This is a genomic window from Pelagicoccus sp. SDUM812005, assembly GCF_031127875.1.
Lineage (GTDB): Bacteria > Verrucomicrobiota > Verrucomicrobiia > Opitutales > Opitutaceae > Pelagicoccus.
In genome coordinates this window covers 1-115,343 of sequence record NZ_JARXIA010000014.1, presented here as the reverse complement: position 1 = coordinate 115,343, position 115,343 = coordinate 1, and the positions used below count along the sequence as shown (strand labels likewise).

95 protein-coding genes and 1 tRNA gene (1 of these 96 running past the window's edge) are annotated in these 115,343 nt (G+C 55.9%); 64 read left to right on the top strand and 32 right to left on the bottom strand.

Annotation, left to right across the window (positions count from 1 at the left end):
- Positions 1-727, bottom strand: partial view of a cysteine synthase A gene (gene cysK, locus QEH57_RS16290; RefSeq protein WP_309007827.1) — the 5' portion only. The gene continues 227 nt to the left of window position 1, outside the view; the window shows 727 of its 954 coding nt (coding positions 1-727); the start codon lies at positions 725-727; its stop codon lies off the left edge, out of view.
- A 9-nt stretch (positions 728-736) separates the two neighbouring features.
- Complete coding sequence (locus tag QEH57_RS16285; protein ID WP_309007826.1) at positions 737-1,918, bottom strand: aminotransferase class I/II-fold pyridoxal phosphate-dependent enzyme; 1,182 nt, start codon at positions 1,916-1,918, stop codon at positions 737-739.
- 72 nt (positions 1,919-1,990) lie between these two features.
- Here QEH57_RS16285 and QEH57_RS16280 point away from each other — a divergent pair, with 72 nt between their 5' ends.
- The 7 genes from QEH57_RS16280 to QEH57_RS16250 all read left to right on the top strand — a co-directional run bounded on the left by QEH57_RS16280 (position 1,991) and on the right by QEH57_RS16250 (position 8,753).
- The gene (locus tag QEH57_RS16280) at positions 1,991-2,431 is read left to right on the top strand and encodes a DUF488 family protein (RefSeq protein WP_309007825.1); all 441 of its coding nucleotides are present in this window, start codon (positions 1,991-1,993) and stop codon (positions 2,429-2,431) included.
- Positions 2,432-2,474: 43 nt separating this feature from the next.
- Entirely contained in the window at positions 2,475-2,801 is a 327-nt protein-coding gene (locus tag QEH57_RS16275) for a GNAT family N-acetyltransferase (RefSeq protein ID WP_309007824.1), read from the top strand.
- Positions 2,802-2,808: 7 nt separating this feature from the next.
- Positions 2,809-4,161, top strand: a complete 1,353-nt coding sequence (locus QEH57_RS16270; protein WP_309007823.1) for a chloride channel protein — start codon at positions 2,809-2,811, stop codon at positions 4,159-4,161.
- Between the two features lie 375 nt (positions 4,162-4,536).
- Complete coding sequence (gene raiA, locus QEH57_RS16265; RefSeq protein ID WP_309007822.1) at positions 4,537-4,914, top strand: ribosome-associated translation inhibitor RaiA; 378 nt, start codon at positions 4,537-4,539, stop codon at positions 4,912-4,914.
- 126 nt (positions 4,915-5,040) lie between these two features.
- Positions 5,041-5,616, top strand: coding sequence for a DUF2179 domain-containing protein (locus tag QEH57_RS16260; RefSeq protein ID WP_309007821.1), 576 nt, complete (start codon positions 5,041-5,043; stop codon positions 5,614-5,616).
- A 41-nt stretch (positions 5,617-5,657) separates the two neighbouring features.
- Entirely contained in the window at positions 5,658-7,946 is a 2,289-nt protein-coding gene (locus QEH57_RS16255; RefSeq protein WP_309007820.1) for a cation:proton antiporter, read from the top strand.
- A gap of 186 nt (positions 7,947-8,132) precedes the next feature.
- Complete coding sequence (locus QEH57_RS16250) at positions 8,133-8,753, top strand: hypothetical protein (protein WP_309007819.1); 621 nt, start codon at positions 8,133-8,135, stop codon at positions 8,751-8,753.
- 68 nt (positions 8,754-8,821) lie between these two features.
- Here QEH57_RS16250 and QEH57_RS16245 read toward each other — a convergent pair whose 3' ends face one another.
- Positions 8,822-9,448, bottom strand: coding sequence for an inorganic pyrophosphatase (locus tag QEH57_RS16245; RefSeq protein ID WP_309007818.1), 627 nt, complete (start codon positions 9,446-9,448; stop codon positions 8,822-8,824).
- A 130-nt stretch (positions 9,449-9,578) separates the two neighbouring features.
- On the bottom strand, positions 9,579-10,772 hold the full coding sequence (locus QEH57_RS16240) for an MFS transporter (protein WP_309007817.1): 1,194 nt from the start codon (positions 10,770-10,772) through the stop codon (positions 9,579-9,581).
- Positions 10,773-11,459: 687 nt separating this feature from the next.
- On the opposite strand from QEH57_RS16240, the gene QEH57_RS16235 reads away from it, so the two are divergent.
- From QEH57_RS16235 to azu, 3 genes are all read left to right on the top strand, one after another.
- Positions 11,460-11,594 carry a hypothetical protein gene (locus QEH57_RS16235; RefSeq protein ID WP_309007816.1) on the top strand — a complete coding sequence of 45 codons (135 nt, stop codon included), beginning with the start codon at positions 11,460-11,462 and terminating at the stop codon, positions 11,592-11,594.
- Positions 11,595-11,691: 97 nt separating this feature from the next.
- On the top strand, positions 11,692-13,038 hold the full coding sequence (gdhA, locus tag QEH57_RS16230; RefSeq protein WP_309007815.1) for an NADP-specific glutamate dehydrogenase: 1,347 nt from the start codon (positions 11,692-11,694) through the stop codon (positions 13,036-13,038).
- Positions 13,039-13,070: 32 nt separating this feature from the next.
- Entirely contained in the window at positions 13,071-13,508 is a 438-nt protein-coding gene (gene azu / locus QEH57_RS16225) for an azurin (protein WP_309007814.1), read from the top strand.
- Positions 13,509-14,035: 527 nt separating this feature from the next.
- Here azu and QEH57_RS16220 read toward each other — a convergent pair.
- The 4 genes from QEH57_RS16220 to QEH57_RS16205 form a co-directional block, all read right to left on the bottom strand.
- Positions 14,036-16,348, bottom strand: a complete 2,313-nt coding sequence (locus tag QEH57_RS16220) for a nitric-oxide reductase large subunit (protein ID WP_309007813.1) — start codon at positions 16,346-16,348, stop codon at positions 14,036-14,038.
- Between the two features lie 134 nt (positions 16,349-16,482).
- The gene (locus QEH57_RS16215; protein WP_309007812.1) at positions 16,483-17,031 is read right to left on the bottom strand and encodes an HPP family protein; all 549 of its coding nucleotides are present in this window, start codon (positions 17,029-17,031) and stop codon (positions 16,483-16,485) included.
- Positions 17,032-17,357: 326 nt separating this feature from the next.
- Positions 17,358-18,470, bottom strand: a complete 1,113-nt coding sequence (locus QEH57_RS16210) for a hypothetical protein (RefSeq protein ID WP_309007811.1) — start codon at positions 18,468-18,470, stop codon at positions 17,358-17,360.
- A gap of 64 nt (positions 18,471-18,534) precedes the next feature.
- Positions 18,535-19,020 carry a hypothetical protein gene (locus QEH57_RS16205; RefSeq protein ID WP_309007810.1) on the bottom strand — a complete coding sequence of 162 codons (486 nt, stop codon included), beginning with the start codon at positions 19,018-19,020 and terminating at the stop codon, positions 18,535-18,537.
- Positions 19,021-19,752: 732 nt separating this feature from the next.
- On the opposite strand from QEH57_RS16205, the gene QEH57_RS16200 reads away from it, so the two are divergent.
- On the top strand, positions 19,753-22,320 hold the full coding sequence (locus QEH57_RS16200; protein WP_309007809.1) for a PPC domain-containing protein: 2,568 nt from the start codon (positions 19,753-19,755) through the stop codon (positions 22,318-22,320).
- An 853-nt stretch (positions 22,321-23,173) separates the two neighbouring features.
- Here QEH57_RS16200 and QEH57_RS16195 read toward each other — a convergent pair.
- From QEH57_RS16195 to QEH57_RS16170, 6 genes are all read right to left on the bottom strand, one after another.
- Positions 23,174-23,839 carry a hypothetical protein gene (locus QEH57_RS16195; RefSeq protein WP_309007808.1) on the bottom strand — a complete coding sequence of 222 codons (666 nt, stop codon included), beginning with the start codon at positions 23,837-23,839 and terminating at the stop codon, positions 23,174-23,176.
- 172 nt (positions 23,840-24,011) lie between these two features.
- The gene (locus QEH57_RS16190) at positions 24,012-24,362 is read right to left on the bottom strand and encodes a hypothetical protein (RefSeq protein ID WP_309007807.1); all 351 of its coding nucleotides are present in this window, start codon (positions 24,360-24,362) and stop codon (positions 24,012-24,014) included.
- A 673-nt stretch (positions 24,363-25,035) separates the two neighbouring features.
- The gene (locus QEH57_RS16185) at positions 25,036-25,404 is read right to left on the bottom strand and encodes a hypothetical protein (RefSeq protein ID WP_309007806.1); all 369 of its coding nucleotides are present in this window, start codon (positions 25,402-25,404) and stop codon (positions 25,036-25,038) included.
- A 774-nt stretch (positions 25,405-26,178) separates the two neighbouring features.
- On the bottom strand, positions 26,179-26,619 hold the full coding sequence (locus tag QEH57_RS16180) for a hypothetical protein (protein ID WP_309007805.1): 441 nt from the start codon (positions 26,617-26,619) through the stop codon (positions 26,179-26,181).
- Positions 26,620-26,622: 3 nt separating this feature from the next.
- Entirely contained in the window at positions 26,623-28,674 is a 2,052-nt protein-coding gene (locus QEH57_RS16175) for an RHS repeat-associated core domain-containing protein (protein ID WP_309007804.1), read from the bottom strand.
- 193 nt (positions 28,675-28,867) lie between these two features.
- Complete coding sequence (locus tag QEH57_RS16170) at positions 28,868-29,257, bottom strand: hypothetical protein (protein WP_309007803.1); 390 nt, start codon at positions 29,255-29,257, stop codon at positions 28,868-28,870.
- A gap of 1,432 nt (positions 29,258-30,689) precedes the next feature.
- Between QEH57_RS16170 and yjjJ the strand changes: the two genes are divergently transcribed.
- The 8 genes from yjjJ (at position 30,690) to QEH57_RS16130 (ending at position 46,066) form a co-directional block, all read left to right on the top strand.
- Entirely contained in the window at positions 30,690-32,069 is a 1,380-nt protein-coding gene (yjjJ, locus tag QEH57_RS16165) for a type II toxin-antitoxin system HipA family toxin YjjJ (protein ID WP_309007802.1), read from the top strand.
- Between the two features lie 332 nt (positions 32,070-32,401).
- Positions 32,402-35,833, top strand: coding sequence for a type I restriction-modification system endonuclease (gene hsdR, locus QEH57_RS16160; RefSeq protein ID WP_309007801.1), 3,432 nt, complete (start codon positions 32,402-32,404; stop codon positions 35,831-35,833).
- 25 nt (positions 35,834-35,858) lie between these two features.
- A complete protein-coding gene (locus QEH57_RS16155; RefSeq protein ID WP_309007800.1) occupies positions 35,859-37,322 on the top strand; it encodes an N-6 DNA methylase in 1,464 nt (487 codons plus the stop codon).
- Positions 37,319-38,983, top strand: a complete 1,665-nt coding sequence (locus QEH57_RS16150; protein WP_309007799.1) for a restriction endonuclease subunit S — start codon at positions 37,319-37,321, stop codon at positions 38,981-38,983. Before QEH57_RS16155 ends, QEH57_RS16150 begins: the two co-directional genes overlap by 4 nt.
- A 7-nt stretch (positions 38,984-38,990) precedes the next feature.
- A complete protein-coding gene (locus QEH57_RS16145) occupies positions 38,991-40,664 on the top strand; it encodes an AAA family ATPase (RefSeq protein WP_309007798.1) in 1,674 nt (557 codons plus the stop codon).
- A complete protein-coding gene (locus QEH57_RS16140) occupies positions 40,661-41,512 on the top strand; it encodes a hypothetical protein (RefSeq protein ID WP_309007797.1) in 852 nt (283 codons plus the stop codon). Before QEH57_RS16145 ends, QEH57_RS16140 begins: the two co-directional genes overlap by 4 nt.
- Before the next feature lie 121 nt (positions 41,513-41,633).
- Complete coding sequence (locus QEH57_RS16135; RefSeq protein WP_309007796.1) at positions 41,634-42,245, top strand: hypothetical protein; 612 nt, start codon at positions 41,634-41,636, stop codon at positions 42,243-42,245.
- Positions 42,246-42,634: 389 nt separating this feature from the next.
- A complete protein-coding gene (locus tag QEH57_RS16130; RefSeq protein WP_309007795.1) occupies positions 42,635-46,066 on the top strand; it encodes an AAA family ATPase in 3,432 nt (1,143 codons plus the stop codon).
- 54 nt (positions 46,067-46,120) lie between these two features.
- Here QEH57_RS16130 and QEH57_RS16125 read toward each other — a convergent pair whose 3' ends face one another.
- The gene (locus tag QEH57_RS16125) at positions 46,121-46,534 is read right to left on the bottom strand and encodes a hypothetical protein (RefSeq protein ID WP_309007794.1); all 414 of its coding nucleotides are present in this window, start codon (positions 46,532-46,534) and stop codon (positions 46,121-46,123) included.
- A gap of 622 nt (positions 46,535-47,156) precedes the next feature.
- Between QEH57_RS16125 and QEH57_RS16120 the strand changes: the two genes are divergently transcribed.
- On the top strand, positions 47,157-47,384 hold the full coding sequence (locus QEH57_RS16120) for a hypothetical protein (RefSeq protein ID WP_309007793.1): 228 nt from the start codon (positions 47,157-47,159) through the stop codon (positions 47,382-47,384).
- A gap of 1,431 nt (positions 47,385-48,815) precedes the next feature.
- Here the strand turns inward: QEH57_RS16120 and QEH57_RS16115 are convergent.
- Positions 48,816-49,319 (bottom strand): hypothetical protein, encoded by a 504-nt coding sequence (locus QEH57_RS16115; RefSeq protein WP_309007792.1) that lies wholly within the window; start codon positions 49,317-49,319, stop codon positions 48,816-48,818.
- Positions 49,320-49,735: 416 nt separating this feature from the next.
- Between QEH57_RS16115 and QEH57_RS16110 the strand changes: the two genes are divergently transcribed.
- The 8 genes from QEH57_RS16110 (at position 49,736) to QEH57_RS16075 (ending at position 56,696) form a co-directional block, all read left to right on the top strand.
- Complete coding sequence (locus QEH57_RS16110; protein WP_309007791.1) at positions 49,736-49,942, top strand: hypothetical protein; 207 nt, start codon at positions 49,736-49,738, stop codon at positions 49,940-49,942.
- The gene (locus tag QEH57_RS16105; protein WP_309007790.1) at positions 49,939-50,454 is read left to right on the top strand and encodes a hypothetical protein; all 516 of its coding nucleotides are present in this window, start codon (positions 49,939-49,941) and stop codon (positions 50,452-50,454) included. Before QEH57_RS16110 ends, QEH57_RS16105 begins: the two co-directional genes overlap by 4 nt.
- A 170-nt stretch (positions 50,455-50,624) precedes the next feature.
- Complete coding sequence (locus QEH57_RS16100) at positions 50,625-51,155, top strand: hypothetical protein (protein ID WP_309007789.1); 531 nt, start codon at positions 50,625-50,627, stop codon at positions 51,153-51,155.
- 77 nt (positions 51,156-51,232) lie between these two features.
- A complete protein-coding gene (locus QEH57_RS16095) occupies positions 51,233-51,868 on the top strand; it encodes a metallophosphoesterase (RefSeq protein WP_309007788.1) in 636 nt (211 codons plus the stop codon).
- A 227-nt stretch (positions 51,869-52,095) separates the two neighbouring features.
- Positions 52,096-52,923 carry a metallophosphoesterase gene (locus QEH57_RS16090; protein WP_309007787.1) on the top strand — a complete coding sequence of 276 codons (828 nt, stop codon included), beginning with the start codon at positions 52,096-52,098 and terminating at the stop codon, positions 52,921-52,923.
- Between the two features lie 520 nt (positions 52,924-53,443).
- Positions 53,444-55,630 carry a MobA/MobL family protein gene (locus QEH57_RS16085; protein ID WP_309007786.1) on the top strand — a complete coding sequence of 729 codons (2,187 nt, stop codon included), beginning with the start codon at positions 53,444-53,446 and terminating at the stop codon, positions 55,628-55,630.
- Positions 55,631-55,888: 258 nt separating this feature from the next.
- The gene (locus QEH57_RS16080) at positions 55,889-56,107 is read left to right on the top strand and encodes a hypothetical protein (RefSeq protein ID WP_309007785.1); all 219 of its coding nucleotides are present in this window, start codon (positions 55,889-55,891) and stop codon (positions 56,105-56,107) included.
- A gap of 187 nt (positions 56,108-56,294) precedes the next feature.
- The gene (locus QEH57_RS16075) at positions 56,295-56,696 is read left to right on the top strand and encodes a helix-turn-helix domain-containing protein (RefSeq protein ID WP_309007784.1); all 402 of its coding nucleotides are present in this window, start codon (positions 56,295-56,297) and stop codon (positions 56,694-56,696) included.
- 232 nt (positions 56,697-56,928) lie between these two features.
- Here the strand turns inward: QEH57_RS16075 and QEH57_RS16070 are convergent, their stop codons facing one another.
- Positions 56,929-57,597, bottom strand: a complete 669-nt coding sequence (locus QEH57_RS16070; RefSeq protein WP_309007783.1) for an NAD(P)H-dependent oxidoreductase — start codon at positions 57,595-57,597, stop codon at positions 56,929-56,931.
- 565 nt (positions 57,598-58,162) lie between these two features.
- On the opposite strand from QEH57_RS16070, the gene QEH57_RS16065 reads away from it, so the two are divergent.
- The 3 genes from QEH57_RS16065 to QEH57_RS16055 all read left to right on the top strand — a co-directional run bounded on the left by QEH57_RS16065 (position 58,163) and on the right by QEH57_RS16055 (position 60,840).
- Complete coding sequence (locus tag QEH57_RS16065; protein WP_309007782.1) at positions 58,163-58,996, top strand: spondin domain-containing protein; 834 nt, start codon at positions 58,163-58,165, stop codon at positions 58,994-58,996.
- Between the two features lie 382 nt (positions 58,997-59,378).
- Positions 59,379-59,876: an RNA polymerase sigma factor gene (locus QEH57_RS16060; protein ID WP_309007781.1), complete on the top strand. Its 498-nt coding sequence runs from the start codon at positions 59,379-59,381 to the stop codon at positions 59,874-59,876.
- A 13-nt stretch (positions 59,877-59,889) separates the two neighbouring features.
- Entirely contained in the window at positions 59,890-60,840 is a 951-nt protein-coding gene (locus QEH57_RS16055) for a lipid A deacylase LpxR family protein (RefSeq protein ID WP_343224789.1), read from the top strand.
- Positions 60,841-60,862: 22 nt separating this feature from the next.
- Here QEH57_RS16055 and QEH57_RS16050 read toward each other — a convergent pair whose 3' ends face one another.
- Complete coding sequence (locus tag QEH57_RS16050; RefSeq protein WP_309007779.1) at positions 60,863-62,518, bottom strand: sigma 54-interacting transcriptional regulator; 1,656 nt, start codon at positions 62,516-62,518, stop codon at positions 60,863-60,865.
- A gap of 164 nt (positions 62,519-62,682) precedes the next feature.
- Between QEH57_RS16050 and QEH57_RS16045 the strand changes: the two genes are divergently transcribed.
- The 6 genes from QEH57_RS16045 to QEH57_RS16020 all read left to right on the top strand — a co-directional run bounded on the left by QEH57_RS16045 (position 62,683) and on the right by QEH57_RS16020 (position 66,659).
- Positions 62,683-63,243: a hypothetical protein gene (locus QEH57_RS16045; protein WP_309007778.1), complete on the top strand. Its 561-nt coding sequence runs from the start codon at positions 62,683-62,685 to the stop codon at positions 63,241-63,243.
- A gap of 37 nt (positions 63,244-63,280) precedes the next feature.
- Complete coding sequence (locus tag QEH57_RS16040; protein ID WP_309007777.1) at positions 63,281-63,730, top strand: hypothetical protein; 450 nt, start codon at positions 63,281-63,283, stop codon at positions 63,728-63,730.
- A gap of 255 nt (positions 63,731-63,985) precedes the next feature.
- A complete protein-coding gene (locus QEH57_RS16035; RefSeq protein ID WP_309007776.1) occupies positions 63,986-64,537 on the top strand; it encodes a carboxymuconolactone decarboxylase family protein in 552 nt (183 codons plus the stop codon).
- An 84-nt stretch (positions 64,538-64,621) separates the two neighbouring features.
- Complete coding sequence (locus QEH57_RS16030; protein ID WP_309007775.1) at positions 64,622-65,203, top strand: pyridoxamine 5'-phosphate oxidase family protein; 582 nt, start codon at positions 64,622-64,624, stop codon at positions 65,201-65,203.
- Positions 65,204-65,263: 60 nt separating this feature from the next.
- Complete coding sequence (locus tag QEH57_RS16025) at positions 65,264-65,812, top strand: hypothetical protein (protein WP_309007774.1); 549 nt, start codon at positions 65,264-65,266, stop codon at positions 65,810-65,812.
- A 58-nt stretch (positions 65,813-65,870) separates the two neighbouring features.
- Positions 65,871-66,659: a cysteine hydrolase gene (locus QEH57_RS16020; RefSeq protein ID WP_309007773.1), complete on the top strand. Its 789-nt coding sequence runs from the start codon at positions 65,871-65,873 to the stop codon at positions 66,657-66,659.
- 73 nt (positions 66,660-66,732) lie between these two features.
- Here the strand turns inward: QEH57_RS16020 and QEH57_RS16015 are convergent, their stop codons facing one another.
- Positions 66,733-66,930, bottom strand: a complete 198-nt coding sequence (locus QEH57_RS16015; protein WP_309007772.1) for a hypothetical protein — start codon at positions 66,928-66,930, stop codon at positions 66,733-66,735.
- A 63-nt stretch (positions 66,931-66,993) separates the two neighbouring features.
- Here QEH57_RS16015 and QEH57_RS16010 point away from each other — a divergent pair, with 63 nt between their 5' ends.
- From QEH57_RS16010 to QEH57_RS15990, 5 genes are all read left to right on the top strand, one after another.
- Positions 66,994-67,428 (top strand): nuclear transport factor 2 family protein, encoded by a 435-nt coding sequence (locus QEH57_RS16010; protein ID WP_309007771.1) that lies wholly within the window; start codon positions 66,994-66,996, stop codon positions 67,426-67,428.
- Between the two features lie 28 nt (positions 67,429-67,456).
- Positions 67,457-67,924, top strand: coding sequence for a DUF5069 domain-containing protein (locus QEH57_RS16005; RefSeq protein WP_309007770.1), 468 nt, complete (start codon positions 67,457-67,459; stop codon positions 67,922-67,924).
- A 29-nt stretch (positions 67,925-67,953) separates the two neighbouring features.
- Positions 67,954-68,652: a cysteine hydrolase gene (locus tag QEH57_RS16000; protein WP_309007769.1), complete on the top strand. Its 699-nt coding sequence runs from the start codon at positions 67,954-67,956 to the stop codon at positions 68,650-68,652.
- A gap of 218 nt (positions 68,653-68,870) precedes the next feature.
- The gene (locus QEH57_RS15995; protein WP_309007768.1) at positions 68,871-69,731 is read left to right on the top strand and encodes a hypothetical protein; all 861 of its coding nucleotides are present in this window, start codon (positions 68,871-68,873) and stop codon (positions 69,729-69,731) included.
- A 51-nt stretch (positions 69,732-69,782) separates the two neighbouring features.
- Positions 69,783-71,126 carry an NAD(P)/FAD-dependent oxidoreductase gene (locus tag QEH57_RS15990; protein ID WP_309007767.1) on the top strand — a complete coding sequence of 448 codons (1,344 nt, stop codon included), beginning with the start codon at positions 69,783-69,785 and terminating at the stop codon, positions 71,124-71,126.
- Positions 71,127-71,659: 533 nt separating this feature from the next.
- On the opposite strand, the gene QEH57_RS15985 is transcribed toward QEH57_RS15990, so the two are convergent.
- On the bottom strand, positions 71,660-72,955 hold the full coding sequence (locus QEH57_RS15985) for a hypothetical protein (RefSeq protein WP_309007766.1): 1,296 nt from the start codon (positions 72,953-72,955) through the stop codon (positions 71,660-71,662).
- A gap of 185 nt (positions 72,956-73,140) precedes the next feature.
- A tRNA-Gln gene (locus QEH57_RS15980) sits at positions 73,141-73,214 on the bottom strand.
- Positions 73,215-73,346: 132 nt separating this feature from the next.
- On the opposite strand from QEH57_RS15980, the gene QEH57_RS15975 reads away from it, so the two are divergent.
- Positions 73,347-73,877: an NUDIX domain-containing protein gene (locus QEH57_RS15975; protein ID WP_309007765.1), complete on the top strand. Its 531-nt coding sequence runs from the start codon at positions 73,347-73,349 to the stop codon at positions 73,875-73,877.
- Here QEH57_RS15975 and QEH57_RS15970 read toward each other — a convergent pair.
- Together QEH57_RS15970 and QEH57_RS15965 are read right to left on the bottom strand one after the other, a co-directional pair.
- Complete coding sequence (locus QEH57_RS15970; RefSeq protein WP_309007764.1) at positions 73,874-74,743, bottom strand: endonuclease/exonuclease/phosphatase family protein; 870 nt, start codon at positions 74,741-74,743, stop codon at positions 73,874-73,876. The genes QEH57_RS15975 and QEH57_RS15970 overlap by 4 nt on opposite strands.
- Before the next feature lie 51 nt (positions 74,744-74,794).
- Positions 74,795-76,048 (bottom strand): M48 family metallopeptidase, encoded by a 1,254-nt coding sequence (locus QEH57_RS15965; RefSeq protein WP_309007763.1) that lies wholly within the window; start codon positions 76,046-76,048, stop codon positions 74,795-74,797.
- A gap of 130 nt (positions 76,049-76,178) precedes the next feature.
- Here QEH57_RS15965 and xseB point away from each other — a divergent pair, with 130 nt between their 5' ends.
- Complete coding sequence (gene xseB, locus QEH57_RS15960; RefSeq protein WP_309007762.1) at positions 76,179-76,424, top strand: exodeoxyribonuclease VII small subunit; 246 nt, start codon at positions 76,179-76,181, stop codon at positions 76,422-76,424.
- 73 nt (positions 76,425-76,497) lie between these two features.
- Positions 76,498-78,426, top strand: coding sequence for a 1-deoxy-D-xylulose-5-phosphate synthase (dxs, locus tag QEH57_RS15955; protein ID WP_309007761.1), 1,929 nt, complete (start codon positions 76,498-76,500; stop codon positions 78,424-78,426).
- 19 nt (positions 78,427-78,445) lie between these two features.
- Here the strand turns inward: dxs and QEH57_RS15950 are convergent, their stop codons facing one another.
- Complete coding sequence (locus QEH57_RS15950) at positions 78,446-79,162, bottom strand: hypothetical protein (RefSeq protein WP_309007760.1); 717 nt, start codon at positions 79,160-79,162, stop codon at positions 78,446-78,448.
- A gap of 150 nt (positions 79,163-79,312) precedes the next feature.
- Here QEH57_RS15950 and QEH57_RS15945 point away from each other — a divergent pair, with 150 nt between their 5' ends.
- The 4 genes from QEH57_RS15945 to QEH57_RS15930 all read left to right on the top strand — a co-directional run bounded on the left by QEH57_RS15945 (position 79,313) and on the right by QEH57_RS15930 (position 84,799).
- Complete coding sequence (locus QEH57_RS15945; RefSeq protein ID WP_309007759.1) at positions 79,313-80,200, top strand: DUF1295 domain-containing protein; 888 nt, start codon at positions 79,313-79,315, stop codon at positions 80,198-80,200.
- Between the two features lie 105 nt (positions 80,201-80,305).
- Positions 80,306-81,400, top strand: coding sequence for a family 20 glycosylhydrolase (locus tag QEH57_RS15940; protein ID WP_309007758.1), 1,095 nt, complete (start codon positions 80,306-80,308; stop codon positions 81,398-81,400).
- 13 nt (positions 81,401-81,413) lie between these two features.
- Positions 81,414-82,598, top strand: coding sequence for a DUF5009 domain-containing protein (locus QEH57_RS15935; RefSeq protein WP_309007757.1), 1,185 nt, complete (start codon positions 81,414-81,416; stop codon positions 82,596-82,598).
- Between the two features lie 113 nt (positions 82,599-82,711).
- Positions 82,712-84,799, top strand: coding sequence for a glycoside hydrolase family 52 protein (locus QEH57_RS15930; RefSeq protein ID WP_309007756.1), 2,088 nt, complete (start codon positions 82,712-82,714; stop codon positions 84,797-84,799).
- Positions 84,800-84,823: 24 nt separating this feature from the next.
- Here QEH57_RS15930 and QEH57_RS15925 read toward each other — a convergent pair whose 3' ends face one another.
- The gene (locus tag QEH57_RS15925; protein ID WP_309007755.1) at positions 84,824-86,005 is read right to left on the bottom strand and encodes an aldo/keto reductase; all 1,182 of its coding nucleotides are present in this window, start codon (positions 86,003-86,005) and stop codon (positions 84,824-84,826) included.
- 224 nt (positions 86,006-86,229) lie between these two features.
- On the opposite strand from QEH57_RS15925, the gene QEH57_RS15920 reads away from it, so the two are divergent.
- Together QEH57_RS15920 and QEH57_RS15915 are read left to right on the top strand one after the other, a co-directional pair.
- Positions 86,230-87,810, top strand: coding sequence for an aldehyde dehydrogenase (NADP(+)) (locus QEH57_RS15920; protein WP_309007754.1), 1,581 nt, complete (start codon positions 86,230-86,232; stop codon positions 87,808-87,810).
- 35 nt (positions 87,811-87,845) lie between these two features.
- Positions 87,846-89,816 (top strand): YjhG/YagF family D-xylonate dehydratase, encoded by a 1,971-nt coding sequence (locus QEH57_RS15915; RefSeq protein WP_343224798.1) that lies wholly within the window; start codon positions 87,846-87,848, stop codon positions 89,814-89,816.
- Between the two features lies 1 nt (position 89,817).
- On the opposite strand, the gene QEH57_RS15910 is transcribed toward QEH57_RS15915, so the two are convergent.
- Positions 89,818-90,642, bottom strand: a complete 825-nt coding sequence (locus tag QEH57_RS15910) for a hypothetical protein (protein ID WP_309007752.1) — start codon at positions 90,640-90,642, stop codon at positions 89,818-89,820.
- A 136-nt stretch (positions 90,643-90,778) separates the two neighbouring features.
- On the opposite strand from QEH57_RS15910, the gene QEH57_RS15905 reads away from it, so the two are divergent.
- Together QEH57_RS15905 and QEH57_RS15900 are read left to right on the top strand one after the other, a co-directional pair.
- Positions 90,779-91,168 carry a Dabb family protein gene (locus tag QEH57_RS15905; RefSeq protein WP_309007751.1) on the top strand — a complete coding sequence of 130 codons (390 nt, stop codon included), beginning with the start codon at positions 90,779-90,781 and terminating at the stop codon, positions 91,166-91,168.
- A gap of 171 nt (positions 91,169-91,339) precedes the next feature.
- A complete protein-coding gene (locus tag QEH57_RS15900) occupies positions 91,340-92,749 on the top strand; it encodes an MBL fold metallo-hydrolase (protein WP_309007750.1) in 1,410 nt (469 codons plus the stop codon).
- Between the two features lie 4 nt (positions 92,750-92,753).
- Here QEH57_RS15900 and QEH57_RS15895 read toward each other — a convergent pair whose 3' ends face one another.
- A complete protein-coding gene (locus QEH57_RS15895; RefSeq protein ID WP_309007749.1) occupies positions 92,754-93,653 on the bottom strand; it encodes a rhomboid family intramembrane serine protease in 900 nt (299 codons plus the stop codon).
- A gap of 130 nt (positions 93,654-93,783) precedes the next feature.
- Here QEH57_RS15895 and QEH57_RS15890 point away from each other — a divergent pair, with 130 nt between their 5' ends.
- Positions 93,784-94,623 carry a S1-like domain-containing RNA-binding protein gene (locus tag QEH57_RS15890; protein ID WP_309007748.1) on the top strand — a complete coding sequence of 280 codons (840 nt, stop codon included), beginning with the start codon at positions 93,784-93,786 and terminating at the stop codon, positions 94,621-94,623.
- A gap of 337 nt (positions 94,624-94,960) precedes the next feature.
- Here QEH57_RS15890 and QEH57_RS15885 read toward each other — a convergent pair whose 3' ends face one another.
- Positions 94,961-95,584 carry a hypothetical protein gene (locus tag QEH57_RS15885; protein WP_309007747.1) on the bottom strand — a complete coding sequence of 208 codons (624 nt, stop codon included), beginning with the start codon at positions 95,582-95,584 and terminating at the stop codon, positions 94,961-94,963.
- A gap of 326 nt (positions 95,585-95,910) precedes the next feature.
- Here QEH57_RS15885 and QEH57_RS15880 point away from each other — a divergent pair, with 326 nt between their 5' ends.
- From QEH57_RS15880 to QEH57_RS15870, 3 genes are all read left to right on the top strand, one after another.
- On the top strand, positions 95,911-96,798 hold the full coding sequence (locus QEH57_RS15880) for an SDR family oxidoreductase (protein WP_309007746.1): 888 nt from the start codon (positions 95,911-95,913) through the stop codon (positions 96,796-96,798).
- Complete coding sequence (locus tag QEH57_RS15875) at positions 96,795-97,253, top strand: DoxX family protein (protein ID WP_309007745.1); 459 nt, start codon at positions 96,795-96,797, stop codon at positions 97,251-97,253. The genes QEH57_RS15880 and QEH57_RS15875 overlap by 4 nt, the downstream gene beginning before the upstream one ends.
- 199 nt (positions 97,254-97,452) lie before the next feature.
- Complete coding sequence (locus QEH57_RS15870) at positions 97,453-98,136, top strand: TorF family putative porin (protein ID WP_309007744.1); 684 nt, start codon at positions 97,453-97,455, stop codon at positions 98,134-98,136.
- Positions 98,137-98,546: 410 nt separating this feature from the next.
- Here QEH57_RS15870 and QEH57_RS15865 read toward each other — a convergent pair whose 3' ends face one another.
- The 4 genes from QEH57_RS15865 to QEH57_RS15850 form a co-directional block, all read right to left on the bottom strand.
- Positions 98,547-100,127: a methyl-accepting chemotaxis protein gene (locus QEH57_RS15865; RefSeq protein ID WP_309007743.1), complete on the bottom strand. Its 1,581-nt coding sequence runs from the start codon at positions 100,125-100,127 to the stop codon at positions 98,547-98,549.
- 200 nt (positions 100,128-100,327) lie between these two features.
- Positions 100,328-100,933, bottom strand: a complete 606-nt coding sequence (gene rdgB / locus QEH57_RS15860) for an RdgB/HAM1 family non-canonical purine NTP pyrophosphatase (RefSeq protein WP_309007742.1) — start codon at positions 100,931-100,933, stop codon at positions 100,328-100,330.
- Entirely contained in the window at positions 100,908-102,041 is a 1,134-nt protein-coding gene (gene ribD, locus QEH57_RS15855) for a bifunctional diaminohydroxyphosphoribosylaminopyrimidine deaminase/5-amino-6-(5-phosphoribosylamino)uracil reductase RibD (protein ID WP_309007741.1), read from the bottom strand. The genes rdgB and ribD overlap by 26 nt, the downstream gene beginning before the upstream one ends.
- An 89-nt stretch (positions 102,042-102,130) precedes the next feature.
- Positions 102,131-102,769: an MBL fold metallo-hydrolase gene (locus QEH57_RS15850; protein ID WP_309007740.1), complete on the bottom strand. Its 639-nt coding sequence runs from the start codon at positions 102,767-102,769 to the stop codon at positions 102,131-102,133.
- Positions 102,770-102,926: 157 nt separating this feature from the next.
- Here QEH57_RS15850 and QEH57_RS15845 point away from each other — a divergent pair, with 157 nt between their 5' ends.
- From QEH57_RS15845 to QEH57_RS15815, 7 genes are all read left to right on the top strand, one after another.
- Complete coding sequence (locus QEH57_RS15845; protein WP_309007739.1) at positions 102,927-106,814, top strand: two-component regulator propeller domain-containing protein; 3,888 nt, start codon at positions 102,927-102,929, stop codon at positions 106,812-106,814.
- Between the two features lie 117 nt (positions 106,815-106,931).
- Positions 106,932-108,029 carry a 3-isopropylmalate dehydrogenase gene (leuB, locus tag QEH57_RS15840; RefSeq protein ID WP_309007738.1) on the top strand — a complete coding sequence of 366 codons (1,098 nt, stop codon included), beginning with the start codon at positions 106,932-106,934 and terminating at the stop codon, positions 108,027-108,029.
- Positions 108,030-108,129: 100 nt separating this feature from the next.
- Positions 108,130-108,507 (top strand): GxxExxY protein, encoded by a 378-nt coding sequence (locus tag QEH57_RS15835; protein ID WP_309007737.1) that lies wholly within the window; start codon positions 108,130-108,132, stop codon positions 108,505-108,507.
- A gap of 60 nt (positions 108,508-108,567) precedes the next feature.
- Positions 108,568-111,219 carry an alanine--tRNA ligase gene (gene alaS, locus QEH57_RS15830; protein ID WP_309007736.1) on the top strand — a complete coding sequence of 884 codons (2,652 nt, stop codon included), beginning with the start codon at positions 108,568-108,570 and terminating at the stop codon, positions 111,217-111,219.
- A gap of 163 nt (positions 111,220-111,382) precedes the next feature.
- Positions 111,383-111,814 (top strand): transposase, encoded by a 432-nt coding sequence (locus tag QEH57_RS15825; protein ID WP_309007735.1) that lies wholly within the window; start codon positions 111,383-111,385, stop codon positions 111,812-111,814.
- A 273-nt stretch (positions 111,815-112,087) separates the two neighbouring features.
- Positions 112,088-112,921 carry a hypothetical protein gene (locus QEH57_RS15820; protein ID WP_309007734.1) on the top strand — a complete coding sequence of 278 codons (834 nt, stop codon included), beginning with the start codon at positions 112,088-112,090 and terminating at the stop codon, positions 112,919-112,921.
- Positions 112,922-113,059: 138 nt separating this feature from the next.
- Positions 113,060-114,646 (top strand): glycoside hydrolase family 28 protein, encoded by a 1,587-nt coding sequence (locus QEH57_RS15815; RefSeq protein WP_309007733.1) that lies wholly within the window; start codon positions 113,060-113,062, stop codon positions 114,644-114,646.
- Positions 114,647-115,343: the final 697 nt, after the last annotated feature.

Genomic DNA, 115,343 nt, shown 5'->3' with positions numbered 1-115,343 from the left:
CCACTTCATCGTAGGCCTTCGTATTCAAAACAGCTGGCACGAACCCCGCCCCTAGACCTTGCAGCTTGTGCGGCCCCGGCTCTCCGCCCGACAGCACCGGCGATCCGTCCGGCTCCACCGCTACGATTCTCAAGTCCGGCTTCAATGGCTTCAACGCCTCCGAAATTCCAGTTATCGTCCCGCCCGTGCCGACTCCCGATACGATGACATCTACCATCCCTTCCGTATCCCGCCAGATCTCCTGAGCCGTCGTTTCCTTATGAATCTGCGGATTGGCGGGATTGGCGAACTGGCTGACGATAAAGCTATTCGGGATCGTGGCGGCGATCCGCTCCGCTTCTGCGATCGCCCCCTTCATTCCTTTGGCGCCCGGCGTCAAGACCAGCTTGGCTCCCAGCACCTTCAAGATCTTCCGGCGTTCAACCGTCATCGTGTCCGGCATGGTCAAGATCAGCTTCAAGCCCTTCGCCGCCGCCACGAAAGCCAGAGCGATACCCGTGTTGCCGCTCGTCGCCTCGATAAGCGTCGTATCCACATTGATTTTTCCCTCGCGCATCCCCGCATCGATCATCGCCGCGCCGATTCTATCCTTCACGCTCGAGAGCGGATTGAACGACTCCAGCTTCAAGACGATTTCCGCCTGCGCTCCATACTTCTCGGCAGTCCGGTTCAAGCGAACCAACGGCGTGTTTCCAATTGTTTCCGTAATGTCCTTGTATATCTTCATAACAAAATTCTATTGCTCCAGCGCCTGACGCAGGTCCGCGATCAAATCGTCCAGCCCCTCCGTACCTACCGAAAGGCGAATCAGGCCGTCGGCGATTCCCGCTTCTCGCCGCGCCTCAGGGCTCATGCCGCGGTGACTCGACATAGCAGGCCGTGTAGCCAAACTTTCCATACCGCCCAAACTCACCGCATGCGTTACCAGGCGCATGCGGTTCAGAAACTGCTCCGCAGCCTCGCCTCCGCCCGCAAGTTCGAACGCGAGGAAACCGCTGCCGCCGCTCATCTGCTGGGCGAAAATCTCTTCTTGGCGCCCTTCGCCCCTACCTGGGTAATAAACTTTGGATACGGCGGAGTGGCGACTCAGCCAATCGGCGATGGCCTCACCATTGCGGTTATGCGCCTCCATGCGCAGAGCGAACGTTCTCAGCCCGCGCAATACCAGCCAAGCTTCCATAGCGTTCACCGTGCCTCCCAAGTTCTTGTGCACGCGACGGTCTTCCGCCAGTAGCTTCTCTCGCTTGACCAAGCAACCGCCCACCACGTTCGAGTGCCCGTTCAAGTACTTGGTCGTCGACTGCACGACCCAATCCGCTCCAAACGAAAACGGCCGCTGGTTAAAGGGGGTCGCCACCGTGTTGTCCACAATCACCTGCGCCCCGTTCCCATGCGCCGCCTCCACCGTCGACCGCAAGTCGATCAATCGCATCAGCGGATTCGATGGAGTCTCCAGCAAAACAGCTCCCGCTTGCCAAACCGCTTTCAACCATGCCGCCTCGTCGCTCGGATTTACAACATTCACCTGCAAGCCAAACGTATCCGACAAGATCCCCAACAACTCGTGGCTTCCGCCATAGATGTCCGGATGCGTCACCAAACTCCCCTTTCTTCCCGCCATCGCGATCGTCACCGCGCACAAGGTGGCCGCATTCCCGGAGCTCGTCACCATAGCCCCAGTCCCACCTTCCAAGGAAGCCACCGCCTCCGCCAGCTTTTGCACCGTCGGATTCCCGAACCGCGTATACGCATAGCCGGGCTTCTCGCCCGAAAAGATAGCTTCCGCTTCCTCCGCGGTTCCCAAGTTGAAAACCGTGCTCTGGGCGATGGTCGGCACAAAAGGCTCATTCCCCTCCGGCCTTCCCCCTAAGTGCACGCAACGCGTACGCATCCCCGTCGAATTGTCATTGCTGCTCATCTGCTTCCTAAGCTTGACGGCCCCACCGCTTATGCCAAGTTTTATATCGTATTACGTTATTTTATTAGCTGAATGAATCTCCACCTTTACCAATACGGCGACTGCGCGGAACTGTCCGGCTTGAGCATAGGCGTTGCCCGGCAGACGCCTCGCGGCATCCGCGTGGAGGACCGCTACCGCAAAGGCTACTTTCAGGTCTGGATGCCCCTGCTCGCGCCCAGCAAGGAACTCTACAAGGCTTACCTCGCGGAAGAGTTGACCTATCAGCAATTCGCCCAGCGTTATCGCAGCGAGATGAAAGGGACCGAGCAAAAGCACTGCATCGAGCTACTCGCCGCCGTCAGCCAAACCACTCGCATCAACCTCGGCTGCTTCTGCGAAAACAGCGAGGAGTGCCACCGATCCCAGCTGGCAAAACTCATCCAAGCCGCAGCCAAAAAGCTCCCCGCCCCCGGCAAGAAGGCAGCGAAATACTTCTCCTCCCCTTGCTCCATGCCCGAAATCGAAGACTAGGATTCTCGCGCTCGCCATCCTCACTCTCCCCTCCCGCGATACCATGACCGACTCGCCCGCACCGCTTCTCCACGACGCCGACAACCGCAAATTCTATACCGAAAACGGAGCCCACCTCTTGTATTCACGAGATGGCAACACCCTTGCCATCGAGCACGTTTTCGTTCCCCACCACCTGCGCGGGCAAAGTCTCGCCGCTCGCCTCGTCAAACAGGCCGTCGCCTATTCGGATAGCATCGGTACCAAAATCAACCCGCTTTGCTCATACGCAAAAGCCTTCCTTGAACGCAACCCCGAGCTGCGCCAATCGCTCGCCGCGCCCTTCCGCCCGGCTCATCCCCAATCTAATACTGCAGAGCGAGACGTCTAGGTTTCCCATGGCTGAAAAAACACAGCTGCCCACTGGACGAAACGCGAAGCCCTCCTTCAACGCGCTGCTCCTAACCGCATCCCTCATCGGCACATTCGGCGGCTTCGTAGCCTATCTTTACGCCACCGTCCTGCACTTCATGCTCGGCCTCACTTGGGACCACGCCCTCCCTCTCGCCTCGCAGCTGCTCGCGCAGATCGGATTGCCGGGCGACGCGCTCAGCTTGCTCGCTGTGACCACTTTTGGCGGACTGCTCGTCGGCCTCTGCCTCAAACGCTTCGGCGTTCCCGGAGAAATCGCAGCCGTGGTCAACAACATCCACCTAGAGGACGGCAAGATTCCAACCAAGCAAACTCCATCCATGATCGTCACCTCGCTTGTTTCGATCACGGCTGGCGGCAGCGCCGGTCCGGAAGCTCCCCTCGTGCAAATCATCGGCAGCGCCGGCAGTTGGCTCGGCGACCGACTCGACTGGATGCGAGCGCACACCCGCACCCTCACCTTCTGCGGCATGTCCGCCGCCCTCGGAGCCTTCTTCGGAGCGCCACTCGCCGGCGCTGTATTCGCTCTGGAAATACCGCATCGCAACGGCTTGGAGTACTACGAAGCGCTCGTACCCTCAATCGTCTCCGCCTTCTTTAGCTATTGGATTTTCAACACGCTTGCCGACCACCCCCACCCGCTCTTTCCCCTAAAATGGGAAACGCCCCACATCGACAGCGAACTCCTGCTCAAGAGCATTTTGCTCGGAGCAGTCGGCGCTCTCGCCGCGATTCTCTTCATGCAGTTGTTCCGGCTGGCCCACCTCGTCTTGGAGCGGCTCGAAAAACGGCGAGCCCTACTTGGGGCCTGCGGCGGCCTCCTACTCGGCCTCCTCGCGATCGCCAGCCCCAGCCAACTTTCCTCCAGCACCTTGTTCTGGGGAGAATTCCAAATGAGAGAAATCCTGCTCCAGCTCGGCGCCGCAGAACTCAACAGCTCCTGGTTCGCGCCGCTTGCCGCCATTGCATTCCTCAAGATGCTGGCCGTGAGCGTCACCCTCAACAGCGGCTTTCGCGGGGGATTCATTTTCCCTCTCTTCTTCATCGGCGGAACTGCAGGAGCGGCCCTCAGCATCGCCACCGCAGGCTGGCTTCCTCTCCCCCTCTCCATCGTTTGCCTCATGGCGGCCGCCAACGTCGGCGTCACCCGCACCCCAATCAGCACCACAATATTGCTCGGCACCCTAACTAGCCTTTCCCTCACTCCGCTGGTCCTCGCAGCCAGCTTAACGGCCTTTGTATTGACGAACAAAATACAGCTCATCCATTCCCAGCGACCCCGGAAAACGCCAAGCGGCTACGTCTGGCGAGAAACCTAATGCAACAGTATTGATCAAAACTTCGTAATACGTGGAAACATTTCCCACAGGCCTTGACTAAGAGTGGGAACTAGGAGTATATCTCGCATCGTCATGAGTCTCGCATTAGTTGAAAGACAACTGAAATTGCCCCAAGGGCAAAGTACACCGCTCATCTACCTCGGCTAAGCCGGTAGCCCTATAAGCGGACGCGATTCCGCGTATTAAAAGGCAAAGAGGCTACCGGACCAAAACAAGCGAACCGTCCAGACGGGTTTCGCGAGAGCCTTCCACCGTACCCTCAGGATACGGCGAAAACCACGAAACAAACGCAGCTTAAGGCATGCGGCCGGCTGTGCGTGCCCAACCGTAAACATCAACCATATGATAAACGAAATGAATAGAATCATCATCAGTTGTAACCACTTTGAAATTACAGACTCCATCAAATCCTTCGTAAACACGAAGTTTCGCCGGCTCTTCCATCATTACGACGACATGATACGCGTACGGGTCGAACTCACGCTCGACTCCGGCAAGGCTTCGGAAAAGCGCTTCCAGGCCCGAGCCTTGATCGAGCTCCGCGGTCCCGACATCGTCGCCAATGCGGAGTCCGAGAACGCCTACGCCGCGCTGGACGCGATCTTCGACAAGGCAGAGCGCCAGCTTCGCCATCGCGTCCGCCTCGCCCGCCACAAGCGCGAGCGGGTCATCCATCGAATGCGGCGATCCGCGAGAATGCCCCGAGCGTTCCGCCAGCTCTTACCCGCCTAACACGGAGCGTAGCTGACTAAGAGCGAACGCTTGGTTCGAGCAAACGAAACGCGTTTTGGACGCACACGGGAGCGACTCACCAAAGTCGCTCCTTCTTCGTATCAACTTTCCAATACAAAAACGTAAATGCAAAACTTCGACTACATGGTCTGGGTTGTCATACCCCTACTCATATTCCTGGCACGTCTCGCCGACGTATCCTTAGCTACGCTACGCCACATCCTCATCTTCCGCGGGCTCAAAAAAATCGTGCCCCTCTTCGCCTTCGTCGAAGTCGTGATCTGGCTGCTGGCCATCAGCCAGGTCATGAACAACCTGAACAACATCGCCTGCTTCCTCGCATTCGCCTTCGGATTCTCCGCGGGCACCTACGTGGGCATGGTTATCGAAGAACGCCTTGCCCTAGGCTATCAGCTCGTACGCATCATCGCCCAAGGCAACGCCAGCGAAATCGCTCGCATGCTCAGCGACGCTGGCTACGGCATCACTACCGTCGACGCAAACGGATCCCGCGGAGCCGTTGGAGTCGTCATCGCCGTCTCCGAACGCAAGCGCCTGCCCAAACTCGTCGCCCTTCTGGGCAAACTCGATCCAAGTCCCTTCTACACTGTAGAAGACGTCCGCTCCGTAGGACGTCCTATCGGCCCCCCCAACGTCCTTCCCGGAGAGCTCAGCCTCGAAGGCAGCGTGAAGCGGAAGTAGCCCTAGCTGTCATTGAAAACATTAACATCGAGATCCCACGCATGACGCTCTCTGTCCAATTGATTCAAGACCTCGCCGTCATCCTCCTATCCGCGACCCTGGCCGGGTGGATTTGCGGCAAGCTCAACATTTCAAAGGTAGTAGGTTACCTCGTAGTCGGCATCATCATAGGCACCCCTCAGATTACGGTTGTATACGTCACCGATGCCCAGCGTATCCAGACGCTCTCTCAACTGGGGCTGGTGTTCCTCATGTTCTTCGTCGGCCTGCAGTTCCGGATCGGCAAGATCCGGGAGCTTGGCGTCGGTCCCGTCGTCGCCACCGCCGTCACCGCGATTATCACCCTCACGATCACGCGCATGGCAGCTGCGGCGCTCGGGTACTCAGAGGGAGAATCCCTCTTCCTCGCAGGCATGCTCGTCGTGAGCAGTTCGGCGATCATCAGCCGAGTCCTAGAGGAGTATAAGCTCAACCACGACCGGGCGGGCCAGCTGGCCATGGGCGTCACGCTGCTCGAAGACATGGTTGCCATCGTCATGCTCGCGTGGCTCGGGTCCTACAGCGCCGCGGAAAGCCTCGATGCGACGGCCTCCCCCTGGCCGCCACTGGTGAAGACGATCGGTCTGCTGTTCGCGTTCGCTGCGATCGTCATCGTCCCTGGCCTCTTTCTCATACCGAAAGGGCTGACCAAAATATGCCGGGCAGGCGGCGCCGAGCTGGAAACCCTACTCGTGGCTGGCCTCATGTTCTTCATGGCCTACCTCACCGTGGCCACTGGCTTTTCCCTGGCCCTGGGAGCGTTTCTGTGCGGGGTCATCGTATCGGAGTCCGCGAACTCTCGTGTCATCACAGCCAATTTCTCGGGATTGAAGGACGTGTTCGTCACCGTCTTCTTCACTGCCATCGGCATGTCCATAGACATTTTCCGCTTTCCAGAGGCCATGCCCCTCATCCTCCTGGGCGTCGCCCTCGCCATGGTCGTTCGCGTCGTCGCCTCCTCCATCGGATTTCTCGTCGCCGCCGAGACGGAGAAAACCGCCCTTCGAGCGGGACTTTGCCTCACGCCTATCGGGGAATTTTCCTTCGTGATCGCCGGACTCGGCATTTCCGCTGGCATACTCGATGGCGACTTTCAGATAGCCGCCGTGGGCATTTCTTTCCTGACCTCGCTACTTTCGCCCCTCTTGATCAAGCAATCTGACAAAATTGCCAGAGCTCTCAGCCCCTCACGCATCAAGTCCCTCGAAAAGACCCTCCGCTTCTATCGCGAAATGTGGAGCGGCTTCGAACGGCACCGCAGCAAAAATCCCATGGCCCGCATCCTGACCCCGCGCCTCTGGCAGATCGGACGGGAGATCCTGCTCGCCACGGCTCTGCTCGTCTTTGCCCGGCCGGGGTATGAAGCAACCGCTATTTGGATACAAAACAACCACCCGGCCCTCGGCTCCTTCGCCGCTCTCTACTGGCTAGCCATATTTGTTGCCTGCCTGCTGCCCATCGTTGCATTCGTAAGAAACGTCAACGCGATCACCCTCATCGTGAGCGAACACTTCATCGGTCCGCAAGCACGGCGCAGCAAACTCAGGCTGAGCTTCACCTACCTGCTTCGACTGCTGGCCTTCGCCGTCACCACGATCTGGCTCTCTAACTTCATCCCCATCGACTGGATCGACCGCTACGCCTTGATCGGCCTGCTCGTGGCATCGCTGTTGGGAGCTGTATTTGGCTGGCGAATACTAATTCGCTGGTACAGTCACGTCGAGGTCGCGCTTTCCGAGTCCGCAAGGCTAGAGCCCGATCTCCACCCGAGCTCCGCCAGCCTAAGGGAGAGCTCGCAAGCCTGGAAGCTCGACCTCGTCGAGTTCACCATCCCCGAGGGTAGCTCGTACGCTGGAAAAACGATCGCCACCACCCAGCTTCGCACCCGTTCGAACGCTAGCATCGTAGGTGTCGAGCGCCAGGGGCATCAGCTCACGACCATCGGCCCCGGCACCCATCTCTTTCCCGGAGACCTCCTCTTCCTCGTAGGCGATTCGGAAGCTCTCAAGAAAGCCCAAGACCTTCTCTCCACGACTAGGGCGAAACACGCACCGCCCCCTCGACTTTCTCTCGCCATCCTCGATCAGATAACGGTCCCTGAGAAGTCTCCTTGGGTCGGAGCTACCCTAGAGACGCTGCAGTGGCCAAAACGCTACGGCGTTCAAATCGTCGCCATTCAGAGAGGCGAAGTGCCGCGACTGTCGCCCGATCCTAGCTGGCAACTTCAGGCCGGCGACAATCTCCTGCTCGCCGGGCCACAGTCGGCCATCAAGGCGATGAAAAGCGAGTGAACCGTTCACTAGCGAAACCAACCACTCAAGGAAGATTTCCTATCCATACGTTCCATACATCCAATGCTTAATCAACCACGCCGCCAACAGGACAAGCCACCTAGGGAAGAAAGCCACGATAAGCCGCCCTCCGCGATGGAACGACCCACCACAGGGAGACGCATTCGATTGGCGATACTGATTTTTATGCAAAGCGTCATGTGCCTCGAGCTTGTCCTCCTGCTAGTGGGGCAGATGTGGATGAGCAGCGTTGGCCTCATCGCAATCATGGCCATCACCAGCGCGCCAGCCTTGTTGGGTAAGAGGTTGCCGGTAAGCATCCCACACGAGTACGAGTTCCTCGCCATAACCTTCGTCTTCGCGGCCCTTTTCCTAGGGGAGTTCCACAGCTACTACGAGCGTTTCTGGTGGTGGGACATCGCTCTGCACACCACTTCCGGCCTGCTGCTGGGCATCGTCGGTTTCCTATTGGTCTACGTACTCAACGAGGCACGAGAGATAAAAATGCACATGCGGCCCGGATTCGTCGCCCTCTTCGCCTTCGCCTTTGCGGTCGCTGGCGGAGCGGTATGGGAGATCTTCGAATTCGCGATGGATCAACTCGCGGGGACGAACATGCAAAAGCCCTTCCTCGATGACCCGTCCGGCCTGACCGACACCATGTGGGACCTGATCGTCGATACCCTCGGCGCCGTAATCATCAGCTGCTTTGGCTGGTGGCACATGAAGCGCGACTCTCCTTCCTTCATAGGAGACTGGACGGAAAAGTTCATCGAACGCAATCCGCGACTGTTTCGAGACACTTGAAACCGTCGGCTACCGCGCGACTCCTGAATTGCCCAGCAAGACAACCCTAAACCTTCCCCTCCTCGGTCCTACTCGCCTTCGCCGCCAAAATTCTCTTCGTAATCCTCAATCGCCGCACGAATCACCTCGTGGGCATGCTCACGTCCGTAGGTCTCCCCGATTTCCGTCGTAGTTGTCGAATCCGAATGCAACTTGTAAGTCGTGAAGTAGTGGCGTATCCGATCCACAATTACGGATGGAAGCTGCCCCACATCCTCCACCCCGTTCCAGACGCTTTCGCTAGCCAGGACGGCTATGATTTTATCGTCAGCCTCCCCGTCGTCTAGCATGGGCAGTCCACCAAGCACTTTTGCCCTGACAATCACTTCTACACGTGAAATCGGGCGTTCCGAAACAACGCAAATGTCCAGCGGGTCGCCATCGCCCCCCTTCTCGCTACCCTTCATCAAACGACCCACTCGTTCGCCGCAGTACGTCTTGGGGATGAAACCGTAAAGCGAGGGCGGAATAGAAGACGTCAACTGAGGGCGGTCGACTGCGATGTAGCCAGTTTCCTTGTCGATCTCGTATTTCACGAGGTCGAAAGGAGTCAGCTCGATATAGGCGTTCAACTCCGTCGGTGGATTCGGGCCAATACTAAGGCCGTGCCACGGGTGCGGACGCCATTTATGAAAAGTCGAAGGTGGTTTTTTCAATGTATCGAATAGTTACGGATTTTAGACTGCAGAACGAAAAAGATACATAGGCCGTTTTCAGAGATTTCTCGATGACTATTTCTAGAAACATGAGCGGATCACTCCGAACCATCTCTCGTTCGACAACTGCTTATCTCACCCAGCCCGGCCGTCCCGCCAAGGATCCTGCTACCGCGACCCCGACCGCGGGCAGGATCAAGAAACCATACGCTACATGCCAGCTTCCGCTCGCCTCGCTCAACCATCCGACAAACCAAGGGAACGGCGCCGCAATGAGGTATCCAAACGTCTGAGCCATGGCAGACAAGTAGCCGGCCGCACTCGCGTTCTTGCTGCGCATCGCTATCAAAAGCAAGGCCATCCCGAACCCCGCGTTCAACCCGACGCCCAAGCCGATTGTTGCGCCCCCTACTCCTCCCAGCGGGAACCACAAGATTCCGCAGATACTTGCAGCCGTAACGATACCGCACCCCGAGGCCAACATTCTCTGCGATCTGAGCCTGCCCGCCCAAGTCGGCAAGGTCAGACTAGCCACGCAACCGCACAGCTGCATTACCGTCGGCCAGGCATAGGAAGCTGATTCGCTCATACCGCGCTCCTGCAGCATCACCGGCAGCCAAGCCACGCTGGAATAGAACAGCAGCGACTGCAGGCCCATCAATACGGTCACCTGCCAAGCCCGAGAATCCTTCGCCATCCGAGCGAGCGGCTCGAGAGGATTTCCGGCAACCCGAGAAGCCGGCTTGCGCACGATCTGCGGGATCCAAAAAAGCAAAGGGCTTAAAGCCGCCATCCCCCAAAAGCCCAAGGACGCCCGCCATCCACCCGAAAGCGAATCCGCCAGCGGTACCGCTAAGGCGATCCCCAAGGCGCCCCCAACATTCATGGCCGTCGAATAGAGGCTGGTCATCACACCCAGGTGATTTGGATAGCGGCTCTTCACCACCCCTGGCAAAAGGACGTTGCCAAATGCGATTCCCAGGCCCACCAGCAACGGCCCGCCTAGGAGAGTCAGGGAGCTTCCGCCATCTGCCAATCCCCATGATCGCAAAAAGCAGCCGCTCGCGAGCACCACCAATCCCAATGCCAATGCCCGAGCGAAACCGATACGATTCCCGACTACCCCCACAAAAACGCTGGCCAATCCAAACAATACCAAAGGAAGCGTCGTCTGCATTCCAATCGCCCCCACCGCCACACCATCGCCGATCATACGGTCTACCAAAGGAGCGATTCCCGTTATCGCTGGACGCAAATTAACGCCGATCAGCATTAAGCCTCCAATAAGCAAAACGTGCCCCAAAACTGAGTTTTTCAAATTCATCTCGAATACCTTAAACCCGTAAAACGAAACAAAGGCCAGCCATGGCTTTATAAATTTCAGAAACCTCGATAATATTCGATAAATCTACCCTCCCATAACCCCGTCCTCCCCATCACCAATCAAATATAAATCGTCTTCCGAACGAGAACTACGTTTGTATTTATCGAAAGCCGCAAGCCTGCGATAAGCGAGTTGTCAGCTTACCTCTCAAACATCACAGAACATCTTCCAGAATTACCTACAAAAACTAAATATTACTACCTAAAACCCGAACTCCGGCTTGACTAACGCCACAAACGAACAAGCATCGCGACGTACTCCGAAGAGGAGCCCGGTATAATAAAATGAACTATAAAAGAAAATCTTTGAGGAAGCTTTCGGTGCGGGAGACGCCGGCTATCCGACCAGAGATTCCTCGGCGCACTTGGAGCGGCTCGAGGTAGATTCATCACCCAAGCCCCCCAGGCTGCGTCGAGGGACACTGACATCCGAGGATTGTTTGCTCGGATCAGACACTTAGGAAGCGAATACCGCTTTGATCATAGCTCCCAGCTATCAATCTGGAAGAGCAACAACGGTCACTTCCTACCTTCAATAAAACACAGAAACCCTTAACCGAAGAAATAGATACGCGGTTAAAAGGGTATTCTGTGGAAAAATATCAACACATATAAATATATAATAGTCATGGGTGATAAATCTCCTAAAGCGATCAATCGTAAAAACAAGCAGCAGCAAACCAAGCAAGAGAAGCGCAAAAAGAAAAAGCACGAGCTAGCGCACGCTTCAGCTTCCTCGATCATCGGCTCTAGAGGCAAGTAGCATATCAATCAGGTCGCCACCACAGATCATCGGTGGCGACCTTTTCTTTAAAATACCCGGACACCACATACAGCTGGGCAAACACGATAAAATACATATGGGTAAAGCACTAGATGAGAAGCTGGAGCCCTCGCTTCAAACCGTAATTCAACGAAATCCCGGCGAGACCGAATTTCACCAAGCCGTACGCGAAGTCTTCGAGTCACTAGGCCCCGTACTCGCCAAGTATCCAGAATTTGGGGAACACAAAGTCATCGAACGCATCTGCGAACCGGAGCGACAGGTTATCTTTCGCGTCCCTTGGGTCGACGACAAGGGACAAGTTCAGATCAATCGCGGTTTTCGCGTCCAGTTCAACAGCGTTCTCGGCCCATACAAAGGGGGCATCCGCTTCCACCCTTCCGTCTACCTCGGAGTCGTCAAGTTCCTAGGCTTCGAGCAAATCTTCAAGAACGCCCTTACCGGCCTGCCCATCGGCGGCGCCAAAGGCGGCTCGGACTTCGACCCCAAAGGCCGTTCGGACTCGGAGATCATGCGTTTCTGCCAGAGTTTCATGACTGAGCTTTGGAGGCACCTAGGCGAGTACATCGACGTACCGGCCGGCGATATCGGTGTGGGCGCCCGCGAAATCGGCTACCTCTTCGGGCAATACAAACGAGTCACCAACCGCTACGAGTCTGCCGTATTCACCGGCAAAGGCCTAGACTGGGGCGGCGCCCGAGCCCGCAAGGAAGCCACGGGATACGGAGTCGCCTTCTTCCTCAACGAGATGCTCAAAGTTCGCAGCGAGGGCCTCGAGGGCAAAACGTGCAGCGTTTCCGGCTCCGGCAACGTCGCCATTTACGCCATCGAAAAGATCCACCAGCTAGGCGGGAAAGTGGTCGCCTGCTCGGACTCCGACGGATTCGTGCATGACAAGAACGGGATCGACCTCAAGCTGCTCCAGCAGGTCAAGGAGATCGAACGCAGACGCATCAAAGCCTACGCCGACCGTTCCGACGCCAGCTACATCTCCGGCGGTTCCATCTGGTCGATCCCCTGCGATGTCGCAGTTCCCTGCGCCACCCAGAACGAACTCAACGGAAACGACGCCAAGATGCTCATCAACAACGGTTGTTCCGCAGTCGCCGAAGGAGCGAACATGCCCACCACTCCGGACGGAATCCGCGCCTTCCTCGCGGCAGGCGTCGCCTTCGGTCCCGGCAAAGCCGCCAACGCGGGTGGCGTCGCCACCTCGGCGCTGGAGATGCAGCAAAACGCTAGCCGAGATTCCTGGACCTTCGAGTACACCGAATCCAAGCTATCCGCCATCATGGAAGGCATTCACAACCGCTGCCACAGAACCGCCGAAGAATTCGGCACTCCGGGCAACTATATCAACGGTGCCAATATAGCTGGATTCACTAAAGTCGCCCGTGCGATGGTGGCGCTTGGCCTCATTTAATCAAAATCAACTAAAGCTCTAATATCTATATCATGAATACACTTAAAACATTGATCGTATCTATCGCTACCTGGCTCGCAACCACCGCCCTATCCGCCGCAGACGTTCAGCTAGAACTCGGCTCGAACGACGCGATGCAATTCGACAAGAGCGAACTCAAGGCGGCCGCTGGCTCCGAGGTCACGCTCACCTTAACCCACAACGGGAAGCTTCCAAAGGCAGCCATGGGCCACAACTTCGTGCTCTTGAAGCAAGGCACCGATATCGCCGCCTTTGGCACCAAAGCCATATCCGCCGCCGCTACGGAGTACATTCCCGAAGGCAAAGAAGTCATCGCGCACACAAAACTCATCGGCGGCGGGGAAAGCGCCTCCGTCACCTTCGCTGCGCCTCCCGCCGGAACCTACGACTTCATTTGCTCATTCCCCGGCCACTACGCCCTCATGAAAGGCAAGTTCATCGTCGAATAAAAAAGCACAACAAGAGCATTCGTAAGAATAACCTAATTAATTTCAAAACTCACTCGCCATGCCGAGTGAGTTTTTTCAGCTGCAGGCATCAGGTGACCACATTATAAAGCGCGACGATCCCTCGCCCTCTTCGCATTCCGTCAAGTCATCCGACCCGAACTCTTGACAGCAAGAGTCTCGAACAGAATAGCAGCTATCGCAAACACGCCAACCATTAGCCCGCTCCTTCTCTGACATCTCAACACCGCAACGCTCGCAGCAAATATCTTGTTGCCCCGTCCCATTTGCCTCATTCATAAACCCTCATGGCTATCCTTGCTTCTTAACGCCATAGAGGCCTGCTCCACATTCTCTAAGGCATGAGTCAGAATCGCACAATCACTCGACGCATCACTTGGCGTTTCGCTGCAAACACCCCACAGGACACACTCGCTCCATCTCCACGTATCATGATACCTGATATAAAAGAAAAAGATGACACATTGGGAGAGCCATCTTAGTCATTTCTCAAGAATTCCGAGGCGCTCTCAACCACGCATTTCGCGCTTCAACAAAGAGATCTTCACCACGTGCCAAGCTAAGGCTACGATTCCAGCGGCGAAGATCACATCGCCCGGCACACGTCCCCAGCGTAGCCACTCCATAACCGGGTGCTGCATAAACTCCGCAGAACGGGCGTACCACATGCCATGCTCCATGCTCGCCCAGACTTGCCAAATCCCAATGGGCAACAACGACAGTAACACCATCGCCAGCAAGCCGATGTTCAGGCTCCAAAACGCGAATTTCAGCGGACGCTCCTCCTCGCTCGTGGTTGGCCTTAGCGACTTCAGACAGAACAGCATCAAGCCTATCCCCAGCATTCCGTAAACCCCGAAGAGCGCCGTGTGGGCATGAACTGGAGTCGTATTCAACCCTTGCATATAATAAAGTGCGATAGGCGGATTTATCAAAAATCCGAACACACCCGCTCCCAGCAGATTCCAGAACGCTACCGCTACGAAAAAGTAGATCGGCCACTTGTACGCCTTCACCCATTCCGTAGAGCGAGAAAGCTTCAAGCTCTCCGTCGCCTCGAACCCGATCAACACCAGCGGCGCCACTTCCAAAGCGCTGAAGACCGATCCCAAAGCCAGGATCGCCGTCGGCGTACCCGTGAAGTAGAGGTGGTGAAAGGTTCCGATAATCCCGCCGAAGAGAAAAATAGATGTAGAAGCCAGAGACGCCTTCGTCGCAAAGCCTGCCCCGATCAATTTCAGCCGTACGAAGAGGAAGGAGATCACCACCGTGGCAAAGACCTCGAAAAATCCTTCCACCCATAGGTGCACCACCCACCAACGCCAGTACTCGGCCAAGGCCAAATGGGTGTGCTTGCCCCACATCAAGCCCGCGCTGTAGAAAATCGCGATCGCGGCGGACGCGATAAGGAAAAGGGCAATCAAGTGGCGATTCTCACCCGGACGGCGAAAAGCCGGCCAAATCGAACGCAGCATCAAACCGAACCACAAGAAAAGCCCGACCAACAAAAAGATCTGCCAAAAGCGGCCCAAGTCCACGTATTCATAACCTTGATGCCCAAACCAGAAGTTCGTATCCAGACCCATCTCTTGGCGAGTCGCCAACCACTGGCCGAAAAACGAACCGACCACGATGATCAAAAGGCAGACGAACAGGAAGTTCACCCCGAGCCGTTGAAACTTCGGCTCGTATCCAGAAACCGCCGGCCCCAGGAAAAGGCCCGTCGCCAACCAAGCAGTTGCGATCCAGAATATCCCCAACTGCGTGTGCCAGGTACGAGTCACCGAATACGGGAGCCACTCCGCGAGCGGTATTCCGAATAGTCCATCGCCTTCCACGCCATAGTGGGCCGTCACAATCCCCATCCCGACTTGGAGGACAATAAGCAAAGCCACGGTCCAAAAGTACTTCACCGTTGCCTGCATCGAGGGCGTGATCCGCTCGGCTAGCTTCGGAGCGGTAGGCGTCGGCTCCAATCCTTCCTCCCCATGTTCGACCGAAAGCCGCCATGCCAGAATTGCGATCCCGATCAGCAACACGATCACGCTCGCGATCGACCAGCCCAAAACTCCCGAGCTCGGCGTATTTCCGATAGCCGGTTCGGCCGGCCAATTGTTCGTGTAGCTAATCGCCCTGTCGTCATTCCACGCGTCTTCAGCCGCAAAGTCTTCGCGTACCGTTGTCGTCGACCAAGACGTCCAAAACAGGAAGGCGTTCAGAGCGAACTGTCGCTCCTCGTCCTTAATCGTGTTCTTGGCGATCGCATAAAAATCACGTAGTTCGACCGGGTCGTATCCTCCGTCTACATACGACAAAAGGTCCTCGTCGAATACAGTCGAGTCCCCGAAGATCGCCGCATAGTAGCGAAACTGCGCCTTGATCGCTTCAGCCCGTTTTTCCGACACCTTCAAGGTACCGGTCTCCGCGTCGTATCCATTCGACCGGATCTCCTTGCGTACCGCCAAGTCGATGCCCGCCCTATCCTCCAAATCCAAGCCTTCGTAGGCTCCGCCGAAGCGCTCGCGAGCGAATGCATCCCGCAACATCAGCAACTCCCGATGCACCCAGTCTGCATTCCAGTCCGGAGCCACGTAAGAACCATGTCCCCAAATACTCCCTACTTCCTGGCCCCCAATAGACTGCCAGACCATTTGGCCCGTCTGGATGTCCTCTCTTTCGAAAAGCGTTTCTCCCGCTTCGGTCACCACCCGCTCCGGAATCGGCGGCGCCTTGCGGTAGATCTCCACCCCATAGTAACTCAAAACGGCGAACGAGCCGATTAATACGAAGGCCAAAAATGCCCAATGCTTCGCGTATTTCATAGCTAGATTTCTAACGGTTCTCTAAAACGGATACCTTTATCCAATTAGAATGCAAAACCGCCGATTCTTAATTGGATGTCAATGTCCTTTTAAGAAAAACACACTCTCTCGCACGCGGCTAATTGGCAGATAACCTAAAACCAGAAAACCGGATAATGACGCTTGGAATTACGCGAGAGATTGTTTACGAACAGTCCTATCAACAAGAGAACTACCGACGCTGTTGCCACTGGAAAGAAAGCAAAACCGTAACCCAGCGTCTGCACGCCCGCGCCGCCCGTAACCGCGATCAAAGCAGTCGCCCCGCCCGGAGGATGTAACGTCCGTGTCAGATGCATCACCACGACCGACAGGGAAACCGCAAGGGCGCAAGCCAGCACGGGAAATTGACCGCAAGTAGCACTCACGAGAACGCCAACCAAGGCCGAGAACACGTGACCGCCGACCAGGTTGCGCGGCTGCCCGAGCTCGGCGTTCGGAGCGCCGAACACCAATACAGCCGAGGCACCGAACGAGCCGATCAAGAATACACTATCCCGCTCGCTTAGACGCAGGGCTTCGTTGATCGCGGCGATGGCATAGATTCCCGCAAAGGCACCCAGCCACGACCAGACCACCTTCTTCAAAGGCTCCCGTTTCGGGCCGCGCCCCTTACCCTTCATTCTTCTGACGTAATTTTTCATACCTTTCCCGCTTCAAGTTCTTCCGGCGAAAAGCCGCAGACGCTGCACATCCCATAGGTGGCCGACAAGTCTTTTATATCGTATTACGCTATTTACCAACCATCACCCTTAGTAACAACTTCCAAAGAGCCCGAGTTCTACCCAAGTTTGCCCACCTCAATCTGCAACCTATTGATTATCAACATAACCAAACAGGCTCATAACCTGAAGGTCTTCGAAGGGGGCAATTGACGGCTCCGATGATACCGCTTTGGAATTGAATCGAAAGTCATGTTTGAGGAAGTGAAAAGCCGCTCGAAAATCCCCAAGCGGCTCTCGCGTCTAGCTTACTTCGGCATGAACTCTGGGCCCTTGTTGTCGCGGGCCTCTCGCTCAATCTTTTCCTTTTTCAACCGAGCGTCCTCGCAAAGTCGCTTCTTGAGTTTTTTGGCCTTCTCCAGCCTCGCGTCCACGAAGGGCTGTAGACGATCGACCAGTCTGCGATAGGCCTCCTCGTAGGTCTTTTCTCGCTCAGCCGTCTCTATGGTATTCTTGACCGTTGCGTTAACCTCGTCGGCTTCCTTCAAGAAGAAGCGGATTTCCTTCATGCGGTCCACTTCGGCCATCATCCCAAGTTCGAGATCTTGCGCTTCGTACTTTTCACGAATGTACTCCTCATACTCACGGTTGGCATCACGAACGACACCCTTCAGGTATTCACTGTCTTTGGTCAGTTTCCATACCGCGAAATCGAGCGCACGATCCACGTAACAGGATACGACGTAATCCGGCGGCAGCGTACCCGACTTTTGACTACGCTTTTTGAGAAACCCTTTCAGGTTATCCGCGTACCGCTTCGGCAAATACCCTTGCTTGCGAAGTCGCAACAACGCGATGAGCGCAACGCCAGCCCTAGCGACACGGTTGTTACCTCTCTTTGTCGCCGGATTGACGAGTTTGTTGTCTTCGGTGATTCGCGTATGGCTCGGATGAAAATGCAGGCAACCGGCATTCGCATGCACCGCGACGGACAAAACCCTCGCATTGGGATCCGCCTCTTCCCATTTCGTGCCGACCAAGATTGCCAGTTCTCTAACCACTGGAGCCAAGTTGCATCCAGCCTTGTCGAGCGCCTTGAGAATTCGATCCATCAGCCCGCTTACAGTCACGGTGTCTTTTAGAATAGGATCCTTAACCCTCTGCTTTTTCCACTTCAATTTTCCGCTTCCGTCACCGCGATCGGTAAGCCGTAAGTAGTGAGTCAAATTTGCTCGTTGCGTCGCCATGAAGGGCGAGTATTCTCCATCCATGAACTCGCTGCCGTCTGGCTTCAAAACCCACCCGAGCCCGATCGACTTGAACTTATATTCCGGAAGCGACGCGAGCTCGTCGGTCATATCGATGCTCTGGGCAAACGCCTTAATCAGCGCTTCTTTCGCGTTGTCCTTTTTCGAAAGCATCGACTTCGGGTCGTTATGCTCGTCCTGGTTCTTGGAACGCTGAGGACCGTGGGATGACTTGCCTTTACTTCGCTTCGACATTGGGCACCTCCATATCTACTACCTTTGCCATTGCTGCCTGGAGAGCTCCCGAAGTGTCCAACTTCAAAAAAGCAGGTTTTAGTTGGTCGGCAACCCGCCTGTGAAATGGCTTGCTAGCCATCGTCTTGAGGCATTCAGCAACGGCACAAGCCTTGAACCTGCCGGATGCCAGATACAAGTTTTGACGCGCGAGGGTAGCCAGCTGCCCTTCCGTCAAAAACGCCCTTCCATGCTGCGGCTTGATCGCAACTGCTTCAGCTTGGACTTGGCCATTCGTTTTGCGAGGCTTGCGTTTCGCATTCTTCACCGCCTCTTCCAAGGGTTCAGGTAGCTCTCCCTTAAACCCGATCAGGGGAGCAACAACCGACCATGGTATCAAGGTCTCGTCTTCGGCTCGAAGCTTGGGATCGCTTGTTTTCGTTTCCTTCTCAGGGTTTCTGTTTGTTTGTGAATTTAACATTACAAACATTCGTATGGGAGGTTTTCAGAAAAAAACTAATCGATCAGGCCACTTTTTTTGAGGGAGCGGTCTTTTTCTCCCCATTGCCCTCAGGCCGTCACCTCCTGGAACGTGATTCTGCACCGCTAACGGAGAGCTCCATGGCTGAGAGCTGAGCTTCTGCCAGCACCTGAAAGCCTCGAGCACACAAACACAGCCACTACCTGGAAATCCTTCGAAGAATAAACCCTCACTCTCGAAGAACGACTTTAGGCCAAGGGTTTGATCCCGCCAACTCCGGACCCCATTCGCCTCTCGGCTACAGAAAACGACTTTAACGAGACGAACGATCTCGATGATGCTTGAAGACTTCGGAAATAAACCCTCTCCGAAGCTCCAGACCCAATCCGTAATTCGCCATACTATAATAGCCCACAAGTCGTTGAGGACCGTGAATGTCACAGCTTTTCAAAACCCTCTTCGATAGCTTCAACAAGCTCTCAAGCACAGGTACAGAATTAAGAGGCACCTATTGGAAAACACGGCATTCGCCCCCATCGACATTCCCGCAGACCCAACGAATCCTCGACCCAAACCGCAGCTTCGTGCTCAAAGGCCAGGCGGAAAATGGACTATTTGCTTCACGGACCTGGATCGCGAAAATTATTATACGCGGGGTTACGTATAGCATAGGCAAATCAAATCCTTCTATAGGGAGATCCCTCTTGAGCAACCCTCACTTATCCTAGAAAGTTCGCTCCCATGGAATCACCCTCTTGCTTTAAATCCCCTCTAGGGAGGCTAGTTCGTTTCTTAACGCTGGCGTCAGCCCTCTTCGCTTCGCTTCCTCACGCACTCAGCCAAACTGCTCTCACCAATGGCCTCATTGAATACGACGGCAAGATCGACTGGGGCGACGTCGACGAGTGGGTTTTCAACGCAGAAGCAGGTGACTTCATAAGTCTTAGAATGGCAGTAGACGAATACAAAGACGAAGCACCTACTCCCTATATATATTTGGACTTTAACGGGGAAGTCCTATGGAGCGAATCCGGTAATTTCCGATTCGACATGAACAAGACCCTCATCGCTCCGTACACTGGAAAATACCACATCCAAATCGGCGACGTGAATGGCGTACCGCTCTTAGGGCGAATCGAATATATTCTGTCACTCGCTCAATCAGGGAGTCCTTTCACAACTCGAGAAGGAGATCAAGGCGGCCCGCTCACCAATGGACTCAGGCACAGCGGCCAATTGATCAGAGGAGATTCGGACATGTGGAGCTTCGAAGTCGAAGCGGGGCAAAACATAGATATTTCGGTAGTCGAAACCGAGGCGTTCGGAAACCTATCCATAGGACTTCGAGTGTTCGACGAAACGGGGGCATCTGTCGCATCGGACTTCGACAGCACGAATTCAAAGGTTAACTTCATTGCCGAGTCCGCAGGAACGTACACCGTCATCGTGCAAAACGATAGCACCGATGACGACGCCAATGGCTCGTACCACCTCTACTACTCTCGCTTCCCCGACGAGATCACAATATCCGAAGGCGACGAAGGAGGCCCCCTGCAGAACGGCGCTAGAACTACTGGCACCATCGATACCGGCGACGTCGATCTTTGGACCTTCCACGCGGAGATCGGAGACCCGATCGACATCAGCGTAGCCAAAACCAGCGGAAGCATATCGCCTCACTTGCAGGTATTCGCTCCCGACGGATCCAGCGTCGTCTGGGATTCGGACAGCGACAACGCCAAGGTTTTTCTGTACGCCGAGCAAGCCGGAACCTACATAGTCAAGGTCGAGAACGGCAATGCCAACGCCCCACAACTCACAGGTACATACGATCTCTACTTCTCGAACATGTTGAACGACTTCGTCATCTCCCAAGGCGACGAAGGAGGCGCCTTGCAAAACGGCGCCAGAACTCCCGGCACCATCGATACCGGCGACGTCGACCTTTGGACTTTCGACGCGGAGATCGGAGATCCGATCGACATCAGCGTAGCCAAAACCAGCGGAAGCATTTCGCCGTACCTGCAGGTATTCGCTCCCGACGGTTCCAGCGTCGTCTGGGATTCGGACAGCTACAACGCCAAGGTTTTCCTCAGAGCGGAGCAAGACGGGACCTACATAGTCAAGGTCGAGAACGGCAACGCCAACGCCCCAGAACTCGCAGGCACATATGATCTCTACTTCTCGAGCATGCTGAACGACTTCGTCATCTCCCAGGACGACGAGGGAGGCCCCTTGCAGAACGGCGCCAGAACTCCTGGTACCATCGACACCGGCGACGTCGACCTTTGGACCTTCGACGCAGAGATCGGAGACCCCGTAAACATTAGCTCAGCAGTAACCGGCGGAAACATCTCACCGTACCTCATAGTCTTCGCTCCAGACGGAACGACCGCAGCTTGGGACTCGGATAACGACAACGCCAAAGTGTTCCTCAGAGCAGAGCAAACCGGCAGGCACGTCATCGCCGTTGAAAACGGCAACGCCAACGCACCCGAACTGGCAGGAACCTACGATCTCTACTTTTCAAACATGATGGAGGAGTTCACCGTCTCCGAAGGTGACGAAGGAGGCCCTCTCCAGAGCGGCGCTAGGACGCTGGGAACTATCGATACCGGCGACGTCGACCTTTGGACCTTCGACGCAGAGATCGGAAATCCCATATACTTAAGCTTCGCGGAGACAGGCGGAAACTTTTCGCCGTACCTCATAGTCTTCTCGCCCGATGGAACGACCGCGGCTTGGGACTCGGATAACGGCAACGCCGAGGTATTCCTCACGGCGGAACAAACCGGCAGGTACGTCATCTCCGTCGAGAACGGAAACGCGAACGCGCCCGAACTCACCGGATCGTACAAACTCACTTACTTCAACAACGCCTCCAACGACGGGTATGTTGGATTCGTTTTGAGCGAAGGCTACCCGCTCGCAGGCTCCGGATTTCAAGATGATCTCAATGAAGATGGATTCTCAAACGGATTGGCCTATGCTCTTGGTCTTCCCATTAACCAGCCCTTCAGCGACACAAGCCCCACCCTGGTAATCTCGGCAGCATCATCGGATCCCGTATTAGAGTTCCGACTACCGGAGCAAAGACCCAACGACATCACATACAAAGTGGAATTCAGCGTAGACCTGACGACGCCATGGGCCCCGATTGCAACATTGGAATCCAACGCGACATCCTGGCAGTTAAACCACGAAAACGGCGTCATTGAAACTGATGGCTATGACGTTCGAATCGGAATGAGGAGCGAACAGGAGACCCATGACGGTATCTTTCTTCGACTCACCGTCGGCATCGAATGACAGCGCAATAGCCTTCACCGTTGGGACGCAGCTCAACCGCCAAGGGTTCGAGTAACGAATCACCGAGTAAGCCAACGTACTAGCAGTACCTCCGCAAAAACAGAGAGCACAAATCAACGCTACCATGAGAGGATAACGTCTCGGCCCATCGAACCTCCACTTCTTCAACGTGCTGAACGCCTTTCCGAGAAAGGGAACAACAACACCCTTGCTTGCCACCTTGTAGCAAGCTGTCGGGTCCTTCGATCTTGGACAGACCGCGACCGCATACCTATGCAACAATTACATCGAGCTACAAGACCTGATCAACTGCAACGATTCCAAACAAAATGAGATTCGAGAAACGCTCCCCGCGGCGCTTCAACAACACCTCAAAGCCGAACTCAGTTTTTAGCGGGGGCATATTAGACAAGACGGCTTAATGCCCCCGACTTTCCGAAAAAGGTAAACGTCAGGCCTCACACGAGAGTTTGCAGCACAAATTAAGGTTTCAGAAGTAAACCCTCTTACCATCTGGATCTGAATACGAGATCTGAGCTGCCAGTTTAAGTGCGATCTGAACAGATGCGTTTTCGTTTTTTCAGACTCCCGAAAGTCCAGCTGCACTCCAGGCATCAGAAAAAGGGTCTCATGCCACAATCGTTTTCTCTGAAAAAACGAGGAAGCAAACAACAGTGGTGGGCTTTCTGGAGCAGGTTGGGCTAATCATCCCGGATCGATGCTCAAAAAGCTCGTGAAGCAGGCAGCCTGCCGATTTTGCAACTTTCCTTTGATTTAAACCAGACTTCCGACCACGAACATCTAGTGGTCGGAGCTGTGCTTGAGCGAGCGAGTTCTCTGTTTTCCAAGTTGGCTACAAAGCGAACCAAGCAACATCTTCTCCAGAAATCCGACTCGATTCGAGGGCTGCGTCTAAGTCATCTATGAACTCCGCAACGATCTCGCCCAGAGCCTTTCCAGTCATCAAGGACATCGTCTTGGGAGTATCTGATTTGAGCAAAGCCATCTTCTCCTCGGTTTTGGCAGCATATGCTTTTTCGAGGATCACGCTTCCAGACTGGTCCACGACACGAACCCTCAGGTCAACGTAGCCATAGACCGGAGTAGAAGAGCTACCATAGGCAATCCCGCCTAAGCCACCAGTCAACAAGCTCACCGTGAATGCAGTCCTTGTCTTTCGATCATGGCCGGGCACTTCCCAATCGAACTTGACCAGCTCCGTTTGTATCCGAATAGTGGAGGCAAGTTCTCCTTGATCTGAGAATAGCCCCGAATCGCTCAACTCTTGCTCAAGGATCCTTTGGATCTCTTGCGGTGGCTTGGCAGAAAAAATGGGATCTATCGCCTTTTCTTCCCTGAGGTCCACGATGTCTTCCACAAGGACCTTCGCCGCGAATGGCGTCCTGTCTGGATGGGAAATCGCCTCGTGATGGAGAGCGACTCCTGTAAATTCGCGACGCGTCGCGCAGCCGGCTAGCAAAATAACGGCAGCTAGCGTGATGATTACTTTAATACTCATAGTTTATACGATTAAAAACGTTTACCCAAAGAAACCGCGTTTCGCCCTTGAACCAATCGAAGCCCTATCTTCTAGAAATCACAGCTAGCTATTGGAGGTGACTGATTCGGTCGCGAGCCATCTCGCTGGAAATCGCAATACGGCATAGGACTGTTTGAGATCGATTAGTCCATCAATCGCATTCGATTCGCAGGCTTTCAAGGAATTCCTCGCCAATCCGACGCGACTCCAAATCGGGCAATTCCCCGGCACTCTCGCGAAAGTGGTCGGTGTAGTAGATTGCAATCCAGCTATCTTCGCAGGGATGTGGCATAAGGTAACCAGTATCGACGATTAAGGAACCAAAGTCACCTGTGTAAGTTGCGACGATCGCAAACTCAAAACGGATAGCAGGATACCCTTTGAAGATAGTCTCCTCGAACGACGAACGGATTACATTGTGCTCATATTCGACTTCCTTCTCCTTCACTATGGCTTTGGCAATATCTGACAATGATCCGACCAACGTCGGAAGCTTCTCCATTGGGATAACTTCAAAAGCAAAACCGAAGTTCCATATGCGATCCTTCCTCCTGAGGGTGTAATACGCAGAGCATTCATATTTGAAAGCGTCAGGAAAAACCGACCTTTGAGCATACCTAACCCCAGTTACCTTTGGCGGTAAAATCGATAGCTGATTGCATGTGTAAGTCTTTCCAAGATCTGTAACGATCTCTATCCCTCGGGTGTGGAAAGGTGCACACCCTTGAGTCACCGCAACTCCAAAGAGCAAGCCGAGAGATACCAGATACTTGAGACTAGTCCTCATCGTTCCACTCAGAGATAGAGGCGGCTCGGACCGTACCAGTAGCGGGCGGTCTCGGAGTTCTTGGTGATGTCCATAAACAGACAGACAAAGGAGGTGAACATGGTAGGACGTTTTATTTTGAACATTGACCCGATGGAGCGGACTCCAAGCCCCGAGCACGCGGCAGCGGGTGAGATAGTGTTGCAGTGGAAGAGTTGAACGCAAATTGAGTATCCAGATAGTGGATCAGTCAGCGACTTGACTTTTGACCGTTGCCCCCTGCTGGCTTTCTCCGTACCGAGAGCAGACAGCAACAGGCATGTCGGATCTTGTCGACGGCGTGAGGCCGAAGGGCCAACCGCGAGGGAGCTATTGCCACATAGTAGTAGTTCAAAGCAAGTTAACTAGCTCACCCAAAAAGTGAAGTGGCGTTAACGTAGACGTCTATCTCCTTAACAGTTTTCGCTTCATCCAAGATCACCTCGATATTGACCTGGCTCTTGATGAAAAATCCGCGCTTCAACTTCTTCGAAGCAAAGTACCCATTGTGTCCCTTGTCGAATACATGTCCCCAGCCAAGTTTCTCCAATACGCAAACAACCCTCGCTTCATCACTACCTACCGGAAGCAGCAGTTTCAGTTCTCGCTCAAATTCCTCTTCGTTTCCTACTTTTTCAGCTGCTAATAACTTTTCCATCATCAATTCCTCACATGGAGTTTTAGCTGTCGCTGAGATTGCGACAACTATTGCCAATAAGATGATTTTATGTGTCTTCATGGTGCTGTTGCTAGTACATAGTTAGACCCTGGTGCCCATGCCTGAGGTGGAGGCCTCTGCCCCGCAAGTACTTCCACCGCTTGGTGTGCAAAGCTGTTACTATTGAAGCCGAGTGGACTGTACCTAGTATCCGCCATATTTACCGATTCGGCGAAACACTGCAAGGCATCACGGAGTTCATAAGCCGCTTGGTTTGTCGTAAGAATAATTGAAGACTGAGCTTTCGGATTCCAATCGATGTGTTTCGACTGGAACCTCTTCACCTCCCCCTCAACTCGCCCGAAGAAGCTAGATGCTCTTTCGCCATCGTAATCCGCATACTCTTTCGTGACCTTACCCCAAGCTGCTCGAGGACCACCACGAGCGACCCATTGCGCACCTGTAGTGTTGTCAGTGATCACTAAATACGCATGCGTTGGACTTAACGGCGCCAACCATTTTATGATTCTGTTGTAGCCGAGTTCGACCTTCGTATCGCCCGTCGGTGCCGCTATTGAGCTACCGCTCTGGCTGCTTCGGGAACCAGCTGAGTTCAAAGAGCGAGTGAACGCAAGTCGAGTGCGGTTGTACTCTGGATTAGGGCATTTTGACCCAATTTGGAGGCTCCTGCGAGTTGATGACTCGCTCCTGACCTTTTTTGGCCAATCAAGAACGATCGTCGACGGCATTAGGGCGAAGACCCGACCTTTAGGCAGATGGTGCCACGTTAAAAGAGTTGAATGCAAATTGACAGTATCCAGATGTTGGATTTCCCCTAAAACAGCTCTTTGATTATTAATCCGCTCCAACTGCTTTCCCTAGGAGCTTATTGCGAACCTCAAAATAATCCTCGTCCAATACAAAGCTAAATTCTTTAATAATGTTTTGATTACTATCACTATTTTCATAAAAAATAACAAATGAAACTTCACGATCATTCTCAAAATGGTGAGCCAATCTGGAGAATGACTCTTTAGCCTTAACTTTTAGCACTATCCTTCTAGATTCATTACTCAGTGTTTTTAATCTAAGATTTAATGTCTCTGTAACAGAAAAGCTCACCATAAGATCAGCCTCAAGTTCAATAAAACCTGCTTCGCCACTAAGGTCTGCACTCGATTCCTCAATATTTCCTCTGATCAAAATCTTTTCCAAAAAAAGAGATTCATCCGATGTTTTTTCTGACCCCAAACAAGCTACAGCACATAAGATAATAGAAACTACATTTCGAACCATTTTCTAATTCCCCAACAAGCTGTTATAGTGATTAATTTCGGCAGTATAAGTACGAATCTCCGTCTCGTAAATGAACTTTATATTCGCCGCGAAAGCTCCAAACCGCTTTTCTACAGGCAATGCAAGAAAGTCGTTAACATGAATTTTTTCGTGGATTGTCACTGCATTTAGCCTGTCGCGGCCTAGCTGAGTGGTTGGATTAAGAAGGTAATCAGATATAACGTAGCTCACGTTTCCGTCAACATCTACCAATGTTCGCCCATTAATTGTCCCTCCAGAGCCAAACCGTTTAGCTATAACCTCGTTTACTCGATCGATGTAGGCGGATGAGGATCGGGGCATTTCGCCTAACCCTGGCCCAAAGTCTATCGTTAGATCATCCTTCATCTCTTCCCAGACTTCTTGGTATATTTCACGAATTTTCTCAGCGTCCGATTTCCACTTAGCAATCTGCGCAAGTTCCTCTTCACTCCTGGCCCCATGCTGAGCCTGATTGAACATGTAAGTGAAGGCTCCGCTGACGGCTCCGTTAGCGAACTTGCCGCCGCCGAGCGAACTCGCAGTGCCGCCTACGAAGGCGGAGGCTATCGTTTTGGCAATGTCGCCGTTCACCTTTGCCGTTATGTTCGGTGCTGCTGCTGAACTAAAAAAGCCCGCTGCGAAGCCGTGCTGGAACTTTCCACCTTGGACTTCGGCAAGCCCACCTTGGGCAACGCCATGAGAAGCCCACTGCGGCAATCCTTCAAACCATGCGTTGTTCTGGGCGAAAGTCCCGATACCATGGGCGATGCCGCCAGACACCGCGCCTACAACCGCACCCATCGCTCCAGCCTTGAACGCGTCGCCAAGGCTGCCTCCGTTGAGCAGACTGCCTGCAAATCCCGAAGCAAACCCGGCTCCCGCCCCGGCGGCGATGGCCCCTCCTAGCGACATTCCGAGCCCTCCCGACCCGACCAATGCCGACATCGCGTTTGCAAAGGTAAGCGTAGCCCCCGTAGCGAGCCCCGTAACTCCTCCGGAAAGGTAGAGGGCAGTTCCGGCCGTAAAGGCGGCAGCGACCACTACCGCAGCGATCTTCAAGATGTCCTTGAACTTTATGAACCCGCTGGGATCGGTGTAGACCAGCGGCGAATTGTTCACGTAGCTGTAGCGGTTGTAGGACTGCGAATCGCTGGCGTCATCGACGAAGGGGTCGGCGGACACGAACCTGCCGAGCTTGTAGTCGAAGAGGCGCCCGTTCATATGGATCAGGCCGTAGTCCACCAGCATCTCGTGGTCGGTATAGCCGCGGCGGTCGACGATCTCCGCCCCGCCCGAGGTCGGGAACCTTGTGGACTGCTGGCCCCATGGATCGTAGGTGAATTGGCGCTCGAGCGTAGCGTTCTCCGTTGTCAGGGCGAAGATCGACCCTTGGGAATCGGCATGGAAGTAGCGCAACTTGACTCCTAGTCCCGAGAACCCGGAGTTGGTCAGGACTCGCACCGCGGTACGTCCGGACGGGGTGTTGACGTAGAACTTTTCCCGGTCGCCGGACCCTACGACCGCAGCCTTGCGCTCGTAGAAGTCGCCCACGTAGTGCGTGAGCTCCCCGATTGCCTGGTCATGCGCCGTGATCCTCTGGCGGTTCGGACCGTACCAGTAGCGGGCGGTATTGGAGTTCTTGGTGATGTCCCGCACCATGTTGAAGCTGTTCCAAGTCAATGCGAGTCCGTCGCCGCTGGTACGGTTACCGTTTAGGTCGTAGACGTAGACGGCGGTCCCGTTTCCGGTGGCTTGGTACCGCTTCGTCGCGCTATATCCGATTGCGCCAGCGCCAGGCTTGCTCGTCAGGTTTCCGAGCGCGTCGTAGACATGCGTTCCGTTGCTCGCTGAGATGAAGCCTCCAGCGTAGGTCGTGAGACGATTGAGGCCGTCGTAGCCGTAGGTTTCGTTGATCGCGGAACCGTAGGAAGTATCGGAGCGGGAAACTACGTTGCCGAGTTCGTCGTAGCCGTAGGCGATCTCGAGAATCTTCGAGCCAGCGCCACCGCTGCGGTAGGACTTGGTGGAGATCATCCGCCCAGTTACCGGATCGAAGCCTCGCTCCCAGCTGGCGGCGTTGCCGAAAACCGCCTTCTGCAGCGATCCCCAGTCGGAGTAGTCCTTCGCTTCCCAGAATACGTATCCGGCGGTGATATCGCCAGAAAGGGCCGTCGTTCCGGCCGACGCCTTAACTTTCCAAAGGAAGCCGTAGGAGGTGTACTCGTTCTCAGTCTGGAACCCGCCGGGATAGGTGAAACGCCAAGGGCGCTACTTCGGATCCGTACTCGTTGCTCCACACTATGTCCAAGAGACCTTCGGTCTCGCCGGCCTCATAGGCCCATCTGACCTGGGACTCGAAGGAGCTGTCCAAGGCTTCCTTTCCATTCTCGAAGATGGCAGCGCTACCGCTGGCGTCGAACTCGTACGAAACCACGACGCCTTCCGGGTTGGCGCCGCTCCAGAGGCCCACAAGGTCAGCTGACTCGAGCGTTGGCGTTCGAAGGGAGACATCGATTGGCTCCGTCGGCGTCGAGTCGGACTCTTGACCGTTTTCCAGCGCTACGGCGCGCAAAGAAAAAACCATACACACAACCCAAACGAGAAGGTTACGCTTCATTGAATTCCTAGCGAGTGACAATTGGCACTCTTTTCGCCGATTCGTGTATCCATGATACCGGTACAAATCAAGAAAATCCCATCGTCACCCAAAATGAATCGTAAAAACCGTCCGATCCATGTCTATACTGTAAAAAAGTATGGAGTCATACTCCACTCGCAGTATTCAACCAGCGGAAACTCAAGCCATTGATCGAGAGAAAATAGGCGCTTGCGAGATTCCATTTTAGGAATTCAAAAAAGCCCAGCTTTCCTTCAGGGTTTGGATGATAGTGCATTTCTTGAGGCCGGATTCATTGTTCAAGAACTAAGAAACGAATCGACTGTGAGGCACATCTAAGAACTGCTAGGCCAGAGTCCAGAAACCCTCTGCGATAGATTCGACACCACCCCACATGCATATTCAGTCTTTAGCGGGGGCATATTAGACAAGACGGCTTAATGCCCCCGGCTTTCCGACAAGGGTAAAACGTCAGGCTTCTTCCGAAAAGTTTGGATCACAGCTTAGGGCTCCAGAAGCGCACCCTCTCAAGCTCCTGATCTGAAAATCCAATCTAGGCCACCGACTTTAGCGCGAACTGAACGAAAACGTTCGCTCGTTCGCCAAACGCTTGTTGGAAGCTCATTCGAGGCTGCCTCGCTTCGCTCTATTTTCTGCTCGGATTTTCGCCACCTCCTCGAGAGCGCTACTTACCTTACCCCACACAACGGAATCTAGGTCGGGTGCCTCAGCCAAACTTGAAGCTTTTGCTTTGAGGATTTGCCACCTGACGCAGCAGGCTTTTGAGCTACCTGCTGCAGTTCGCGCGTTCGCTCGCTGACTTCGTCACATCCGCGTTCAGCGTCCTCAGGCCTCCAACTCGCTCAACGATTCGTCCGCTGCCTCGAAGGCTCCATCTTGCGTATCGAGGTGGGACTCCAAATGCGCCAGGTTCTGGCAAGTGTTCGATGCCGACTGGTCGCCGCCTTCTTCTTGGTGAATACTCCGAGGCCACCAGCATCGCCACCGGGCGAGGCGATCTTCGCACCGCTGGACAAACGGTTAAGGCTCCTTTGCTGCAGCGAATTGCTGCGGTTCAAATGGAGGGATGCAGCGCTAGATGTTTGTCCTGGAAGCGAGTCGAAAATCCATTGATCGCGTTAGGCCTCATGGCAGCTCAAACCACCAAATTGAAAGTATAACCGATTTTAGCCCTTAGAAATGAACGTCTCGTCGCCCTCTGAGGCTTCGATCCCAGATATCCTCACAACCCCGGTCAAATCGCGCCGATCGCGGACCAGCATTTACCCGTTTGAGTGGGATGCGTTTGCCAGCATCCACCCCTGCTCTTCGCGGAATCCGAGAGTCCCCATCATTCTATTCATTCGTAGCTCTCTCTCCTTTCTTTTCTCTTTGACTATGTTTAGCTTAAACTATTCATATTTTTATTCAATTGAGCTCGAAACACACAGATTCCATCGAGCGACTGCTCGCCTCCCAGGGTTCGATGTCAGCAGCAGACATCGCTCGCGCACTAGGCGTCAGCCAGCCTACCGTATCCCGAGCGTTAAGCGCCTCCTCGAAGGTTCTACACATCGGCCAAACCCGGCGCGCTCGCTACGCCTTGCCGCGCCCACTCGACGGAGAGGAATCCAATTGGAAGCTCTACCAAATCGACGCCAGCGGCCAAGCACAAGTCGCAGGTACGCTTCACGCCCTTCATCAAGGCGAATTCTACTTCGAGCCGAACTGGGAAAGCGATCGTTACAGCTACCTGCTGAACGGCGAAGACCATCCGCAACTCTTCCCCGACCTGCCATGGTTTCTCGAGGACATGCGCCCTCAGGGCTATCTCGGACGCCTGCTCGCCCATGCCCACGGCCCAGCCCTCGGCATCGGAACCAAACCCGAAAACTGGACCGTCCACGAAGCGCTCAAGGCGACACTGGCCCACGGCGACGACACCCCTGGCAACTTCATCCTCGGAGGCCACGCAATCGATGCGTTCCTAGAACGGCCCAGCCCATCGGACGCCATCGAGGAGAGCGAGCGCGCGACGCGATTCGATCAGATTGCCCATCATATCACTGAAGAAGGCGAGGTTCCCAACTCCTCCGCAGGCGGAGAGCAACCCAAGTTTACCGCCTGCATACGACGTCCAGACGACTCCCTCCTGCACGCTATCGTCAAGTTTTCCGGCTCCCTGCAAACCGATGCCGGCCGACGCTGGGGCGATCTTCTTGCCGCCGAAGCGATCGCAGCGGAAGAACTGTCCCGCATCGGCCTGCCCGCAGCCAACTCCCAGCTAATCCAGACCGAGCAACGCGCCTATCTGGAGGTCGAGCGTTTCGACCGCTCCGGCAGCCGAGGTCGTATCGGCACCCTCTCCCTGCGCTCGCTCATCGCTGGGCTCGGCGGCGAGCTCGAGCAAAGCTGGAGTCGCAGCTGCCAAACGCTCGTCCGAAACGGCTGGCTCAGCCAAACCGACGCCGACAGAGCCGCTACCTACGAATACTTCGGACACCTAATCGGCAACTCGGACATGCACCTCGGAAACCTCAGCGTCTTCCTGACTCCGCAGCTCCCGCTAGAGCTTTGCCCCATCTACGACATGCTCCCCATGCGTTACGCCCCGCAGCGTAGTGGAGACCTCCCTACAAAGCCTATCGACGTCCGCCCACCACGCCCCGAAGAGCTCTCCCAGTGGCAACCCGCCGCTCAAGCCGCCGCCCGCTTCTGGACCCAACTCACCGAGGCGCTTCCAGCGAACTCTAATCTCCGCGAGAGCGCTCAAGAAAACTCAAGGCGAATCCAAGACGCGAGCAATCCTTAAGCAGCCACCAAGCATAAAACGGGCAGGCCTTTGCCAACGATCCGGATGCCAACTCGTATTTGATGTTTGTATACAATGGCTGTTCTCGCAGTCGTCAGGATTGCGATGTAGGGGCCTCGCCATCTCTATCGCGATTTATCGGCCAGCAACAGCTGACCGAATCGAAGAGGGAAGCCGACATTACACTCCAGCCTAAGATTTCCCCTATCCAATGGATTTTGGTAGATTAGATGCTCTTTGATCAAAGAAATCGCAGCTAAGTAAATACCTTTAGCTCGCCAAGCTTCCAAACTTTCCCAATTTGTAAAACTTCCGCTCGGAATCCCCCTTGTATGTCCGTTCCGCCTCCCACAGTTAATTTCCAATTCCTCCGCAAGTCTGAGCCTCACTTACTCAAGCTCGCCTCCGGAGCGGAATCCTACTGTTTCACGGAGCCGGACCTCTCCCTTACTCGCTCCAGGCAATTCGCCGAAGCGATCGCAGCGCTCATCCTCCAGTCGTCCTCCCAACACCGCAAAGAGATTCCCGACCTTCTCAAGTCGATCAACGCTCTCCGCGACGAGGGTTATCTCAGCCGCGAGCTATGCGACGCGTTCCACACCATCCGGAAACTCGGCAACAAGGCTGTTCACACGGGCAGCGCAAAAGAGTCCTCAGCCCTCCACGCTCTCAAGCTGACTCGAGCGATAGCGGTTTGGTACCACCGCCTTTCCAAACCCAATTTCAAGCCCGGCGCCTTCATTCCCCCACCTCCGCCCGAGGACCCAACCGAGGAGCTCGCCAACGAACTCGCCGAGCTCCGCGAAAAATTCGCCGAAGAGCACAAAGCCCTCGAACAAGCCGAGGCCCAAATAGGATCCCTCGAAGCAGCACGCGAAGCGGCCCTAGAAGAAGCCCGCAAAGCCTACGAGGAACAAGCCGCTGCCCTAGAACTCGCAGCCGAAACCGAGGATAAACTCCTCGCCGCCCAGGAATCCTTCCTTTCCGAGGAAGCGAAAAAGCCGGCCCCCACCAAAAAGGAAGCCGAAGAGACAAAGTCCGCGGCCAATCAAGCCTCCTCCCAATTTCTCTCCGACCTCGACGAAGCCGAAACACGCGAGATCATCGACGCGAAACTTCGCGAAGCAGGATGGGAGGCCGACACAGTCAGCATCCGCTACGCTCGTGGCGCCCGCCCCGAAAAGGGCGTTAATAAAGCCATCGCCGAGTGGCCCACCACATCCGGCCCCGTCGACTACGCCCTATTCGTCGGACTTCAGCTGATAGCAGTCGCCGAAGCCAAGAAATTTGAATACGACCTTCCTCCCGTTTTGGGCCAGGCCAGACGCTACGCAAAAGACATCGACTCTCAAGGCTTCGACCTACCCGAAGGAAGTCCATGGCTTGAATACAAAGTCCCCTTCGCCTTCGCATCGAACGGACGCCCCTACCTCAAACAACTTGAAGAGAAGAGTGGCATCCACTTCCAAGACCTTCGCGACGAGACCGTATCTCCCTGCGCCATAGACGGCTGGCGCAGCCCCGAAGGCCTCATAGCCGACCTCAAGCAAGATATTGCCGAAGCCAACGAAGACCTCTCGAACACCCCAGTCGACGATCTCCCCGGACTCCGCGACTACCAGATCAAAGCCATTTCAGAGATCGAGAAATGCATTGTCCGAGGCCAGCGGGAACTCCTCCTTGCCATGGCCACCGGCACCGGCAAGACACGCACAGCCGTTTCTCTCATCTACCGACTCATTCGCTACCGTCGTTTTCGCCGCATCCTCTTTCTTGTCGACCGCGAAAAGCTTGGTGAGCAAGCCCACGACGACGGCTTCGCCAACATCAAGCTGGAATCCCTACAAACGTTCACCGACATGTACAACGTGGCCGAACTCGGGGAACGCACCATCGAGCCCGAGACCAAAGTCCACATCGCCACCGTCCAGAGCATGGTACAGCGCGTTACCCTTCTCAGCGACGACCCACCTCCCCCTGTCGACCAATATGACTGCATCATCATCGACGAATGCCATCGTGGATACAATCTGGACCGCGAGATGGACGAGCACGAAATGGTGTTCCGCTCCGAAGCCGACTTCATCTCCAAATACCGTCGCGTCATCGAGCACTTCCACGCCGTCAAGATCGGCCTCACGGCGACACCTGCCGCCCACACCACCAGCATTTTCGGTCGCCCTGTCTACACCTACTCTTACCGTGAAGCCGTCACCGACGGTTACCTCTGCGACCACGAGCCGCCCTACCGCTTCACCACCGCGCTTGCCAAGCACGGCATCAAATGGCGCAAGGGCGAAAAGATCCAGTTCTACGACCCCAAGACCGGAGAGATGGACCTCGTCACCGCCCCAGACGAAGTCCTCAAAGGCGTCGACGAGTTCAACAAGCAAGTCATCACCAGACCGTTCAACACGACCATCTGCGAGGAACTCGCTAGCCCCGAATACTTCGACCCGAGCGAGCCAGGCAAAACCCTCGTCTTCTGCGCCACCGATTCCCACGCAGACATTTTCGTCACCGAGCTAAAGAAAGCGATTCGCAAGCAATACGGCCCGCAGCCCGACACCCTCGTAGCCAAGATTACCGGCACCGCAGTCGCGGGAGACTCCACCGTCTACAAACGCTTCAAAAACGAGGTGTATCCAAAAATTGCGGTCACCGTAGACCTACTCACCACTGGCGTCGATATCCCCTCCATCACCCGCCTCGTTTTCGTACGCCGCGTCAAGAGCCGCATCCTCTACGAGCAGATGCTCGGACGCGCCACACGCCTTTGCCGCGACCTCTTCGGCGAGGGCGAGCACAAGCAGTCCTTCGAAATCTTCGACGCGGTCGATATCTACGACGCCTTGGAAGACGTCAGCACCATGCGGCCCGTTGTCCAGCGTCCCAAAGCATCCATCCCGCAAATCGTCGGCTGGATGGACGAAGCTCTCGCTGCCGAAAACGCCTCGTCCGCCGAAGCCTTCCACCGCGAGCTGGTCGTACGCATTCGCCGCCTCGGCTCGCGACTCGCTGGCCGCAACGAAGAGCTAGAGTCCCGCTTCCCTCCCTATAATGCGGATACCCTCACCTCCGCCATTGCCACTTCCCCCTCCGCCGCGAGCGCCATCTTCGCCGAGCGCGAAGACCTCGCGGACTGGCTAGCCAAAGTCGCCAAGAAAGGCCCTCGCCCGCCCCTCATGATCTCCGAGCACACCGACGAGATCCTAAGCGTCGAGCGAGGCTACGGAGACGGACGCGAAAAGCCCGCCGATTACCTCGATCGCTTCAACCACTGGATCGACGAACACAAGTCCACCAACGAAGCCCTGCGCCTCGTCCTCACCGCACCTGCCAGTCTCGACCGCAAAGCCCTCAAGCAGCTCCTCCTCGCCCTCGCCGACGAAGGTTTCAGCGAGACCCAGCTCCGCCCCGCCTGGCGAGAGGTCAAGCACCAGGACTGCGCCGCCACCCTCATCGGCTATATCCGCTCCCAGGCCCTCGGCTCCCCGCTAATCCCCTTCGAGGAGCGCGTCGAACGCGCCGCCCAAAAGCTTCGCTCCTCCACTGAATTTCAGTGGACGCAAAATCAAAGACGTTGGCTTGATCGCATCGTGAATCAGATCAAGAAACAAACCCTCGTTGACCAAGACAGTCTCCAGTCAGGCGCTTTCGCCTCCGCTGGCGGCTTCAACGTCATCAACAAATCCTTTTCCGGCAAACTCGACCGACTCCTCTCAGATCTGCACTCTGCAATCTGGAATGACGACGTCGCCTAACTCCCTTTATCGCAAACACAAATAAATGGCCTCCCTCAGCAACGCTCTCTCCAAGACCACATTCGACATAGTCCAAAAACTCTGGAATCTCTGCAATATCCTCCGCGACGACGGCGTACAGTACTCCGCCTACGTCACCGAGCTCACCTACCTGCTCTTCCTCAAGATGGCAGAGGAGACGCCCAAAGGAAACACCCACATCCCCGTAGAATACCGCTGGCCAACCCTCGCCGAAAAAGACGGCAAGCCCCTCTTCGACCACTACCGCAAACTCCTCCTCGAGCTGGGCAACTCGAAAAACACTCGCGTCGCCGCCATTTTCACCAACGCCCAAACCTCCCTCCGCCAGCCGCGCCACCTGCACACCTTGGTAAGCGCCATCGACGGGCTCGACTGGTACTCCGCCCGCCAAGAAGGTCTCGGCGACCTCTACGAAGGTCTCCTCCAGAAAAACGCGGAAGAGTCCAAGTCCGGAGCTGGCCAATACTTCACGCCCCGCTCCCTCATCGACTCCATGGTACGCCTCATGCAGCCACAGCCGGGCGAAGTCATCCACGACCCCGCCGCAGGCACCCTCGGCTTCCTGGTCGCCGCTGACCACTACATCAAGGAAAAGACCGACCAACTCTTCGAACTCTCGCCCGAGCTCCAAGAGTTCCAGAAGAAGCAAGCCTTCTACGGCATGGAGCTGGTCCCCAGCACCCACCGCCTCGCTCTCATGAATGCCCTCCTGCACGACATTCATAGCGACATTTTCCTCGGCGACACCCTTTCCGAAGACGGTAAGAAACTCGCCAATGCGGACCTCGTCCTCACCAACCCACCCTTCGGCACCAAAAAAGGCGGAGGCACCCCCACTCGCGACGACTTCACCTTCGACACTTCCAACAAACAGCTCGCTTTCCTACAGCACATCTACCGCAGCCTGCGTCTCCCCTCCGCCAACAAACCCGGCGGACGCGCCGCTGTCGTCTTGCCCGACAACGTCCTCTTCGAAGACAACACCGGCGCCAAGATCCGTCGCGACCTCATGGACAAGTGTAACCTGCACACCATCCTCCGCCTCCCCACCGGCATCTTCTACGCCCAAGGCGTTAAGACCAACGTCCTCTTCTTCCAACGCCACAAAGAAGAAACCGGCGGCACCAAAAACGTTTGGGTCTACGACATGCGGAGCAATATGCCCAAGTTCGGCAAACGCACTCCCCTTACCGAACAACACTTCGCTGACTTCGAAAAAGCCTACGGCAAAAAACCAAACGGCACCAGCAAGCGTATTGACCAAGGCGATACAGGCCGCTTCCGCAAGTTCACCCGCCAAGAAATCGCCGACCGCAACGAGAACCTAGACTTATCCTGGCTCCGCGACGAAAGCTCCAGCAGCAGTGACGAACTCCCAGAGCCTGACGAGTTAGCTGCCGCCATCCTCGAGCGACTCCAAACCGCATCCGATGAAATCAAAGCCCTTCAGGAGGAGCTAGGAGCATGAGCAAGTTGCCAAAGGGCTGGATGAAAGTCCCACTTCGAAAAATCACAGAACCAATCTCAAAAGGTCCTCCAGACTCCGATTTCGTATATGTCGATATCGCGAGTATCGACAACCAGAGCAAAAGGATTGTCGCTCCAAAGGAGCTGACTGCGTCTCAGGCACCAAGCCGTGCGCGCCAACACCTCAAGGCTGGCGACGTTCTCGTCTCGATGACAAGACCAAACCTAAATGCAGTCGCTATTGTCCCAGACACTCTTGATAATTCTATAGGCTCTACAGGGTTCGATGTTTTAAGATCAACCGCAACAGAGCCAGCGTGGCTTTTTTCTCATGTAAAATCGACTCGTTTCGTCGATTCGATGGTTTCCTTGGTCCAAGGGGCACTGTATCCAGCAGTAAAATCTGCAGATGTACGCTCATACGAGATAGAGCTTCCACCCGCTAACGAGCAAAAGCGAATCGTCAAAAAGCTGGAAGCGTGCGAAGGGCGAATCAACACCGCACGCGAAGCCTTGGACGAAGTACCGTCATTGCTCGACCAATACAGGCAAAGCGTCCTCGCAGCCGCCTTCCGAGGCGACCTCACCAAGAAGTGGCGTCAGCAAAACCCAGACATCGAACCGATAGAGAACACGATTGAGAACGTTACATTCCAACAATCAAAGAGCGGCAGATCAGCATCTGACGCCGTGATCGACGGTAGAGCGGCTATTGCAGTTGGTAAGAAAGAGCGGCCTGCCCCCCCAGGTTGGAAGTGGGTTCCACTTCTAAAAGTAGCGCGGATGGAATCAGGTCATACACCATCCCGCAGCCACCCCGAATGGTGGGGAGGAGATATTCCTTGGATAGGAATTAAGGACGCACGAGATGGACATGGTAAAACCATCCTAGCAACTAACCAATACACAAACGAGCTAGGCTTGGCCAACAGCGCTTCGAGATTACTCCCAGAGGGAACCGTATGCCTATCTAGAACTGCCTCAGTCGGCTATGTGACTAAGATGGGCAAACCCATGGCAACTAGCCAAGATTTTGCCAACTGGATATGTTCTGACGCACTCGAACCGGAATTCCTACAGTACGCCCTGATGGCAGAAGGCGACGATATTAGAAATTTCGGCAAAGGGACAACCCACACCACCATCTACTTTCCCGAATTAAAGGCGTTTCAAATCTGCATACCGCCAGTTGAGGAACAGAAAGTAATATCCCAAAAGGTCCGACGTGCACTAGAAACAATCGAAAAATGCGAAGCAGAAATGAGTAGCTCATTAAATGAGACTACTCAATTAATTCAGCGAGTACTTTCGAGAGCATTCAGCGGTAGACTTGTACCGCAAGATCCCGATGACGAACCCGCCAGCAAACTCATTGAAAAGATCAAAGAAGACCAAGCAAATGCTCCCCAAAAAAAGAGAGCGACAAAGCGAGTCACGAAAAAGGCCAGAAACAAAAAACTCATGAAAATCCAGCTTGAGGAAGCCCTCTCCAAAGCAAACTCAGACCTGAGTCCAAACGACTTGTTTTCGCTTTCTGGATACAAACCGGATGAGGTAGAAGAATTCTACGCTGACCTCAAAAAAGCAATCGACAGCAAGTCTATCCTCGAGGACCGTTCCGATGAACAGAACCCGAAGCTTCGACTAGCGAAAGCGAGCTAAGCAAGCAATGAAACTGGACTACCTCAAAGTCGACGGATTCAAGAACCTCAGCAATTTCGAGGTCGACTTCGACGCCCAAAGCCTGATCACCGTCGTCATCGGCTGGAACGGTACCGGCAAGTCCAATCTCTTCGAAGCTCTCGTTTTAATCTTCCGCGACCTCGACCTAAAACAAGTCACTCCCTTCAGCTACAAAGTCGTCTACCATAGCCGGGGAGCAAGAGTCACCGTAGAAAACAATCCATCCGGTGGCACCTTCGCCAAGTCAGTCTCCTTCAAGATCGAGGAAGAAACCTTCGAACTAGGAGCGGAGCCTCCCGCCCCAAAACTCATCAACTACCTTCCGTCCTACGTTTTCGGATACTACTCAGGACCGAGTCGAAGACTGAGTGACCATTTCTTCACTCATCAGCGTAAGTACTACGAGAAGATCATCAGTGACGACGCTTCAAACGTCCGAGAACTCAAAGCCCTCCGCAAGTTCTTCTGCGCCGAGAATCATCACGCCAAATACGCTCTCATTGCCTTCTTCGCCCAGCATGACCAACGCGTTTCAGACTTTCTAAAAAAGCACCTTCGAATCGAAGGTCTAGAGTCGGTGCTCTTCGTCATGAAACGCCCTACTTGGGCCACCGGAAAAAAGAAGGACGCTCACCTTTGGGGAGCAAAAGGCCTAGTAAGGCGTTTCCTCGACCGATTGTTCAATCTTTCCCTAGCTCCCATGCACCTAGACCAACGGGTGCCGTTGAGTATCAAAAAATCAAAGACGGAACAGTTCCTCTACCTGTACCTAAAAGATGTCAACCGACTCCATGAACTCGCCGAAGACTACGACTCTCAGTCTGACTTCTTCGCCGCCCTTGAAAGCGCCGACCTATCCGAAGTCATCCACGACGTCCAAATAAAGGTCAGAATCCGCAGCTACGACGGAGAGCTCACATTCCGAGAACTCAGCGAAGGCGAGCAGCAACTCCTCATGGTCCTCGGTCTCCTCCGTTTCACCAAAGAGGAAGAATCCCTCATCCTCCTAGACGAACCCGACACTCACTTGAACCCACATTGGGGCACCGAATACCTCGACATGCTCCGCGAGATCGTGGGTACCGAAGACAACGCCAAGAACACCAAAGGCACCCGCCATATCATCATGGCGACCCACGACCCGCTCGTCATTTCCGGTCTGGAAAAGGAGCAAATCCAAATCCTCAAGCGCAACGAGCATACGGATCAATGCTACGCCGAGACTCCCCATCGCTCACCCAAAGGAATGGGCTTCGAAGGCATCCTCACCAGCGAGATGTTCGGCTTCCGCTCCGCCCTCGACCGCCCCACCCAAGACCTCCTCGATGAGAAACGCCAACTCGTCAACGAGCTCGAGCAGCGAGACAGGAAGGTGCATTCAGATGTTCTAAGCCAATGCAGCTTAGATTCTCTTGCCACCGAAACTCCGCGAAAAACAAGAGAGCAGATTCTTCGGCGCATCGAAAAGATTAATACACTCATCGGGGATCTAGACTTCACCAACGTCGTCCGCGACGAATATTTCAAAATCTTCTCCCGAGCCATGGCCGATTTTGAGGCGAAGAATGCCATAAAGGGCAATGCAGTCTCCCCGGCAGACTTTGAACGTCGCCGAGAATTCGCAGCACGAATCATCGAAAGGATTAAAAACCAAGAATGATCTACATCGACCAATCTCAGCTAGACCTGGATGCCGATTGGGTCGATGACGCACAAGCAAAGACTCAGACGCTCTGCACGTTCGCTAATTCAGAACAACGATCTAGCTACATGACCCAAAACGCCAGAGTCTGGCGGGATCCCAGGTTGATAACCGCTCTCGAAGATCGTTCTCACAAGAAGTGCTGGTATTGCGAGTCCAAGGAGAACCGATCAGATCGTCACGTTGACCACTTCCGCCCCAAAGGACGCGTCAAAGGCACAGACCACGGCGGCTACTACTGGCTCGCATTCAAAGGCGAGAACTACCGCCTAGCCTGCACCTACTGCAATTGCCACCGCACCGATCGAGAAAACGGCGAAGTCCTTGGAAAAGGAGACAGCTTCCCTCTCGAGAACGAAGATCAAAGAATCAGCGATCCAACAATTGGATACGATCAACTTTGCAGACAAGAACGCCCTACCCTCATAGATCCTTGCAAGCCCACTGACGTCGTACTAATCGACTTTCAAGACGACGGCTCCGCAATCGAGCGGTTCAAAGAAGAAAAGAACCCCACGGGCCACAAGCGAGCCAAGGCAAGCATCGACCTGTATCACCTCAACGAGCGCGACATCAAAGACGCAAGACAAGGGCTTTACCAAAGAATCAAAGATTTGGTAGCACGCATCGACCGAGAATTTAACCACGCCCTCGACCAAGACTCCTCAGCTGAAAACAGCGTGGAAGACTCCCTACGCGATCTCAAAGCCCTCCGAGCCCCCGACGCAGAGTACTCAGCCTTCGCCAAAGCGATGATCGCAAGCTTCCAAAGCGAAACCCGCCCATGGCTAAGCATGCTCGATTAACCTAAAAGAGATGTCCCTCAAAGACCTAAGCCCTGCTGAAAAACTTCGAACTCTCGAATCGTTGGCACTCCCAGACCCACGCGAGGAATTGTTTAGAAGAGGAATTTCAGATCAAAACTGCTTGAGTGCAGAGAACCAAAGACTTCTCGAGAAACGTATCCAAAGTATCGATCAATTCAAACTGATCGACGCTATCCCCGAGAGAATCCAAGTCCAATTCGAAACAGCCAAGAACCTCAACCTCTACGCTTGGTTCGTCTATCGCTTTTACCCAGTCGCAGAACGACAACTGCTCTCCGCTCTCGAACTAGGCCTCCGCGAAAAGCTAGATCCGATTATCCCCGCTTACGACAAAGCAAAAAAGGGGAACAACTACCGAAACCGATTCGGTGACTTAACCTTAGGCCCTTTACTCCGGTACGTGCATGACGAGAAACTAGTTGTAAACGAAGACTTTAGGATCTGGTGGCATCAAGTAGAGATGAACGCGAAAGCGAGGCGAGATTTTGAGCATATCGAAAAACTGCGTAGCGAAGATCTGGAATTCATCGAATACGAAGAGTCCGACTTCACAATCGAAGAACAAGACAAAGACCACGACTACTTCGGCCCACTTTCGAAATCTCTCCCCAGGACCCGCAACGCTCACGCCCACGGAAGTACAATGCTAAACATCCCTGGCACGATGAAGTTCGAAATCACCCAAACGATTCTAAACAAATTGTATTCCTAGCATTCACACGCATCCATAAACCAACTCTCTGCATGTTCGACTTCCCTCTACGTCACCTTTCGATTCGCGTGCCTTGGCATGATAGCGGATGGAACGGAACAGTCTGCAAATGCCCAAGTCGCAACACATCGTGCCTAAAGCTACGAAATATCGCTGACAACAAAAGCGATAGCGATGAACAAGCTCTGTCAGGGCGTTCCATCCAAAGCATGGATCCCGCTAGTTTCCCTCCGTGTACGAAAGAGAGAGGTACGTTCATGGCTGATTTCGCATTCAAGCGAACACATGAACACCCATACAGCAAAACCTCGCCGAAAACCCACGCACACTTCGCTCCTACAAACCTTCATTTTCCAGCTTATGCTGCAGCTGCGCTACCGTTTCGCTGGATGATGAAGAAATTCATTTTCGGCGATCCACAAAACGGAAACAAAGGGCTGATCGACGAATTCCCACTATCTAGTGTCGACGAATCCTACGAACCTAGCCTTCCTTTCAACACGGGCTGGGTACAGGATTACCGCAATCACCACGCTATACTAGATTGCTTTTGGAAGCACATCCAGCCAAAAGAGTCCCTAGTATTCTTCTACGCGAAACAAGTTCCTCTAGCAGAGGACACTGGACGCCGAGTTATCGTAGGTGTTGGTCGCGTGAATGCAATCAAGGGGTTAACAGAATACAACTACAAAGGCGATCCTTCCGGTAAGATTCGAAGCCTACTTTGGGAGCGTATGGTAGTTCACTCAATTAGGCCCAACCAGTTTGATGGCTTCTTGCTACCCTATCACGAAGCTCTTGAAAAATGCGATGAAGGACGGAACTTCGACCCCGCAGAGGTAGTGGCCTATGCTCCGGAAGATCGATTTGAAGAGTTTTCATATGCCACAGAACTGGTGAGCCACGACTCAGCGATTAGTTCGTTGCTATCATGCAAAGCTGCTCTCGCACGAGCAAGCGAGCTCTTCAACATATCTATCCGCAAGCAGGAAGAGTGGATAGATAATGAGCTCGGCAGGCTTTGGAAAAAACGCGGTCCCTTCCCTGGAATGGGTGCATTGCTGGCTTCAACAGGGATCAGGATGGGGTATTTCATGGCTCAACATATATCGGAAAAGGCTGCTGACTCCGAGAATCCATGGTCAATTTGGGAATCCGTTCTTGATGATCCGATCAATGAACTGCCACAAGACCTCGCAAACTGTATCGACGACACAATCGCGAAGTCCTGGAAAAAGATGCCCGATGAGCGAAGGAAGTTTCTTCAACTGCTCAGCAGGATCGATCTAACGAGGGAACAAGCCGACATTATTGCAATCCCCGAAAATCGACGCCAGAAAGGCATTGAAGTTCAGGATAACGACTATCTCCGCAATCCTTACCTTATTTACGAATCAGCACGGCTCACGGCATCGCCCATTGAAATCGGTACAGTAGATCGAGGCCTTTTTCCGACCAATTTAGTTCGGGATAAATTTCCGCAGACCGAACCGACAAACATCAAAACTGCCGTAGATGGTCGTCGACTGCGTGCCTTGGTTATAAGGGAGCTGGAAAGCGCTTCGACAAAGGGAGATACCTTAAAGCCCAAGGACGACTTAATTGTCTCTTTAAGAAAACTGGATGACAACCGCTCAGAAGAGGTAACTCCAGTTACTTCAGATCTTCTAGCTGTTACTGAAGAGGAGCATTTCGACGGTGAAATTCGAATCATCAAAATGGCCAACGGAAAACAAGCGTATCAACTAAACAGATACGCCACTTATGGAGATCGTATTCGCAGCACTATTCTCAAACGAAAGGATGCCAATCGCCACACGCTTTCTGTCGATTGGGCTGAAGAATTGAACCGGAAGCTAGGCGAGCTTCCAGAACAGGCTAAAGAGCGACAACTCGAAGCAAGAGCCCGAGAAGAAAAAGCATCAGCACTTGCCGAATTGGCATCTTCACGATTTAGCGTATTGATTGGCCCAGCCGGAACAGGAAAAACAACCTTGCTCTCAATCCTCTGTCATAGGCCTGAAGTAAGCGAAGGTGGAATCTTACTCTTGGCTCCTACTGGCAAGGCCAGAGTGCGCATGGAGGACGTGACCAAGAAAGCAGGAATCTCTAATTACAAAGCATATACTCTCGCACAATTTTTGAGCTCCTCCAAGCGCTACCTGCCTGAAACTCAGCGATACCAAACAACAGGGGAGCCGGGAAAGAACGTCGGCCGGACTGTCATAGTTGATGAATGTTCGATGTTCACAGAAGAGATGATGGCCGCACTTCTCGAAGCAATCTCGGGAGTCCATCGTCTAATCTTCGTCGGCGACCCCAATCAGCTTCCACCCATTGGAGCAGGCAGACCTTTCGTCGATATTGTAGCCGAACTCGCTCCAGAAGACATCAGCAATCAGTTTCCAAGAGTTTCAAAGGCGTACGCTGAATTGACCGTTCCAAGACGACAAGGGGCTGGGAACAGAGAAGACCTACAGCTGGCTGCATGGTTCGGAGGCCAGAGCAGCGAACCTGGCGAAGACCAAGTGTTTGAAATCCTATCAGGCCAGAGAGAGAGCGACTACATAAAGTTCATACAATGGGATACTCCAGACGAACTTGAGAGCCTTCTTCCAAGCGTACTGGCTGAAAACCTAGGCTTCGAGCCCGATGAAGAAGAATGGAGATCATTCTCAGCAAGTCTTGGTGGCGTTATCGATGCAAAAGGATCTGCTTGGTTTAATGTTGGGTGGGACGGAAAAACGGGTGCAGGAGAGAATGCAGAAGCGTGGCAAATCCTCAGTCCAGTACGCCAACAGCCATGGGGTACAGAACAAGTAAACCGATTTATTCACTCTCGCTACAAAGGAATACAGATCCAGGTCGCTAGAACGCCAAAGTGGAAACTCAGCATTCCAAGGCCAATGGGTGACTCTCAGATAATCTATGGCGACAAAGTCATCAACAATCGCAATTCGCCTTTCTACAAAAAACGAATCTACCCCGAGCCAAGCTCGAATGGCTACCTCGCAAACGGAGAAATCGGTATGGTAGTGGGGCATCGCCGAACCAAAAAGAAGTATTGGGATCCCAAGGACCTAGAAGTTGAATTCTCGACCCAACCCAAACAGGTTTTCAAATTCTCAGCATCGGACTTCAGCGAAGAAGGGAACGCTAGTATTGATCTAGCTTACGCACTAACTGTCCATAGAGCACAAGGGAGTGAGTTCGGAATCGTATTCCTAGTACTTCCCAAGTCGCCCCTACTTCTAACCAGGGAACTGATCTATACTGCACTCACGCGACAAAAGAAACGGGTCGTCGTCCTGCATCAAGGCACTGCCAGCGACATTCAAAAACTAAGCTCAAAACGGTTTTCATCATCAGCCTCCCGCCTCACCAATCTGTTCCGATCTCCCGACCCAATTGAGATTCGCTATACGAGTCAGTTTTTAGAGAGTCGGCTCATCCATATCACTAGCAGGGGTGAAGCTGTAAGATCCAAGTCAGAGGTAATCATCGCCAACATGCTGCACAGCAAAGGTATCAACTATCAGTACGAGCTGCCACTCGAACTTGGAGGGACGACCAAATACCCCGACTTCACGATAGACGACGATGATCTAGGCATCACCTACTACTGGGAGCACTGTGGCATGCTTTCAGATCCATCTTATGCCCAGCGATGGGAAGGTAAAAAAGCGTGGTACCGCGAAAACGGAATCTTGCCAACCTCTGAAGGAACTGGCCCCAATGGCATTCTAATCGTAACAGAGGACCTTCCAAACGGAGGCATAGATTCCCAATCGATAGATCGTTTGATTGCCAGAATGCTTTAAACTAGCAACATCAGGTACGGCGAACCGTCTAATGGTCCTCCAAATCGTTATGAATTAAAACACCGGCACCTTCGCCTGCTCTTCCGCTCGCCTCTGATGGAATGCCTTCGACGCATCGATAGCGTCAGTCGAGTAGATCATCAGCTGCTTGGTCGTCGCGAAGAAGTAGGCGAGCCTGCCTTCCTCGCTTTGGAAGATTGTTTTCGCGTACAAGATAGGGATCTCCAACCCCACAGTGGAGTCCGACCGTACCCGCTTCCAGCCGTTACCATAGGCAGCTAGCGCCGCAGCTAGGCTCTCGTCGGTGAACTTGTTTTGGAGCGAGATACGTACCCACAGAGCCTCAAGCCCAGGATCAGAGAACAAGACCTCAAGCCGAACTCCGTCCTTGCTGTACTTGCGAAGCAAACACGGTTGATCGATCGGTACATGGGTACTCTTGAATGGGGTGTAGATCTTGTACCCCAAAACCGCCTTGCTCGATTTCTGCGAACCGTAGCGATCATAGAAATAGACAGGGCCCTTTTGGAGACTCTCCCCCGATAGCGATCCAGTCGCCAAGACCACCAAAATACAGGCAAGCTTAAGCGATTTCGCACGCGGAAGGGAAAAACGAAGAACCCTCTCGACCAGAGTTGGAAAGCCGAAAGTAGACATGCATTCTAATACGGATCTGCCGAGCTGAAGTTTACCTCACTCTAGCAAAGAATCCCGAATCCAAGCAACTCATCGAACTCCGTGACGTCCGCACTGAAAAAGAACAAGAAACGCTTCAACTTGTGCCCAAAGTAGGAACGATGAAACAATTTAAATCGCCCCCCTGACCAACGATGATTTCACTGAAGAATAAATCACCTCCTCAAGTGAACAAACCCTCTGCGCCAAACGACTCGCAAAAAAGCTCGGGACAAACTCTGCCAGGAGATAGGTCGCAATGTCATGCGATTCAAGCTTATGGAGCTGCTCTTGAAAGACCTGGTTTCCAGATCCAATTTCGAGTTAACCCTCGATTCCGCGGAGCAACCCCAGACTGAACAACAAACCCTGGGGCGTTATTTCGACGCGATTCCTCGAGGAGGTCGTACCAGATTTGGTTCCGAGCCAAGCGAACGATCAATCCAACCACCTGAAAGTCGGGTTCAACTATCGTATCCCACTCAAGGACGAAGCGAAAACTGAATGGATGGACCGCGTCCGCAAACTCACCAAAGAACGCAACGACCTAATCCATACCTCGCTCAAAACCATGGACCTGAAGTCGGTCGAGGGCTGCCAGAAAGAAATCGATTTCCTCGTACTCCAACGCAGCCGGATTTAATTCGAGATCGACCGACTAAAAGCAGCTAGGGAATCCCGCAAAGAGATGAAAAATGAGATCCTAGCAATCATCAAAAACCCTGAGCTCTTCGAGCAGCTAATTGGAGAACACCAGTAACTGATAGACAGGTAGAGTTGACGACATCTCCCGTCAGTGAGCCAAACGATTGGTTTCGCCGCCCTCGGGTGGACAAGGATAGAGTCCTACAAGGAAAAATCTCACAGGGTTGTTTCATAGACGATATCGGGGCGCAGCCGAGTAGCAGTTAACAGGGAATCAATCGTTCACGGTCGAAAAAAAACGCCGGCACGAGCTCAATCGTCGGATTTTGAATCTGACTAAAGAGGCGCATAACATACGTCCGCAAGCCTCTGCTTCTGGAGGCCCTGGAAACCCTTATCAAAAAGGAAACATGAAAACTTATGCACAACACAATCCTCTCTTGAGTTCAGCAGAGGATACAAAACGAATCGAAACGGCGAAGCGGGTCATAAACCCTCGGCCGTGAATCAGGAGGACCATAGATGAAAAGTAAGTCCATATGGATCCCTACGCCAATCGAGTTGATATTGGCAAAGGCTGAATTACAGGTCTCAGAAGTGGATAAAACGAGAGGGTTTATGCACTTACACGGCCTAAATTATCGAAACGAAGTGCACTTGCGAGAGCTCGCAAAAGCCTACAACTCCTTCAATGTAATAAGCGAAGGTCTTGTGGAGGCGACGGACCCGCTGGAAGTTACTCGTCTCTGCGGCCGGTTCCTTGATAAAATTCAAGGATTTAAGTTCGTATATTGGAGGAATAAGAAACCTATACCGAAGAATTACATCACCTACGATCAAGGCTACTGCATTTTGACGTTTCCATTCTGCGATTGGCCGGACGAGGAAGAACAGATACGGCTAATGCACAGTCCACTATTCTTGCAGGCCCAGATGACCGCGTACGAGGACCAAACCGTTGAACTGAAATACTTTTTCCAATCGGGCAATTCACCAATAGTCGTCAGTCGACCTCGCTTCCTTGATGAAAGGGTAAGCCGGCAGCTGGAAGCCATACAAAGACGAGCGTACCTGCATTTCGACGCCACGGAGGATTTTTTTCCGTCAAGAGCGCCTAGCGATGGAATTTCTGCGAGGTTACTACATAAAAACGGTCTGAAAACGAAGCCAGGTCCGCGGCGTTCCGCCGTACCCTGGCTTCATTGTCGCGTATTTTTCGAATGATGATGTCGGTTTATATAGTCCGCACGGTCTAGCGAACATTACTGTATCGATAGCGAAACAACAGGAACCAAAGCGTGCCGAACTTCCATACTTTCCAGAAACATCACCGAGATCCCCCCGTTCGCTTCCACAAAGTGAGGACCTACCCCCCTCACCTTTTCGTTTTGGTGATGATCCTCGTAAAGGATAGATCCTGGCATAGGTCTCACGCAACCTTGTACTGGTAGAAAAAACCCTGTTTCGCCACCACGAAAAAGGGAAGCCAAACGAAGCTGGAGGTGTAGATCGTTCCGTTCCAGCTACGCGTCTGGCTTTCGTATTCCTTTAGAAAGAACATCCATTCCAGTCGGCGTAGGTTGACGTAGTCACGCAACTCCTTACGACGAGCGAGCACGACTCGATTCGAATCGCGGTAAACCCACAAAACGAAATCCGCGTTTCCATCGTATCCGCAGATCCAGCGGTCCTTGACCGACCAGAGCTCGATCGGCAGGCACGAGCTCCAGCCCGACTTCCAGCCGGGATCGCGAGACAGCACCTTCATATCGACCTGAACCGTCACCGTTTCCGTCACGACGTAGTAGTCTGTGCCCGCCCGATCCTGCTGAACGCTCGCCTTATAGTGTCTTAGGTAACGGGGAAAAACCCTTCGAAAAACCTTTTCCAGATCCATACTGGCGAGAGCCTTTTCCGATTTTTCGAGGGACACTGCAAAATTCGTTATCGTTTTCATGAAGCAAACTCAGCGAATGGCGGCACGTCAGTCCAGACCAATTTGTATCCACTTCCTGAGTACGCATCTTCGTTCATCTAGATGCATCTAAAAAGTAATAAAAAATCACTAATTGTTAAAATGACACCGAATTCGACATCCCAATCGACGCTAATCGTACTTAACAAAGTTGGAGACGCATTCGAATTAAGTCCGACCACCGACTCGCTCTACGCGGGAAACTCCGCTTGCGAGGATGGTTCAGCAAATCGAATAAATATTCTGATCTCTTTCGAACTGCAACGCTACTACTGCATGGATTCTGGTAAAGTCGGCCCACTCGTCGAGCTCACTATGGATTTAGGGGGTGGAAGCAAAACCCTCGAAAACCTTAAAGAGGAAAGGTCCGCATCATGAAAGATGGAGAACCAACCAAACTAGTGGACGGGATAACGTTACTCGAAATCCTCTTCGACGAGGCCTCGCGCCCCTCGCTTCGCTGGCTGAGGAAGATGCAGGCGGAAAAGAGGGTTCCCTATATCAAGATCGGCAGACTGGTTCGATTCGACCCCAAAGAGGTCAGAACATGCCTTTCAAAAAGCGGAGAACAAAACCCTTGAAACCATCGAAGGAACAAGCCCAGCAAGGCAGCTCACGCCGCCGCAGAAAGCGGCTCAGCGAAAAGCAACTCTCCAAACTCGGGAAACAGATCGAGGCCGGCGACGAGGCCGCGAGCTTCGCCCTGATGCGGGAAGCCTGCGAAACGGAAAACTGGCTGCTGCTGGAAAGCTGCGTTCGGGAACACAACCTGAGTGCTCCGCAATCGCCACGTCCCTACATCTACCTCGCATTCGCCTACGCCCATCTCGACCGCCAGCAGGAGTCCGACGACCTGCTCAAACTCGGCTACGAGCGTTGCCCATCCGCTTCCCGCTACATGAAGGAAATGGCAGTCGTCTGCGGTACCTTCGGCCAACACGACCAAACGCAGCTCTACTTCGCCATGCATCGGCTCCTCGCCTCCGAGAGCGGCGACGACAAAGCCAGCTTTACCGAATTCGGAAAAGCCTACTACGCCTTCCTCAAGGACAACGGAATCCAGTCGGACACCGAAGGCACGGGGAAAGCGTAACCGGCTTTCCACTGCAGCACTTGAGCCAGCGCGACGGAAGCCATCTCGGAACCGCCCTTCGGCCGGCCCCTCCGATGCATTGGCCCGTTTCAGCGAACGACAGAAGCGAAAACAAACCCAATAGGCCCCGACGTCTCCGACGCTCGGGGCCTTTCCATATATCCAATCCTATGAAAGACATCCATAAAATCGACCTGAACGAAGTCCTTCAGCTAAGAGCCAAGCGACAGCTGACGAACGAAGATTCCGAACCCATCGCAAAAGCCATTCGCGCCGGCAACCCGGGCTTGAGTTACTATTTCATGCACAGAGCATGGCTAGCCGGAGCGTGGCCGCTCCTCGAGTCCTTGACGCGCTTGCATCTTAGCATCGATCCAAAGTCTCCACGATCCTACACCCACCTCGCCTTCGCGCTCGGGAGGCAGAACCGGGTCGAAGAGGCAGACTGGACCATTCGCGAAGCCTACGACGCATGCGGCGACACGGCAGCCGTCGAATACGAAACCGCCCTGATCCTTGCCATGGACGGGTTTCTGCCCGAAGCGAAGGTCCACATCCGGAATTACATCTACCTCATGGCAGAAGAAAGAGGCAAAGAAGTTCGCAACCCCGACTTCGACGGGATCTTCGAGTTATTCCTGAAAGACCATTCGCTGCCAATTCGCGTCAAGTTCCACGACGTCGTCTTCGACGAGAACTGACCCGCTGAAGCATCACCAAATTTTCGATACCACCCAAACAGACAATGCACGTTACCTTCATCTCAAACACCCATCGCATGAACGTCCCCTTCGTATTCGGAGGCGATATCCTAATCCACTGCGGCGACTTCTACTCAAAGGGCGAACAAGATCCCGATTTGGAAAAGCTCAACGAGTGGTTCGCCAATCAACAGTTCCGACACAAGTTTTTCATCCCCGGCGAAAACGACGACCCAGTTCTCCTCGACCAGGCCAACAGAAGCGGAAAGCTCAAGGAGGCCACACTGCTGAACGGCAAGCTCGTCGAAGTCGAAGGTTTTAAAATTTTCGGAGCCTCCTTCTTTTCCTGGCAGGACAATAGGCGCTTCGGCTTGCAGACCCTCGACGACGTCGAGGCCCTCGCCAACTCCATTCCTGAGGACTTGGACATCCTCGCCACGCACGTTCCTCCTTTCGGAGTCCTCGACGAGTCCACTCCCGACGACAACCTGGGTTGCCTCACCCTAAGGTGCCGCGTCCAGGAGACTCGCCCGTACGTTCACGCCTTCGGCCACGATACCGGAGCCGCAGGATACGAACGTTTCGAAGACATGCATTGCTACAACGTGGCCCAAAACTGGGACGTATCCCCATGGCCGATGCCAACAACCCTGAACATCGAACCACGATGCGCGCAGTCATCCTTTCCGGCAGAATCCGTCGTCCAATCGTAACCAGTATCTAATTAAAAAACGCCAGAAGGCGGAGTCTGAGAACTCTGCCTTCTTTCCAACATCCAATTCCCGGCCACTCGAGGCCGAGCGCCCCAATTTCTTTTTCTCCTTTGCCAACTTTCCTCTTTTTCTTTGGCAGCATCTGATTCCCCTGCAACGGATCCAGTGGTCTGCCGGACCAAATGAACCTTCCACCGCTCTTCTGGCATTAAGCAACTCTTCAAACCATGACTTCTCCCAATTCTACCAAACCCAAGCGCATCGCTTGGCTCACCGACCTGCACCTCGAGTTCGTCAAATCCTTCGACCGCGTTCAAAAGCTCTGCAAACGCATCCGTATCGAAAAGCCGGATATCGTACTCGTCGGAGGCGACACCGGAACCGCGAACTCCTTCGTCGGCTACCTCGAGGATCTCGAACACCTGATCGACAAGCCGATCTATTTCGTGCTCGGAAACCACGACTTCTACGGCAGTTCCATCGACCGCGTAAAAGCCGAGGCCCAGCAGCTTTCCGAAGACTCCAAAAAAATGCGCTACCTGACCCGCTGCGGCGTGGTGGAGCTCACTCCCACCACCGCCCTCGTCGGGCACGACGGCTGGGCCGACGGCAGGCTCGGAAGCACGGACAAAAGTACCATCGAGCTAAACGACTTCCGCTTGATCGAAGAACTCAAAGGACTCGGCGCAGCGGAACGATTCGCGAAGCTCGCCGCGCTCGGCGACCAAGCCGCAGCCGAAGCGAAGTCGACCCTCGCCCAAGCTTTCCAGAAGTACCAAAGCGTCATCTTCCTTACCCACGTGCCTCCCTTCAAGGAAGCTTGCTGGCACGAAGGCCAGATATCGGGCGACGACTTCCTTCCTCACTTCACTAGCCACGCCATGGGCGCCGTCCTCTTCGAGATCATGGAAACGAATCCCGACAAAACCCTAACTGTGCTTTGTGGTCACACTCACGGTCAAGGCAAAGCCAATATTTTGGACAACCTCAACGTCCAAACCGGAGGCGCCGCATACGGTTACCCTAAGCTGCAAAAAATCATCGAAGCCCATTAAAGAAATCCACTATTTCCCGGTTTCAAAAAAAACAATACTCATCTACTTGGGATCCCTCCCCCGAAAAAGAAGTTTCGAAGTCCCCAAATCACAACCGCAACTCTTCGTCTGAGCGCGCGTTGAGTAATCTCCCAATTGGGTATATCCGACAGCCCTAGGTCTGTTCTCACAGTACCTCCGAAATCGAGATCGGAATTGATGGTCATATCCTTTCCTTGCGCAATTAGTGTTGGGTAGTGATGGGAAACCAAAAATATCCTAGAAAAACCGAGGTTTCCGCTAGTGGATAAGTGTCCGAAATGAGAGTTCCTCAATCGATCGACATGCGATCCGAACTCTCGGTAGCCGAGTGGACCAGATTTTTCATCCGAAATCAGGTCAAATCCCCGTCCAGCCCGAATCAATTCGTCTCGCGCAAACCCTATCACCGCGGAATCGCTAGGAACCACTCGCTCTTACACTAAAACCGTCTGCGACACCAAATTTGGAGATCCGCAGAAAACCGCCATAAAAATAAACCATGGCGAAAAGAAAACACAGACAACTCGTAATAGACGGAAAGACGATAAGGCGAACCTACCTACGGGCCCATCGACAGACACGATCGCGAGGTAAATCCTATGCAGGGCTCATCGCTTACCGATTCGCGAAAAATCTGAAGGACAGCCGTACGGGTCGGTCCTACTATTATTTAAAATCAAAAGCCTCCGAAATACTCGCCTCTGGCATGGTCGGCAAACTCGCCGAGGGAACAACCCTTGAACAGACACTCAAGGAATTCGAAAAATCGGAAAAAAGAAAGGACTCGTGCCTCGGTCGAGACCTTGTGATCGAACTGCCTCTCGAGCTGCAAACCATCGATGGCTCCTTAAAAGAAGTCACATGGGCTTTCGCAGAGTACCTTTCAAACAAGTACAACACTCTCGTCTGGGTCGCAATTCACGACAAGGAAGGAAACCCTCACGCTCATCTTTTGGTTCCAAACTACGAGTACGATCAGGGAGTCCAGCCAGGTACGAGACTCAACATACTGCTGGACCGTAACACCTTCGCAATGGAACTCAAAGAATGGAAAATAGAACTTAGCCGCGTCCTAAATCACGTGCTTGGAAAACACGGTTTAAACAAAACCCTAGAATACGAACACCGCTCCTATCGCGAGAGCGGCCTCGACCTACGCCGCCAATGTCATCAAGGCAACGGGCTCGAATCGGGAGCTAGAATCGAACTCAACAATACCATCCGTAAGCACAATGAGCTGGTTTTAGATGCGATCGAAATTCGGGAAAAGATCGCCGAACTCAAGCAGCACAAGGAAGCCAGAACCCTCTGCGTTGATGCAACTATCGCAAAGATCGATCCTGGGCGAAGCGATCTTGAGTCAAAGAAGATACCAAGCGTTAGGGCCGTTGAGTCGGAGGAAATTGGAAGGTCTACGGAGAAAACCCTATCGACTGTCCCAGGCCAGCTAAGTTCGAGTCGTTTTCATTCGGTCCAACCCGTGGAGGAGGAAACTGACAAAACCACGATTACCTCTACAACTCCGCCGATCCCTATCGAACACGCAAATAGAATCTTCAGTCACGGGGTTTCAGGCAACAAGAAGCTGAAGCGTTTGAAGTCTAAAAAGACCTCAACCGACCGCTCGCAGAATTGGGTTGAATCTGCATTGGAGGACTTGAGGGCAGCCATAGCGGAAACCAACAGTCTTCTAACCTTGTATCCAGGAAGTCCTATTGTGGCAGACACCTTTGCTGATTCGAGTATGCGCTTGGAAAATCTGCAAAAGGCAATCAACGAGACTTCAAATTCAGGCACTTGTGAGGACCTCCATGATACTATCAAAAGTGGTAATGTCGAGGAGCAGAACTCCAAAGGTAACCCTGAAGTAGGAGCATCGAAGCTACTCACTCAGATTCGACTTAGGCTGAAAGAAGCAGCGAAATTGGCACCTGTATTGTTGCATAATGACGTCCAAGGCAGACGGGACATCATCGCGAGGAACGTAGAAACCCTAGATCTCTTGGCCGACCTGAAAGACCTGTTGCGAACGGGTTACCAACTTGAGACCTCGGAAGACCTTCCTGCAGAAACCGAACAACGATCACCAGACGCTATCGCTGAAGAAGAGCTGCAGGACAATTCCAAAACCACTTCAATAGTCGAAAAACCCTCGACTTACAGCAAGCGAACGGATGCCGAGGTCGTTTTAACCGAGTTGAACAGAGCGCACCTGGGACTTTCGCATGCTTTCAACAATCTCACGGCCCTTCGAGGCTACTTTTTGGTTGAGCGGGACGCCCAAAAGGCGATTCACGACACTAAACAATCAGTCGATGTCATGTTGATTCGATGGGATAAGATGCAAACCCTTGATGGACCTAATGTCAGCGACATCGAAACCACCACTGATAAGAAACAAAAGCGTATCAAACAGCAGTTTTCCGAGAAGCTGACAACACTCGGTGCTGAGCTTTCCCGCTTGGAACTACATCTCTCCGATCCACGCACAGAAACACGGAATAGAGGGTTTTCGGAGGCGATCAGCCTCCTTGAAGAACTGCGAGAGCAAGCTCAATTGCTAGTCGACCTAGAATTTCTCACTCCCGCTAAAGATAACATGTCTGATTCTATACCCAAGAAGGAGCATGGACAGGATCAATCCAGCAATAGGCCTATAAACCCTCTAGATTTGGAGATTTGGTAATTCACGTCATATAACCTATTATGACCAATGACCTAAAAACCCTTGAGGAGCGAGAGAAGAATTTAGAAGAGCAGCGATCGCAACTTAAGGCCAAAATCGACCAGTCTGCCTACATCGCATCACGGCGACTAATGCGGAAGCGGATCAAGTTCCTCCACGAAATTATGACGCAACCCGAATCGACTACTTACCACTGCATCAACCAAATCTTTTGGTACTACGAAAACGTAGCACGACAATACAAAACAAAGAAATAACATGAAAAAAGACCCAGATAAAAAGCTAAAGGAACTGAATAGTCAGATTCGAAAGGTCAAAAAGCAGATCGCCTACGAGAAGCTCGAAAGCCTCGCTGGATTTGCTCAAGCACTCATCGATGGCGAGTTGGACCAGATCCAAAATCACGATACGGAGCAATTGAGAGAGATACATAAAACCCTCTCGATTCTTTTTGGCTCAGGCCAAGATGCATCGTAACTAAAACTTTTAACCTATCCCAACAACCCTGACGCAAATCGTCAGGGTTGTTTTGGTTTCATAGAAAAAGATGCATCGATTAGACACCATCTACAGCGAGCTAATGCACGTTATGAGATTTTCTACTAACCAAAATAAATGCCTCCAACCACTTCCGCTAAACCCTTAAAGCTCCAGCAGAATATTCATGGCAGACAAGCATGAATATAACAAAAACCCTGAACACGACAAAACGTCGTCTAACACCAATGAGGATCGTTTCGATGCGAATGAAGAGCATCCCTGTCCTGAGGGCTCTCAACCGCTTCCGCCGTTAGACTTAGTCGATTTACAGAGGCAGATTCTAGAGCTCCATGAAAAGATGGATGAGGCGATTAGGATAATGAGTACGATAGCACTGTCTCCAAATTCCGATGGAGACCTAATTGACCTAACACAAACCGCCGAGCTACTAAAGATAAGCCGGCGCACTGCTATTAGACGCGTTGAAAGGGGCGACCTTCCGGCACGAAGGGTTAAACGCGATAAATACTACAAGTGGTACTTTTCTAAAAAAGAGATAGAAGATTACCTTGAGGACTGTTTCTAATGTCTAACACCCGAGCACGATCTTTGGCGAAAGTGAAAAGAACCCGGACCTATGGGTGCACAGCTACAATCACGCTCACACCTACAAAGGAAATGTGTTTTACGGCAGAACGCCATGACAGGCATGGCAAAACGGCAAGTAACATTGGAACGAAAAGGTCGGGCAACTCAACCAGGCAGACCGCGTACTTGAAACAGTCTGACAACTTTACATGAGCAGACAGCACGATCGGTCAGCGTAGATGCTGACTACTACACGTTAGGTCGAACACAAGATCATCAATTTGACTCTCGGCATCCTCGCAAGATTGACGGTGCCTTTCGTCACCAAATTCCTGATATTCAATGGAAATCGTTTGAATATCATCGCTTGAAACTCCGATGTAGTGAGCGCAGGTTGCGATGTGCGGATCTAAATGATTCACTTTCTCTCGGATTCCTCCCGGCCCAAAACCGAACTCTCCACGCGAGCTTAAAACGACGAGCTTCTTCCCGCTCATGATCGGCTCCAAAGGATAGTCTCCTCTCGCTAGATCGAAAGTGAAAGTCTTGCCAACGCGAATAACTTGGTCGAACCATGCTTTCAGGGAACTCGGCATACCATAATTATACATCGGGACACCGATAACTATTATGCCAGCCGCATCTAACTGAGCAATCGCCTCGTCGGACCATGCCAGGATTCGCTTCATCTCGTCCGTTCGCTCTTCGGGCGCCGTAAAGACAGCTGCAATCCAATCCTCAGTTACGTGAGGTGGAGGACTCGCCGCTAGATCACGATGAATAATTTTGCTATTCGGTAGTCGCGAAAGCCAAGCGTCAGTAAAACGCTGAGTTAGCCGGCGAGAGAGCGAACGAGTCGATCGTGCGCTAGCATTTATTACAAGTAATGTCTGTTTCATAATTGTTTAAACGGGTTCTAGCGCATCCAAAGGGAGCGCGCTTTTGGATTCCCGCTGCTTCCGTTCGTTCGTGCCAGATGCCGTTCCTTTCGAAGTGGGCCGCCTCTGGGTATTCGGTTGTCCTCGACGGCCTTGTAAGGCTGACGCCCCTTGCCCTTCGCTACTATCTCCGAGTACTGACGGGCATACGCTGGCGAACCTGAATAACGAGGGAGCGCATCGCTCGCGGTGTTTCCTTCAGTTAACTTCGGTCCTCTGGATAGCTTCGTAGAGTATTGCTCCGCGAATAAATTACCATGTCCTGCTGCTATAGCTAGGGCCAAATAGATTATAGTTCTCTTCTTCATTTGTACTGTAGTTTTAGATGCACTACAGAACGTATCAGTCTCCAAAAGGCTGCATAACAGCCTTCTTCTTTCATTGGACGGGGCGCAAATGCTCCGGTTAAAACTTTTTTGTTTTTATTTGAGCCGACGAGACTCCTTATCCGTATGGAAAGGCGGCGCCGGGCAAAAATGCTCTCCTACATAGATCGGTCGAAACAACTCATCTCATAAATGTAATAATGAATACACAGTTAAACTATCTTAAGCGTGCCGCTACCCGCGGCTTCACTATCGCAATCACATTGGTCGGAATCAGCGCTCATGCCATAACGGTAAGAGTACACGTCGAGAACGTGAGCCAGCCCGACGGGCTCTGGTTCACGCCCGTGTTTTTCGGATTCCACGACGGGTCTTACGATACGTTCGATGCAGGCCTTTCTGCCCCCGACAGCATCGAAGCGCTCGCCGAAACAGGAGATCCAAGTGGCCTCGTATCCAATATCTCTGAGGTTTCCGGCAGCAAGTCACACGTCCTCTTTCAGGATGGAAGCGGCGCTCCGCCAGGCGTCCTGTTCGCGCCGGGCGAATCCCAATCTTTCACGATCGACCTGGATTCGTCCCTCAATCGATACCTGAGTTTTGCCATGATGCTGGTTCCCTCGAACGACATTTTTTTCGGCAACCCGTCGCCAAGCCAATTCGAACTCTTCGATATTTTCGGGGAGTTCCAGGATGGATTCGAAATCAACCTGTTCGGTTCCGACATATGGGACGCTGGAACGGAGGAAAACGATTTCCTCGGTGCTCCGCTTTCTGCGCTCGGGGGCTTCAGCACCGATACAATTAACAGCTCTATTTCCCTCCTAGGCCAAGAGGGACTGGACAACTTCTCCGGTAGGCCCCTTGCCACCGGAACGAACCTGTCGAGCAATCTGTTCGCAGGCGACCAGATCGCGCGCATATCCGTCGAGCAAGTGCCTGATTCCACTCAATACATCGGATTTCTGGGAGCATTCGCACTCATCGGGTTCCGAATACTCTCCAAGAAACGCATGGGACGGGAGTCGAGTTAATCCATCTTTTGGATACATCTAAAACGTGACGGCAGCTCTCATCTGAGGGCTGCCGTCTTTCGTTTGGTAAAGTCCTAGCAGCCGGGAGACTAAGCCCGGTGGGAACGCTCGTACGCTGCTCTGTCTCGCTAGATCTCGAGCAAAACAGGTATCGAAGGTGCGCCAGTCCACGCCTCGATATTTCGTGTCCTTAATCCACAGCAAATCGATTATCACGATATTTCGTGTCATTTAGATATTCGATAAGGAATCTTTAGCTACTGTCTTGCAACAACTTACGAGACTATCGTCCAATATGGCGCATCGCATGTTTATGGGAGGGCAATCACTTCCTCCGAAAAAAACGGAGGAAATCACGAAAAACCAACGCCACCTGAGAAACATGAACAAAAGCAAACCAACTCGCGCCAACCACACAGACAAAGAGCTCCTCCACGAGGGAACCCGCTTCGCCTTGTCCCTCACGAGGAACAAGGCTGACGCTGAGGACATCGCCCAATCTGCATGGATGAAGCTCTCCCGGAAATACGGTCAAGTAGAAGGAAAAAACATACTCTTCCGAACGATCAAAAACACGTTTATCGATCAAGTAAGACGCAATCGAGTCGTCAGCTTCAGCTCGCTGGAGAACGCTCCAGAACCTTCTCGCAGCGAAACGCCCGGATACGGCTTGGACCTGGACCTTACGCTCTCGATGCTTTCACAAGCCGAACGCACCGCCATCCAACTGAACGTACTCGAAGGCTACACGGCTATTGAGATCGGCAAGAAAATGGGAATGCCGCGCGGCACCGTCCTCAGCCATATGTCCCGCGCAAGAAACAAACTCCGCGAAGCCTTCGGGCAAGAGCTTGGATACCGCAAAGCGCAAACGGCCTAACTCATTTCTAGCGATGAAGTCGGCATATCTCTTACTCGCCCTTTGCCTAGCATCACTAGGGCGGATGCCTTTAATTGCATCCCAAGGTAAGCTCGTATCAGTCGAAGTGCAAAACGACGCAGTTGCGGGAACGGATGAAAATTACACCTCCGGCTTGGAGATCGTCATATCCAAATGGGTACGCGCGTATCCTTCTTATGCTACCGAATATTCTGGCGAGGAGGTTCACCACCCACCAACCCCCGGAATTCTCGGCTTCAATAGCCAGTACGTTTCCAAAACCACAAGTGTCGCGATCGGCCAGAAGATATATACGCCATCCGACCTGTCAGAGACTCGCTATATTCCAAACGACCGCCCGTATGCAGGCTGGAGCTACGTACGCTTCTCCCAGGAGCAAACCTCGACGGAGCAGAGAAAAATGGTGGCAATCACCGCTGGAACGTTCGGTCCAAACTCGCTGGCTGGAGATTTGCAGCGTTCGTTTCACAAACTGATAAGCAGCGAGGAGCCACGGGGCTGGGATCATCAGATAGGGAACGAAATCGCAATCGACCTAACCCTCGAACGGGAAAGTCGAATCTACAGGAGACGAGTTGCCAGCGACTACCGATTCACCCTGTCGAGCTCGCAGCAAGCCACCTTGGGGATGGCCAATACTAATCTAAAGATCGGACTAGTTGCTAGCCTGGGAAAAGGCCCTAACCGTTCGGAGCACGCGTCCACCCGGTACTTCTCTCGGGCCACTGCGGCACACGTAGGCAGGGACCGCGCGCTCAACGGCCCTCTCCCCGCTGGGTACGACAGCGTAAGGAAGTCGAGCATTGTCTCGGAATTAGAGTTCGGACTGGAGCGTACGATGAAGTTCGGTCGCCTTGCCGTTAGCGTCACACGACGGAGTCGGCAGTCCGAAGGGCAAACGAGTCCGCAAACCTTCGGAACGATACGCTACACCTTATGGTGAGCTTATCGCATCTGTATCCAGTTCACGCTACGCTGTCCTGGATACAGTTGAACCACTCGTCCCACGGTCGCCGCTTCGCTCTCAGCTCTATTCCGAGCTTCTTCATTCTGGACGCCAAAGTGCTCGGCTTTAGCCCAAGCATAGCAGCAGCGCCATCGTCTCCGTAAACTCGTCCATCCAATTGCTTCAATGCCTTCAAGATGTTGCGTCGCTGCAGGTCGACCATCTGGACCTCGTTCAATATCTCCGCATCGGAATCGATTCCAGCTGAGTTCGCCCCTCCGGCGCGCCCTGCTCCCGATACCTCAAAACGGAGGCTCTTGCCTCCACACGTAATCAAAGCCCGCTCCACTTGATTCTGAAGTTCCCGGACATTGCCAGGCCAGCTGTAGTTAGCCAGCGCTTGTAGTTGCGCTTTCGGTACGCTGGGGGCCTTCATTCCGTGCCGCTTCGACAGGTGCCTGACGAAGTGCGCTACGAGGGCGGGGATATCTTCCTGACGATGTCGCAACGGAGGCGCCTCAATCGGAAACACGTTCAAACGGTAGAATAAGTCTTCCCGGAAACGCTTCTCCTCGACCTCAGATTTCAGATTGCGATTCGTCGCAGCGATAATCCTTACGTCCACGTGACGAGTCCGGTCCTCGCCAACCCTTTCATATTGCCCCTCTTGAAGCACGCGGAGCAGCTTGGCTTGTAGATCGAACGGCATCTCTCCGACCTCGTCGAGGAAGAGCGTTCCTCCCGCAGCCGCCTCGAAGCGCCCCGGCCGATCGCGCAATGCCCCAGTAAACGCGCCCTTAGCGTGGCCGAACAATTCGCTCTCGAACAAGCTGGCGGGAATCCCCGCACAATTCACCCGAATCATTGGCTTGTCCTTACGCTGACTCCGCCTGTGGACCTCTCGAGCGATAAGCTCCTTGCCCGTGCCCGACTCGCCGGTAACCAGCACGCTGGCATCCGTGCGAGCCACCAGCTCAATTTTCGATACGATTTGCTGCACTGGCTCGCTGCGTCCCACGATTTCGCCGAAGTTGCGAATCTCTTCAACCTCCGTTCGCAGGTATTCATTTTCCAACTCCAGCTTGCTATGAAGGTCGCGAATCTTCTCGAAAGCCTCGGCGTTAGCTATCGCCATCGCTAGATGGTCCGCGACCATTCTTTGGAAGCGGGCTAAGTCCTGGTCGATCTCTCGACGTGTGAAGATTCCCAATACGCCCAAGATCTCTCCGTGAAAAAGCAGTGGCTGGGCATTTATTCCCTTCACCCCCTCGTCTATCGCCCACTTGGGATCGACCACCCACCCGCGATCATCCTTCAAGTTTATTGTTACAGGGTCACCGGTCTTTGCTACGTGTCCTACTTTCCGAACCCCAATTGGAAAGCGGGCAAAACGCCCATCGAGGCGATCCCAAACCACTTGCTTGTCAACGAAGGACCGACCGCTACTGGCAACCAAGTGCATGCACTTGACCCGCGTTTGGCACTCCTCCGCCAAGGAGCAGCGATCACATATATCCCCTTCCCTCAATTGCCAGACCCGCACTAGGGCGACGTCTTCCCACTTGGCAATCTCCCTTACGGCCATCGCCAAAAGCCTCTGGCAGCTGTGTTCCTGCGGCAGCTTCAACAATAGGTCCGCCAACTCCTCCAACCCCTTTGCAATTACGCCTTCCATCGCTCCCACCATCACGAAATTTCGTGTATTAACAACTCATTATTTCGTGTTACTCGTAATTTCAATTCGTCACTACTAGACATTATATATTCTTATTTTCCTAATATCCAATTACTTACGCAATTTAAAAGAGAAGTTGGCACACTCAATGTTTATTGGGTGGCATGTTCGAAAACGAACCTAAAATAAATGCCGCACGCTTAGAGACGCTTCCTGCTCCCTTGCGTCTCGAGCTTCAGAACCTGAACGCAGGGGCTCGCAGCCTGGAAGGCTTTCTAGGCGTTCTCGCGAACGCTCCGCTCATGCTGGAGGCGTACCTCGTCTTTGGTAATTCCTTAGACAGGTGCAGTCTCTCGCAGGAACTCCAGGCCAAGATCCTACTGGCGATCGGCGAACTGACCAGCAGCTCCTACGACGTTTCGGCAGCGACCTCGAAGGCAAAATCCCTCGGGATTAGCGACGAAGAAATTAAGCGCGCCCGCTGCGGGCTATCCGATTTCCCACTACACGACTCTGCCCTTAAGTTTGCCCGTCAGCTGATAAGCAAGCACGGGCACCTGAAGGAAAGCGAACTCGAAGCCTTACGACAGCATATCCGCGACGAACGAACCATTGTGGAGCTCGTAGCTGCAGTCGCCCAGGTGCACTTCACATCCCTACTTAACAACCTGGCGAACACGCCTCTCGACCACCCACCCGCGGAGGAAATTCGAGACCAACTTTAACCACAAGATTCTACGTAACCATAAACCTAATACAAATATGAAAATAAATTGGATCAACTCAATCGTCGCCGGAATCCTTGGCACGATTCTTTTCGACATATCCGGCTTCTTCATGACCGGAACATGGTGGGACATCCCCGGGCTTATCGGAAGCAAACTTGGCTTCGGACTCCTCGGCGGACTCCCCGTGCATTACGGAAACGGCATTGCCCTGTCCGTCATCTACGCAGCGCTAAGACCTTCGCTCTTCGGCCCGGAATGGTTTCGCGCCTTTGCGTACACGACTGCCCAAACGGTCCTCATTGTCTGGTTCTTTATGTTACCTCTCCTTGGGGCTGGCATCGCCGGATGGGACCTCAACAAGGTACTTCCCGTCATAACGCTCGTTCGCCACTACGCCTACATGGTCCCGCTGGCTCTGATGCTCAATCCTGAGAGCAGATTCTCTTCACTCTTCGGCAAGTCGACTGCGGAGCAACCCTGCTAGGCTCGCTATGAGACTGACTGCTAAAACGGCTCGAGAGCCGCTAGCCAGCGACAGCAAAATAGAGAGCCCCGCGCACTCCGTCAGCGGCAAGATTCTCAGGAGGCCAATAGAAAACCACCACATATCCCCGGTTTCGATGATCAGCCGCGAACAAAGAAAGTTCTACCTGAAGGAGTTCCTGACACGAGTTCTGGGCAATATCGCATCTTAATTACCATACGAAAAAACAATTCAACCATAATATATAAAGTAAAAATGAATAGAATAAAGCTAATCGAAGAACAAGCGGCTACACCGAGCACCGCGTCTCTCTATAAGGCCGTGCAGGCAAAACTGGGACTTGTGCCGAATATGGTGAAAGCCCTGGGAAATAGCGTCGCTGCACTAGAGGGCTATCTTGCTCTGAGCGGAGCCGTATCGAAAGGGTCGCTACGCCCAACAACCCGCGAGAAAATCGCGCTGCTCCTCGCGGAGTCCAACCAGTGCGAGTACTGCCTGCGAGCCCACGCCCTGATTGGAGGATCGCTCAAGATTCCGACCGAGGAACTTGCCGATGCACGGAAAGGAGTTTCTCCAGATGCCAAGGAACAGGCGATCCTCAATCTTGCGCAAGCAATTGTAGAAACTCGTGGCGCTGTGGATGACGACACATTCGCAACAGTCAAACGGGCGGGCGTTTCCGATGAGGAAATCGCGGAAGTAACGGCCAACGTGGCGGTAAACATCTACACTAACTACTTCAATCGCCTCGCTCAGACGGAAAACGATTTCCCCGCTGTAGAAGACTGCGCCTGCCAGAACGCTTAAGCGAAACTCAGATTCCAACCTGATATCCAACCAATCGCGGCAGGAGCGTCCAACTCGCTCCTGCCGCGCAAACAATCGTAAAAAATGGCTAGAAAGTTCATGGAAATCGCTCTTACGCCGTCCGTCAAAGAGGCGCAAGAAACATACTATGGCCGGCACCAGAAAGTAGGAGAAGGTTCATCCATTGACCCTCTCGGTTCAAGGGAGCAAGAGTTTATCCAAAGCCGGGATTCCTTCTACATGGCCACCGTCAACGAGGACAGCTGGCCTTACATCCAACATCGAGGAGGCCCTGTTGGGTTTCTTAAAATAGTCAAACCGACTCAGCTCACGTTCGCGGATTACAAAGGAAATAGGCAGCTCGTCAGCACCGGCAACCTTTCCCGCAACAACCGAGTCTCGCTCTTCTTGATAGACTACCCTTCGCGCACCCGTCTCAAGGTTCTGGGTACGGCACAAGTTTTCAACACGAAAGCTGCGCCGATCGATATGGTAAAAAAAGTAAGTAGCGCCACGTTGGGACGGGCCGAGCGATTGTTCGTGATCGACGTTGTTTCCTTCGATTGGAACTGCCCGCAATACATCACACCGAGATATACGAGGAACGAAATCGGCTCGATCGTCGAGGGACTTCAGGCCCGCATCCAGGAATTGGAAAGATCATAGATTCCGCTCCCCCTCTACGAGGCAGGCACGCGTTTCTCTCCTTCGAAGGGAAAGACAAAAATGCGACACTACAACTATCACAAACGGCTCCAAGAAATTTGGACAAAAGCAGTGGATCTCTATTCACAAGGGTTTCGAGACCCCGACTTTTTCTTCAACGAAATCGAAATCCGCTTTCTCAAGTCGATAGGTAGCCGGAGCAAGGAACTGGTCGACTACGCGGAGGAATTCGAACGATGGAGAGAACCGGACTTCACTGCGATCGCCCTCATTCAAGATATTCGAAGGGCTTACTACTTTGATGTTCAAAGCGGTTTGGGCGAACACCAAAGACTCGAATCGAAGACGTGCTTGTACCCTTCCCCAGAGTCGAATCTCAGTCCAGAATTGACACGTGTTAGTCTGAAGGCAAAGCACAAATTAACAGGGACGCTCGGCAGCAATACAATGTATCCATCTTACTGCGACAGAGATTTCCTAAGGCGTAACGACCTGCATCCAGCAGAATTCCTCCGCAAAGTCTGGGAGACCAACTGCGATTTCGAGCAGCTGGCCACTTGGGTAGCCGGAAGGGAACGCGCGTCAAGCGAAAGCAAAAATGTTCCGTAGCGAAGCAATCCATTTTTAGCCACAACCATATAAGCAAAACACACAACGATTACATGTCATGAAACAACTATATACAATCTTCGCGATTCTTTTAGGTCTAGCATCCACTCGGATCTCCTTCGCCCAGCTTCCCGACCCTGGGTTGGAGGTTAACCTATTCGACACTGCTTTGGTCATCACCGACCCACAGAACGACTTTCTCAGCCCGGATGGAGTCACCTGGGGCGTCGTAGGCCAGAACGTTACAGAGAACAATACCGTCGAACACATTGAACAGTTGTTCGCGGCCGCGAAAGAACGCGGCATGCTCGTTGCCATCTCGCCGCACTACTACTACCCGCATGACCACGCTTGGGAACACGAAGGAACGCTGGAAACGCTCATGCACAAGATCGGGATGTTCGATCGTGAGGGCCCGCTCGTAAGCGATGGCGTCGAGGGCTCCGGGGCCGATTGGCTGGAACGCTACAAGCCTTATATCAACGACAAGAGCACCCTAGTTACCAGCCCTCACAAGGTTTACGGTCCAGAATCAAACGATCTCGTACTTCAACTTCGCAAGCGCGGTATCAAGAAAGTGATTCTAGGAGGAATGTCCGCGAACCTTTGCACTGAGTCGCATCTCCGCGAGCTCATGGAGCAAGGCTTCGAAGTCGCCGTCGTTCCCGATGCTACAGGTGCCGCAATCGTGGGCGACCTCGACGGATTTCAAGCGGCATACGTCAACTACCGCATGATTGCGAATACCATTTGGCCTACAGCGGAAGCAGTGGAAAAGATCCGCAATGCTTCTGGCGAAGCCAAAGTAGAGCCATTCACGCCTAGCGAAAATCACCACCATCACTGATTCGCGAACGAAAATGGGAGGAGAAAATAAAATGACCACGGAACATGCAACAACCCGCGTAACAGTCCCGCCACTACATCCTCACATCAGGAGCAACGCCTTTTTGACCGCGCAAGCTTTCCTCATCAGCAAGCGGCAGCGCGAAATCACCTACCGGTTCAAAAGCCAAGCAGATCGCATCAACTACCGCAAGATAGCTCAGGCTGACCACGTCTGCTGCGAAAGGTGCAGCGCAAAAGCCAACGCCGTCCTTAGCGATAATGGCTAACAATAATCTTAGCAAATAAATCGAATGCGACGCATCGCACGATGCTCACGCGAAACAAAGCCACCTATGACACAACCATCCAATACTATAGACGTATCACGTCCGCCACTACCACCGTTCGACAAGGATTCCGCTATGGCAAAGGTCCAAGCCGCCGAGGACGCGTGGAATACGCGCGATCCCCAAAAGGTATCCCTCGCCTACACCGTCGATTCCGAATGGCGGAATCGCGCCGAGTTCGTCCGCGGCCGAGAGGCCATCGTGGAATTCCTAACCCGCAAGTGGGACAAAGAGCTCGACTACAAGTTGAAGAAGGAACTCTGGGCCTACACCGACAACCGAATCGCCGTCCGTTTCGAGTATGAATGGCACGACGATTCAGGACAGTGGTACCGCTCCTACGGCAACGAGAACTGGGAGTTTAACGAAGACGGCCTGATGGCCCGCCGCTTCGCCTCGATCAACGACCGGCCGATCGACGCGTCTGAACGCCGTCTCTGACCCAAGAACGAATCAACGAAAGACAGTCATGAACACGTCACTAAAGAGCAACAAGATCGATCTCACTCAGGCCGCGCCACGCAGCCCCAGAGTCCGACTCGGCGGATTCGTCCACCTACCTCGCCTGATCGACAAGGCAAGGGCAGCTGCAACTGGCAAGCTCGGAGTCTATGTATACGGAGCTGAGAGCTTGCTTGACCAGCAGTTTTTCGACCTCACCGGGATCAGCCCCGAAGCCTTTCTCGACAAGGTAAGCGATGGCTCCGGCGACTGGGCTATTCTCCAATGGGTGCAAGCCAACACCCATCGCCCCATGCAAGCCTTCCAGATTCAAGCCTGGAGCCAGTGGCTCGAGACGCTGCCCGGACTCAGCCCTGAAGCTCGGGCCTGGTTTGCAGCGTTTTCCCAAGCGCTCGAACCAGCGCGCCCCGACGTAAGTACGCTCTTCGAGTATCTCGATCTAGACGATTTTGTCCGCTTCGGCGGCCAAGCCTAACCAAAAAAAAAGCAGAAAGTGTAACACAAATGGGACTACCAAATACTACCGTAACTATCGACGATCGTACAGCGCTCTTGCTTATCGATCCGCAAATCGACTTTCTCAGCCCCGACGGCGTCGCCTGGGGTGTGGTCGGCGAATCGGTGACCAAGAACAACACTGTCGCCAACATGCAAGCCCTTCTTGAAACCGCAAAAGGTTGCGGGATGGAAGTCTTCGTCTCCCCCCGTTACTACTATCCGACCGACCACGGCTGGAAGTTCGAAGGAGCCGTCGAGAAGCTCATGCACGACATCAACATGTTTGACCGTTCAGGCCCCTTGAGCCTAGTGGGGTTCGAGGGAAGCGGCGCGGATTGGATGCCTGAATTCAAACCTTTGCTCGAAGACGGAAAAACCATCTTCGCCAACCCGCATAAAGTTTACGGACCCCAGAACAACGACCTCGTCTTGCAGCTCCGCAAACGCCATATCGACAAAGTGATTCTCGCGGGGATGTCGGCCAACGTATGCGTCGAAAGCCACATGCGGGACCTGCTCGAAAACGGCTTCGAAGTTGCCGTCGCCTGGGACGCCACTGCCGCCGCCATCCTCCCGGGAATGGACGGCATGGCTGCCGCACTCACCAACTACAAGATGCTGGCGAACGCCACTTGGTCTACTGAGGAAACGCTCGCCGAAATGGCCAAAGTCGGATTCAGCAAAGCAAGCTACGCCACTGCGTGAGTGCTTGAAGTCCTCAGCGAGGGCTTCAAACGCCGCCAAGCGAATAAAATCAAGCGGTTCTCTGTACCTATATCCTAGATACAGAGAACTCGCTCACCCTCAAAACGCCGGACTCGCGAGCGAAACTGAAAACGCTCAAACGATCTCGAGATCGCTGCTCCTGAGGCTACGCCCCGTATCGCGAGTCTTCCGATGGTCCGCCCTTCCATATAAATCTCATGAACAAACTCTTTTACGCTTACCTCGCCGCAACCACCGCTTTAGCGCTTGGAGCAGCCGAGCCGCCCTTTTCCGCGCCTGCCATCGTAGAGAGGGAACAACCAGACAACCGCATCCTAATAATTGCTGAAAACCATGAGTCCGTGGCCCAGAAAGCCTATATCAAATCCTTGCTACCGGAACTCAAATCCCGAGGCTACAACACGCTGCTCATCGAGGCTCCTCAAAAGCTAGCAGAAGATCGGGATACGCTTCTAGATAACCTGAAATCAGCACCAGGCATCCTGCGCCAATCAGACAGCGCTATATTTCTATACGACCAGATTCTAGATACATCAGAATCGCTCGGATTCGAGATTTATGGATACGACGCCGACGTAGGTTGGCCTTGGAGAACCGACACAAAGCCTCCCCTGCGAGCTTTTATCAAGCGATTCGTTCTCAAGCGAAATCGACTGATAGCCCGAAACCTCTCGAACTACCTCTCGCAAAACCCGAACGCCAAAGCGGTGATGCTTATTGGCCGCCTCCACCTTGGAATCCGCAATGACCCCACGATGGGACACGTACGGGCCGCGCTCGGAAAGCAGGCCAACTACGACTTTCCCTCGTTGATACAAAAGAGCACTGGCATGGCGACTTTCGCCATTTCCCTCTGCGGTGGAGACTTCGGTCGTGCGCACCCGCACCCGTATGCCCTTCAGGCGATAAAACAGAACGCAGCCGACCAATGGAGATTCGCTCTCACAAGAGGGAGATACAACGCGGACCTCTTCTTGCACATCCCCCAACACGGAAACGTCCCTTCATCCCAGTTCGCTCAAAACAAGAACGAGCCCAGCAGCTCGATTCACCGGTAGGACATTACCAACACGCCAGACTCAGAAACAAAAAAAATACCACCACCACCAATGAAGCACCAAAAGTTTGATACTGTCATCATCGGTTCCGGAACCTCAGCCTACTACGCAGCACGCGGTCTGCAGAAAGGCGGACAAAAAGTCGCCGTCGTCGACCGCCAGGAATTTGGCGGGACCTGCGCCCTGCGGGGCTGCCAGCCCAAAAAATACCTCGTCGCAAATGCTGAGGCGGTCGCAGCCGCAGCTCACCTGGTCGGCAGCGGGATCGTCGCTGCGCCAAAGACCGATTGGCCCGCCCTCCAGTCATTAAAAAACGATTTTCTGGAAGGCATCTCCGAAGATTCGTTTAACGGATACGAAAAAGCAGGCATTACCCCTGTCCGAGGCGAAGCCTTTCTGGTTGACGAACATACAGTTCTAGTCGGCAGAACGACATTTACGGCCGACGCGATTATCCTAGCGACTGGCTCGTCCCCTCGACCGCTTGACATACAGGGAGCCGAGCTCGCCGGCACGAGTGACACCTTCCTTGAGCTTCCAGAGTTGCCAGAGCGAATCGTATTCGTCGGCGGCGGGTTTATTTCTTTCGAGTTCGCAACGATCGCCGCCTACGCAGGCAGCAAAGTCACGATGCTCCACCGCGGACAACGTCCGCTTAAGGCCTTTGATCCCGATGCAGTCGCAAGTCTTCTCGAAGCGACCGAAACTTCCGGCATTGAATTCCGAGCGAATGAAACGATTGCGACCCTCAAACGAAAAGGCACCCACCTGCAGATAGCCACGACAGCTGGCAACACCTTCGACGCAGACTGCGTGATAAACGCAAGCGGCCGCGTTCCAAACCTCGGCGTTCTAGCCCATTCCAGCCTTGGCGTCGCGACCACGCCGAGAGGTATCTCCGTCAATTCGTTTATGCAAAGCACGTCACACTCAAGCATCTACGCCATTGGAGACGTCGCCGATACAGGTTACCAACTCGCAACTGTCGCGGACCAAGCTGGCATCCTAGTCGCAGAGAACATACTCAACGAAAACCGCAACCCACTGGACCTCACGACCGTAGCGAGTGCCGTATTCACCATCCCGAACCTGGCTCGAGTCGGACTCTTGGAAGAAGAAGCAAAAGCGAAAGGCCTCAATTTCAGAGTGAGCAAAGGAACCACAAGAGCTTGGCCCTCCTCCCTTCGAATCGGCGAGAAACATTCCTACTACAAGGTGCTGATCGAAAACGGAACCGATCGAATCCTCGGCGCCCATTTGCTCCGGCATCAGGCCTCAGAGGTCATTAACCTCTTCGCTCTCGCCATCTCCAAAGGCATCACCGTACCCGAACTAAAATCGACGCTATGGGCCTACCCCACCATCGGCTCTGATATCAAAAACATGATCTTCTAATGGCTCACCGCGTATGGCGACTCGCGTACGAAAAGTCTAATGAAACTCAAGACCAAAATCCGTAACCTTTACGAACGAATCTTCCGCCGGTTGACCCAGCACTTCAACCAGCTTGCCCGCTGCAAGGACTGCCCTAAACCTCAAGATTTCGTTCAGAAGTAACCATTCGAACTTCCGATCAGTGAAAATGGGGATCTAGCCTGCACTACACCAGGTCAATTCTCCAAGGTTTCAGCCGTGTCGAAGTCGCCAATGGCAGTACCAGAGTCGCCGCAGAAAGTTTCGAAACGGCGGCAGGAATTGGATGTCCTTTCCTAACTTTCGCGCAATTAGTGTTCACTGGGGCTCAAGTTCATCGATACCCGAGAGAAAACCGATGCCTCCGCAAGCAGATAAATGTTCGGAATGAGGGATTATCCATCGATCAATATGCGACCCGATTGAGGGAGGACTAGAGGATCAGATCGTCGCGAGAAATGATTAAACTCCCTTCCATCTCTCATCAATTCGTCTCGAACGGCTGTAACTAACATCTAAGCCCCGAGCACGATCTTTGGCGAAAGTGAAAAGAATCCCTTCGAATCTTCAGTGTCGTGTATATCTCCTATGTAATTATCCTTTGCGACTTTCATCGAATGGCCAAGCTGGGAGGTGTACTCAGACTCCGTAATCCCCTCTAAATTCCAGAGAAAAGTAGCAAAGGTATGACGAAAAACGTCATTCCACCTTTTGTCTCTCTGTCTCTCTTCGTCCATTACGGCGATCCTGTAATATTTGGCGTCCCTAGCATATCGCCGGTCCGAAACGCAAAGGGGAAGGTTTTTCTCTTTTATATACTTTAACCATTCCAGCGCATTAGGACGGATCGTTACATTACGCCTCTCGGCTGTTTTTGTTCCGACTTGACCGTCGCAAACAATGATCCCTTTGCTGAGCTGTATGTGCTTAACCCATACAGCCTCGTCTCCTAAGCTCTTGTATTCCTGAGGTAGCTCCTTGCTTTCCTTCGGTCCTGGTTGCCCTCGCTGTATGCGCCCGAGGGCTTGAATTTCATGAGGTCGAAGCCCGCAGTATGTACCCAATATGAATATCCCTAACCATTCTCCAGGGGTTCCTTCTCTGACCCTGAAATCAACAAGCTGCCTCAACGCCGCTCTAACCTCGTCGACATGCAGAATTGTTGGCGCTGCTGTCCTTGCCTGCTTGAAGATCATCCCCTTCTTCGACTCAAACTCGAATTCGTCTAAGATTTTGCGGCGCAAGATCGGACTCATTCGCCCTGGGTTGCTTTCGTAATCAAGTAGTTCTCGGAGCAGCACATAGATTTTGTACCGCATCCCCTCAGGCTGATCCCTCACGTAGCGCAGCAAGTCGCTGGATCCCAAATTTCGAACTCTTCGGTTCCCTAAGGACTCTTTCAGCTTTTCGAGCCGCGGGGTGATCGCAGCCATTGAGCTTTTCTTGAGCCCAGATCCTTCTTTGTACTTTTTGAAATCTTCAATCGCCGCTGAAAACAAAAGAGAACCTGTAGGATTGTAGGTAGAGCGGAAATGCTTCATGATCTCCCTAACCGTGACCCCTTCCCAGTTTAGGTTATCGATTTCGTGGAAAAGCCAGACGGCGGTTTCATGCTGCGCGGCCGTCAAAGTCCCCTTGCCCTTCCTTGCTGCCCTCTTGCGCTTGGCCTCCTGCTTTTTTTGCTCTTCCTCCGCTTGGGCTCTTGTCTTAAATTTCAAGCGGCGTTGCTTGATCTCGCCATCGACCAAGATGTGGAAGTCGCATATGAACTTACCTGACTGCTTGTCCGGATAGACAGACGGTTTCTTCATTCGCTTGGGTGGAGTACGCCTAGGCATCGCCCATAGTAGTGTGTAAGAATGTGTAGATTACGACAAAAAACGACCCAATTTGGCCGCATTTTTGGGCATTGCGAGACCTGTTTAGGCACAAAAAAGACGCCCTGAGGCGTCTTTCTTTCATCCATAAGCCACTATTATTCAGTACCTTAGAAAAGTGGCAGCCTCGCAGGGACTCGAACCCCGACAGAAGGAACCAGAAACCTTAGTGCTACCATTACACCACGAGGCTGTCAGATGAAGATGCGCACGTTACGGGTCGGCTTTCCGAAATCAATGAAAATGCGCGAAAAATATTTTCCCGCCCAAATCCGCCCCAATGCGGGCTTGCGAATAGCCCTCGCTCGCCCTTCCTCTCTCCCTCGTGAGCAAGAAGCCCGTACCCGAACATTTCCAGTTTTGCCCGCGTTGCGGATCCGAAAAACTCCTCCTGCGCGAGGGCAAATGCGTCGAATGCCCGGATTGCGACTTCACCTTGTACTTCAACCCAACCTGCTCGGCCGGAGCCTTGATCTTCGACAGGACCGGAAAGCTCCTCGTCGTGGAACGAGCCAAGGACCCCAGCAAGGGCAAGTACGGCATCCCGGGGGGCTTCACCGACTTCGGCGAACGCCTGGAGGAAGTCGTCGTGCGAGAAACCAAGGAGGAGACCAACCTCGACATCCACTCGGTCCGCTTCTTCGCCTCCTTCCCCAACACCTACACCTATCGCGACGTGGCTTACGCGGTCACGGATTCCTACTTCCTCGCGCAGGTCGATTCCTTCGACGGGATCGAAGCGGAGGCGGGCGAAGTCGCTGGATTGCATTTGGTGATCCCTCAGGAAGTCCCCGCCGAGCAATGGGCCTTCGATTCCCTTCGCGAGGTGATCGCAAAGTACATGGCGGAGCTCTAATTGGCTTCGCGAAGGCTTAGATCGGTCCAAACCAAGCGGTGGTCGCTGCCTTCGTAGTAGTCGGCCCTGTCGACGATCTCGCTCCGCGTTTCGTAAATGGACGTGAGCCCCGGCGAAGCGAGCATGTAGTCGAGCAAAGAATACTCTCCGCCCTTCTTGTAGTAGTGCGTCCAGATCAGGCCGCTGCGATCCCGGGCCTCTAGGATCTGGCTGATTTGCAGGTCGCCTCGTACCAGGAAGCGGCGCACGGGGCTGGAATTGCGGTGGTCGTTCAAGTCGCCCACGATCATAAAAGGCGAACGGCTGGGATCGGGAAAGCGTTCCAGGATGCGCTCGCGGGCCGCATGGGCCTCCTTAGTGCGCCGCTGGGTCGACTGCGGGTCGCGCCTATCGGTGGTGTACTTGCTTTTTAGGTGCAGCACAAAGACGCTGAAAGGCGGACCCTCCCCCGCTCTGACCCGGAGTTCGAGCATGCCGCGCTTGACTCGCATTTCGTCGCCGAAAAGCGAAAAGCTCAGGTCGTCGTGGGCAATGGGCTCGACCTCGATCCCTGCCCTCCAAAGGGCTCCGATTCGCCTCGTTTCGTCGTCGGCCTCCAGAACGAACACGGATTCGTAGGGCAAGCCTTCCTGCTCCAGATCGTCTCGGAGCTCCTCCAGCTCGTCCCAGGTCCCGATCTCCTGTACTGCGAGCAGATCGGGCGCGGCCTCCAAAATCGTCCTGCGGACCACCGCCTTCTCGGCTTCGGGCTTCGGGTATTCGAGGCGAAACCGGCCGTCGACCTGGCGGTCCATCAGCAGGTAGTTGCGCAAATTGTAGGTGGCGATCCGGAGCGGTTCCTCTTCGCCGCGGCAATGCGTTGCCACCGCTGCGACGAGTAGGCAGAGAACAAGCGCTGGCCGCAATCGCCCCATTTCTCAGGACTGGCGGTCGCCGCCGGCCATGGCCGCTTCGCGCTCGAGCAGGGTCGGATGCGAGTAGTGGAACCCGCTGTAGGCGGGATGCGGCTGCAGGTTGCTGAGGTTCTTTTCGCTCAAGCTGCGCAGGGCGCGGCTCAGGGGCTTCCAATCTCCCACCACATCGCGGGCGAAGGCATCCGCCTCGTATTCATGCTTTCGCGACAGGACGTTGAAGATCGGCGTCATCCAAAACGTAAACAGTCCCCCGATCAGGCCGAACAGCAGGAAGGCGATGCCGATGTTCGTCTCCTCGAATCCAAATCCGTGGAAGAAAGCTTCGTTGTCGGCCAGGTAGCCGATGATCCAGAACCCGCCGAACATCATGGCGGCGGAGCTGGCGATCATCTTAGGAATGTGTCCGCGCTTGTAGTGTCCGATCTCATGGGCGAGCACGGCCTCGATCTCGTCTTCGCCCAACTGCTCGATCAGCGTATCGTAAAGTACGATACGGCGGAATTTTCCGAAGCCGGTAAAGTAAGCGTTCGAGTGGGCGGAGCGCTTGCTGCCGTCGATGACCTGGATGGCGTTGCACTTGAAGCCGGCCTTGTCGGACATGGCCATCAGGCGCGAGCGCAGCGGTCCGTCCTCCAGCGGAGTGAGCTTGTTGAAGAGCGGGATGATCAGCATCGGATAGAGCACCATCATGACCAGCTGGAAGCCAAACATGATTCCGAAGCCCCAGATCCACCAGTACTCGCCCAACCAACCTACCAAGCTGATAAGCAGCCAAAGCAGGGGAAAGCCGATCACGAGCCCTACCAGCGTCCCCTTGATCTTGTCGCCGATCCACAGCCCCTTGGTGCTGCGATTGAATCCGAAACGCTCCTCGATGTTGAACTGCTCCCAATATTCCAGCGGCAAGCCGGGCAGGCTGAGGACCATCATCACGACCACCAGAAACAGCGCCGAGCTCCAGGCAGCTTCGCCCATGGCGCCGCTCCAAGCCTCGTAGGCCAACGGCAGGGCGCCGCTCAAGATCACAACCGCCAGGATCGCCGCGTCCAGCAGGAGACCGATCGTGCCGAACTTGCTTTTAACCAGCGTATACTCGTTCGCCTTCTGGAACTTCTCCTCGCTCATGATGCCTTCCAAGGCGGCCGGCATCGACTGGGCGTTCTTGGCGACTTGGCCGCGGTTCAAGGCGTCGAGGACGAGTTCGGCGGCCAGCTTGGCGCCGAGGGCAACTATAAAAACCGTTTCGAGCAGGGTCATGGCCTCCAACCTTCCCAACAGCCGCCAAGCTGTCGAGCGCCGATTTCGTCTTATAAGCAGAGCGCCCCGTCCGTGCAATTGCTGGGTTCATTTCCTTGAATCCCAACGCCTTCCTCCCATAGTCCCCACCGTGAGCAACAAGAAACAGGACATGATCGCGACCTTCGAGGAAGGCCTTGAAAAGCTGGAGACCATCGTGAGCGAAATGGAAGACTCCAAACTTCCCCTCGAAACCCTGATCACCCACTACGAGAAGGGCAACAAGCTGCTCGCCCAGTGCGACATCAAGCTCAAGGAAGCCGAAAAGAAGATCGAAATTCTCAAGGCCAAGGCCGAGTCCGGAGCCCATTTCGAGGAGCTGCAAACCGAGCAATAGGCCGCCCGCGCCTCAAAGTGTTGGACAAGCGAAGCGGAATCGCTTCAGTTTCGCCCCCTTTCCCTCATCCATCTTGAACGACGACACACAGAACACCGCTCCGGGCGAAGCCTACCCTCTCCTCAGTAAGATCAAGGGCGCCGCGGAACTGCGAGAATTGAACCCTGAGCAGCTCGAACAGCTCGCCCAGGAAATCCGAGACCGGCTCATCAAGGTAACCTCCGTCAACGGAGGCCACCTCGGGCCCAACCTCGGAGTCGTCGAGCTGAGCATCGCCCTGCACCTCGTCTTCAACACCCCGGCGGACCAGTTCGTATTCGACACCTCCCACCAAGGCTACGTGCACAAGCTGCTCACCGGCCGCAACGGTCCGGAGTTCGACGGCATCCGCAGCTCCGCCGGTCTCAGCGGCTTCCTCTCCCGCGACGAGAGCGAGCACGACGCCTTTGGAGCCGGACACGCCGGCACTGCCCTTTCCGCAGCCCTCGGCATGGCCAGCGCCCGCGACGCCCTGGATTCCAAGGACCACGTCGTCGCCGTCTGCGGCGACGCCGCCTTCACCTGCGGCATCACCATGGAAGCGCTCAACAACGTGGCGGAGTCCACCAAGCGCCTCGTGATCGTGCTCAACGACAACGAATGGTCCATCGCCAAGAACGTCGGAGCCATTTCCAAGTACCTCAACGAGCTCATCACCAACCCCATCTACAACCGCCTCCACCACGACTTCGGCTCCTTCCTGAAGAACGTTCCCGGTGGCGACCAGCTCATCAAGCTCGGCAAGACCGCCGAAAAGGGCTGGAAGAGCATGATGGTGCCCTCCTCGCTCTTCGAGAAGTACGGGGTACGCTACCTCGGCCCCATCGACGGCCACGACCTGCCGCTGCTCAAGCGCTACCTCGAATTCGCCCGCGACTCCGACGAGCCGGTGATCGTGCACGTCGTCACCAAGAAGGGAAAAGGCTACAAGCCCGCCATCGATTTCCCCGAGCGCTTCCATGGCACCAGCCCCTTCGCCATCGATTCCGGCAAATCCAACGGCGCCGCCAAGCCGGTCGCCCCCAATTACCAGGACGTTTTCGGCAAGGCCATGGTCAAGTTCGCCAAAGCGGACAAGAAGGTAGTCGGCATCACCGGCGCCATGCCGTCCGGCACCGGACTCATCCACCTCAGCAACGAAGTTCCGGATCAATTCTACGACGTCGGCATCGCCGAGGAACACGCGGTGCTCTTCGCCGCCGGCATGGCCACCCGCGGCCTGCGCCCGGTTTGCGGCATCTACAGCACCTTCCTGCAGCGCGCCTTCGACCAGGTCATACACGACGTCTGCCTGCAGAAGCTGCCGGTCGTCTTCTGCATGGACCGGGCTGGACTTTCGCCCAACGACGGCGCCACCCACCACGGCCTCTTCGACATCGCCTACCTTCGCATGGTGCCAAACCTCATCTCCATGCAGCCAAAGGACGAGGACGAGCTGGTCGACATGATGCAGACCGCCTTTTCCCAAAACCTTCCCGCCTTTATCCGCTATCCGCGCGGCGCCGGCGAAGGCGTAGCCATCAAGGAGCAAGCCAAGGCCCTGCCGGTCGGTAAGGCGCAAATCCTCGAAGACGGCAGCGACGTCGCCATCTGGGCCCTCGGGCCCATGATCAAGGACGCCTACGCCCTCAAGCGAAAGCTGGAAAGCGAGGACGGACTCAGCGTCGCCATCGTCAACGCCCGCTTCATCAAGCCGCTCGACACCGAGCTCCTGCTGGCTCAAGCCAAGGGCGCCAAGCTCCTCGTCACCATGGAAGACGGCATCAAGACCGGCGGCTTCGGCAGCCTGGTCGCGGAAACGCTATCCGACGCAGGGATTGCAACTCCGCTGGTCCGCATCGGCTGGCCCGACGAGTTCGTCCCCCATGGCGACAGCGTATCCGATTTGCGGGCACGCCACGGACTCTCGCCCGAGCAGATGCTGGCCGACGTGCGTTCGCGGCTGAAAACGGTATCCGCCTAAGAGCGACGCCAGCGAACAGCTAGCCTCGGTTCAACTCGCGCTCCCGCCGGGCTTCGATCAGCATTTGGTCAGCCTTTGCGACGACGCTGAACTCCGGCGGATTGAAGTCGTTCCACTTGGTGTCACGCGCGAAGGACATCAGATCCGGGTCCCCGTAAGGCGTCTCCACTCCCATATCCACCATTCGAGCCTTCCCTTCGTCACCGAGCAGAAATTCGCGTAGGCCTTCCACGGATACGTCGATTCTCCGCTTCATGGCTCCGAGGTAGGCGTTCTTCCATTCTTCCTCGAGCAGGACCGCCTTGGTCAACTCGACGAAGCGGCCGCGCAGCTCCTCCTTCTCCGCCTTGCTCAGCCGGTCCTTCAAGCCGTGGATCCCGATGAACGCGTCCAAGGCCTTGTCGATTTCCCCGGCTTCCTCCATGGCCTGGACCTTCAGCTCCACCCGAGCCAGGCGCTGCAGCTCCACGCCGACATCGAAGTTCGAAACCGGAGGGCCGAAGCCATCGACGCCGATATCCGGCAAAAGCGCCTCGTACTCCTCCTGCAAGGACATCGTAGCGGAACCCTCTTGGCCCGAGCCTGCCGCAGTTGCAGTCGTAGTGGGCGCGGGCCGGGACGCGGCATCGAGGTAACTGGTAAAGTCCGTAGTCGGCTGATTCCGGGTAACGTCCGCGAGCGGCGCTTGCGAAGCGGTAAGGTTCTTTAGATCGAAGAGAAGTTCATTGAGTTGCATCGTGTCCTTTGGGTTTGGGTCTGGATTGGGTGGGCAGAAAAGGACAGGGCAGCTTGCAAAGCATCGTCGGCGCCAGTTTCGGGAAGAATTCGCGCTTTAGCCAATGCCGAGCCTTGCCTTCAAAAGCGATCGCGGTTCGTCCTTAACCCCGTGAGCCGATCCCTAGACAAAGAGGAAAAGACCGCCCTGCTCGGCCTCCCGCTTATTGGGCTGGTCGGTTTCGCCTTCGCCTTGGCCGGTTCCAACGGCAACCTCGTCGCCGCAGACGGAGCTCTGCATCCCTTCGCCCTTTCCGTAGCCGTCGCCTTCGCGCTCCAGTGGATCGCCTTCGTTCCCGCCTACCGCTACCAAACCGAAAAGTACTTCGACCTGGTGGGCAGCCTCAGCTACATCACGGTCGCCCTCCTCACCTACCTGAGCGCCGCAGCCCCCGGGCCGCGAGCCCAGCTGCTGCTGGCGATGATCCTGGTCTGGGCAGCGCGACTCGGCTGGTTCCTCTTCAGCCGCATCCACAAGAGCGGGAAAGACGGACGTTTCGATGCCATGAAACCGTCCATCCTGCGCTTTGGAGTCGCCTGGACCCTGCAGGGCCTCTGGATCACCTTTACCGCTGCCGCCGGCCTCGCAGCCATCGCCTCCCCGCGTGCCCAAACCTTGGACACCTTCGCTTTCGCCGGAGGCATCCTCTGGGCCTGCGGCTTCGCCATCGAAGCCATTGCCGACAAGCAAAAGCGAACCTTCAAAAGCGACCCCGAAAACGCCGGTCGTTTCATCCGCTCCGGCCTGTGGTCGCGCTCGCGGCATCCGAACTACTTCGGAGAGATCGTCCTTTGGTGCGGCGTCGCCCTAGCGGCCTACCCCAGCTTGGAAGGCTGGGAGCGCTTCACCCTGCTATCGCCATTTTTCGTAGCCCTACTCCTCTGCAAGATCAGCGGGATCCCCTTGCTCGAAGAACGGGCCGACCAGAAATGGGGCGGCCAAACCGACTACGAGAGCTACAAGAAGCGCACCCCAGTCCTCATCCCCAAGATTTGGTAGGGCGCCGAGGCGCAATCGGATTGGTCAAAAACAGGATCAAGTTTGGCAAATAAGGTCGCAGGCTGTAAGGCTAAAATAGCTGTCGTACCTCTACCCCTTTCAGCCATGACTCGATTCCTCCTTTCGTTCGCCGCCCTGCTGGCGATCACTTTCACTCTTCGTGCTCAGGACGCAGCTTCGCTTCCCGTTCGCGGATTGAGCATCGCCGCCCCCACCGCGGACCAAGTCGACCGCTTCCTCGATTTCGTCGAGCAGGAACTGGCGCCGCGCGGCATCAACCTGCTGGTGCTGCGGGTCGACTACAACTTCGACTACCAAAGCCACCCGGAACTCAAAAGCGACAATCCGCTCACCCTCGAGCAAGTGAAGCGCCTCGTAGCTATGGGACGACGCCATGAGATTCGCCTCGTCCCGCAGATCAACCTTCTCGGCCACCAATCCTGGCACAGCGCCCTCGGACCCTTGCTCACCGTGTATCCAGAATTCGATGAAACGCCCCACATCAAGCTCCCACCTCCCGGAACGTACCGCTGGCCCAACGAAGACGGACTCTATTGCAAAAGCTACTGCCCCCTCCACCCGGACCTGCACGCCATCGTATTCGCCCTGATCGACGAGATCACCCGAGCCTTCGAGGCCGATGCATTCCATGCCGGACTCGACGAAGTATTCTACATCGGCGACGAAAACTGTCCTCGCTGCAAGGGGCGGGACAAGGCGGAACTCTTCGCAGGCGAGGTCCAGAAGCTGCGCAACCACCTCGCCAAGTCGGACAAGGAGCTCTGGATCTGGGGAGACCGCCTGCTCGACGCGGAAACGACCGGACTGGGCGTTTGGGAAGCCAGCGACAGCGGCACCCATCGAGCCATCGACCTGATCCCGCAAGACGTCGTCATATGCGATTGGCACTACGAACGAGCCGAACCCACGCCGAGCTACTTCGCCTTGAAAGGCTTCCGGGCGCTCGCCTGCTCCTACGACAAGCCAACGGTAGCCAAGGCCCAACTGGCGCAAGCCCTCGACTTCCGCGAACACTCCAATCCTACCCTGGCGGAAAAGCACCGAGGCATGCTGCATACCTATTGGTCCAGCGCTAAACGCTTCATGGACTTGTATCAGAATCCCGGAGACGCTTCGGAAAAGGAGCTAGGCCCAATAAAGGTTCTCGACGAGATTTTCCCTAAAGCTGACGAGCAATAGGATCCTGTTCCGTATGAAAAACCGGATACAGTCCATCGACGCCTACCGAGCCCTCACCATGGCGCTGATGATCTGGGTCAACGACTTCTGGACCTTGTCCGATATTCCGGAATGGCTGCAGCACGCTTCGGCCGATACCGACGGCATGGGATTCTCCGATGTCATCTTCCCCGTCTTTCTCTTCATCGTCGGCCTATCCATCCCCTTTGCCATTCGAGCCCGAAAGGAAAAGGGGGATTCCTCAGCCCAAGTGGTTCGCCACATCGCCATCCGCTCGGCGTCCCTCGTTTTCATGGGCTTGCTCATGGTCAACCTCGAATACTACCACCCAGCATCCGCCGGACTGCCCCAAGCCCTCTGGCAAGTCCTCATGGTCGCGGCATTTTTCCTCATCTGGAACGTCTACCCCCGCAACGCCTCCTGGAAGAAACGGTCCCGCGCTCTCCGAATCCTCGGCTGGGCCCTGGTCGCGCTCCTGCTGGCAAGCTTCAGCAGTGATCCGAAAAACGGATACAGCTGGATCGAGCCCCGCTGGTGGGGCATCTTGGGGCTTATCGGTTGGTCCTACCTGCTCTGCTCTCTCCTGGTACTCGTTTCGCAGGCACGACTATCCTACGCCCTCGCAGGCTGGCTTTTCCTAGCTTGCTTCAACATCGCGGCGAATGCCGACTGGCTCGATTTTCTGGATCCCATCCAAAGCTACGTCTGGATCGTAGGCGACGGCTCCCTGCCCGCCCTCACCCTTGCGGGCTGTGTCGTCTCCCTTCTCTTCCTCCGAGCATCCGCAAGGGGAACGCTGCGAAACTTCTGCCTTACGGTCGCAAGCCTCGGCCTCGCCCTCATCCTTGTCGGCTTCCTGCTCCGGCCGATCGGCGGAATTTCCAAAATACACGCAACTCCCTCCTGGACCCAGATCTGCACCGGGATCGCCATGCTGGGCTTCGTCAGCGTGTTCTGGCTGGTCGACCTGAGGAAAGCCAAGCGCTGGTACGCAGCCATCGCTCCCGCCGGGGCCGCGACCTTGACCTGCTACCTGATTCCCTACCTCGCTTATCCCGCTTTGGCTGCGACCGGCTGGGAACTCCCCGAAACCTTGAGCAGCGGAGCCATCGGCTTGATCAAATCCTCCTTGTTCGCCCTCGCCATGGTCGCCGTCACTGGCCTTTTCAATCGAGCCGGACTCAAGCTGGCCGTTTAAGCGACCACCCGCTCGCCCGCGCCTCAACCCACCAGTCGTATGCTAGACTGACTGATGACTTTACCAATTGAGTTTTAGGCCTAGCGTGGTCTCCCTTTCGATTCGAGACCGCTATGAGACCAGAAAATCCCTCCTTCCACGCGCACCATTCTCCCATGGGCGCCCTCGCTTCCTTCACCTGCGGCGCCCACGGCGCCAAGTGCGGCATGGGTCTCGAACTCTCCGGTCCCTACCCAGGAGCCCTCTCCGTCGGTTACCACGACGCCTCCGGCACCCTGCACCTGCTGCCGCTTTTCGAAGGCTCCGACTCCTCCGAAGCGGAACGCTACGTCGAAGCCGGGGAAGGCGCCGGCGGCAAGCAACGCATCCTCAAGGACGTGAGCCGCGAATACCTCTGGGCCACCGACCGCATCTCCGCTCCCGGCGTCACCTTCGAGATCGTCACCCCCTTCTTCGCCATTCCCGACCCGAAATACGCCTCCCCCACGGAGCTAGCCTTTTCCAGCTGCCCCGTCGTGCAGGTATCGGTGACCTTTAAGAACGACGGCGATGCCCCGATTCGCGGCCTCTTCGCCCTTGGCATCGACCACCGCTGGAGCAGCCTTTCGGAAGCGACCAACGGCGCCCTCATCGGCGCCAGCAGCCGCGACCAAATCGGATTCGCCACCCAAAACGAAGAAGCCTCCTGCTGGATGGACTTCGATCCGATTTCCGCGATGAACCGCAAGCACAACACGCCGGAATTCCTGCTCGGCCCGACCGCGGGACTGGAAATCTTCGTGCCCGCCGGCGAGGAACGCACGCTGGAAATCACCCTCGGGTTCTTCAAAGCCGGGGTCGCCACCTACAACCGGGCGATGTCCTACTACTACACCCAGCACTTCACTAGCTTGTCTCAAGTTCTTGAATACGGGATCGCCGCTCGCGAAGAGTACATCGAGCTGTCCAAGGAGCGAGACGAGGAGCTCGCGAACTCCAAGCTCAACGACGAGCAAAAGTTCCTCATCGCCCACGCAACCCGCAGCTACTACGGATCCTCCCAATGGCTCTGGGACGGAAGCCAATCGGTTTGGGTGGTCAACGAAGGCGAATACCTGATGATGAACACCTTCGACCTCACCGTCGACATGCTGTTCTTCGAAATGCGCTTCAATCCCTGGACCGTACGCAACGAACTCGAACAGTTCGCCAGCCGCTACAGCTTCTACGACGAAGTCTTCGACCCGGCCGATCCGGACACGCTCTACCCCGGCGGTATCTCCTTCACGCACGACATGGGGGTTATGAACCACTGGAGCCCCGCGGGACGTAGCTCCTACGAAGTAGGCGGACTGGACCGGGCCTGCTTCTCCCACATGACCTGCGAACAGCTGACCAACTGGGTCCTCTGCGCCGGCGTCTACTTGTCCAAAACCCATGACGAAGATTTCCTGCGGCGCTACCGCCAAACCTTGGTCGAGTGCTTCACCTCCCTGCAAAACCGCGACCACCCGGACCCCGCCCAGCGTGACGGCATCATGAGCTTCGAGTCCTCCCGCACCCAAGGCGGCGGCGAGATCACCACCTACGACTCCCTCGACCATTCCCTCGGCCAATCTCGCCGCAACATCTACCTCGGCGGCAAGATGTGGGCTTCCTACATCGTGCTCGAAAAGCTCTTCGAATTGAGCGAACTCGACTCCCTTTCCCAAGAAGCGAGCGCCGCCGCCGCGCTGGCCGCCAAAACCCTTACCGCCGGTTACGATCCAAAACTTGGATACATACCCGCTGTGCTCGAACCGGGCAATACGAGCGCCATCATCCCCGCGATCGAGGCCCTCGTGTATCCCTACGTGATGGGTCTGACCGAGGTCACGAGCGAAGACGGTCCTTACGGCGACTACATCAAGGTCCTGAAAAAGCACCTACGCCACGTCATCGATTCCGGCATCTGCCTCTACGAGGACGGAGGCTGGAAGCTCTCCTCCTCCGCCGACAATTCCTGGATGTCCAAGATCAACCTTTGCCAATACGTTGCCCGGGAGGTGCTCGGCTTCGACTTTGGAGCCGCCCAGTTCAAGGCGGACCAAGCCCACGCCCGCTGGGAGCGCGAAGGCTCCAAGCTCAGCGCCTGCTCGGACCAGTTCCATTCGGGAGTGGCCCAAGGCTCGCTCTACTATCCTCGCATCGTCACCAACATCCTCTGGCTCACCGAAAGCTAGAGGATCGAAAGGGCGAAAGCCGCTTCAGCTTTCGCTCAAGCGCTTGAGTTCCGCTTCGTCGAACAGGGCGTGCGCCTCGTCGAGGATATCCACGATCTGGTCGGCGAAAGCGCTGTCCGCCACCTTCTCGCGCATTTCGGCTCTGTCGTAGTCTTTTGCCTTGTGCCCGGGAAACCAGTGTTCCGCATTGCCGAGAAGGTTGTAGCGCATCTTGCCCCACTCCACGATGTCGAGGGATTTGGCATAGGTGTACAAACGCAGGATCTCCTTAACGTTTACACCGCTCGGAAGCTCCTCCCATTCAGGAATCCCCTTCCACCAGCCAGCGCACCATTCCGCGCCTAGCACCTTATCCATCTCCGCCCGCAGCTTGTCCTCGATCGGTTGCATCGTCTCCTTGGCCGTGTCGTAGTAGTCGAGCATTTCGAGATGCGTATCGAAATCCTGGGGACAGCTCACGCCCATGCTCAAAGTGTGAACCTCGGGACGGGCCAAGCAGAAGAGCGCGTTCCACTGCATCGGGTGCAGGTCGCCGCAAAGCTCCACCAGCTTCTCCGAGGGAGCGTAGAGCTTCCCGCCCTTGTCGTTGGGGCTGATAATAAAAACGCCCATATCCTGCTGGTTCGCGATCTCGATCGCCTCCCAGTTAAGTTCGTTCACGAAGTACCAATGCACGTTGCAGCAGTCGAACAGGCCGCTGGCGTTGGCCTGGCAAATCACTTGGTTGCTGGCATGCGTCGAATAGCCGATGTGCCGGATGCGGCCTTGTTCCTGAAGCTTATGGGCCACTTCCATGCAGCCTCCATCCCGCAGGACCCAATCCAGAATCTCCGCGTTGTTGATACCGTGAAAGGAGAACAGGTCAATGTAGTCGGTTTTCAGATACGCCATCGACTTTTCGAAGTTCTCCAGAAAGACCTTCGGATCGGGATCGGGCGCGACCTTGGTTTGCAGGATAAGCTCCTCGCGCTTGAACTGCGGCAGGACCATGCCGAGCTGCATTTCGGACGAGCCGTAGCCACGGGCCGTTTCGATATGGTTGGAGCCGACTTCCAGGGAAAAGCGGACCGCCGCTTCGAGGTTCGCCTGCCCGCCTCGCTTGAGGTCCTCCATCGGAATATCCGACCAGCTCTGCTGAAACCGCATGCCTCCGCAGGTGATTACCGGCATCTTCAACTCAGTGCGTCCATATCTGCGATACTTCATAGGTCATAGACTGCTGTCTAAATTTATAACCAAGGCCATAAAAAACGGATTCCGACGGGGGAGCCGTAATCCGCTCTCACTATTTAACGCAGTCGAGAAGTCGTTGCCTCCACAGGGTTCGAATCCCTTTACTCGCTTTTTTCCCGCATTTCATTAAGACTGCTTTCTACGCAAACCTAAGATCCAGACGGAACCCGTCTTACCATTCCAAGACCCCATTAAGCATGCAAAAAATCCTTTTCAACGGATCCTGGACCGAATCCGAAAACCCAGCCTCCCAATTCCACGCCGTCAATCCGAGCATCCAGGAAGAGATTTCCGAAAGGGCCTTTCCCGAGTCGAGCTGGGAGGAAATCGAGCGTATGGTCGACGCCGCCTTCGAAGCCTCCGAAGCCCTCTTCGAACTGGCCCCCGGAGCCTACGCCGACTTCCTCGACTGCTACGCGGATAAGATCGAAGCCGCCAACGAGCAACTTGCCGCAGCGGCCCACGAAGAAACCGGACTGCCCGTCGCCCCGCGCCTCGCAGAGGTGGAAATTCCTCGCACTATAAACCAACTTCGCCAGGCCGCAGCTGCCGCCCGATCCGGCGACTGGGCTCGCCCGACCCTCGACACCGAAACCAATATCCACTCCATTCACGGCCCCTTGGGTGGAGCGGTGGTCGTATTCGGACCCAACAATTTCCCCTTCGCCTACAACGGGATCGCAGGCGGCGACTTCGCCTCCGCCATCGCTGCCGGAAACCCGGTCATCGCCAAGGCCCATCCCGCCCATCCCTACACCACCCAACTCCTCGCCGAGCTCGCCCAGGAAGCCGCTACCGAAAAGGGAATGCCGAACGGCACCGTCCAGCTCTTCTACGGGACCACTCCCGAAAACGGGCTCAAGCTCGTGGCCCATCCCAAAGTGGCCGCCGTGGGCTTCACCGGCAGCCGCCCCGGAGGCCTGGCCCTCAAGGAAGCCGCCGACAAGGCAGGCACTCCCATCTACCTGGAGATGTCCTCCGTCAATCCGGTCTTCGTATTGCCCGGAGCCCTACACGAACGCTGGTCCGAAATCGCCACCGAACTGCACGGCTCCTGCACCCTAGGCGCCGGCCAATTCTGCACCAAGCCGGGCCTCGTGGTCATGCAGGAGGGCAAAAAGGCGAACGACTTGATCGAGGAGATGAGCGAGAGCTTCTCCCAAACGCCTGCCGGAATTCTCCTTACCGGCGGCGGCCTCGAAGCCGTATCCAAAGCTGTCGAACAACTGAAAGACGCGGGAGCGGAACTGCAGGTCGGTGGAAAGGTCGCCGACACCGCCCATTTTGGATACGAACCGACTTTGCTGAAAATAAGCGGCGATGCCTTCCTGGAAAATCCCGCTGCCCTGCAAAGCGAAGCCTTCGGCCCCGTTTGCCTCGTGGTGCTCGCCAAGAACTTCACCCAAATGAAGGCCATCGCCTTCGCCCTGGAGGGCAATCTGACCGGCAGCATCTACAGCGATTCCCACGGGGGCGACGAACCAAGCTACGCGGAGCTTGCCAAAACGCTTCGCACCAAGGTCGGCCGCCTGCTCAACGACAAGGTCCCCACCGGCGTCGCCGTTTCCCCGTCCATGAACCACGGGGGACCGTATCCAGCAACTGGACACCCGGGCTTCACCGCGGTCGGCTTCCCAGCCAGCGTCATCCGCTTCAGCGCGCTGCACAGCTACGACAACGTTCGCGAACACCGCCTCCCGCTCGCCCTGCGCAAGAAGAACCCAAGCGGTTCCCTCAACCGCTTGGTGAACGGCAAGTGGACCACCGCCGACGCCTAACTCCCCCCGTGCCCCAAGAAATACCCCTTGCAAGCATTCTCCCGAATGCTGACTCGATCGCCCGCACCCGCACTTCCGGCAAGGCCCCGGAAGGGCGCCTGCCCGTATCCGAAGAACAACTTCGCACCGCTCCCAGCGGCGACCTCTTCGGGCTGACCCAAAATGCCGGAATGGGCTGGCGGGCCTCCGAAATCGGGCGCGATCCCTTCCTTATCGTCAGCACCTCGGGCGGGCTTCGCGACGCCGACGATTCGCCCATCGCCCTCGGCTACCACACGGGCCACTGGGAAATCGACAAGCTGGTTCGGGCCGCCGCGGAAACCTTCACCGCGAACAAGGCCCTGCCCTTTGCCGTCAGCTGCAGCGACCCTTGCGACGGTCGCTCCCAGGGCACTCAAGGCATGTTCGACAGCCTTCCCTACCGCAACGACGCCGCGATCACCATGCGGCGACTGATCCGCTCCTTGCCGCGCCGAAAAGGCGTGCTGGGGATCGCGACCTGCGACAAAGGCCTGCCTGCAACCCTGCTCGCCCTGGCCGGTAGCAGCGACCTGCCTGGCGTCATCGTACCGGGCGGCGTCACCCTGCCGGCTCCCGGAGCCGAAGACGCAGGAAAGGTCCAAACCATCGGAGCTCGCTTCGCCCACGGCAATATCACCTACGACTACGCGGTCGACATGGGCTGCAAAGCCTGCGGCTCGCCGGGTGGCGGCTGCCAATTTCTCGGCACCGCCGCCACCTCCCAGGTCGTGGCCGAGGCCCTGGGAATGAGCCTGCCGCACAGCGCCCTTTGCCCCTCGGGCGAACCGGTCTGGTTCGACCTGGCAAAGCGCTCCGCCCTGGCCCTGCTCAACCTCTCGGCCAAGCAAATTCCGCTTCGGGAAATCCTTTGCGACAAGGCCATCGAAAACGCCTTGCACGTCCACGCCGCCTTTGGCGGCTCCACCAACCTCTTGCTGCACATCCCGGCCATCGCCCACGCCGCAGGACTCCGCCTCCCTGTAGTGGAAGATTGGACACGGGCCAACCGCGCCACTCCGCGACTCGTCGACGCCCTGCCCAACGGCCCGCGCAACCACCCCACCGTACAAGTATTCATGGCCGGCGGCGTGCCGGAAGTCATGCTGCACCTGCGCGAAATGGGATTGCTGCACCTCGACGCGCTGACCGTGACCGGCCAAACCCTCGGCCAAAACCTGGACTGGTGGGAACGCAGCGAACTCCGCTCCGCCACCAAGCAACGCCTGAGCGAGCTGGACAAAGTCGATCCGGACGCGGTCATATTCGGTCCGGACAAGGCCCGAGCCGCCGGCTACAGCTCCGCGCTCGTTTTTCCAACCGGGAATATCGCTCCGGACGGATCGGTCATAAAGGCGACCGCCATTGACCCGAGCCTGATCGACCCACACAACCGCTACCTCCACACGGGCCGCGCCCGCGTATTCTCGCGAGAGTCCGACGCGATCCAAGCGATCAAGAAAAAGGAGGCAGGCGGAATCGAGCAAGGCGACGTGATCGTGCTCGCAGGCTGCGGTCCGGCGGGCACGGGCATGGAAGAAACCTACCAGCTCACCTCCGCCCTCAAGCACCTGCCCTGGGGAAAGCACATCCCCATCCTCACCGACGCCCGCTTTTCCGGCGTTTCCACTGGAGCCTGCATCGGACACGTCGGCCCGGAAGCCCTGGCAGGCGGCCCTGTCGGAAAACTGCGAGACGGGGACCTCATCGAAATCCGTGTCGATCGCAACGAACTTTCGGGCAGTATCCACTTTATCGGGACAGATCCTAAGCAGCAACTGGCTCCCGAAGAAGGCGCCGCAGTCCTCGCGGAACGCGCCATAAACCCCATCCTCGCGCCGCATCCGAACCTCCCCGCCGACACGCGTCTCTGGGCCGCCCTGCAAGCGGCTAGCGGCGGAACCTGGGCCGGCAGCGTCTACGACGTCGACAAGATCGTCGCCACCTTGGAGGCGGGCCGCCAAGCCTTGGCAAAGAAACGCTCCTAACTCAGCCCTGCTTCCCGAAAAAGCGGTCGAGCCGCGGCTGCGCCCCGCTGCCCGCTCGGACTACGAAGGTATTCCCATCGTCCAACCAAAGCGTCAGGTACTTGGCGCCCGAACCATAGTTGACGCGGCTCACGTCGCTCAACTCGTAGCGAAGCCTGCCGGTTTTACCCCGGGGCTCGATTTCAATGGTCTTGCCGGAGAATCGTATCCGTTTGGGAAAGCGTCGCCAACTCAGCGCCACTCCGCCCGCAAACCCAAGCCCCATGCCAAACCCTAAGAGCCCCAGCAGAGCAACCCCGGAAAGCCCTGCCGGAAAACCAAGGAACAGCTTAAGCGACAGCAGCAAGCCCCCGAGCAAAACGGCGAGCAAGTAACCAATTCCAAAGGTGTCGGAAACGGTATTGATCAAAAGCAATTCCTGCGACTCCGCCACAAGGCCGCCCGGCTTCGGCCAGGACTTGGCAGGCTCCCGGTCTTCCCGAGTTTCAGCTTCCGTCACAGGATCGCTTCCCGGCTCCGCGCTCGCTTCGATTCGCTCAAAAAGGCGGCGGCAATCCTCCGGAGCCCGCTCCCGCAGCTCCGCCCACGACCGCTTGCCCGCCTGCACGCGTTCGAACTCGAAGCTCAGCTCGTACAGCTGCTCGTAGCGTGCCTCGTCGATCTGCAGGTCCCAGCCGCAACCGCTGCAACCGAAGGAATACGCCTTACGACGCTTCGAATCCGTCTGCAAGCAGAGGCTGAAGGTCCGGTCGCCGTGGCAGCGAGGGCAGCTAAGGCGAGCGCAGGCAAGGCCAAGGTTTTTGTAGCGGTGAAGGTTTTGCTTCATAAAAGGCGCTCAAATTGCTGTTTAGCAAAAGAATGAGCGCAATCGAGAATTTGCAGCAATCAGCGTCGCGAAAGCAGCGTTTGCATTCGGTAGCGGCTCTTTCTATGCCAGCTAACTCCTTATCTTAGATCCTATTATGAAAAAATTACTTCTCGCACTCGTAAGTCTAGTCTCCTTTGCCTTCGCCAGCACCCAATTGAGCGCCGCCCACCACGAAGGGCACGACGCCGTCACTCCCGGCACCGTGATCCACGTCGTCACGGTTTCCTGGAAGGCGGACGCCACCGAAGAAGGCATCAAAGCCGCCCTCGACGGAGTTGTTACCCTCGCCAAGGAATACGACGGCATCGAGCGGGTTTGGATCAAAACCATCAAGGCCCAAGGCAACCGCAGCCACGCCTTCGTGATGGAATTCAAGAACGCCAAGGCCCTCAAGGACTACGCCGGTAGCGCCGCCCAGAAGAAGTGGTACGAAGTGTACTACCCCGTTCGCGAAGGCAGCACTACCTTCGATATCACCAACTAAGCTTTCGTAACAAACTTTCCACGCCCAGTCCGCCCGCTGCCCCGCAGCCGGCGGACTTTTTTTTGGTTCGCCCCCATTGCCTTGGTCCCTAGAACGGCGCCACCCAAGAAGCGCTTGGCAATCGACTCGCGTCGCTCGCAAAGGCGGAGGAACCGCTATAGGTTGATAGCGATGTCATCCTCAAAAACGATCCTTCGCTTCCTCGGCGCCGCGGGTACCGTAACCGGCTCCCGGCACCTCATCGAAACACGCGGCAAACGTATCCTCGTCGATTGCGGCCTCTTTCAGGGCCCCAAGAGAAATCGGCTAAAGAACTGGGATCCCTTCCCGGTCGACCCGGCTTCCATCGACTGCGTGCTGCTGACCCATGCCCACGTCGACCACATCGGCTACCTGCCGCGCCTCGTAAAGGACGGCTTCCGCGGACGCGTCTACGGCACCCATCCCACCATTGACCTCGCCCGTATCCTCTTGGCCGATACAGCTCACCTGCAGGAGGAGGAAGCCAAATACGCAAACAAGAAGGGCTATTCCAAGCACAGTCCCGCACTCCCGCTTTTTAACCGAAGGGACGCGGACCGGGCCGGAGACCTGCTCTACGGCGTTTCCTACGGCGACGAATTTGCTCCAATCGACGGCATCGTCGGAAAATACCGAGACGTCGGACACATCCTGGGATCCGCCTTCCTCGGCCTCAAAACGACCGACCGCAGCGACGGTCCCAAAAAGCTGCTCTTCTCCGGCGACATAGGACGACCCCGCGACAGCATCCTACGGCCGCCGTCCCAACCTTACAACGTCGACTACCTCGTCATGGAATCGACCTACGGCGACCGCCTCCACTCGCCGGACAACGTGCGGGCCGAGCTGGTGGAAGCGCTACAGAAGGCCTTCAGCCGCAATGCCCCCGTTATGATTCCCTCCTTTGCCGTGGGCCGATCTCAAAGCCTGCTCTATCTCATACGCGAGCTGGAGGAGGACGGCTCCATCCCCTCGGTCCCCATCTACCTCGATTCCCCCATGGCCCTCAAAGCCCTGGAAACCCACCAAAACCATCTGCGCGACCTCAATCTCACCTGCCGGGCCAAAGCCCTCTCTGGCACCGACATCTTCCGGCCTCGCCAACTGCACCTGATCTCCCACCAACGGGATTCCAAAGCCCTCTGCAAAACCACCGACCGCTGCATCATCATCGCCGGAAGCGGCATGGTAGCCGGCGGCCGCATCCTGCACCACCTCCGGCAGAACCTTCCCAATCCTCTCGCGACCGTGCTCTTCGTCGGCTACCAAGCCGAAGGAACCCGCGGCAGAGCCCTGCGGGACGGCAAGCAAAGCATCCGCATGTTCGGGCAAGACATCGCGGTACGCGCCCACATCGACGCGATCGACGGCTTCTCCGGACACGCGGACTACCTCGAAATGCTGGCTTGGCTCATGGCCTTCAACAAGCCGGTCAGCCGCGTCTTCCTCACCCATGGCGAACCGGAGGCTGCCAGCGCCCTGCAAGCTCGCATCCGCGAGGAATTCAACTGGCCAGTGAGCGTCGCCGAAGAAGATACGCCCTATACCATCGACTTCTGAAGCGCTAGAATACGCCCAGAGCCAAGCACCAACTCGCAGCCAGGCCAGCCACCGTCAGCGCGAGCAGAAGCCGTTGATGCCAGGACCTCAGCTTCGCGGCCAACCCCAACCACGCTGTACCCACGCTCAGGATACAGCCGTATCCAAAAGCCCAGAAATGCCCCGCCACATCGGTCGGAAATTCGCCGCCCCCCATCCAAGCGAAGGCTACGCAGCCGCCAAAGAAGGGTACTAGCCAATCCCTCGTTTGGATACCGACCTTCGAGCGCAGATAAGCGCCGACTGGATAGCCGGCGAGCAAGCCCAACGCCGCGAAAACTGCGGTCGACGCTCCCAGGGAGGAAAAGGCATCGCCCGCCCGCAGCCAGGCGTTGCTCAGGTTGGCCAGGCTCGCCGACAGCAATACCAGAGTCCAGGCCAGGCCGCCACCCATGTATCGGCAAGCTAAATACGCGAAGATGCTAAGCCCTAGCATATTGCCCGCGAGGTGCCCTAAGTCCGCGTGCATCGTCACCGCCGTGACCGTCCTCCACCACTCTCCTTGCAGCAAGCCCGCGCTGCTGTTTACCGCGAGCGGCACGATCTTCGGAAACTCGTTTTGGCAGGCGAATACGGCTATCAATAGACCGATCGCCGCTGCGGTAGGCAGCTTGCTGGTGGACGGGGCCGAAAGATCCAGCGAACGAGGCGGCCAAAAGCGGTTCCGCGACGCCGTCAAATCGACTTCGCCCTTAAGCTTCCTCGCGTCCGCCCCCATCACCACCAGCAAAAAACGTCCCTCCACGAAGCGCACCCAGTACGGATGCCCGCAAGCCAGCACCGCAAGCCCTGCGTCGTGGGCTTGCCTCGCCGTTCCGTAGCTGCCGATCACGGCCAGGGCCTCTTCCTCGACTTTCTCCTCCATCTCCGGCGGCAATCTGCCTACGCGCCCCTACAGAGCCAAGACTTAAGTCCCCGCTCTGCCGCCCTGCCAGTCGCCCGCCGCCTGAGAGTGCTTGCAGAAAAGGATGCGACTGCTCAGCGTCCCTCTCCCTATGGCAGAACTCGGAAAACGGAACACATTGTCGATTCTCAACGAATCCCCACACGGCCTCTATCTCGACGGCGAAGAGCTGGGCGATATCCTTCTGCCCAACGCTTTCGTTCCCAAGAACATCACCCCCAACCAGAAGCTTTCCGTCTTCGTCTACCTCGATTCCGAGGACCGCATCGTCGCCACCACCGAAACGCCGCTCGCGGAAGTGGACCAGTTCGCAGCCCTCAAGGTGGTGGAGGTCAACGAAAAGGTGGGCGCCTTCCTCGACTGGGGTCTGAGCAAGGACCTCCTGCTTCCCTACCGCGAGCAGAAGGGACGCGTGCAGGTCGGCGACACCCGCGTCGTCCGTATCTACGTCGACGACGCCAGCGGACGCATCGTGGCCAGCGAAAAGCACGCCCGCTTCTTCAGCAAGTACCGGGCGACCTACAAGCCGCAGGAGCAGGTGGACCTCATCGTGATCGGCGAAACCCCGCTTGGCTACAAGGCCATCATCAACAGCTCCCACATCGGCCTCCTCTACGACAACGAGCTCTCCGAGCCGCTCACGGTCGGGCAAAGCTTCAAAGGCTACGTCAACAAGATCCGCCCCGACGGCAACATCGACTTGCGACGCGACCCTTCCGGCTACACCCGAGTCGCCCCGCTCGCCGACCAAATCCTGCAAGCCATCCGCGACAGCGGCGGCACCCTCATGCTCGACGACCGCTCGCCGCCCGAAGCCATCCGCGAAGCCTTCGACGTCAGCAAGAAAGCCTTCAAGCAAGCGCTCGGAAACCTCTACAAGCAGCGCCTGATCAGCTTCGTGCCCGGCGGCGTGCAGTTGGTCGAGAAATAAGCCCTCCCGCCCCTGGCTCGATTTCCGCGGCGAAAAAGGAACCGCGGCACCGATTTCGCTTCCACCCCTAAGGTTCTCCCTTGGCGGCATCTAGGGAACACCCCAGCGACACGGTTGAACGTCCTAGCCACGCTTAGGGATAGCACAGAGGAGATGCTTCGAGCTCCGATTTTTTCTCTAAAAAAGCCCAATTTATCCTGAACATTTCGAGCGTTCGGACGTCTTACAAAGCATGGACATCGCTTAGCGAGTCCACTTATGGGGTAACAAAGAAAACAATGGCGGATCGCTTAGGGGTAGGCGGTCCGCCTTTTCTTTTCCCACCTTCGCCAAGCGCCTAATGCGCGGCTGCCACCAGGTCGCTTTTCGCCGCGGCCTCCGCCGACTCCAGGAAGAAGTCGCCAAACTTGTAGGTGTAGCTCGCCGGCACCAGATTGCTGCGAATCTCCTCCATCCCCGAGTAGAAATGCAGCTGCTCCGGCATCTCGTAGTCGAGCTTCTTGAAAAGGGTGATCAGCTTCGACTTCCCCGCCTTGATATCTCCGATCGACTTGACGCTGTAGGCCGCCTCTCCAAGGCGATCGTAGCGCATGATGAAGTAGGCGTCCGTGATGTCCTCGCTAGCGGTGACCCGGGCTGCGAACTGAAACCAGCCTCGATCCGAAGTGAAGCGCGGAGCCCCGTCGGAAGTGACGACTCCCGAACGAATGTTCTCCAAGATTTCGACCTCCAAGTAGCCGTCGCTGAAGTGCGTGTTGGAAAGCATCGTCAGCTTCTCCGGAGCGCTCTTCAGCAAGCCGTCTCCAGTAAAGCAATACGGAGCGCCCCCTCGTACTTCGTAGACCGGAAGCCAAGCTCCGTCCTCTAGGCAGTGCAGCGTGCTTTGAGCGTTCAACGAGAAACTCGAAGCGAGGCAAAGGGCTAAGCCAGCAAGGCCATTTCGAAAGTTTCTCGGAGTCATTTTCATAGAGCGTCGGTGTACCAATACTATCGTCTCAAATTCCCTATTTTCAACGCGTCGAGGCCCTATTGATACATAAGTTACAACTGTCTAACACCTCCTTTACAGCATCCCGTAAAGGGCCCTACTTCCTCCCCCCTAGCGGCCGCTTCCCATACGTAGAAGGCCCTCGTCATTTACCTAGGGCACCACTTAAGGACCCCGCGCAAAATCGGTCATGTATCAATAGCTTAACTACGTTTTTTGATGCTTTTTCCTAAGGCTCCTCCTGAATCGATCCAAGGGCTTTACGTGCGCGAAAAAAGCGATAAGCTTCGCGGCAAACCTTGAATTCCACCCCTTCCACAGTCCTCGTTACCGGCTGCAGCTCCGGCATCGGCTACGAATTGATAAAGCTTTTCGAGCGGGGGCCCTATCGGATCGTCGCCACCGCCCTGCCGAGCTCGCTCGAGGAGCTGCAGGCGCGCCCGATCGCCCAAAGCCCCAAGGTCACCGTAGAGCCCTTGGACGTGGCCGACTACGCCGCCGGCACGGCCCTCGTCCGCAAGATCGAGAAGGAGATCGGTCCCGTGGACATCTTGGTCAACAACGCCGGCATCTCCTATCGTTCGACCGTGGAGGACATGACCGTCGAGGACGAACAGCGACAGCTGCAGGTCAACTACCTCGGAGCCATGCACCTCATTCGCGAATGCCTTCCCTCCATGCGGCGGCGACGAAAAGGCCGCATCGTAAACATTTCCTCCGTCGGAGGCATGATGGCGATGCCCACCATGGCCTCCTACTCCGCCTCCAAATTCGCGCTCGAAGGGGCCAGCGAAGCGCTCTGGTACGAGCTAAAGCCCTGGGGCATCCATGTCAGCCTGGTGCGGCCGGGATTCATCAACTCCCTCGCCTTCACCAAGGTGCTCTACTCCCGCAAAAAGGCGGCCGGGGAATCCTCCGAGGAATACAAGGGCCACTACGACAACATGAAGACCTTCGTCGAAAAGATCATGACCCGCACGCCCAGCACCTCCGCGGACGTAGCCAAGCGCATCTTCAAAGTCTGCCAAAGAAAAAGCCCTCCGCTTCGAGCCGCCGGCACCCCGGATGCCACCCTCTTCTACTTCCTCCGGCGCATCCTGCCGCGCTTCCTTTACCACAAGCTACTCTTTCGATCCTTGCCCGGCGTCAAAAGCTGGGGCCCCACAGACCCGGAGGCCCGATTATGAGCAAAGACTTCTCCGACCTCGTCTTCCGGCTGCTCTTCAGCCTGATCTTCATCGGCCTCGGCGGCGAGCACCTCGTCAGCGACGAGCTCATCCAAAAGCTGATGCCCGCCTGGGTTCCCAGCCCGCGGCTCGTATCCATATTTTGCGGACTGGTCCTTTTCCTCGGAGGCGGCATGATCGCAATCGGCTACCGCCTCAAGCTGGCGGCCATCCTGTTGGGCACCTTCCTCGTCGCCGTCACCGCCCTCGTGCACGCCCCCGCCTTGCAAGGCTACCTTTCGCCGGTGGCTTGCCCGGAAGACCAATGGATGTGGGATACCCTGCAACGCAGCAATTTCGTCAAGAACCTATGCCTGCTCGGGGTCTGCGCCATGCTGCCTTTCTACAGCACCGGAAAATGGTCGCTCGAAGCGATCCTGAAAGCCGGAAGCGAGCAGTCCTCCCAGGAGAGGTAGTTCCCCTATTTATGAGGGATATTACGGGTATAAGTAAATTTTGAATACGTTCATTTTTTACTTCCAAAGCAGCCCCTTAAGCCCATGGTTCGTCGACTTTCAGAATTTCGCGGAACTTTCGTGAAAATTTGGAAACTAAGATCCGGGCCGTCTTATCAGCGGCCCTCATCAAACAAACTAACAAACTACAAATCAGAAAATGAAAACTAGAATCCTCGCTACTCTAGCGACGGCTGCTGGCCTCGTGTCGGCTGCCAACATCACTGCTCAAGAACTCGCTTACTCTGTAAGCTACGGCGTTGAGTCCGAGTACGTCTTCCGTGGCGTAGAAATCGCAAGCGAAAGCCTCCAGGGCAGCATCGAAGCCACTTACGGCGACGGCTACCTCGGCGTCTGGGCAAACGAAGCCCTCGACGACTTCGGCAGCAACGCTAGCGAATTCGACATCTACGGTGGTTGGGGCTACGCTCTCAACGACGCCATCACTCTGGACTTCGGCGGTACGCTCTACCACTACCCAGACGCCAAGGGTGACGACACATTCGAAGCCTACGTAGGCGCGTCTTTCGACACGGCTCTCTCGCCAAGCATCTACGTTTTCCACGACTTCGACCTCGAGACCTTCACTTTCGAAGGATCCATCGGCCACAGCGTCGAGCTCAACGAAGTATCCAGCGTAGACCTCGGCCTCACAGCCGGTTACGTCGACTTCGACAACGGCGGACAGTACGCTTACTACGGCGCCACTGCTGACTACGTTTACCAGTTGAGCGAGACCACAGACGTTGCAGTTGGCGTTCGCTACAGCACAAACGACAAGGACCTCGGCTTCTCTCCAGACGGTAACCTCTGGGGCGGCCTCTCCTTCACGCACAGCTTCTAGTCGAACTCCTTCCTCGCGAAGGAACGTTTAGTTTCTGGCCTGCTTCCGTACCGCACGGAGGCAGGCTTTTTTTTTGGTTAATCACCATTTTCCAGGGAGACGACCTCGGGCGATGCACCTTCGTTTCCCGCTACATCCTTCCCTGGCATCCGGGCAAAAAAAGTGCTGGCTCGGAGGCCCCCCTCCAAGCCAGCTATCCCTTTATTGTTGCCTTGATCCTGAACCTTAACGCGTTTCCGCGCAGTCCAAAGTAAAGAAAATCTGCTGGTGTATTAATGGTTTACTCTGGGTTTTTACCCCGAGTGTTTCACTGCATACAAACCACTATCGTTGCCGACGCCACATAGTTAAGCCAGATTCTCCAAAATTCCAGTCGCTGGATCAGTTTTTGCGATTTATTCGCAAGCTAGCTAATTCCAGAGCGAAACTTCTGAATTTTGCAAAACGCGCGGGCGATCGAAGTCGTTGCGAGCCACCGAAGCGGTTTTCGCCCGGGCTGCGGGCTTCCGGCTCGGCGGAGAAACCTCCACCGCATCGTTGCCGCAAAGCCGAGCCAAGTCGCTAACGGCCTGGTTTAAGGAAACCGCCTGCTGGCTCAATTCTTGGGCCGAGGCAGCGCTTTCCTCCGTGATGGCCGCATTCGATTGATAGGTATTTTCGATCTCCCGGATCGCCGCGTTGACCTGTCCCACGCCGTCACGGTTTTGGGAAACGGATTGGGCGATGTTGGCGACCAGCTCGTCGAGCTCCGCCGCCTTGGAAAGTATATCCTCCAAGCTGCGCGACACGCGGGTGCTCAACTCCACCCCGTGCTGGCTCTTGGCAATCGAGTCCTCGATCCGAGTCGAAGTCTCCTGGGCTGCCTTGGCGCTTCTCTGGGCCAAGTTGCGAACCTCGTCCGCGACCACCGCAAACCCCGAACCTGCCTCGCCAGCTCGAGCCGCCTCCACGGCGGCGTTCAAGGCGAGGATATTCGTTTGGAAAGCGATTTCGTCGATGGACTTGAGAATCTGGGAAATCCCGTCGCTGGAATCGCGAATCGCCGTCATCGCCGCCTCCATCTGGTCCATCTGCTTCTTGCCGTGGTTCGCAGCCTCGCGCGTCTGGTTCGCAATGTTGGTCGCCGCGTTAGCGGATTCCGCGTTTCGCCCCGTATTCTCCGCCAACACTTCCAAGGAAGCGCTGGCCTCCTGGATGGAGGCAGCCTCGCGGTTGGTCGAATCCGCCAAAGCCTGACCGTAGCTGGACACTTCCTGCGAAGCGCTGTCCACCACCGACGCGCCTTCGCGCAGCGAGTTTGCGATCTTCTGGATTTGTCCGGACAGCGAGCCACCCAACCAAATGCCTAAAGCCGTCGCCAAAGTAAAACCAAGGAACATCGCCCCCGAAGTGAACCAAATCAAACTCGCCGCATCCGCTTCGAATTGGGCACTGCGTTCGGCCGCCGCTTCGCTCTCGAATGCGTGCACCATATCAACGATAGCGTCGATCTCCTGGGTGGGGGCGCGATCGATCCCCTTGACGAGCGTGTCCACCACCCGATGGGCCAAGGGATCTGACGAATCGTAGTTGGCGATCGCCTTCCGATACGACTTGCCCAGACCGAGATGGGTCTTAGCGGCAGCGCTCACCGTCTCCGCCGGAACGCCGTTGTTTCGCAGCAGGACGCCCAAGTCCTTCAGGTTTCCTTGCACCACCTGCTCGCGTTCCTGGAAGCGCCCCCAATACTTGTCGTACTGGGACCGGTCGTTGCCGCGCAAGAGCGCGTTCTTCCATTCCTGGACTTGAATCTTGAAATTCACCTGAGCGGAGCGAGCAAGGTCGGTGGCCTCCACCAAAAAGACGCCTCGATCGTAGATTTCGGTGCGGATCTCAGTCATCGCCTTCTTGGATTCGCCCAATCCATACAGGCCTACCAAACCGATGAGCAGGCCTGTCGATGCGACGGCCAAGAAACCGCCAATCAATTTTTGCTTAAGTGTGAGTTGCATGTAGTCACGTTTTTGAATTCGAAAAGACAAGGAGCCCGAGGCCCCCTTTCGTGGTATTCACGTAACGGCGGTACACCCCTTAAGCTAAGGCGTCTTCTGGAATTAGGTCCGCTTGGCAGCAAATTCCCCCGATGCCCCTCAGGCTAGGTGAGGAACCTTTCCTAGTCGCAGCTAGGGAACGCCGAGGAACGCTCGCAACTCTACGCCCCCTTGGACCGTAGCCACGCTACGAGCTGCTCCATCGCTTTTCCGCGATGGCTCAATCCAGCCTTCTCCGAACGGCTCAATTCGGCGAAGGTCTTCGAGAAGCCGTCCGGGACGAACACCGGATCGTAGCCGAAACCGCCTTCGCCCTGCTTCGCTTCAATGATTCGGCCACGGCATTCCCCCGCAAAAATCTGCTCCTCCCCCGTCGCCGAGACGAGGGCGAGGTGACACTGGAATCCAGCGGAGCGATCAACTGCCCCCAGAGCCTCCAGCGACTTCAGCAACTTGTCCGTGTTTTCGGCATCGCTCGCGCCTTCGCCGGCGTAGCGAGCGGAATACACCCCAGGAGCGCCGTCCAGTGCGTCCACGCAAAGCCCGCTATCGTCGGCCAAGGCGCAGGCCCCCGAAGGGAGGCGGGTCGCCAAGGCCCTAGCCTTCTTGAGGGCATTTCCGGAAAAGCTATCCTGATCCTCTACCACCTCCGGCATGCCTCCCAAGGCCGCCGGACCGTGAACTTCCATCGCTAAACCAGCCGCCGCCAGCATGGCCCGCAGCTCCTCGATCTTGTGGGCGTTACCCGTTGCTAAATACAGTTTCATCGACGTCCAAACGCGCTGGGTAGTTTACGAATCCTCGCATGAGCTGGTCGTCGCCGAAAACCTCATGCCGCACCTTTTCCAAGCGAATCGCTTGGGCGAGCCGCTCGGTGCGCAAGCCGCGATAGACGGACTTGGCCTTGTCGTCCCCCATCATGATCGGCGCCCGGTAGTTGAAATGGTAGTTGAGCTCGCGCATATGCAGCAGCTCGCTCACGAGCCGGCTGCCGCCCTCGAAATAGACGCCGGTAATGCCGACGTCGGCGCAGCGCTTGCGGAAGACGGAGAAAGGAACCTTCATGTTTTCGGCCGGCAGCACCCACACGTTCACGCCTTCCGTTTCCAGACGGCGAATGTATCCAGTGCCCGCCGCATCCGTCGTCACCACGATCGTGTTGTCGCGAAAGTCGTCCGTGTAGATGGTCGGCAGGTAGCGCTCCATGGCAGTGCGCAGCAATCCGTCGAACACGAAGCGCATGCCGCACCACTCCGGCTCCCCTTCGATGCGACTGGTCAGGCGCGGATCGTCCTCCACCAAGGTTCCGGCCCCAACCGCGATCGACGGGAAGAGGCGACGCCACTTCATCACGTTTTGGCGGGCCTGTTCGCCGGTGATCCACTTGGACTCGCCGGTGCGGCAGGCAATCTTCCCGTCCAAGGTCGTCGCCGACTTCGCGGCAAAAATGGGGATGCGGTGCTGTACCCAGAAGTTGGATATCAAATTCAAGTCCTCGCAGTCCTCGATCAGGATGCGACGTTCGACCTTCACTCCCGCTTCCTTGAGGGCGTCGGCCCCCTTGTTGGCGTGGTCCGGCACCGGATCGCTGGCGCCGATCACCACGTAGCGCACGCCGGACTCCTTGATGGCTCGCACTCCCGACTCCAAACGATTCGAGCTGGGCCCGGGCTCCATGGTGAGAAAGAGGCTCGCCCCCTCCTTGGGCTTGCGGCCCAGCGCCTCGAACAAGCGAATCTCGGGAGCCGTGGAGCTGGGCTGCTCCACGTAGGAGGTCGCCACCACCTGGCCCTGCTCGACCAAGGCGGCTCCAATCATCAACTGCGGATGGGTGCGGCCCCAGCCCTTGCGGGCTTCGTCGAGGGCAACTTTCATGAAAGTCTCTTTTTCGGACTGGGTCATATCTCTAGAGGGATCGGCTAACGCGCTCTCTTAGAACGAATTTTGCTGCGGCGCGCAATTCCCTATTCGCCGGATACATAGGGATTGTACGAGATCTCCTCGCCCACCGTCGTGTTCGGACCATGCCCGGGCAAAACCGTCGTATCCTGCGGCAAAGTATAGATCCGCTCCCGGATCGATCGTTCCAATTGCTGGAAACTCCCTCCCGGCAGATCCGTCCGGCCAATCCCGCCCGCGAACAGGGCATCTCCCACGAAAGCGGCCTTCGCCTCGGGAAAGTAGAACAGGACGTTGCCCGGACAATGTCCCGGCACGTGCCTCACTTCGCATTGCAGCCCGAGGAGGGAAAGCTTCGTCCCGTCCTCCACCCAGTGGTCGATCTGGAAGCCGCGCAACTCGAGGTCAGGCGGATAGGTGTAGGCCCGCATGCATTCCGGACTTTCGAACATCATCTGGTCCGCCTTGTGCCCGTAGAGCGGTACCCCTCGGTCCGCAAAGGTCGCCACGTCCCCGATGTGGTCGTAGTGGCCGTGGGTAATCAAAACGGCCTTCAGCTCGCAGGAGTCCTCCGCCAAGGCAGGATCCACGTCTTTCGAGACGTCGTTCGGGGCGTCGATCAATACGGCTTCCCCTCGGTCCGTATCCGTGATCAGAAACGCATTGGTCTGAATCGAGCCGGCCGGAAAAATTCTTACGTTCAAAGGCATGAAGCCACGGCATAGAGCCTTCGCACTGAAATTCAACCCCCAACAGCCACATCTAGCATAAGCGCGGGGCAGGCTTGCGCTCTACGAATTATCACGCAATTCTTCCCTACTTCCAAAGACGCTTTCCTCTCACTGACGCCCTTCCTCGCCTGTGCCTTACCGACGCACTTTTCCATTTTCCCGACCGCTCCAGCTCCTCTTCGCCATCTTCGCGGCCATCCTTGCGAGCGCCCCCCCCGGATCGGCTCGTAACTTGGATTTCGCGAACTTGCCGGCGGACTGGAAACTCAACGACCTGCAGCTGGAGACCGTCAACCTTTTCGGCAACAAGTCCGCCGGACGTATCCAAACCATCAACCAACTGGGCAACGGGCTCATTTGGGTCGGCAGCCAGCAAGGCCTCTTCCGCTACGACGGCCGCCGCGTGCGCTCCTTCGTGCGCGATCCACACGACCCCGCCAGCCTGCCGAACGACAGCATCCGCACCCTCCACGTGGACCTGCAAGACCGCCTGTGGATCGGCACGGAACAGGGCCTCGCCCTCTACGAGCCGATCCGCGAGCAATTCGTTCGCTACCTGCAAGCCCAGCAAACCGGAGACCTACCCATCGAAACCCAAGTCAACGGCATCGTCCACAGCAGCGACGGCACCGTCTACGCCGCCAACGAAGCGGGCCGCATCTTCAAGTTCGACGAAAACCTGCGGGACTTCGTGCCCATCACCGAAAAGCGCTTCGGTCCAGTCAAGTCTCTCAGCGCCGATCCCGCCGGCCGCCTCTGGATCGGCTCCGCCAACGCCCTCTACTCCCTCGATCCCGCCACCTCGCAGGTCCAAGCCTTCGAGGAAGCCATCGCCACCGAAGACGGCGTATCCATTAACTACGTCACCTCCATCTACTACCTCGACGACAGCGAGGTGTGGATCGGCACCACCATCAAGGGGCTCCTGGCGCTCGACACCATCGACGGCACGTATCAAGGCTTCCAATACAGCAACCAACCGGAAGCCTACGTAAATGAAGTCTGCGGGGACAAAGCGGGGCGCATCTGGACCGTCAGCAACGCTGGCCTGAGCATAATCGATCGCGAAACCCGCAAGGCGATAGCCACTCCCTCGCGAGACGGGGCAAACATCAACGCCCCGCCGAGCGGAATCAACACCCTCTTCGTCGACCACCAAGGCACCATCTGGGTCGGCAGCAACTACGACGGCGTCAGCAAGTCCACCAGCTACAAGCGCTTCGAAACCATCGACCTGCACCAGCGCAACCCCGACGTCCGCCCCTTCGCTCCCGCCGCCGCCTTTCTCGAGGACCGCAAAGGCAATCTCTGGGTCGGGCACCCCAAGTCCGGCTTAGCCATGTATCCACGAAACGGCGACGACGTCCTGAAAGTCACCCACGACCCCAGCGATCCGAGTTCGCTCAGCGACCAGCCCATTCTCTGCCTGTACGAAGATTCCCGAGCCTGGATCTGGATCGGCACCTATCGAGGCGGACTCTACCGCTACATCCCGGAATCCGCCGAACTCACAGCCTTCCACCACGACCCGAACGACCCCAGCTCTATCGGCGGCCACGACATTCGCGACATCACCGAAGACAAGGACGGAACCCTTTGGATATCTACCCACGGCAGCGGGGTCGCGCACTACGATCCGCAAAGCGGAACGTTTACGAACTATACCTTGAGCAATCGCCACGAAACGGGCTTCTACCTGCACAACAACTGGATCAACACCCTGCTCATCGACAGCCAGCAGCAAACCTGGCTCGCCGCCCGCAACGGATTGGTTCGCCTTTCGAAAGACCGCAGCTCCCACACCCTCTTCACCGCCGACGAAATCGTTCCAGGCAGCCTGACCAGCTCCCAGGTGACCGACCTCTTCGAAGACTCGAAAGGCCGCCTCTGGGTGGCCACCCGCGACGGGCTCCACCTCTTCCTGTCGGAAAGCGACAGCTTCAAGAACTACTCCCTCTCCGACGGCCTTCCGGACCGCTCCATTTCCTCCATCATCGAAGACGACCGCGGCTTCCTCTGGCTCGGTACCCTCGGCGGACTCGCTCGCTTCGATCCCCGCACCGAAACCACCCGCTCCTACGATACGACGGACGGACTCGTCAGCGACGACTTTTTCGAAACCAGCGTGTCCAAGGGCATCGGCGGCGTCCTCTACTTCGGACAAAACAAAGGGCTCACCCGCTTCGACCCAAACGAGATCGTAGAGGACACCGAAACGCCAAACGTATTCATTACAGGACTACGCATCTTCGGCGACCCGCTAGAGGTTTCGGACGACGGCCCCCTTACCCGCAGCTTGCTCAAGACCTCCAAGGTAAACCTCCGCTTCGACCAAAACGCCCTCGTGTTCGAGTTCGTCGCCATCGACTTCAAAAACCCCGCTAAGAACCTCTACAAGTACAAGCTGGAAGGCTTCGACCGGGACTGGACCCAGGCCAGCGCCCGGGCCGAAGCCGTCTACACCAACATCCCTCCCGGCAAGTACGTCTTCCGTGTGCAAGCCGCCAACATCGATGGCTACTGGAACACCCAGGGCGACTCCCTAGCCATCGAAATCACGCCTCCCTTCTGGGGAACCATGGCCTTCCGCATCGCGCTCGCCCTCTTCATTATAATAGTGCCCGTCGCCCTCTTCGTTTGGAGAATCAACTCCATCCGCAACGAAGCCCGCCGCCTGGAGCTCGCCGTAGCCGAGCGGACCAAGGACCTCAAGCAGGCCAACATCTGGCTCGAGGAAGCGAACGCCAAGACCCAGTCCCACGGAGAGCTGCTCGAGCAAACCGTCCGCGAACGCACCCGCGAACTGGAGATAGCCAAGCAGAAGGCAGAACACTCGGACCGCCTCAAATCCGCCTTCCTCGCCAACATGTCGCACGAGATCCGCACCCCGATGAACGCCATCATCGGCTTCCTGCACATGCTGGAAAGCGCCGACCTCGACCCGGAGGAACGCAAGCGCTTCCACGAGATCATCAACCAGAGCAGCCAGTCCCTCATGTCCCTCATCGACGACATCCTGGACCTCTCCGCCATCGAAGCCGGCGAAGCCGAAATCGCGCCCGTGGTCTGCAACATCGACGAAATCTGCGAGGAGCTCGGCGCCCTCTTCCGCGAGTCCCTGCTCGCCCAAAAGAAGGGCAAGGTCAGCTTCAAGGTGGAGCGAAACATTCCGGAGCCTATCCTCAGCGACCCGCCGCTTACCACCGTCACCGACCCGCTACGCCTCAAGCAAGTCCTCTGGAACCTGCTCTCCAACGCCCTCAAGTTCACCGAAGAAGGCGAAATCCGGCTGGGCATCACCGTGCGCGAATCCGCCACCCCAGGCCAAATGGAGATCGAATACTCCGTCAAGGATTCCGGAATCGGAATTCCCAAGGAAGAACACCAGCGCATCTTCAACCGCTTCCACAAGCTGGACGAGGACGGAAAGAAGCTCTACCGCGGCACCGGACTCGGCCTCACCATCACCCATACGCTGACCACCCTCATGCACGGCACCATCACCCTCCAGTCCGAGCCCAACGTCGGCACCGAGTTCTTCGTCACCTTCCCCTTCATCCGCGAAATCGAAAACGCCCCCAGCAAGGCAGGGCGAGCCATCCCCGCCCCTAACTTCCTCGAAGCCGACCTGTCCGGCTACAACTTGCTGGTAATCGAAGACGAAGCCCCCAACTTCGAGTACATCAGCCGCGTGCTCAAGAAGACCGGCATCAAGATCGAGTGGGTCGACCGCGGCGGGGCCGCCGTGGAACGATTCCAGAGCCAATCCTTCGACCTGGTCCTGCTCGACCTCAAGCTTCCCGAAGTCGACGGCTACGAAGTCGCCGCCCAGATCCGCGCCCTTTCGCCCGACATCCCAATCGTAGTGCAATCCGCCTACGCCATGCGAGAGGACATCCTCAAATCCCAAAAGGCCGGCGCCAACGAACACCTCTCCAAGCCCTTCAGCCCCAAGGAACTCATGAACGCGCTCACCAAATACCTGCTCGCCTCCGATCCCAAACGGAGCGGCAACTAGCGAACCTTAGGCCACGCCCCAGCCAAGCCCTTCCGCAAACCCTTCTCCATCCCATTTACTAGACTGCCTAAAATTACGCTTTAAAAAGCCGCGTTTTCCCCCTCAATGGGCCGCTTCATGAAAACGCTCAAATTCGCAGTTCTCCCCGGTGACTACATCGGCCCGGAAGTAATGTCCGTCGCGCTCGACGTCCTCAAGGCCGCTACCGAGCCCGCAGGCATCACCCTCGACTACACCGAAGCCCACGTCGGCGGCGCTGGAATCGACAACGAAGGCAAGGCCCTCCCCGACTCCACCATCAAGATTTGCGAAGAAGCCGACGCCATCCTCTTCGGCTCCATCGGCGGCCCCAAGTGGGAATCCCTCCCACCCGAAGAACAGCCCGAGCGCGCCGCCCTCCTGCCCATCCGCAAGCACTTCAACCTCTTCGCCAACCTTCGCCCCGGCCTCCTCTACAAGGAGCTCACCGACGCCTCACCGCTCAAGACCGAGCGCATCCCCGAAGGCATCGACATGGTCTGCGTGCGCGAGCTCACCGGCGGCATCTACTTCGGACCCAAGCGCACCGAGACCCTCGAGGACGGCGACATCCAAGCCACCGACGAGATGGTCTACAAGAAGAGCGAGATCGAACGCATCCTCGACGTCGCCATCGCCTCCGCCAAAGCCCGCTCCGGCAAGATCTGTTCCGTAGACAAGGCCAACGTGCTCACAACCTCCGTGCTCTGGCGCAAGACCGCCATCGAGTACGTCGCCAAGCACGCCCCCGAGATCGAGCTCACCCACATGTACGTCGACAACGCCGCCATGCAGATGGCACGCGACCCGAACCAGTTCGACGTCATCGTAACCGAAAACATGTTCGGTGACATCATTTCCGACGAGATGGGCATCGTCTGCGGCAGCCTCGGCATGCTCTCCTCCGCCTCCCTCGGCACCGGCAAGAACAAGTACGACCTGCCCTTCGGCCTCTACGAGCCCTCCGGCGGCACCGCTCCCGACATCGCCGGCAAAGGCATCGCCAATCCCTGCGCCCAGATCCTCTCCGCCGCTCTCATGCTCCGCTACAGCTTCGGCGAAAACGAGATCGCGGAAAAGATCGAGAAAGCCGTCAAGCAAGCCGTCATGGACGGATACCGCACCGGCGACATCTCCTTCGGCAAGCCCAGCATCGGCACCAAAGAAATGGCCGCCGCCATCATCGAACGCCTGTAAGTCTCAAGTCGCCCACGAAGGACACGAAGTTTCACTAAGTTGGATCTGTTACTCCAACATACTTCTGTCCTTCGTACCCAAACCAAAACTCAGGAATCAAATGACTCAAATAATTCACAAAGAGGAAACCTACAAAATCATAGGCGCCGCCATCGAAGTTCACAAAGAGCTCGGCCACGGCTTTTTAGAGGCAGTCTTTCAAGAAGCCCTAGAAATCGAATTTGAAGATCAAGCAATTCCCTTTGTGTCACAAAAACAACTACAGATTCACTACAAAGGACGGATACTCAAAAAACAGTATATCGCAGACTTCCTGGTGCATGACGACATCCTCATAGAAATCAAAGCCATCGATAGACTAACCTCCAAAGAAGAGTCCCAAGTAATCAACTACCTAAACGCCACTAATTTAAAGCTAGGCCTCCTCATCAATTTTGGCAGCGAAGGAAAACTAGAATGGAAAAGACTAGTTAACTAGCCGCACTTCCCAATCCTTCGTGCCACTTCGTGTCCTTCGTGGGCCAAAAAAACTTCCAGCATGACCTCCAACGAAATTCGCCAGTCCTTTCTCGACTTCTTCGCCTCCAAGCAGCACGCCATCGTGCCGTCCGCCTCCCTCATGCCGGACGCCCCGAACCTGCTCTTCACCAACGCGGGCATGAACCAGTTCGTCCCCTACTTCCTCGGCGAACGCGAGCCCTCCAGCCGCCGCATCACCGACACCCAGAAGTGCATCCGGGCCGGAGGTAAGCACAACGACCTCGAAGACGTCGGCCTCGACACCTACCACCACACCTTCTTCGAGATGCTCGGAAACTGGTCCATCGGCGACTACTTCAAAAAAGAGGCCATCGAATGGGCCTGGGAACTCATCACCGACGTCTGGAAGTTCCCCAAGGAACGCCTCTACGCCTCCGTCTACCGCCCCGCCGAAGGCGACCCCGCCGAGTTCGACCAGGAAGCCTACGACTTCTGGAAAGCCATCTTCGAAAAGGAAGGCCTCGATCCCGAAGTCCACATCATCTACGGCAACAAGAAGGACAACTTCTGGATGATGGGCGACACCGGCCCCTGCGGCCCCTGCTCCGAGCTCCACGTCGACCTCACCCCCGAAGGCGACACCAAGGGCAAGCTCGTCAACGCCGACTCCCCTTACTGCATCGAGATCTGGAACCTCGTCTTCATCCAGTTCAACGCCACTCCGGAAGGGGACTTCGTCCCCCTCAAGTCCCAGCACGTCGACACCGGCATGGGCTTCGAACGCGTGGCCGGCATCATGGCCACGTCGAAGAACTTCACTGACTTCTCGACGCCACCGTCCAACTACAACTCCGACCTCTTCGACACCCTCTTCCAAGAGTTCGAAAAGCTCTCCGGGCACACTTACCAACGCACCCTCCCCGCGGATCTCGACAACATCTCCGAGGTCGAGATGAAGGACATCATCTTCCGCGTATTGGCTGACCACATACGCTGCCTCAGCTGCTCCATCGCCGACGGCATCCTGCCCGGCAACGAAAGCCGCAACTACGTCCTGCGCCGCATCCTGCGCCGCGCCGTCATGTACGGACGCAAGCTCGGCCTCGAAAACGGCTTCTTCGCCAAGCTCGTCCCCGTCGTCGTCAAGCAGCTCGGCCACGTCTTCCCCGAGCTCAAGCAACAAGAAGAGATCATCCAAAAGATCATCAAGTCCGAAGAAGACGCCTTCGGCCGCACCCTCGACCGCGGCATCCAGCTCTTCGAGAAGATCGCCGCCGACGAAGGAAAGATCTCAGGCCTCGACGCCTTCACCCTCTACGACACTTACGGTTTCCCGCTCGACCTCACCGAGCTCATGGCCAAGCAAAAAGGCATCTCCGTCGATACCGCCGGCTTCGAGGTCGAGATGGAAAAGCAGCGCACCAAGGCCCGCGCATCCCAGAAGAAGACCGACATCCTCGTCGCCGATTCCGACGCGCCCGCCCAAGCCACCAAGTTCGTCGGCTTCGACACCCTCGCCGACGAAGCCGAGCTCATCGACATCGTCAAGACCGACGACGCCTCGTATTTGGTTTTCAACCACACCCCTTTCTACGCTGAAATGGGCGGCCAGGTCGGCGATACCGGTGAGATCAACTTCGACGACGCGCACTTCGACGTGCTCGACACCGTCAAGGATCCCAACGGCCGCTTCCTCCACAAGGTAGCAGGCGACCTAGACGCCATCTCGACCGGACAAGAAGCCAACCTCATCGTGGCCCACGACCGCCGCAAGGCCATCGAACGCCACCACTCCGCAACCCACGTGTTGCACTGGGCACTACGAAAGGTGCTCGGCACCCACGTGCGCCAAGCCGGTTCCTACGTCGACGACAAGCGCCTGCGCTTCGACTTCTCCCACTTCGAAGCCGTCAAGCCCGACGAGCTCGCCCTCGTCGAAAAACTCTGCAACGAGCAATTGCTCGCCAACAGCAAGGTCGTCTGGTTCGAAACCCCCTTCGACCAAAAGCCGGAAGGCGTCATGGCCGAATTCGGCGAAAAGTACGGCGACGTCGTTCGCGTAGTCGACATCGGCGGCTTCTCCAAGGAACTCTGCGGCGGTACCCACGTGCGCGGCTCCGGCGAGATCGGCCTCCTCAAGATCGTAAGCGAATCCGGCATCGCCGCCGGCACCCGCCGTATCGAAGCCATCGCTGGCGACGCCCTGTATTCGCATCTCAACGACATCGAAGCCACCCTCGCCACCGCTTCCAAAAGCCTTTCCGCCGCTCCCGCCGACCTTCTCAAGAAGATCGACAGCGTGCTCGCCCGCAACGCCGAGCTCGAAAAGCAGCTCAAAAGCTTCCAGCAAAAAGCCAGCGGCAACCTCGCCGACGACCTCCTCAAGTCCGCCAAGGACTCAGGCGGCCTCAAGCTCGTCGCCGCCAAGGTCGACGCCACCGATCCCAACGCCCTGCGCCAGCTCGGAGCCAACCTCATCGGCAAGCTCGGCGAAGGCGTCGTAGTGCTCGGAGCCGAAGTCAAAGGCAAGGTCAGCATCGTCGCCTTCAGCAGCCAGAACGCGATTTCCGCAGGCCACAAAGCCGGCGACATCATCCGCGACCTCACCGCCAAGCTCGACGGCCGCGGCGGAGGCAAGCCCGACTTCGCCATGGGCGGCGCCGCCAACGTCGCCGAACTAGAGAGCACCCTGAAAGCCTTCAGCCTCTAGGTAGGGCGGGCACGCCGTTGCACGCCGCAAAGCCCATCCTCACAGAGCCCCTTTCACACCCCGACCGCCGCGGTCCGCCCGGCGGTCGGCCCCTACCCCCATGGCACGCCGTGCGCGCCGCGGAACCAACCTAGCACCCCTCCCCCGAAATAACCGCCCCACCGTGTTACCCCAACGCAAACGGCTCCCCCACGAGCAGCCACCTTGGGTGCCCGACGACGCCCTTTACTTCATTACAGTCAACTGCGCGCAACGCCATGCCAACACCCTCGCCCATTCGCAAATGGCCAACGCTCTTTTCGACACAGTAGCTTACCGCGAGAAGCTCCTCCAATGGAAAGTGCACCTCATGCTGCTCATGCCCGACCACCTGCACGCCTTCATCGTATTTTCGCCCTTCCAATCGATAAAAAAGACCATCTCCGACTGGAAGCGATTCACCGCAAGCGCGCTCAAGATCGACTGGCAAAGCGACTTCTTCGAGCACCGCATCCGCAACCAAGCCGAGCTCGACGAAAAGTGGAGCTACGTGCTGCAAAACCCAGTCCGGGCCGGCCTCTGCCTAAACCCCGAAGATTGGAAATTCAAAAGGTAGGGCGAGACCGCCGGGCTCGCCGCAAAGCCCATCCTCGCAGAACCCAACCCCCAAGGTAGGGCGAGACCGCCGGGCACGCCGCAAAGCCCATCCTCCCAGAACCCTTTCACAACCCGCCCCCCCACGGTCCGCCCGGCGGTCGGACCCTACCTCCTCCCTCCCATCGCCCCTCCCATATCCTCAAAACACCGAGGAAACTTGTGCTGACACCTACCCTCCCCTAAACTAACCGCACAATCGCCCACAACGTTCCCCTCAATCCCAATCGCCCGCGTGAAACAGCCAAGCTTCTCCCCCTTGTCCACCCTCGTCGCCTGCAGCTGCTCGCTCCTCGCCATTCCCGTCCTCCAGGCCGCCAAACTCGACGGCGAACAAATCCTACGAAAGACCCTTAGCCTGTATGCCTCCGCTGGATACTACTCCTGCCAGGCCAGCATCGAAGAGGAGATCACCCTCCACCACGACTACAGTGAGCTCGAGCAGGGCATGAGCAGCACCACGGTCCCCCTGGCCCACCCTTGCTCGCTGACCTACCGTCGCCCCGACCAGTTCGACGCCCAATGGTCCATCGTCGACACCTCCGCCCAAGTGCAACGCTCCGGCAGCCTCTCCACAGCGGAAGACATCTACATCCTCGCCCACCAATACCCCACACGCCCCGAGCTCACCGAAGAGCCCGACCAGTACCAAAGCCTCGACCAGGCCATCGACTACTCGGAATTCGCCAGCCTGCGCTTCACCAGCACCCTGCGGGACTTTCTCGATCCCGCCTTCCACGACGACCTGCTCGCCAACGAGATACGCCTCTCCGGCACCCGCAAGCTGGGCAAGCTACGTTGCTACGTCCTGAGGCTCGAAGGCTACAAAAGCATGACGCTCTGGATCGACCGCAACAATTTCGCCCTCTGCAAAATCGACTACGCCGCCGACTTCGGCACCCTGCAAAGCGAAGCGGCCTGGCTCGACTGGAAGCTCAACCAAGCCCAGCTCGCCCTCGACCCCGACTCCGAACGCATCCACCGGCGACTCAACCTCTACCGCGACCCGCCCAACATCCGCTCCAACTCCTACTCCATCCTCTTTCGCTCCCAAAATATCCAACCCTAGGATACAGCGAAACGCCTCCCTCCCCGCACAGGAAGACCTAGCCTCGAAGGGCAGCCCCCTTCCAAAAACCGCGCCTCAAACTGTCCGGCTGCGAACTCCCTTGGATTAGACAACGGTCCCGCACAGCCTCCCGACCGCATGCCTTCCGCCCTTTTCAATGTCCGCGACTACGGAGCTGCCGGCGACGGTGTCTCCCTCGATACCCACGCCTTACAAAAAGCGATCGACGACGCCCACGCCACCGGCGGCGGCACCGTCCACTTTCCAGCGGGTACCTACCCCTCCTATACCCTTCACCTGCGCTCCCGCATATCCCTCCTGCTCGAGCCAGGAGCCACCCTGCTCGCCGCCTACCCCGATCCGGAAAGCCAAACAGGCTACGACCTACCCGAAGCTTCACCCTCCGGCGAAAAAGGGTATCAGGACTTTGGACACAGCCACTTCCGCAACAGCCTCATCTACGGCGAGGACCTCGAGCAAATTTCCATCGTCGGCTTCGGCGCCATCGACGGACTCGCCCTGGCCGGCGCCCATCACGTCAGCCGGTCCGGCGAGCCGCCAAGCCCCTTCCAAGGCCCCAACCACGGCGACATCGACGACTTCCACGACTACGATCTCGGCGAGCTTCCGTACCAAGCCAACAAAGCCATCGCCCTCAAGAATTGCCGCAGCGTCACCCTGCGCGACTTCACCCTCTTTCGCGGCGGCCACTTCGCCCTGCTCGCCACCGGCGTCGACAACCTCACCATCGATAACCTAAAAGTGGATACCAACCGCGACGCCCTCGACATCGATTGCTGCCGCAACGTCCGCATCTCCAACTGCTCCATCAACTCGCCCCACGACGACGCCATCGTCCTCAAAACGTCCTACGCCCTCAACGAACTCCGCCCCTGCGAAAACATCACCATCGCCAACTGCGCCGTCAGCGGCTACAGCATCGGCTCCCTCATCGACGGCACCTATGACCGCAGCTTCCAGCGAGCCACCGACAACGACGGCCCCACCGGCCGCATCAAAATCGGCACCGAGTCCAACGGCGACTTCCGCAACATCGCTATCACCAACTGCACCTTCGACCATTGCCGCGGCCTCGCCCTCGAGACGGTCGACGGCGCCACCATCGAAGACGTCGTCGTATCCAATATCACGATGCGCGACATCGTCAACGCCCCCATCTTCCTCCGCTTAGGCGCCAGACGCCGCGGCCCAGAAGGCACCCCCATCGGCAAACTCCGCCGCGTAAGCATATCGAACGTCAACGTTCACGACGCCGACTCCCGCTACGCCTCCCAAATCGTCGGCGAACCAGGCCATCCCATCGAAGACATCAGCTTCCACAACATCCGCATCCAATACAAAGGCGGACTCACCCTAGAGCAAGTCGCCCAGCAGCCAGAGGCCCTGGTCAACCCCTTCTTTCTGCGAGCCGCAGAGCCCGGCGTCGTCGGTCCCCGCGATCCCTACAACGTCCCCGAGCGACCCGCCGCCTATCCGGAACCCAGCATGTTCGGCCTGCTGCCCGCGTCCGCTCTCTACGCCCGCCACGCCACGAACCTACGCTTCACAGACGTATCCTTCAACCTGATACAACCCGACGAACGCACGCCCATCGTCCTCGACGACGTGCGCGACATCCAGTTCCGCCACTGCCACTTCCCATTAGAAAACAAGTCTACCCCCTTCCACCTCACCCAAGTCACCAACCTCCAAAACCTACCTTGAGAAGGGACCTCTCCCCACCCTACCCCTCCCCGCAGCAACCCTCCACGAGTTACCCAAAACGCCACCCTGCTCATCAGAGCATTCTCCACCCCGTCCAAACCAAAGTTTCCTATAGCCACAAAAAGGCCCCAAAACCAAACCAACGAAGGACCTTCGCCATAACGAAGGCAGATCCTACCCTCTCTCCCCACTCTCGAATCGGGTCTTCGCCCTGAGTTCAACGAAGGGATCCAGCGCAGCGATGTTAATTCCTCCGCAGTGCAAGCTCCTACCAATCCACCACCCACTCAATCCACAAATTCAACACCCACTCATCACCCAAACGCCTCTTTGCTCATCAGAACAATGTTCCACCCCGCCACCAGCCCCAAAAAACCGAAAAATTCGCGTCATGTTTCGTCGCTTCGCTCCTCAAGTGTCAGTCAAGGACCCCAACTCCATATATCCCAAAACTATTCGCGTCCACGCTAGAGAATTTTTCGTTTGATCATTCGCATAAGGTAGGGCGGGACCGCCGGGCACGCCGCGTCTCCCTCATCACGCAGTACGACTAACCAAACGAAAAACGCTCTAGTGTGGTGTCAGCCAAGTTCCTTACTTATTTTATGGACCTTTCCTAGGATCAGGTCTGCGTCGGCGGTCCACTTGAACGGGCGCGGGCTCTGGTTGTAGGCGTCGATGAAGTCGCGGATCGCTT

Excerpts from the sequence above, each read along its gene's own strand:
- QEH57_RS16065 (WP_309007782.1), top strand. The coding sequence starts at position 58,163 with ATGAATACACAGTTAAACTATCTTAAGCGTGCCGCTACCCGCGGCTTC.
- QEH57_RS15995 (WP_309007768.1), top strand. The coding sequence starts at position 68,871 with ATGAACAAACTCTTTTACGCTTACCTCGCCGCAACCACCGCTTTAGCG.
- QEH57_RS15865 (WP_309007743.1), bottom strand. The coding sequence starts at position 100,127 with ATGCAACTCACACTTAAGCAAAAATTGATTGGCGGTTTCTTGGCCGTC.
- azu (WP_309007814.1), top strand. The coding sequence starts at position 13,071 with ATGAATACACTTAAAACATTGATCGTATCTATCGCTACCTGGCTCGCA.
- QEH57_RS15905 (WP_309007751.1), top strand. The coding sequence starts at position 90,779 with ATGAAAAAATTACTTCTCGCACTCGTAAGTCTAGTCTCCTTTGCCTTC.
- QEH57_RS16205 (WP_309007810.1), bottom strand. The coding sequence starts at position 19,020 with ATGTTTGTAATGTTAAATTCACAAACAAACAGAAACCCTGAGAAGGAA.
- QEH57_RS16055 (WP_343224789.1), top strand. The coding sequence starts at position 59,890 with ATGAAGTCGGCATATCTCTTACTCGCCCTTTGCCTAGCATCACTAGGG.
- QEH57_RS16215 (WP_309007812.1), bottom strand. The coding sequence starts at position 17,031 with ATGAAAAATTACGTCAGAAGAATGAAGGGTAAGGGGCGCGGCCCGAAA.
- rdgB (WP_309007742.1), bottom strand. The coding sequence starts at position 100,933 with ATGAAACTGTATTTAGCAACGGGTAACGCCCACAAGATCGAGGAGCTG.
- QEH57_RS16260 (WP_309007821.1), top strand. The coding sequence starts at position 5,041 with ATGCAAAACTTCGACTACATGGTCTGGGTTGTCATACCCCTACTCATA.
- QEH57_RS16195 (WP_309007808.1), bottom strand. The coding sequence starts at position 23,839 with ATGAGTATTAAAGTAATCATCACGCTAGCTGCCGTTATTTTGCTAGCC.
- QEH57_RS16280 (WP_309007825.1), top strand. The coding sequence starts at position 1,991 with ATGAATCTCCACCTTTACCAATACGGCGACTGCGCGGAACTGTCCGGC.
- QEH57_RS16025 (WP_309007774.1), top strand. The coding sequence starts at position 65,264 with ATGCGACACTACAACTATCACAAACGGCTCCAAGAAATTTGGACAAAA.
- QEH57_RS16100 (WP_309007789.1), top strand. The coding sequence starts at position 50,625 with ATGAAAGACATCCATAAAATCGACCTGAACGAAGTCCTTCAGCTAAGA.
- QEH57_RS16240 (WP_309007817.1), bottom strand. The coding sequence starts at position 10,772 with ATGAATTTGAAAAACTCAGTTTTGGGGCACGTTTTGCTTATTGGAGGC.
- QEH57_RS16185 (WP_309007806.1), bottom strand. The coding sequence starts at position 25,404 with ATGAAGACACATAAAATCATCTTATTGGCAATAGTTGTCGCAATCTCA.
- QEH57_RS16235 (WP_309007816.1), top strand. The coding sequence starts at position 11,460 with ATGGGTGATAAATCTCCTAAAGCGATCAATCGTAAAAACAAGCAGCAG.
- QEH57_RS16095 (WP_309007788.1), top strand. The coding sequence starts at position 51,233 with ATGAACGTCCCCTTCGTATTCGGAGGCGATATCCTAATCCACTGCGGC.
- QEH57_RS16000 (WP_309007769.1), top strand. The coding sequence starts at position 67,954 with ATGGGACTACCAAATACTACCGTAACTATCGACGATCGTACAGCGCTC.
- QEH57_RS16110 (WP_309007791.1), top strand. The coding sequence starts at position 49,736 with ATGAAAGATGGAGAACCAACCAAACTAGTGGACGGGATAACGTTACTC.
- QEH57_RS15925 (WP_309007755.1), bottom strand. The coding sequence starts at position 86,005 with ATGAAGTATCGCAGATATGGACGCACTGAGTTGAAGATGCCGGTAATC.
- QEH57_RS16005 (WP_309007770.1), top strand. The coding sequence starts at position 67,457 with ATGAACACGTCACTAAAGAGCAACAAGATCGATCTCACTCAGGCCGCG.
- leuB (WP_309007738.1), top strand. The coding sequence starts at position 106,932 with ATGAAAACGCTCAAATTCGCAGTTCTCCCCGGTGACTACATCGGCCCG.
- QEH57_RS15935 (WP_309007757.1), top strand. The coding sequence starts at position 81,414 with ATGAAAAACCGGATACAGTCCATCGACGCCTACCGAGCCCTCACCATG.
- QEH57_RS16070 (WP_309007783.1), bottom strand. The coding sequence starts at position 57,597 with ATGAAACAGACATTACTTGTAATAAATGCTAGCGCACGATCGACTCGT.
- QEH57_RS15835 (WP_309007737.1), top strand. The coding sequence starts at position 108,130 with ATGACTCAAATAATTCACAAAGAGGAAACCTACAAAATCATAGGCGCC.
- gdhA (WP_309007815.1), top strand. The coding sequence starts at position 11,692 with ATGGGTAAAGCACTAGATGAGAAGCTGGAGCCCTCGCTTCAAACCGTA.
- QEH57_RS15885 (WP_309007747.1), bottom strand. The coding sequence starts at position 95,584 with ATGACTCCGAGAAACTTTCGAAATGGCCTTGCTGGCTTAGCCCTTTGC.
- QEH57_RS15895 (WP_309007749.1), bottom strand. The coding sequence starts at position 93,653 with ATGGAGGAGAAAGTCGAGGAAGAGGCCCTGGCCGTGATCGGCAGCTAC.
- QEH57_RS16130 (WP_309007795.1), top strand. The coding sequence starts at position 42,635 with ATGATGAAGAAATTCATTTTCGGCGATCCACAAAACGGAAACAAAGGG.
- QEH57_RS16150 (WP_309007799.1), top strand. The coding sequence starts at position 37,319 with ATGAGCAAGTTGCCAAAGGGCTGGATGAAAGTCCCACTTCGAAAAATC.
- QEH57_RS16200 (WP_309007809.1), top strand. The coding sequence starts at position 19,753 with ATGGAATCACCCTCTTGCTTTAAATCCCCTCTAGGGAGGCTAGTTCGT.
- QEH57_RS16020 (WP_309007773.1), top strand. The coding sequence starts at position 65,871 with ATGAAACAACTATATACAATCTTCGCGATTCTTTTAGGTCTAGCATCC.
- QEH57_RS15990 (WP_309007767.1), top strand. The coding sequence starts at position 69,783 with ATGAAGCACCAAAAGTTTGATACTGTCATCATCGGTTCCGGAACCTCA.
- QEH57_RS16035 (WP_309007776.1), top strand. The coding sequence starts at position 63,986 with ATGAATAGAATAAAGCTAATCGAAGAACAAGCGGCTACACCGAGCACC.
- QEH57_RS16010 (WP_309007771.1), top strand. The coding sequence starts at position 66,994 with ATGACACAACCATCCAATACTATAGACGTATCACGTCCGCCACTACCA.
- QEH57_RS16275 (WP_309007824.1), top strand. The coding sequence starts at position 2,475 with ATGACCGACTCGCCCGCACCGCTTCTCCACGACGCCGACAACCGCAAA.
- QEH57_RS16045 (WP_309007778.1), top strand. The coding sequence starts at position 62,683 with ATGTTCGAAAACGAACCTAAAATAAATGCCGCACGCTTAGAGACGCTT.
- QEH57_RS16285 (WP_309007826.1), bottom strand. The coding sequence starts at position 1,918 with ATGAGCAGCAATGACAATTCGACGGGGATGCGTACGCGTTGCGTGCAC.
- hsdR (WP_309007801.1), top strand. The coding sequence starts at position 32,402 with ATGTCCGTTCCGCCTCCCACAGTTAATTTCCAATTCCTCCGCAAGTCT.
- QEH57_RS15940 (WP_309007758.1), top strand. The coding sequence starts at position 80,306 with ATGACTCGATTCCTCCTTTCGTTCGCCGCCCTGCTGGCGATCACTTTC.
- QEH57_RS15870 (WP_309007744.1), top strand. The coding sequence starts at position 97,453 with ATGAAAACTAGAATCCTCGCTACTCTAGCGACGGCTGCTGGCCTCGTG.
- QEH57_RS15900 (WP_309007750.1), top strand. The coding sequence starts at position 91,340 with ATGTCATCCTCAAAAACGATCCTTCGCTTCCTCGGCGCCGCGGGTACC.
- QEH57_RS16270 (WP_309007823.1), top strand. The coding sequence starts at position 2,809 with ATGGCTGAAAAAACACAGCTGCCCACTGGACGAAACGCGAAGCCCTCC.
- alaS (WP_309007736.1), top strand. The coding sequence starts at position 108,568 with ATGACCTCCAACGAAATTCGCCAGTCCTTTCTCGACTTCTTCGCCTCC.
- QEH57_RS16085 (WP_309007786.1), top strand. The coding sequence starts at position 53,444 with ATGGCGAAAAGAAAACACAGACAACTCGTAATAGACGGAAAGACGATA.
- QEH57_RS16175 (WP_309007804.1), bottom strand. The coding sequence starts at position 28,674 with ATGATCTCCACCAAGTCCTACCGCAGCGGTGGCGCTGGCTCGAAGATT.
- QEH57_RS16075 (WP_309007784.1), top strand. The coding sequence starts at position 56,295 with ATGGCAGACAAGCATGAATATAACAAAAACCCTGAACACGACAAAACG.
- QEH57_RS16090 (WP_309007787.1), top strand. The coding sequence starts at position 52,096 with ATGACTTCTCCCAATTCTACCAAACCCAAGCGCATCGCTTGGCTCACC.
- QEH57_RS15920 (WP_309007754.1), top strand. The coding sequence starts at position 86,230 with ATGCAAAAAATCCTTTTCAACGGATCCTGGACCGAATCCGAAAACCCA.
- QEH57_RS15890 (WP_309007748.1), top strand. The coding sequence starts at position 93,784 with ATGGCAGAACTCGGAAAACGGAACACATTGTCGATTCTCAACGAATCC.
- QEH57_RS15985 (WP_309007766.1), bottom strand. The coding sequence starts at position 72,955 with ATGAAGAAACCGTCTGTCTATCCGGACAAGCAGTCAGGTAAGTTCATA.
- QEH57_RS15815 (WP_309007733.1), top strand. The coding sequence starts at position 113,060 with ATGCCTTCCGCCCTTTTCAATGTCCGCGACTACGGAGCTGCCGGCGAC.
- QEH57_RS16050 (WP_309007779.1), bottom strand. The coding sequence starts at position 62,518 with ATGGAAGGCGTAATTGCAAAGGGGTTGGAGGAGTTGGCGGACCTATTG.
- raiA (WP_309007822.1), top strand. The coding sequence starts at position 4,537 with ATGAATAGAATCATCATCAGTTGTAACCACTTTGAAATTACAGACTCC.
- QEH57_RS15875 (WP_309007745.1), top strand. The coding sequence starts at position 96,795 with ATGAGCAAAGACTTCTCCGACCTCGTCTTCCGGCTGCTCTTCAGCCTG.
- QEH57_RS15950 (WP_309007760.1), bottom strand. The coding sequence starts at position 79,162 with ATGCAACTCAATGAACTTCTCTTCGATCTAAAGAACCTTACCGCTTCG.
- QEH57_RS16190 (WP_309007807.1), bottom strand. The coding sequence starts at position 24,362 with ATGGAGAAGCTTCCGACGTTGGTCGGATCATTGTCAGATATTGCCAAA.
- QEH57_RS16140 (WP_309007797.1), top strand. The coding sequence starts at position 40,661 with ATGATCTACATCGACCAATCTCAGCTAGACCTGGATGCCGATTGGGTC.
- QEH57_RS16210 (WP_309007811.1), bottom strand. The coding sequence starts at position 18,470 with ATGCTTTCGAAAAAGGACAACGCGAAAGAAGCGCTGATTAAGGCGTTT.
- QEH57_RS16170 (WP_309007803.1), bottom strand. The coding sequence starts at position 29,257 with ATGAAGCGTAACCTTCTCGTTTGGGTTGTGTGTATGGTTTTTTCTTTG.
- QEH57_RS15910 (WP_309007752.1), bottom strand. The coding sequence starts at position 90,642 with ATGAAGCAAAACCTTCACCGCTACAAAAACCTTGGCCTTGCCTGCGCT.
- QEH57_RS16255 (WP_309007820.1), top strand. The coding sequence starts at position 5,658 with ATGACGCTCTCTGTCCAATTGATTCAAGACCTCGCCGTCATCCTCCTA.
- QEH57_RS16250 (WP_309007819.1), top strand. The coding sequence starts at position 8,133 with ATGCAAAGCGTCATGTGCCTCGAGCTTGTCCTCCTGCTAGTGGGGCAG.
- QEH57_RS16155 (WP_309007800.1), top strand. The coding sequence starts at position 35,859 with ATGGCCTCCCTCAGCAACGCTCTCTCCAAGACCACATTCGACATAGTC.
- QEH57_RS16030 (WP_309007775.1), top strand. The coding sequence starts at position 64,622 with ATGGCTAGAAAGTTCATGGAAATCGCTCTTACGCCGTCCGTCAAAGAG.
- QEH57_RS16080 (WP_309007785.1), top strand. The coding sequence starts at position 55,889 with ATGAAAAAAGACCCAGATAAAAAGCTAAAGGAACTGAATAGTCAGATT.
- QEH57_RS16145 (WP_309007798.1), top strand. The coding sequence starts at position 38,991 with ATGAAACTGGACTACCTCAAAGTCGACGGATTCAAGAACCTCAGCAAT.
- ribD (WP_309007741.1), bottom strand. The coding sequence starts at position 102,041 with ATGAAAGTTGCCCTCGACGAAGCCCGCAAGGGCTGGGGCCGCACCCAT.
- QEH57_RS16180 (WP_309007805.1), bottom strand. The coding sequence starts at position 26,619 with ATGGTTCGAAATGTAGTTTCTATTATCTTATGTGCTGTAGCTTGTTTG.
- QEH57_RS16060 (WP_309007781.1), top strand. The coding sequence starts at position 59,379 with ATGAACAAAAGCAAACCAACTCGCGCCAACCACACAGACAAAGAGCTC.
- QEH57_RS15965 (WP_309007763.1), bottom strand. The coding sequence starts at position 76,048 with ATGACCCTGCTCGAAACGGTTTTTATAGTTGCCCTCGGCGCCAAGCTG.
- QEH57_RS16220 (WP_309007813.1), bottom strand. The coding sequence starts at position 16,348 with ATGAAATACGCGAAGCATTGGGCATTTTTGGCCTTCGTATTAATCGGC.
- QEH57_RS15930 (WP_309007756.1), top strand. The coding sequence starts at position 82,712 with ATGAGACCAGAAAATCCCTCCTTCCACGCGCACCATTCTCCCATGGGC.
- QEH57_RS16040 (WP_309007777.1), top strand. The coding sequence starts at position 63,281 with ATGAAAATAAATTGGATCAACTCAATCGTCGCCGGAATCCTTGGCACG.